The sequence below is a fragment of the Virgibacillus necropolis genome, assembly GCF_044793635.1.
GTDB lineage: Bacteria > Bacillota > Bacilli > Bacillales > Amphibacillaceae > Virgibacillus_F > Virgibacillus_F necropolis_A.
Genome location: NZ_CP084992.1, coordinates 57672 through 173014 on the forward strand (window position 1 = coordinate 57672; position 115343 = coordinate 173014).

Below are 115343 nucleotides of genomic sequence, written 5' to 3' on the forward strand. Positions count from 1 at the left end.
CTGTTAAAAGAGAAGACAAATGGTCGGTCTAGCTAATTTTGAAGCAGAAATATCCTTGGAAGGGTCACTTTTCACGAAACTTGAGGTACAGGCAGAGCATTTTTACCATGCGGAACATCAGGTGATTTTTCGTGCATGAAGCAGGTTGCAGCTGCGGGACATCAAATTGATTTGGTCTCCGTTGTGACGGAATTGGGTGAATCGGGATGGATTCATAGATATACCATTTATAAATTCATGAAAGAATAATACAGACTCTTGGATTCAGGTTTACAAAATAGAAATTATTTTATCAAAACAGCGAAACGGTCCAACTGGAACAGTGAAACTTGGTTTTGACATGAAATCGCTCTAATGATCGATCGGGGATATGTTATCATAAATAGGGATAATTTATGTGTGTAACGAAAAGAAATAAGTTTGGAGCGAGGAAATGTTATGAGTGAAATCACAAAACACAAACCCAAAAGACTAAAAATCATTTTACGAGGATTAATGATTATTATTGGGGGGTTTATAACAGCATATGGACTAGAAGCGGTATTAATCCCGAACAATGTATCAGACGGTGGTGTGACAGGGGTGAGTATCGTTGCCTCAGAAGTATTTGGTATACCATTAGGCATTCTCATTGCCATCATGAACCTTCCTTTCGTTTGGTTAGGATATCAGCAGATTGGTAAAAGTTTTGCGATCTATTCGATTATCGGAATTGCATCACTAGCAATCGGCACTAGCGTCATGCATTACATACCAACGATTATTCAACAAGACACCATGTTAGTAACCGTTGTTGGGGGAGTTATTATCGGTTTTGGTATGGGTCTAGCTTTGCGTAATGGTGGCGCATTAGATGGAATTGATATGCTAGCAGTCCTACTTTCTCGAAAATTACCCTTTGGAACAAGTGATTTAATCTTATACTTAAACGTGTTTGTATTTATTATTGTTTCAACCGTATTCGGACTACAAGGGGCTATTCTTTCGGCAATTGCTTATTTTATTGCTTCAAAAGTAATAAATATCGTTGAAGAAGGTTTAAGCGGTTCGAAAACATTTAAAATTATCACAACCCAACCCGAGGTAATGGTAGAGACGATACGTGATCGATTAGGTCGAAGTGCAACGTATAAAGAAGCTTTCGGTGGTTATTCAAATGAACAATTCACGGAAATTACATGTGTCATCAACCGTTTAGAAGAAAGTAAAATAAAAGAGATTATTAACGATATCGACGAAAGCGCTTTTGTTACGGTATATGAAGTAGCAGAAGTTAAGGGCGGTAATTTTAGAAAGAATAATATTCACTAGTAACAATACGATCGTTTTATAAAAAATCACCTATTTCTTTTATGAAAAGGTGATTTTTTGAACGTTCGAACAAATATGGGTCACAGTCAATGCATCTAATTTAGGAAAAGATCTTTAACAAATCACGCTAAATGAAAGCAAGTAGATACATCCTCTACTATTTTTTAAAATCTTCATCTACTAAAGGTTTTCCTTCTTGATCAACCATAACGGTTAACCCGCCTCCAGCACCAGCATAATTCGACATATACAGAACCCCGGTCTCATTGTCACGAAGAACTTTAAATTGTTCTAGCTTTCCTTGAGTATAAATAGTTTCAAAACGTTTGTTACTCATTATCTCACTCTCCCTATATATTTTTTAATATACAACAAAAATAACTTAATTGTTCAACTATACTATACCGTTCGTTTAGGTAAGGCAACCTTACAATGGTCATAATCTGGAACATTTGATGAGTATTGTGTATTTCGCAGTACTCATTTATACTTTACTAATATAAGTATTTTAGGCAACATTTAAAATTATCAGTAGTTTTATAGGAGGAGCAAATATGAATCTAGGAGCATTTTCTGTAAGCTTAAATGTAAAAGATATCAATGTTTCAAAGTCATTTTACGAAAACTTAGGATTTGAATTCTTAGGAGGCGATATTACCCAAAATTGGCTTATTATGAAAAATGGAGATTGCATTATTGGACTATTCCAAGGAATGTTTGAAAAGAACATTCTAACTTTTAATCCAGGAATGAATCAAGAAGCCGAAAACCTCGACTCTTTTACGGACGTAAGAGAACTACAAAAACACCTTAAAGAAAAAGGAATTAAAATACTTTCTGAAGCAGATGAAACAAATGAAGGACCAGCACATTTTACAATTGAAGATCCGGATGGTAATCCTATTCTTGTAGATCAACATAGGTGAAGTAGCGGAAAAAGATAGATTTGGTTGATCAGGAGGATAACAAAAATGAGTGTTTTTGCTAAGCGGAGAGAGAAGAAATGGTTTCGTTATAAAGATAGATTAAAGTTCATAATTGGCGAAGAACAGCTTGAATTAGAACCCTGGCTTCAGAAATTAATCATGTCTATCGTTGAAAAGGAAGAACAAAAACACCGGAATGATGAAATGGCAGCATGGCTTGTAAAATGGGAGAAGGAAGGCGATCTGCCTAGCGATTTTAAGGATGAAGTGTTTTTGTCTACTATTCATCGAAATCATACGGAATGGGTGGAAGAGACAGCACAGTTTCATGCTGATGTAAGGAAAGCAGATTATGAATCATTGGAGTCTTTGATTGCAGATTTTGGTGAACCAATTACCTCGATGTCAACGAATGAACAAAAAACGTACATTGCTCTATGGGGAGAAATTTTAAATGCAATAAGCCAGGTGGAATGAAATATCGGTGGGAGTGGTTCTATACCCTAAAAATGTAAGGAATTTTATTCTAACGGTCAATCTCCATAAGTGATTGACCGTTTGGTGTTTATAATTCGTTCTAGATATCCAGCGTCAGTAATTACCTTTCAGACGCTAATGACGCTTCTTGAGAAGGTTGACCCTATTAGTATAAATTAAAAATAATCCCCATAAGTGAGTAAATAATTACAGTCGAAAATAGGACAGTCATATAAATAAGCGAAAAGATAAACATGGCTTTTGCCCATTTTTCAGATTCCATCCTTTTATAGCCAAATATACTTAAAATAATCCATATAATACCCAAAAGAAGCGCAACTAACATAAGACCTAGGCTTAAATATCCAAATAGAAAACTTACTGCAAATAAAACAATTAAGTAAATATTTGTCTGGAGATATGTTCGTCTAAACCCTTTAACGACTGGAAGCATAGGAACTTTTGCGGCCTTATAATCATCATGCTTACGAATAGCTATGGCGTAGAAATGTGGCATCTGCCAAATAACTGAAATCACAAAAAGACCGATAATAGCAGGGTGTGTAATGTCTGGATAAATAGCAGCCCACCCAATTAAAGGTGGAGTCGCTCCAGATATACTTCCGATTTCCGTATTATAAATTGTTCTCCTTTTACTCCACATCGTGTATGGAACAACATAAAAAAACAACCCCAATAACCCTAAGAAGGCTGCTAAATAAGAGGCTAATGCAAGCGATAGTATCCCAATTACAGACATGGAAAAACCAAGCCAAAATACTGTTTTAGGCTTTACTACACCTGTAACGGTTGGTCGCGTTTTCGTTCTTTCCATAATGATATCGATATCGCGATCATACAAATTATTGAAAGCTCCAGCTGCGGCCATTACTAAATACGACCCGATTAATGCAAAGATCATTTCCGGAAGTTTATCAAGTAGACTATAGTGATAGGTATACATAGCTAACGTCAAACCAGCAAACATTTGAATAAGATTTGATTTAACAATTCCGATTTTAACTGTCTTCCCAAAAATGTTTGACAGAGTTTGTTTCTCAGTTGTTTGTCTTTCTCGTTTTCGATTCATTTTTTCTGCCTCTTTACTAAGAATATTGATTATTAGACCTAACATGTTATTGTAGATTGTTATTTTCTACATAATGATGATCTCTATTCTGACTCGAATGTACCTATTATATCTTAAGCATGTCAAGAAAAGAACAACAGAAGATTCGGGATAAATGCAATCTAATAGTCACAAAGGTGATCAGTTGCTGTACGTAGCAATGTTTGTATATAAAATTGAAACTTTCGTGACATTTATTTCGTAAACTGTGGATAGTATATAGCTAATAAAAAGCGAATCAAATTAAGTTAGAAAGAAATAAGATCCTACTTACACCACTTTGTGATTTTCGCCACTTTTTTTGCCCCCTTTTTCAAACATATTCCTTAAGACAATGTACACAGGTGGATTAAATCTAGTACTAGTAACTTAGTCTAGACTTAATGAAGATGATTATTCCACCGATTTTTGTTATAATTTACAATAGAGAAGTAGGTTTACATTAATATACAGGTGGTGTTAGTTATGAAGTTTAATTCAGTATTCGATATAATTGGTCCTGTTATGATTGGACCATCAAGTTCACATACAGCTGGTGCAGCAAGAATTGGGAAGGCTGCACGTAATTTATTTGGAGAAGAACCTAAATGGGCAAAAATTCATCTATATGAATCGTTTGCTAAAACATATAAAGGACATGGAACCGATTTTGCAATAGTTGGAGGATTACTAGGTTTTGAAACAGATGATATACGCATGAGTAAAGCCTTAACTATAGCAAAAGAACGAAATATGGAAGTAGAGTTTATTGAAGAAAGTGGTGCATCTGACCATCCAAATACGGCAAGAATTAAGATTGGTAATGATAAAGAAGAAATGGAGCTCATCGGTATTTCCATAGGTGGAGGAAAAGTTGAAATAACCGAGTTAAATGGTTTTGAACTACGTCTTTCCGGTAATCATCCAGCGATTTTAATCATGCACAATGATCGCTTTGGTGCCATTGCTTCTGTCACTAAAATTCTAGCAAAATATGAAATTAACATTGGACATATGGAAGTAAATCGAAAAGATGTGGGTAAAGAGGCATTAATGGTGATCGAAGTGGATCAAAATGTTGATGACGCTGTTTTAAAGGAATTAGAAAATGCCAATCACATTATACAAATTGCTAAAATCGTAAGCTAATCATCATAGAAAGGGGTATATTTTATGTTCCGTACAGTTGCAGAATTAGTAGAAATTGCAGAAAAAGAAAATATATTGATTTCCGAGGTAATGATTCGGCAAGAGATGGATGTTAAGAATCTCTCTCGCGAGGAAGTCTATGCCAATATGGAAAGAAATTTAGATATTATGGAAAAAGCAGTAGAGGATGGACTGAATGGTGTTCAATCTGTTACAGGCTTAACAGGCGGCGATGCGGTCTTAGTTCAAAAATATATGAAAGAAAAGACCCCATTATCAGGTAATTTGATGATGGACGCTGTAAGTAAAGCAATGGGTACAAACGAAGTTAATGCCGCTATGGGTACAATATGTGCTACACCAACAGCTGGTAGTGCTGGATGTGTTCCCGGTACACTTTTTGCAGTGAAGGAGCAACTAAATCCAACACGTGATCAAATGATCCGTTATTTATTCACTTCAGGCGCATTTGGATTCGTCGTTGCAAATAACGCGATGATATCTGGTGCCGCTGGTGGGTGTCAAGCAGAGGTTGGATCAGCTGGCGCGATGGCATCTGCTGCTATTGTAGAAATGGCTGGTGGAACTCCACAACAATCATCCGAGGCGTTTGCTATAACATTGAAAAACATGCTAGGACTTGTTTGTGATCCTGTTGCAGGATTGGTGGAAGTTCCTTGTGTGAAACGAAATGCAGCTGGTTCGTCCCTAGCAATCGTATCCGCTGATATGGCATTAGCTGGTGTAACGAGTAGAATTCCTTGTGATGAAGTAATAGGTGCAATGTATAAAATTGGAAAATCAATGCCTTCTGCTTTACGTGAAACAGGAGAAGGTGGCCTAGCGGGAACACCAACAGGTGAAGAAATCAAGAAAAAAATATTTGGGATGTCTTCCAAGGAAGTGTGATTGATTTTGCTTAGTGAATCCGTATCTACCATCCAAGGTGTCGGTGATAAATTCGCAGAAGCACTGGCATTGGCTAATATTAATACAGTAGAAGATTTACTTTACTATTTCCCATATCGTTACGATGTTTTTGAAATAAAACCTCTTAGCGAGTTAATCCATGAGGACAAAGTAACAATTGAGGGAAGGGTAATCCATGATCCTTCCCTTTCTTTTTATGGGAAAAAGAAATCCCGGTTGACATTTACTGTTGAAACAGAAAGTGTGGCTATTAAGGCTGTTATGTTTAACCGCGCATTTGCAAAAAAGCAATTGAATGCAGATGATATCGTAACCCTTACAGGTAAATGGGATGCACATCGACTGCAAATCACGGTAAGTAATTATAAAAAAGGGCATGCAGAAGAACAGGCAGCTATTCAACCAATGTATCCATTAAAAGGCGAATTAACCAACTTCAAGTTGAAAAAAGTTATGAGTACTGCGATAAAAGAACATATAAATGATGTTGAAGAAATTATACCGGATGATTATTTAAAAGCGTATAAAATTCCAGATCGTAAACATGCGATCTTAGCTATGCATTTCCCAAAAAATCGGGAACTATTAAAACATGCCAGAAGAAGATTTACATATGAAGAGTTTTTGCTGTTTCAATTAAAAATGCAGTTACTTCGAAAAATCAAGCGTGAATCCACTACAGGTAATGCACAACATTATGACCCGATGAAAGTAGAAGAATTCATTCAAACCTTTCCGTTTGCCTTAACAGGAGCACAAACTCGTTCCTTGAACCAAATTTTAGCCGATATGAAAACACCATATCGCATGAATCGCCTTTTGCAAGGGGATGTGGGATCTGGAAAAACAGCTGTTGCAGCGATTTGTTTATATGCTACCATTTCGGCAAACCGACAAGGTGCGCTAATGGTTCCGACTGAAATATTAGCAGAGCAGCATTATCAGTCATTGTGTGACATGTTTGGCAATCGGGCTACGATTGTTTTACTGACTGGCTCCGTAAAAGGAAAGAAAAGACGAGAAATAACGGAAGCGATAAAGGACCATAAGATTGATATAGTAGTTGGTACGCATGCTTTAATACAAGATGATGTTGTATTTGCCGATCTAGGATTTGTAATTGTGGATGAGCAGCACCGATTTGGCGTAGAACAACGACGTGCATTAAGGAGTAAAGGCTTGCATCCAGATGTGTTGTTTATGACAGCTACTCCAATTCCGAGAACACTTGCTATTACTGCTTTTGGCGATATGGATGTCTCTATCATTGATGAAATGCCTTCTGGAAGAAAAGAAATCGAAACGTTTTGGACAAAAGAAAATACATTAGAACGCGTGCTGAACTTTATAGAAAAACGCATCTCCCACGGGGAACAGGCATATGTAGTCTGTCCGTTAATAGAGGAGTCCGATAAATTGGATATCCAAAATACCGTAGATCTTTTTCACCAGCTACAGGAATTTTACCCACCCAGTATTCAGGTAGGTTTAATGCATGGAAGATTGTCATCTAATGAAAAAGAAGAGGTAATGAATAAGTTTGCCGCAAATGAAATTCAAGTTCTTGTATCAACCACTGTTGTTGAAGTAGGCGTGAATGTACCGAACGCAACAGTTATGGTTATCTATGATGCTGAACGTTTTGGATTATCACAGTTACACCAGTTAAGAGGACGAGTTGGCCGAAGTGATAAACAGAGCTATTGTATACTAATCGCAGATCCAAAGGGTGAAGTAGGGAAAGAACGAATGAAAATCATGACCGAAACAAATAACGGTTTTGAGTTATCTGAACAGGACCTTAAGCTTCGTGGGCCAGGCGACTTTTTTGGAAAGAAACAAAGTGGCCTTCCAGAATTTAAAGTTGCTGATATGATTCATGATTTCAAAGCGCTTGAAACCGCCCGTAAAGATGCACAGGATATTATTGAATCAAACAAATTAGAGGAAGATAAGGATTATCAAAAACTTCAAATACTCTTAGAGAATGATTCCTATATGAGAAAAAAGCTGGATTAAAGGATTGCTTGCATAAATAATAATCCTATTATATATTACTATTAGTACCAAGTCATAAAAAACAATAGCCATAAATAGTGGATGGTGTGATAGATGAAACGGAATAAATTAGAGAGACAACGATCTTTAATAGAAACGATTGAGGAAACACCTTTTATAACAGACGAAGATTTAGCACAAAAGTTTGATGTTAGTATCCAAACCATCCGTTTAGATCGAATGGAGCACGCAATTCCAGAATTACGTGAACGAATAAAGTCTGTTGCTACTAACCAATGGAACGAGACAGTAAAAGCCTTGCCACTAGAAGAGGTAATTGGTGAGGTTATTGATCTTGAACTTGACACCCGTGCCATATCAATCCTTCATATAGGGGCTGAACATGTGTTTTCTCGGAATAAAATAGCGAGGGGTCATCATTTATTTGCTCAGGCAAATTCACTTGCTGTTGCTGTTATTAATGATGAACTTGCTTTAACTGCGAAAACGGAACTAACCTTCACAAGGCAAGTTAAAGAAGGGGAACGTGTAGTTGCTAAAGCATTTGTCGAAGGATTAAATGATAAAGGCTATACAGTTGTTCGTGTCTCAAGTTATGTTGATCAGGAAGTAGTATTTAAAGGGTTATTTTATATGTATCGGTCAAACCAACTTAAAGGGGAAAGCACAAATGAAATTAGCCATTGATGCTATGGGCGGCGACCATGCCCCAAAAGAGATTGTACTGGGAGCAATGGATGCTATTGAAGCTATCAAGGATTTGGAAATTGTTTTAATAGGTAATCAAGAGAAAATAAATCCCATTTTGACGAATCAAACAAGGATTAGTATTATACATACGGACGAAGTTATTACGAGTGATGATGAACCTGTACGAGCAGTTCGCAAAAAGAAAAATGCATCGCTAGTGTTAATGGCAAAAGAAGTGAAAGAGGGGCGTGCCGATGCTTGCATCTCAGCCGGAAATACTGGTGCATTAATGGCAGCCGGATTATTTGGGGTTGGTCGAATTACTGGTATTGATCGACCGGCATTGAGCCCGACATTACCTACAATTGACGGCAAAGGATTTTTATTACTGGATGTCGGTGCAAATGTAGAAGCCAAAGCCCACCATCTTCTGCAATACGGAATCATGGGGTCTATTTATACAGAGAAAGTACGAGGAATTAATAACCCAACTGTCGGATTGATGAATGTTGGCACAGAGGATGGAAAAGGAAACGAATTGACGAAGAAAGCTTTTGAGCTATTGAAAGATGCACCCATTAATTTTATTGGAAACGTGGAAGCACGTGATCTGTTAAGTGGCGCGGCCGATGTTGTGGTAACTGATGGATTTAGTGGAAACGTTGCATTGAAAACAATTGAAGGAACAGCAGAAACCATGTTCCATATGCTTAAAGAAACATTTATGTCTTCCTTTAAAACAAAAATTGCTGCAGGTATGATGAAGCAAGATTTAAAAGGATTAAAAGGTAAATTAGACTACAGTGAATACGGAGGAGCTGGATTATTCGGGCTCGCCGCACCGGTTATAAAAGCACACGGTTCTTCAAATCGACGAGCAATCCATAGTGCGATTAGACAAGCATGCCACATGGTTGAATTTAAAGTAACAGATACCATCAAGAACACCGTATCAGAAATTGATATAGACAAGGGGGAAAAAGAATGAAACGAGTAGCATTTATGTTTCCTGGGCAAGGGTCACAGGACATCGGTATGGGTAAATCTTTTTACGATGCATATCCAGAAATAAAAGAAATGTATCAAGAGGCTGATGACGTATTAAATTTATCGTTATCAGATATTATGTTTAACGGACCAAAGGAAACATTAACAGCGACACAAAACGCACAACCAGCATTATTGCTATCAAGTATTGCAGTACATACACTTTTATTGAAATCCGAGGTACAACCAGTAATGGCGGTTGGTCACAGCCTTGGAGAATACAGTGCATTGGTAGCTGCGGGAGCGATCTCTCTTGAAGATGCAGTTCAATTAGTTGCGACACGCGGTAAACTAATGGAAGAAGCTTTCCCTGCCGGAAAAGGTGCAATGGCTGCAGTTTTAGGATTATCTGAAGAAAAAGTGGAAGAGTCCTTGAAGTCGTTGGAAACAGAAGAAATTGTTGATTTAGCAAATATAAATTGCCCTGGACAAATCGTTATTTCAGGCACAAAAGAAGGTATTGATCAAGCGTCTGTTGCTTTGAAAGAAAGTGGAGCAAAACGTGTTTTACCATTGAATGTTAGCGGACCTTTTCACTCCAGATTAATGAAAGCAGCTAATGAAAATTTCGCTGAAAAGCTGGAGGCAACTTCTATAACAGATGCAAACATCCCTGTATATGCAAATGTTACAGCATCACCAGTTACAGAGCATGATGAAATTAAAGAGCTGTTAATTAAGCAACTTTATTCACCAGTTCGTTTTGAAGAATCAATTCGTAACATGATTGATAAAGGTGTTGATGCATTTGTTGAAGTAGGAAACGGGAAAGTCTTAAGTGGATTAGTTAAGAAGATTGATCGAAAAATGCTTACATTTGCTATTCAAGATCCAGAATCCATGGAAAAGTTTATTTCATGGTATAAGGAGGATGCGTAATGTTAAAAGGAAAAAGTGCACTAGTTACAGGCGCTTCCAGGGGTATCGGTAAAGCAATTGCACTAGAACTAGCTAGACAAGGTGCGAATGTGGCGATAAACTACGCGGGAAGTGAAGCGAAAGCTCAGGCAGTAGTTGAAGAAATTGAACAAATGGGTGTGAAAGCCTTTAAAATACAAGCTGACGTCGCTAACGAATCGAATGTAAAAGACATGATTAAAGAGGTTATCAGTCAATTTGGTAGTCTTGATATCCTAGTAAACAATGCTGGAATCACAAGAGATAATTTGTTGATGCGTATGAAAGAGGAAGAATTTGATCAAGTTATTAACACGAATCTTAAAGGCGTATTTACATGCACAAAAGCCGTTACACGCCAAATGATGAAACAAAAGAGCGGAAAAATTGTTAATGTTTCCTCCATTGTTGGTGTAAGTGGAAATCCAGGACAAGCTAATTATGTCGCAGCAAAAGCAGGTGTAATTGGTTTAACGAAATCGACTGCGAAAGAACTTGCATCCCGTAATATTTTTGTTAATGCGGTAGCACCTGGATTCATAGCTACGGATATGACCGATGAGTTGACGGACGAACAACGTGAAGGTATGCTAACCATGATTCCATTAGGAAAGTTAGGACAGGCAGAGGATGTAGCAAAGGTAGTACGTTTCCTAGCATCCGATGATTCCAGCTACATGACTGGCCAAACGCTACACATAGATGGCGGAATGGTGATGTAGTTAGAAAAGCGGAGGCGACTGTTTAGCGACGTACAGATAGATGGGCCTGTGAAAAGTACGGTGAACTATCCGTACGTTCAACAGGACCAACTATCTGCTAGTCGCTAGGAGCCGCAGCTGGACAGAAAGAAAAGTGTAGCGGGCTTGCATAGAGACGACAAGCATAGTCAAGAGACCGTAGAGCACATGGACTTAGTGCTCGGAGTGTCTATTGACTATGTCTCGAGTCTCTAGCCCGCGGAACTAGACAGAAAGAAAAGTGAAGCGGGCTTGCATTGAAGGGAGGTGAAGTATCGTGGCAGACGTATTTGATCGTGTAAAAGAACTTATTGTTGAACGTTTAGAAGTTGAAGATTCCAAGGTAACAATGGAGGCTTCTTTTAAAGAAGATCTAGACGCAGATTCACTTGACGTAGTTGAGTTAGTAATGGAACTTGAAGATGAATTCGACATGGAAATTGCTGATGAAGAAGCTGAAAAAATTAATACAGTTGGTGATGCTGTTAACTACATAAACAGTATTAAGTCCTAATAGATTTTAAAAAGAAAGTCTCGCTTCATGCGAGGCTTTCCGTATATTCAATATAGAAGCAGGTGACACAAAAATGAATGTTAAACAACTTGAAGAGAAACTTCATATTACATTTAACGACCATGGCTTATTAGAGCAGGCTTTTACACATTCATCGTATGTGAATGAGCATCAGGAAAAAGTATTTTCGGATAATGAACGATTGGAATTTTTGGGTGATGCAGTATTAGAACTTGGTGTATCTCAATATTTATATCGAAATAACGAAGAGATGCCTGAAGGAGAGATGACTAAATTACGTGCAGCGATTGTATGTGAACCATCTTTAGAAAACTTTTCTCGCGATCTTGGATTTGGTGAACATATTTTGCTTGGGCGTGGTGAAGAACGAACGGGTGGACGCGATCGACCAGCATTATTAGCCGATGTTTTCGAATCGTTCCTTGGTGCACTTTACCTTGATCAAGGTTATGATCAAGCTATTAGTTTTTTAAACGAATTTATTTTTCCGAAAATTAGTACCGGTGCTTTTTCGCATGCGATGGATTATAAAAGCCAGCTGCAAGAATTAGTACAGCAGTATAAAAATCAATCTATTGAATACAAAATAGTTGATGAAAAAGGACCTTCACACAGCAAAGAATTTGTTACAGAAGTATATGTTAAAAATCAAAAAGCGGGTACAGGAGTGGGGCGTACGAAAAAAGAAGCAGAACAACGCGCCGCAAAACATGCTTTAGATACGTTTAACGGATAAATGCTAAAAGGCTGTACTTCACGATGTGAAATACAGCCTTTAATTAACATGGTTTTACGCTTTTCTTACAGACCTTAATTCATCAATAAATGCCTGTGTTTCAGACGCGCTTAAATGACCTTTTTGTACTACCATATCATACATGAATTTAATGTCATCGTATTTTTCCAAATCATAATCCTCAGGATCCAAAAGGCTACGATTAGCAACCTTTAAGCGATCCGCTAACTCATCTAGCATATTTTTTAGGTTTTCTTCCGATGGCTGTTCAAGATTCATATTTACACCTCACAATTGTTTTATTTTTTAAAAATAAGAAAAGAATCTGTATGTATATCCGTAAAACCTTTTGTAAACCTTTTATAGTTATTACATTTATATTATCAAAAAGGTATAAATGAGTAAATAATGAAACTTTGTTTCTGAGATGTTTTTTGAAACTTTTCAATTGTTGATAGATCAACAAACTATATTTTAGGAATGTATTAATGGATGCTGTATAAAAAACGAACGTTTTTGAGATAAGAAATTAAGTTGTTCTGCTGTAACCAACGGGCCTTTAAACGGAATAACATATTGTGAAAAGTGATTGGAATTAGTAATAATTGTTATTAATCTAATGGGCGGGAGAGTTAAAAGGAGCTGTGAAAACAGCCCCATCCTCAATCCGTTCTATCCTATATCATAATAATCTTTGTACCAATCGATAAAATTACTTACGCCCTCTTCAATCGAAGTTTTCGGTTTATATCCCACATCTTTGATTAAATCTTCTATATCCGCGTATGTGGCAAGTACGTCGCCGTCCTGCATGGGCATAAATTCCTTTTTTGCTTTTATACCAAGTTTGTTTTCAATCGCAGAAATGAAGTCCATTAGTTTAACAGGTTTGTTGTTGCCAATATTGTAAATTTTATAAGGTGCATAACTAGTACCGGGGTCAGGATAACTTCCATTCCAATTAAGATTTGGAACTGGCTTTTTATCGATAAGCCGAACTATTCCCTCGACAATATCGTCAATATAGGTGAAGTCTCGCTGCATATTACCATTATTATAAACTTGAATAGGTTTTCCTTCTAAAATAGATTTTGTGAAACGAAATAGTGCCATATCAGGGCGCCCCCATGGTCCATATACTGTAAAAAAACGGATCCCTGTTGTTGGTAATCCATAAAGATGGCTGTACGTATGGGCCATAAGTTCATTAGCCTTTTTTGTGGCTGCATATAAGCTTACTGGATGATCGACATTATCATGTACGGAAAAAGGCATTTTTGTGTTTGCTCCATAAACAGAACTTGACGATGCGTAAATCAGATGATTTACCTTAAATTTACGACATGCTTCAAGTATAGTAATAAAACCTACTATATTAGAATTTATATAAGCATATGGATTTTCCAAACTATAGCGAACTCCAGCCTGGGCAGCAAGATCAATAACTACAGAAGGTTGATATTTTTCAAATAGCTTCTTCACATGCTCCCGATCTATCCGTTCTATTTGTTCGAAAATAAATTTTTCGTTCTTTAACCAATTTAAACGGTTTTTCTTTAATTCAACATCATAATAATCATTCATGTTATCGATTCCAATAACAGAATGACCATTATTTAGTAAACGCTTTGACACATGAGCTCCTATAAAACCTGCAGCTCCAGTTATTAAAATCATAGACTCACCTCAAAAGTTACTCTTGCTTTCCTTTCTTGTTAGTAGCGGATTTGGAAAAGGTTATGGAAGATTCATCACCGAAAATCCCATGAATTGTATCATCTTTTTGATCCTTGCCGATAAGCTTCGTTTTTTCTCCAAAAACGCTATCGGTTATTACATAAGGTATATTTGTTAAGCACGAGCCTTTTAATACAATGCTGTTTTTGATGATACATTTTTGTACAGTTGTATCTGATTCAATTGATACATAGGGTCCTATTACAGAGTCTTTAATTTTACAATTATCACCTATTTTCACAGGCGGAATGATAACAGAGTCTTGAACATTTCCATTATTAAATTCATCATCCCATTGATCACTATTTTGCTTAAGCATCCATTGATTAGCTTCTAACCATCGTTCCATTGTTCCCACATCAAAGGTAGGTTTATTTGCTTTCACGTAATTGATCGTGTATCCATGATCAATCATCCATTGGATTGCATCTGTAATTTCATACTCTCCTCGGGCGGAAGGAGAGATAGCATGAATGGCTCTAAAAATAGTAGGTTTAAATATATAGGCGCCAATGACAGCTAAATTCGATTTAGGATTTACTGGTTTCTCCTCAATGTTTATGATTTTATTATTTTTTATTTCAGCAATGCCATAATCTTCTGGTCGGCTGACTTCGTTTACCATCACAGTTCCGTGGATGTCTTTTTTATTGAAATGGTCCATTAACGAGTTTAAGGGATCCTCTATCAAGTTATCGCCTAGTAGTAAAACAAAAGAGTTGTTATCGATAAAATCCTCTGCTTGCTTTACAGCGTGGGCTATTCCTTTTTGTTCGTGTTGATATATATAATGAAACCGAATGTCTCTTCTAGCTTCCAACTGTATATACTTTTCAACTAGTTCCTTTTGGTCTTGTTGAATAACTAATCCAATGTCCCGTATTCCCAAGCTGTATAAACGGTCGATTCCATAACTAATAACGGCTTTATTTGCAACGGGCAACAAAGGTTTAGGTTTGGTATAAGATAATGGCCTTAATCTAGTTCCTTTTCCAGCAGTCAGGATTAATCCTTTCATTTTCTCCCTCCTTTCTTAACAAGACATTAGGGATAGCCTATGCCTTCATAATTAAAATTTAATTCATTCATTTTTCCAGCCTCCAGCATATTTCTGCCATCAAAAACAAAAGCATGGTGGACTATATTCCGTACCTTCGCCCAATCTAGTTCCTCATAGTGGGGCCAGTTGGTACAAATAAGGATTATGTCAGATTCCAGGGCAGCTTCATAAGGATCGCTGCATTGCGTAACCCCTTTGTCTAACCAATATTTTGAGAGATGAACAATCGGATCATGTACAACCACATTTGCTTTTTCATCTAGCAATTGCTTCATGATTGGAAAAGATACGGATTCACGCGTATCGTCTGTATGGGGTTTAAAAGACAACCCGAATACAGTAACTTTTTTTCCTTCTAGGGAATGAAAACTGTTTCTTACTTTTTCTAGGAAGTATTGAGGTTGTGTTTGATTAATCATTTCGACTTGTTTCAAAATTTGAAGTGGGATTTGATAAGATCCAGCCGTTCACAAAAGTTCTTTTACATCCTTAGGGAAGCATGATCCTCCATACCCTAAACCAGCCTGAAGGAAGGCAGATCCGATTCGGTTATCTAACCCCATTCCCTCCGAAACATCATGAACATTAACCCCGAGCGTATCGCAAAGCTTCGCCAATTCATTTATAAAAGAAATTTTAGTGGCTAGGAAAGCGTTTGAGGCATATTTAATCATTTCTGCTGCTCTTGGTGTAGTTTGTAAAATAGGACAGGTCCAGCTTTGATAGACTTTTTCTACTGTTTCAAGCGCCTCGGTATTGTTACTGCCTATTACAATTCGATCTGGATAAAGAGCGTCATGTAAGGCACTGCCTTCTCTTAAAAACTCTGGATTCATAGCTACATTTACTGGTAAACATTCATGGCTTTCTTGCGTAATCCACTGCTCGATTTTTTCCGTGGTGCCGATAGGGACAGTACTTTTTACAACAACAGTTTGTTCAGAGGTCCTAAACTGACCAATCATTTGTGCGACTTTTTTTACATAAGATAAATCGGTATTTCCGTTTGTTAGGGATGGTGTGCCTACAGTAATGAAGAGAATGTCATTAGTTGCAATAGCCTCTTTTGGATCCGAAGTAAAACGTATCCTTTGGTTTTGAAGTTGATTCATTAGCATCTCCTGTAAATTCGGCTCGTGAAAATATAATTCTCCCTTTTTTAAAGATGCTATTTTTTCCTTATCAATGTCTAAACCAGTAACTTCGTGGCCTGCATTTGCTAAGACAACTCCCATAGTAGTTCCAACGTAACCCATCCCTATAAATAAAATTTTCATGAGATTTCCCCTCTTTTAAACGAGCCGTACAAATAATATATTGTTTTCTATAAAATCAGTAACGGCATATAACATGAAAATACAAATAAAGGCGCACCACAGTCACATTTTGGTAGGCTTCTCTATCTATTTATTATTTAGTAAGTAATATAACCATACATTATAGCTATAGATGAATAGAATGTTTATACGGAGGTGAAAAAATGACTGAACAAATAAAACCATGGTCTCAAGAGAATGCACTAGACTCTCTCTATGTTCCAACCTATATCGAGGATATGGCACAACAAGTTTTAAAGTTTTATGATTTTGACGTTCACCAAATGACCGTTATGGCAATAAAAGACGTACAAGGTGGGGCCATATGGAAAATTGATACCAATAAAGGTCCTTTTAGTTTAAAGTTATTACACCGCAGGCCAACACGCAGTAGATTTAGTCTAGGGGCTCAAGAATATTTAGTGAATGAAAAAAACGCTAGGGTTCCAACTATTATCAAAACAAAAAAGGGACAAAATGATGTTGAAATGGGTGGAAAAGTTTGGTTTGTAGCAAAGTGGATTGAAACTTTACATGGGCTTCCGCAGGATTTAGAAGGGACAAAAAAACTTTGTTATGCCTTAGGAGAATTTCATAAACTATCAAAAGGATATGTACGTCCAGAAGGGGCAGAAAATGTCTCCCGTATTCATCGATGGCCGAGAACCTATGAGCGTATGGAAAAGAAGCTTGGCTGGTTTGGGGATATTGCGAACGCATATAATGAAATGCCTGCAAGCTCAACCATTCTTTCCGTTCTTGACATGTATCAGGAACAAGTACGTCAGGCCCGGAAACGGCTGGAAAGCTCTTCGTATAATGAGATAGTTTCTAAAGGAACACAAGAAGCAAGTCTTGTACATCAAGACTATGGATGGTCCAATGCACAAATGGCTGAAGATGGAATGTGGGTTATTGACTTAGATGGTGTATCCTATGACATCGCAATTCGTGATTTAAGAAAACTGATTATTGATCGCATGCATTTTCTAGAAGTGTGGGATATAAACTGGATAAGGGAAATGATTGAAGCGTATGATCAGGCAAATCCAATTACAGATGAAGACTATGAGATGTTACTAATAGATTTATCACTACCGAACTTGTTTTATAAAAATGTAAAACATATTATCTACTCTCCTACAACTTTAATGAATTCGGAGTTAGAGCAAGAGTTACAATTAATAATTGATCTCGAAAAACAAAAGTGGCCAGTTTTAGAGGAGTTAGCCAAAAATAGGAAAGGAGGTATTATCTAAATGAATGTTTTAATCATCTGCACGGAAAAATTACCACTTCCCCCCATCCGCGGAGGAGCCATACAAACGTATATTGACGGAGCGCTTCCAACATTACAGAAAAGGCATCAAATTACAGTCTTAGGGAGAAGTGATAAGTCATTACCAAATGAAGAAACGAAAAATAATGTTCGTTATATCCGAGTAGAAGGTGGGGTTTTGGAAAACTATCGTGAAAACGTTGTAGATTTTTTAAAAGCGTCTTCCGAAAAGTATGATTTAATTCATATTTTTAACCGACCACGATTAGTAAATGCGGTACGTGAGTTAGCTCCAGAATCTAAAATTGTTTTAAGTATGCATAATGATATGTTTAAACCTGAAAAAATTGATCCAGAAGAGGGAGCTTCAGCGGTAAAAAAAGTTGATAAAATAATTACGATTAGTAATTATATAGCCAAAACCATTGAGGATTTGTTCCCTGAAGCGTCACCTAAGCTACAAACGATATATTCAGGTGTAGATCTAGATCGTTTTGCTTCTTCTTACTCAGTAAATGTAAGAAAAATGAGAAAAAGTTTAAGGAAAGAGCATAATCTTACCGGTAAAAAAGTCATATTATACGCTGGTAGGCTTTCACCTAATAAAGGAATTGATGTTCTAATTCGTGCAATCCCTGAATTAACAAAAAAGCATGATAATGTAGCTTTGGTGATTATGGGAAGTAAATGGTTTAGTGATAATTCTTTAACTGATTATATTGCTTATGTTCGCGCTCTGGCAGATCGACTTCCTATTCAAGTTGTACAAACAGGTTTTGTCTCACCTGATAAAATTCAAGACTGGTTTGCTGCTTCTGATATTTTCGTCTGTACGTCTCAATGGCAAGAGCCACTTGCCCGAGTTCATTATGAAGCAATGGCTGCGGCGTTACCCATGATTACGACAGATCGTGGGGGAAACAAAGAGGTTATAGAGCCATATAAAAATGGAATTTTGGTAGAGAACCCAGAAGATACGGGAGAGTTTGTTAAACACTTATCCTATCTCCTTTCAAATCCGAAAATTGGTAAAGAAATGGGGGAGTATGGCCGGACCTTGGCAGAAAAAAATTATACGTGGGATAGGGTAGTAAACGATATTTTATCCGTTTGGGAAGAATTAGAGAATAAGAATGTCCAAGATGACGAAAACATGAATACCCATGGAAATTTTGAACAATCAAGTCATGAGAACGAACGTAAGAGTATCACCGGAAGAAAACTATTGGAGAGCAGAAGATTACAGGCTATTAGGGAAAAAAACAAAGCCCGTAACAAAAATACCAATGATGAGAACCAAACTAGTAATGAGGACAAATGCAAGAAGGGAACCAGAAAATTAAAGGAAAACAGAAATGTAGAGGGGAAAAGCGATTAAATACTTTTTATAGTAACTAGTAGACACGTTGTCGCCAAAACTTAGGTAAAAGAAAAATCAGATCTGAGCTAAAAGTCTGATCTTTAGGCGTCGAAGAAGCGAACTGATTGATAAGGATTCGTTTCTTCTGCCTAACTAGGGGGATTATTAAATGAACGCGTGGAAAACAGTTTATGAGAAGTGGAATTCATTCCAAAACTTAGACTCTTCCTTGAAAAAGGAATTAAACCATATTAAGGGTAATCAAGCAGCAATAGAAGATGCTTTTTATAAAGAATTAACATTTGGAACAGGCGGAATGCGCGGCGTTCTTGGGCCTGGTATTAACCGGATGAATATATATACCATTAGAAAGGCTGTTAATGGTCTTGCGAATTATTTAAAAGTAAATTGTGTCAAGGTAAATGATCGTGGTGTGGTGGTTGCATACGATTCACGTTACATGTCACAGGAGTTCGCACTTGAAACAGCTAAGGTTCTAGGGTCATATGGTATTAAAACATATGTATTTGACACAATTCATCCAACACCAGTTTTGTCATTTGCTGTTCGATATTTAGGAGCAGTTGCTGGAGTCATGATTACAGCCAGTCATAATCCACCAGAATACAATGGCTTTAAAGTTTATAATGAACATGGCGGGCAAATCGTTCCCGATGAGGCTACTGAAATCATTTCCTATATTCAACAAACTGAAAACGAATTGACCGTGCCTTTCTTGAAGCAAGCTGAGCTTGAAATGGAAGACCTGTTGGTTTGGATTGGTAGTGAAGTAGACAATGCATACTTAGTGCAATTGAAACAAATATCCAAACTTGAACAATCTGAACTTGAAAAGGATAAAGCATTAAACATCGTTTTCACTCCACTTCATGGTACATCCTATGATTTAGTCTTAAAGGGACTCGCGCAGCTATCCTTTCCGCATGTTCATGTTGTTGATGAACAAGCTATGCCAGATCCGGAGTTTTCAACTGTTGAATCACCGAACCCAGAAGAACATCAAGCATTTACATTGGCAATTGAAAAAGGAAATAAAGTAGATGCTGATATCTTAATAGGGACAGATCCAGACGCCGACAGATTAGGTGTTGCTGTCAGGGAATCTAATCAATCGTTTAAGGTATTAACAGGAAATCAACTAGGTGCACTTTTACTTGACTATATCCTGTCCCATAGTGACCCAGTCATTCTACCTAATGCAAGAATGCTTAAAACCGTTGTGACGACGGAATTAGGAAGGGCAATCGCAACCCATTATGGGGTGAAAACAATCGACACATTAACTGGATTTAAATATATTGGTGAAAAGATCCGTCAGTTTGATAAGACGGGAGAAAAATTCATTTTTGGTTTTGAGGAAAGCTACGGTTATTTGATCAGTAGCTTTGCAAGGGATAAAGATGCTGTACAGGCCGCCATGATAGCATGTGAAATGGCACACTTTTGGAAAAAACAAGATAAGACCCTACTTGCAGCATTAGAAAGCCTTTATGCGAAACATGGTTATTTCTTGGAAGGGATGTCCTCGTTCACACTTAAAGGTAAGGAAGGATCTGATAAAATTACGATGATAATGGAGGGTGTTCGTAAAAATCCATTGACTGATATAGCGGGCTTAAAGGTGAAAGAAATGGAAGATTATGCTACTGGACAACGCACGATTTTTGGTAAAGAAAATAAGCATGAAACAATGGATTTACCAAGGGAAAACGCAATCAAATTCATCCTAGAAAAAAACAGTTGGGTATGTCTTCGTCCCTCTGGAACAGAGCCTAAAATCAAATGCTATTATGGTGTTTGTGAAAAAATAAAAGAAGAAAGTGAAGCAAGTCTTAAATCATTAAAGACAGCTATGGATCAAGTCATAGAAAATATGTGAGGCATCGTTGTTAAAGAGAAGATCAACGTATGTCTAGTTTTATCAAAACATGACTATTCTTGTCTAAGCTATTTCAATTAAAACTAAAATCTTTCATAATGTTTCTATTGTGTCAAAAAAGAAAGAAAACAGGGGGATTCTTATTTTGAAGTTAGAAGAAAAGTTATTGCAGTATATAAACAAAAAAAGACAGGTAATGATTAAGATAGGAATGATTCAAGGAATGACAAGCAAAGAGGCTATAAAATGTAGTCAAGAGCTTGATTATCTGTTGAATTTATACATGAAAGCTTCACTGAAAACTGTTGCATAAATGTGAACAAAAGCCACATTGATATTGTTGTTAATTGTGCTATTATATCGTAACCATTATATTCATTAAGATTTAGAGAGGTTTTCATCAAGTTACTTAACTTTTTGAAAACCTCTTTTTGCTTTTAAGAGAATTTAAAATAAGATGATCCCTGATCAGGGATCACAACAGATAATAAAGGGCGTTGATACTATTTCTTTTTTTCCACATTTTTTACTGATGATCTTAATATAAAAGTACTTGCGGCTGAAATAACAGTACCTATTGTGGAAAGTATAATAATATCCGTAGTACGTTCTTTTTGGTTTTTCTTCATAATGATAACTCCTCTACTTTTTTTAATATCTTTAGTTAGTTACATGAACTTATCCGAGGTTAGTTATGGAAAAGAGGGGAGAATTATTTTCATTATCCCAGCCGATATTAGTTATTTCTGCCTAACTCTTATTAAAAAATGTATAATATAGTTATGTGTATACAAGAAGAACGGGGGAATGATGATGATGTTAATAAAGAAATTACAAAATATCATTTGCTAATAAATATAACGTATATAAGAGTTAACAGGTTAAGGATTGCTACAATAAGTTCCTAATTTCTAACCATAAAAGTATAAAAAGGTGTGGAAAATTATAGATTTTGTTCTTTTGTAGTAATAAATGCGCTATTCGTATACATTTGTACAAAAACATAAATGATAAAACATTATTATTATGATAAAATAAATGCGGTAAAAAGCCAAATTTATTTTAGAGATATAGAGAAAATAATGTTTGTTAATGGCACCAAGTGTCGGTTATGATTATCTCGGTTCAATTAGGAGAATGTGTTTATGTACTTAAAACGATTAGAAAGTATTGGATTTAAATCTTTTGCAGAACGTATACAAGTGGACTTCGTTCCTGGCGTCACTGCAGTAGTAGGTCCTAATGGTAGTGGAAAGAGTAATATAACCGATGCGATACGCTGGGTACTTGGTGAACAATCAGCTAAATCATTGCGTGGATCTAAAATGGAAGACATTATTTTCCAAGGTAGTGATACAAGAAGAGCATTGAATGTAGCTGAAGTTACACTCGTACTTGATAACAGTGATCAGGCAGTGCCGCTTGATTATGAAGAAGTTAGTATTACGAGACGTGTATACCGTTCAGGTGATAGTGAATTCTATATTAATAAGCAGACATGCAGGTTAAAAGATATTGTTGATTTATTTATGGACTCTGGACTTGGCCGGGAAGCGTTCTCCATTATTAGTCAAGGTAAAGTTGAGGAAATTTTAAGCTCTAAAGCAGAAGAACGACGAACAATTTTTGAAGAAGCTGCTGGAGTTTTGAAATATAAGCAACGAAAAAAGAAAGCGGAGTATAAGTTAGCCGAAACACAAGAAAATTTAAACCGTGTAGAAGATATCATCCATGAAATAGAACAACAGCTAGGTCCTTTGAAGGAACAAGCAGAGACAGCAAAGAAATACAATCACGCAATGGAACAATTAAAGCAACAAGAAATCTCTTTAATGATTACGGAAATAGAGCAATTACATAGTGAGTGGCAGCAACTACTTGAAGAATTAGAGAAAGAAAAAATGAATGATTTGACAATAAAAACAGATATTCAGAAAAAAGAGGCTATTCTTGAAGAAGAACGTAGCAAAATTAATGCTTTAGACGATGAAATAGAGCAGGTACAAGAAGCGTTGTTAGAAATCACTCAAAAACTAGAGCAGTTCGAAGGTAAAAAGCATGTGTTGAACGAACGGATGAAGCATTTTGAGGAGAATAAAACAAAGCTAGAAACAGATAAACAAGCAACGGAAGAACGAATCCATCATTTAGATGAAGAACTTAAAGAAGAAAAAGAAAAGCTTTCTTCATTATCAAAAGAACGAAATACGGTTAAAGAAAAAGTAGTTGATCTTGAAAAACAACTGACCGTAGATAAAGAGTCGATTGCAGATCAAATTGAAGAACTCAAATCAGAATATATTGAGTTTCTGAATAGTCGAGCTGCAAATCGAAATGAACAACAATCAATCGATCAGCAAATCAAACAAATTACTGTTAAGAAAGAAACGCAAGAAGATAAGAACAGTGACATCGTGCAGACAAGAGAAAAATTAGAAAAAGAGAAATCGAAAATTACTGAAACACTTCATAATTTACAAAAAACCTATTTGTCTAATGAAGATGAAGTTAAAAGATTGAAAGATACACTTAGCAAAGAAAAAAGTGAGTACCAGGAATTACAAATGAAGCTTAATCAAGGACTTCAATACATAGAGAAAATGAAGTCCAAGAAAGAAATGCTGGAAGAAATGAAAGAGGATTTCCAAGGTTTCTTCCATGGTGTTAAAGCCGTCCTAAAGGCAAGGGAAGAGAATAAATTAACAAACATCCATGGTGCTGTAATTGAGCTTATCGATGTGCCAAAGAAATATGTTAATGCTATAGAGACAGTGCTAGGTGGACAGGCCCAGCATATTGTTGTTGAAGCCGATCATGAAGCACGTGCGGCAATTAAGTGGTTAAAAGATTCCAATAAAGGCAGAGCTACATTTTTACCACTTAACTCCATTCAACCTCGATACATTTCTGAAAGTTTATTGAAACAAGTGAAAAGTCATGAAGGGTTCATTGGTGTTGCGTCGCATTTAGTGAAATGCGATTCTACCCATCAAAAAGCTGTTGAGCATTTAATGGGTCATGTAATCATAGCGAAATCATTAAAAGACGCAAGCGATATAGCGAAATTGGTCATGCGCAAGTTTCGGGTTGTTACACTTGATGGAGATGTAGTGAATCCAGGTGGTTCCATGTCAGGTGGAGCAGCTAAAAAAACAAACCAATCATTATTCACGCGTGACAAGGATCTACAGGAGATTACGCAAAAGCTAATTGATTTTCAACAAAGAACAGCGTTGTTTGAGAAAAAGGTACAAGCTGCAAAGGAATCAATTGACCGTAACGAACAAAAATTAGAACAAGCACAAGAAAAGACTGGTGCGAGTCAACAAGCACTTCAAGATTCGAAAACAAAATATAGTCAAGTAGATATGAATTTGACTGCAGTAAATGATAATTTAGCTTTATATGATCAAGATAAGAAACAATTTGAAGTAGAAGAAAATGAATTGTCAGTTCGCCGTAAGTTTTTATCGGAAGAGTTAAACAAAATCGAAAATGAAATTACAACCATACAAGAAAAAATTGATGAATTAGGTGAACAAGAGAACAAACTAAGAGAGAACAAAGAACAAGTTCAACATGATTTCCATAAAAGTCAGATCTTGTTGGCAGAACTCGAGGAAAGAGTGAAGAACCAGCGTGATAAAACGAAAGCATTAGCAGAGGATATTGAAGAAGAGAACCGACAGTTTGTAAGTCATAGAGATAAGTTACAGGAATTAATAGAACTGAAGGAAAATGAAGTTACTGAAACCCAAATTACCAATTATATTGAAAAATATCTTGCTGAAAAAGAAGAAGTCACGAATGATATACAAGAGAAGCGACGAAATCGTAGCAATTTAACGCAATTTGTTCAGGACTCGGAAAGAGAATTAAAAGAGCAAAATAAATCTCATCAGGCAATTATTAAACAAGTCCAGGATAAGGAAGTTAAAGCAAATCGATTAGATGTAGAGCTGGAGAACCATTTAACACGTTTGCAATCGGAGTACATGCTAACATATGAAAGAGCAAAAGAGACTTACGAAAAAACGGATGACCTTGCAAAAACAAAAGCAAGCGTTCAACAAATTAAGAAGTCGATTGAGGACTTAGGTAGCGTGAATATCGGTGCCATAGAAGAGTATGAACGAATTTTGGAACGTTACACCTTCTTATCTGAACAAAGGGATGATCTTGTTCATGCGAAAGAAACCATGTTTACTGTAATTGCTGAAATGGATGAAGAGATGCAGAAACGTTTTGAGTCTACTTTTACTCAAATTAAAGATGAATTTGCAATTGTGTTTAAGGAATTGTTTGGTGGAGGAAATGCGGAATTAAAATTAACCGATCCAAAAAACATCCTCGAAACAGGTGTAGATATAATTGCTCAGCCACCGGGCAAAAAACTGCAACATCTGGGTCTGCTTTCCGGTGGAGAGCGAGCATTGACGGCTATTGCTCTGTTATTTGCAATCTTACGAGTAAGGCCTGTTCCGTTCTGTGTATTGGACGAAGTTGAGGCAGCCCTTGACGAGGCAAATGTGATGCGGTTTGCTAAATATGTAAAGATGTATAGCGAGGAAACGCAATTTATCGTTATCACTCATCGAAAAGGAACGATGGAAAAAGCGGATGTACTATATGGGGTCACTATGCAGGAATCCGGGGTTTCCAGATTGGTTTCTGTTAGGTTGGAGGATACAAAAGAATTAGTGAAGTATTAAGGAGGAATTTTTCTAATGGGATTCATGGATAAATTAAAAAATAAATTCAAGCAAAATGATGAAGAAGAGGTATCAACGAAATATAAAGAGGGCATGACAAAAACCAGAAATTCTTTTTCAGGTAAAATTAATGATTTAATTGCCAAGTATCGAAAGGTTGACGAGGACTTTTTTGAAGAATTAGAAGAGGTATTAATATCTGCCGATGTCGGCGTAATGACAGTAATGGACTTAATTGATGAGTTGAAAATGGAAGTGAAGCGACGTAATATTAAAGATACAAAAGATGTTAAAGATGTCATTTCTGAGAAACTAGTAGAAATATATTATGGTGATGATGAAGCCGATATTGAAGAATTAAATATTCAACAAAATGATTTAACAGTAATGTTAGTTGTTGGTGTGAACGGTGTTGGTAAAACAACATCTATTGGAAAGCTAGCACATCAACTAAAATCAGAAGGAAAAAAAGTAATGTTAGCAGCAGGAGATACTTTCCGGGCAGGTGCTATCGAACAGCTTGAGGTTTGGGGCGAGCGCGCTGGTGTAGATGTCATTAAACAAGGCGCTGGCAGTGATCCCGCTGCAGTGATTTTTGATGGAATTAAAGCGGCAAAAACACGAAATGCTGATGTGTTAATTTGTGATACGGCCGGTCGCTTGCAAAATAAAGTGAATTTAATGAATGAGCTATCGAAGGTTAAACGTGTCATTGAACGTGAGGTTCCAAATGCGCCACACGAGGTATTGTTAGTTTTAGATGCAACAACAGGTCAAAATGCGATGAGTCAGGCTAAGACATTTTTAGAAGCAACGAATGTATCAGGAATCGTATTAACGAAGCTTGATGGGACTGCAAAAGGTGGAATAGTCCTAGCAATACGTAATGAGTTACACATTCCAGTTAAATATGTTGGTTTGGGGGAAAAAATGACAGACTTACAAAAGTTTAACGCCCAAGCCTTTGTATTTGGTTTATTTGCTGATATGCTAGAAGATGATAACGAGTACTAGTTGATGTCGCTTTTTTATAGTTGACAGGTAAAAACAATGTTCGTTATTATTGTAAAGAACTTTCACTTAACAAGGGGTGTTTGGGAATGCTAGAAAAGACTACACGTATTAATTACTTGTTTGATTTTTACCAAGCGTTACTAACACCTAAACAGCGTAATTATATGGAAATGTATTATTTAGAGGATTACTCGCTTGGTGAAATCTCTGAGTTATCCCAGGTTTCCAGACAAGCTGTTTACGATAATATTAAACGTACAGAACAGATGATTGAGTCATATGAAAAAAAGCTGCATTTGTATGATAAGTTTCAAACCCGGACGGAACTTTTGGATAAAATTGAGAAAGATCTTGCAGAAAATGCAATAACAAATGATACAAAAAGCATGCTTATAAAATTAAAAGAAATAGATTAGGGGGACACCTTCTATGGCATTTGAAGGATTGGCCGACCGTTTACAAGGTACAATTAAAAAAATCACTGGTAAAGGTAAAGTATCTGAACAAGATGTAAAAGAAATGACGAGAGAAGTTCGACTCGCGCTTCTTGAAGCTGACGTAAACTTTAAAGTTGTGAAAGATTTAATTAAGCGGATCAAAGAACGTGCAACTGGCCAAGAAGTAATGGAAAGTTTAACACCAGGTCAGCAGGTTATAAAGGTTGTAAAAGATGAACTATCCGAGCTAATGGGTGGAGAACAAAGTAAAATTGCTGTAGCGGATAAATCGCCAACTGTTATTTTGATGGTAGGTTTGCAAGGTGCTGGTAAAACAACTACCACAGGGAAGCTAGCTAATTTACTAAGGAAGAAACAGAATCGTTCGCCATTGTTAGTTGCTTGTGATATTTATCGTCCAGCGGCTATTAAGCAACTTGAAACACTTGGAGAACAGTTGGATATGCCTGTTTTTTCAATGGGAACAGAAGCGAATCCGGTTGATATTGCAAATAAAGCAATTGAGCAGGCAAAAGAAGAGCATAATGATTATGTCATTATTGATACAGCAGGTCGTTTGCATGTTGACAATGATTTAATGGATGAGTTACAGGGTATTAAAGCTAGCGTAAAGCCAGACGAAATTTTCTTGGTAGTCGATTCAATGACTGGTCAAGATGCTGTAAATGTAGCAGAAAGCTTTAATGAGCAACTGGATATTACAGGTGTCGTACTAACCAAGCTTGATGGGGATACACGTGGTGGTGCTGCATTATCGATTAAGGCAGTTACAGATAAACCTATTAAGTTTGCGGGTATGGGTGAAAAACTGGATGAATTAGAAGCATTTCATCCTGATCGCATGGCATCTCGTATTCTTGGTATGGGTGATGTGTTATCTTTAATTGAAAAAGCACAAACAAATGTGGATGAAAAACAAGCAAAAGCATTAGAAGAAAAAATGCGTACGATGTCATTCACGTTTGATGACTTTTTGGAACAAATGGGTCAAGTGAAAAATATGGGACCGCTTGATGATCTCATGGCGATGATTCCAGGTGCAGGCAAAATGAAAGGTTTGAAGAATGCGCAATTAGATGAAAAACAACTTGCACATGTAGAAGCAATTATTCAATCCATGACGAAAAAAGAGCGCCAGGAACCTAGTCTTATGAATGCTAGCCGCAAAAAGCGGATTGCCGCTGGATCTGGTACATCTGTTTCACAGGTCAATCGCTTATTGAAACAATTTGATGAAATGAAAAAAATGATGAAACAAATGACCAACATGCAAAAGGGTAAAAAAGGCAAAGGAATGAACGGAATGAAGTTTCCGTTTATGTAATACTCCAAAGCGTAAGCGCCAGCGCCAGTTTAGCGACTTTGAAGCTGGACGTTGGCTGATCCGCAACATATTTTTCATTGTGTAATGGAAAAACACTTTACAGACAAACAAATATCTGATAGAATCTAAAATTGAGTAAAACATTCTTATTGGAGGTGCAAGAAACATGGCTGTTAAAATTCGTTTAAAACGTATGGGATCTAAAAGAAATCCATTTTATCGTATTGTTGTTGCTGATTCACGTTCTCCTCGTGACGGACGTCAAATCGAACAAATTGGAACATATAACCCGGTAGTAAACCCGGTTGAAGTTAAGATTGATGAGGAAAAAGCGCTTAACTGGATGACAAATGGTGCAAAACCAAGTGATACAGTTCGTAATCTTTTCTCAAAAGAAGGCATCATGAAAAAATTCCACGACTCTAAAAATCAAAAGTAAAGTAGTGTGATATCATGAAAGCCCTAATTGAATCCATTGTTACACCACTTGTTGATTATCCGGAAGATATCGTTGTAACAGAAACAGAAGAAGAAACAAAAATTATTTTTCATCTTACTGTTAATAAAGATGATGTTGGGAAAGTTATTGGCAAGAATGGACGTATTGCAAAAGCGATTCGTACTGTTGTATATGCAGCTAAATCGGATGCAAACAAACGTATATATTTGGATATCATGTAGAGGGAAAGGGCATACCTTTCCCTTTTTACGCATTATTTTTTATACTTTAAGAAGTACCTTTAACGGTATAAAGTATAAAAAAATCTAAGGCTTTTATCTAAAGAGGTGTGATGCTCGGATGAAAATAATGAAAAAAGTGCTAGTTAAGCAAGTAATAACAGAAAAAAGTAAAGAGGAATTAAGACATAACTTCACAAATCATAAAATGCGGCTTGAACAAGAGTGTCAACAATTGTTGTTTGAACAAAGGAAATTACAGAATAAGTCAGGGGTATCTAAACAAGAGGTTTACCAGCGTTTTCAGCAGGAAATTAAAAACCGTAAAGAAAAAATGAAACTAGTTGACTTTAAACTGGAACAATTGGATATGTTAGAGATTGGCAGTGAAATTACGGAAAAAGAAGTTGAAGCTCTTGTTGAGGTTAAAGAAGGTTCGCATTGGGATCAAATTATGGGTGAAACAGCAATTATTGTAAAAGATGATGTTGTCATCCGAATCGATGAATAGCAGGTGATTGAATGAATGAAAAAATGTTTAATGTAGGTAAAATTGTAAACACTCATGGAATTCGTGGCGAAGTAAAGGTATTGCGCATTAGTGACTTTGAGGAACGTTTTTTTGTTGGGGAAACGTTATTTTTGGTAATGGAAAATAAACAGCCAATCCAGTTGGAAATATCCAGTCATCGTACACATAAAGGTTTTGAACTCATTACCTTTAAAGGTTTTGACAATATTAATGATGTCGAACATTTCAAAGGTTCCTACTTGAAGATTAATGAGGATCAATTAACGGATTTAGACGAAGACGAATATTACTACCATGAAATCATTGGTTGTGCAGTTTATACGAACAATGAAGAGAATATAGGGACTGTCAAAGAAATATTGTCACCTGGTGCAAATGATGTTTGGGTAGTTAAACAAGAAAAAGGAAAAGATCTTCTTATTCCGTATATTGATGATGTTGTACAAAAAATTGATATTGAGACTAAAAAAGTGGTAATAAATCCAATTGAAGGATTGCTTGACTAATGCATATTGATATATTAACACTATTCCCAGAAATGATAGAAGGAGTATTTAATTCTTCTATTTTAAAAAAAGCTCAGGATAAGAATAAATTTAGTTACAATCTCATTAATTTCCGAGATTACTCAGAGAACAAGCATAAAAAAGTTGATGATTATCCATATGGTGGTGGAGCGGGAATGGTTTTAACGCCCCAGCCTATTTTTGATGCTGTAGAAGCGATTACCAAGGAAAAGTCAGCCGAACCACGTGTTATTCTCATGTGTCCACAAGGTGAGCCATACAATCAGAAAAAAGCAGAAGAGTTAGCAAAAGAAGAGAATCTAGTATTTATTTGTGGTCATTATGAAGGCTATGATGAACGGATTCGGGAACATTTGGTCACGGATGAAATATCAATAGGAGATTATGTACTTACTGGCGGTGAGCTTGGTGCAATGGCTGTTATCGATAGTGTGGTACGTTTACTTCCCGATGTATTAGGTAATCAAGAGTCCGCACCAGAAGATTCATTCTCTACGGGTTTACTTGAGCATCCACATTATACTAGGCCAGCAGATTTTCGGGGTATGAAAGTTCCTGAAGTATTGTTGTCTGGAGACCATGCAAAAATTAATAACTGGCGAAAACAGGAATCACTAAAACGTACATTTGAGCGCCGGGAGGAATTGCTTCGTTCTGAAACACTTTCAGATGAAGATTTAAAAATCCTTGATTATATTAAAACTAGACAAGACGAATAGTCAATTGTTTTGTTTCAAAAACAGTTGAACTAGTCTGTTCTATATGGTATATTTATTGTTGTGCTTAAGTACGAGACTTAAGCTCTAAAAACGATGTTCCGCTGTCCCTTAGTGAGTTATGAGCATTGGTTTGGAAGGAGAGAAATATAATGCAAAAAATAATTGCAGATATCACAAAAGAACAAATTCGCGCTGATCATCCTGACTTCCGTCCTGGTGACACTGTTAAGGTACACGTGAAAGTTGTCGAAGGTACACGTGAGCGTATTCAGGTTTATGAAGGTGTTGTAATCAAACGCCAAAACGGTGGAATTAGCGAAACATTTACAGTAAGAAAAATTTCTTACGGTGTAGGTGTTGAACGTACATTCCCATTACATTCACCTAGAATTGCTCAAATTGAAGTTTCAAGACGTGGTATCGTTCGTCGTGCGAAGCTTTACTATCTACGTAATCTACGCGGAAAAGCAGCTCGCATTAAAGAACGTCGCAAATAAAAATGTTATGGTAAGAGAGCTTGGCTGTATGCAAGCTCTTTTTTACTTTAAAGTATCATACATATCCCAAATGTTTCGGAGGAAAGCCTCATGTCTAAACTAAAAAATGAATGGTTTGACTGGGCGAAGGCATTATTAATCGCTTTTGCTCTGGCCTTTATCGTTCGAATGTTCTTTTTTGCTCCAATTGTAGTGGATGGACCTTCAATGCAGCCTACATTACATAATCATGATCAAATGATTGTCAATAAATTTTTATATAATGTTAGCGATCCTGAACGATTTGATATAATTGTGTTTCATGCTACTCCGGAACAAGATTTTATTAAAAGAGTAATAGGATTACCAGGTGAACATGTAGCTGTAAAGGACGATGTTCTGTATATTGATGGTGAACCAATAAAAGAGCCTTTTTTACAAAAAATAAAGGAACAAAAAAAGCCTAACCAAACACTAACAGGAGATTTTCGATTAGAAGATTTACCAGGTGGCTATGAAACAATACCAGAGGGTTATGTACTTGTACTGGGTGACAATCGAAATAATTCCGCTGATAGTCGTGTATTAGGGTTGATTCCACAAGACACAATAGTTGGTAAAACAAGCTTTACTTATTGGCCGCTTAATCGATTTCATGTTTTAGACTTTTAGAAATGAAACTTTAGTACAGATAAAGTATAAGTAGAATAGGGTGATAACATGGCAATACAATGGTTTCCGGGACATATGGCAAAAGCACGCAGGCAGGTAGAGGAAAAGCTAAAACTCGTGGATTTTGTGATGGAACTAGTTGATGCAAGAGCACCATTATCTTCTCAAAATCCAATGCTTCAGCAAGTATTACAGAGCAAACCAAAGATGATAATTCTAATGAAAAAAGACTTAGCAGACCAGCGCGAGACAGACAAATGGATTGCTTATTTTCAAGAAAAAGATATTACGGCAATTGCAATTAATGTAAATAACAAAGGTGATATTCAAAAAGTTATTCATCTTGCAAAAGCACTTGGTCAAGAAAAAATGGACAAGCTTAAGAAAAAAGGGATACAACCGAGAGCTACTCGAGCGATGATAGTTGGAATTCCGAACGTGGGAAAATCAACATTAATTAATCGACTTGCAAATAAAAAGGCAGCGAAAACTGGAGATCGTCCAGGAGTAACAAAACAACAGTTGTGGATTAAAGTGAAAAAGGATTTTGAATTATTGGATACTCCTGGTATCTTGTGGCCAAAGTTTGAAGATGAAATGGTAGGCTTGCGGTTAGCCGCGTTAGGTACAATTAAAGATCAATTATTATCACTTCAAGATATAACGGTATTCGTCATCAGGTATTTTCAAGAACATTATCCTACATTACTTGAAGAACGCTATGAAATTGATCGTGATAGTACTGATATTGTAGAAATATTTGAAGCAATTGGAAAAAAACGCGGATGCCTGGAAAGTGGTGGAACTGTCAACTTTGATAAAGTTGCAGATGTAGTTATCCAGGATTTACGTACAGGTAGATTAGGAACAATTACATTAGAATCCGTAAAGTAAAAATTGGCATTTCATCTTAGGATGAATGCCATATTTTTTACTACCACTACGAAAAACTGTTAACTAAACCGATAAAGAAGGTGACGTATGAAAACTAAATCGATAGCTGAAATTAAACAATTAATAGATCATGATAATCTTTCAGATGCAGAAATCTCGAAATTACAACAGGATACCCGGAAAGGTGTCCAGAAGTTGTGGAAGATCTATGAACAACGTCTTCAGAAAATGAAAGACTTAGAATGTCAATTTTTAGAAATGAGCCAGTATGAGCACAAAAACTATACTAAAGGTTGCAACTATATAGCTGGAATAGACGAAGCAGGTAGGGGACCATTAGCGGGACCAGTAGTTGCGGCTTCTGTTATTTTACCTAGGGATTTTAAATTGTTAGGTTTAGATGATTCAAAACAATTAAACGAACGAAAACGAAATGAGTTCTTTTCAATTATTAAAGAACAGGCCATTAGTTATGGAATATCAATTATAAGTAATCAAAAGATTGATCAAGTAAATATTTATGAAGCTACAAAACTTGCGATGCACGATGCATTAAGCCAATTGGAACCTAGTCCAGATCATGTCTTAATTGATGCTGTTCCATTAAAACAACTTCCTTGTACATCTGAATCCATTACAAAAGGTGATCAAAAAAGTATTACGATTGCAGCTGCAAGTATTTTAGCAAAAGTTACCCGAGATACAATAATGAAAAAGATACATAATGATTTTCCATTCTATGATTTTGCATCAAATATGGGGTATGGAACAAAACATCATATGGACGCGATACAACAACATGGTGTTACACCATTTCATAGGAGATCGTTTTCACCAGTAAGAAGCTCTATTGTTCAATAATAGGAGGTGTCTCTATTGAGCATACAAGACGTGCTCTTTAAACGTTTGAACAGTGTAAAGGTTAATCATACACAGCCACTTTTAAAGCCAGGTCAAATCGTTCAAGGTAAAATTGTGAAGCTATATCCAAATAACAAGGCACAAATTCAAATAGGTTCACAAAAAATGGTTGCTCAATTAGAGGCCTCTTTAACGATTGGGGAAAACTACCATTTTCAAGTGAAAACAAATGCGAATGTTACGCATTTAAAGGTTCTTGGTGAACAGTTAAAACGTAACATGAGTAACAACATGCAGATGTTACTAAAAGAATTAGGTATTAAAGCAACAAAAGCAGATATACCCCTTATACAGCAGTTAATGCGAGATAAGGTTCCGTTCGATAAAGAACAGCTGGTTAAAGCTTTTCAACTGCTAGAGGGCGCTGCAAACAAAGCACAAGCACAATCAGTGGTTAAGGAAATGCTCGTACATAAATTACCCTTAACGGATTCAATCTTTCAGGCCCTGTATACAAAATCAACAAATGGAATCAGTGATCAGCTTAATAATTTATTGCAGCAGTTAAAGCAGGACACAAATCAAACACCGCTAAAGCAAACCTTAATCGAACGTTTGGCTTCATTAACTGAGCAAACAAACTCAAATAAGGGAGCATTAATTAAACATATTTTAACAGAAATAGAATCAACTAAGACAACTTTCTTTGTCGCTGCAAAAGCCACGGGTTTAGTGAATGAAAGTGTGGAATTATCTTCATGGAAAATTGATTGGCAAAGTTTTGCTAAAAGTAACTTTGGAAATGTCTCTGCTAAAAATATTACGATGTCCAGTCAACAAGTAAATTCTTTATCGCTGCCGTATAATATGAATGACACAGATGTGTTAAACATATTTAAGCATTTACTAGCAAATAAAGGCCACTTAATAACGCAAACGGAGGCCCTTTTACAGCAGTTTTCATCTGCTATTAGCAAAGCCAACATTCATCAAATTCCGATGTCATCCAGTGATTTTTCACAGTTAAAATCCCAAATCGAGAAAGAGTTATTACCAATAATGGCCAGTAAACAACAACAACAGCATGTAAGAACTCTTTTACAAAATAACACAACGTCATTAGATCAACTACATACGCTACTTAAAACACTCTCAAATGATCAAACATATACACAAATCGAGCAACTGGTAAATAGTACAAAGTCTGGAGACAACCTGTTGTTTGCTAAACCGCATGAACAATTGTTAGTTCAAATAAAAAAAGTGCTACAATCGACAGGATTTGCGCATGAATATAACCTTGCAAATGATTTGCCAGAACAACAGTCAACTACCATTAAATCAATGGTATTACAGCTTCTGCAGCAAAGTGATGGGTTAATAAACGATCGAGCACAGCAGCTACTTCAATTCATTAATGGTATGCAAATACAATCAGTAAACGATAATACGAACTTTTTACAGGCAAGCCTTCAGATACCTGGGGAAAAGCTTGGACTAAACAAAGATTTACAGCTTGAGTTTGAAGGGAAGAAAACAGATTCGGGCAAAATCGATCCTGCTTATTGTAGGATATTATTTTATTTAGATTTAGCCAATATGAAAGAAACAGTTATTGATATGAACATCCAGAAACGGGCAGTAGCGGTTACCATTTTCAATGAAAACACGTCAATATTAGAGCGTTCCCAAGCATTGAAACCAAAACTTAAAGACGGTTTAGATGCATTAGATTATCATTTGTCAACAATTACCATAAAACCATTAAAACAAATGGATACAGATAAAGAAGAAGCACCAAAAAAAACAGAAACTAATTCATATCAAGGGGTTGATTATCGGATATGAAAGAAAAAAGAACAAAAGCCGCAGCACTTCGATACGATCAGAGCAATGACCAAGCACCAACTGTAGCGGCAGCAGGTAAAGGAATCATAGCAGAAAATATAATAGAAAAAGCTAAACAAAATAATATTCCGATACAAGAGGATGCTTCTCTTGTTGAATTGTTAGCTGAATTAAATATAAATGAAACCATACCTGAGGAATTATATCAAGCAGTTGCAGAAGTATTTGCCTTCGTTTATCGAGTAGATAAGAAAGTAGATTCTCCTAAATAATGAAATTTTCGACAATAAATTTCGAAGTACGTGGCGTTCTTACTCGAACTGTTTTTTTGTACGCCACTAACAGTCGCCTTCGCTTTTCTATTGTCCAGCTACGGCTCCTAGCGACTAGCAGATAGTTGGTTCTGATGAATGTACGGAAAGTTCGGCGTACAATTCACAGACCCATCTATCTGTACGCCACTATCAGTCGCCTACGCTTTTCTTTAATCCTTGTTAATTTTGTCGTTTTTTAATACAATAGGAATGCAGTGAATTTTGATGGGAGGATGAAAGATGAACATTCATGAGTATCAAGGCAAAGAAATTTTGCGAAGCTATGGTGTAAATGTTCCAACTGGACATGTTGCATATACGGTAGATGAAGCTGTAGAAGCTGCTAAGAAACTAAGCTCTTCAGTAACAGTAGTAAAAGCACAAATTCATGCTGGTGGCCGCGGTAAAGCCGGTGGAGTTAAGATTGCCAAAAACTTAGACGAAGTGCGTACATATGCTAATGAGATTTTAGGCAAAACACTAGTTACGCATCAAACTGGTCCAGAAGGTAAGGAAGTTAAACGCTTGCTTATTGAAGAAGGATGCGACATTAAAAAGGAATATTACGTAGGTCTTGTTCTTGACCGTGCAACTTCAGCTGTTGTTATGATGGCATCAGAAGAAGGTGGAACGGAGATTGAAGAAGTAGCTGAAGAAACACCTGAAAAAATCTTTAAAGAAGTAATTGATCCAGTAGTAGGTTTATCTGGATATCAAGCTCGTAGACTAGCATTTAATATTAACATTCCAGAAGAATTACTTGGAAAAGCTGTTAAATTTATGATGGGTCTTTACCAAGCATTCGTTGAAAAGGATTGCTCTATTGCAGAAATAAATCCTTTAGTAACAACTGGTGACGGTGAAGTATTAGCATTGGATGCAAAGTTAAACTTTGATGACAATGCATTATTCCGTCAAAAAGACGTTCAAGAATTCCGTGACTTAGACGAAGAAGATGCAAAAGAAATCGAAGCATCTAAATACGACTTAAGCTATATTTCACTAGATGGAAATATTGGTTGTATGGTTAACGGTGCAGGACTTGCAATGTCTACAATGGACATTATTAAACATTATGGTGGCGACCCCGCTAACTTCCTCGATGTTGGGGGCGGTGCGACTGCTGAGAAAGTTACCGAGGCATTTAAAATCATTTTGTCCGATCCCAATGTAAAAGGAATTTTTGTTAATATTTTCGGTGGAATCATGAAATGTGACGTTATTGCTGAAGGTGTTGTGGAAGCAACAAAACAAGTTGGACTTGAAATTCCATTAGTTGTACGTCTAGAAGGTACAAACGTTGATTTAGGTAAGAAAATATTAAACGAATCAGGCTTAAATATTACTTCAGCTGACTCAATGGCTGACGGCGCTGAAAAAATCGTTTCAATGGTGAAATAAAAGCGGAAACGACTTGTTCAGCGGCGTATGGACTGTGCCCACGCAACGTGGGTAGTTCGAAGTTGCCACGCAAAGTGGCGGTTTTAATCGAACAATCCTTCCGGACGAGATAAAGGAAAGCCAAAAGCGATTTTTCTTTTGAGCTTGACTTATCGAAGTCATGAGGAAGGAAGTCCAATAAGACGCTAGTCGTTGAAGCTGGATATTAATAACTGATTGTGATGAAAAAACGTATGAAGATTGCGTAGAAAGGACGGACGAAAATGAGTGTATATGTTAATAAAGATACAAAAGTAATTGTCCAAGGAATTACTGGTGGTACTGCTAGATTCCATACAAAACAAATGCTTGAATACGGTACAAAAATCGTTGGTGGCGTTACTCCGAAAAAAGGCGGTACAGAGGTTGAAGGAGTTCCTGTTTTTAATACTGTGAAAGATGCAGTTGATCAAACAGGTGCTAATGCGTCTGTAATTTACGTACCTGCTCCATTTGCAGCAGATGCGATCATAGAAGCTGTTGATGCAGGACTTGACCTTGCTATATGTATTACGGAGCATATTCCAGTAATGGATATGGTTAAAGTAAAACGCTATATGCAAGGTAAGAAAACACGCTTGGTTGGACCAAACTGCCCAGGTGTTATAACACCTGAGGAATGTAAAATTGGTATCATGCCTGGATATATTCATAAAAAAGGTCATATCGGTGTTGTTTCTCGTTCCGGAACATTAACATACGAAGCTGTACATCAATTATCTGAAGCAGGTTATGGTCAAACTACTGCTGTTGGTATTGGTGGGGACCCTGTTAATGGAACAGACTTTATCGATGTATTATCAGCATTCAATGACGATCCTGAAACAGAAGCGGTAATCATGATTGGTGAAATCGGTGGTACTGCTGAAGAAGAGGCTGCTGAATGGGTAAAAGCAAATATGAAAAAACCTGTAGTTGGCTTCATTGGCGGTGCAACTGCACCTCCAGGTAAACGTATGGGTCACGCTGGTGCAATCATCTCAGGTGGTAAAGGTACTGCAGACGAAAAAATCCGCATTATGAACGAATGTGGTATTAAAGTTGCAGAAACACCAGCTGTTATGGGTGAAACAATGATCAGTGTACTAAAAGAAAAAGGTTTACAAGATAAATGTAAAACTCATTAAGTAACAAAAGCGAATGCGCCTGGTCAGTGACGTATGGACTGTGCCCACGCAACGTGGGTAGTTCGAAGTTGCCACGCAAAGTGGCGGTTTTAATCGAACATTCTTTAATACAAAATATAGGAAAGCCAAAAGAGGTTTTCTTTTGTGCTTGACTTATTGAAGAGCAGGGAGGGAAGTCCACTAGTCGCTAGGCGCTGAAGCTGGAAAGAAAAAGGAACTCAATTCTAGTATTGAGTTCCTTATTTTTAAAGGAAAAGGAAGTGTCCAATTGGTATCATTACGAAATCGAATTATTCATCTCCACCGATGTAGAGGCATTACGAGGCGAACTATTACACGAATGCTAACTATTGATCCATCACTATCTTCAATTTATAACCTATCTTCGTCCCAGATCAGCCAACAATTTGCTATTCCTCAAAAACACGCTATATCACTTCATCAAGACCTTCATAATCATACACTTCAAAAAGAAATAGAAAGAGATATCAATTCCTACACTATTTTAACAGTAGTTGACGAGTCCTATCCCATTGTGTTAAAAACAATAAAAGATCCACCTCTTGTGTTATATACAATTGGTGATGTTTCATTATTAGAACAGATACCTGCCCTAAGTGTGATTGGCACAAGATCTCCATCGAGAAACGCCTTAAATAAAATGAACTTAATTTTACCAACACTTTTAGAAAAGAATTGGGTAATCATAAGTGGTATGGCAATGGGCATTGATAGTTATGCTCATCAGTTCGCCCTAAGGAAAAATGGCAAGACCATTGCAGTATTAGGTGGCGGTTTTCAACACATTTATCCCAAACAAAATGTCACTTTGTTTGACCAACTGAGCAAAAAGGGCTTAGTATTATCAGAGTACCCTCCAGGCCAACCACCAGAACGATTTCACTTTCCTGAACGAAATCGCATAATAAGTGGATTAAGTTTCGGAACTTTAGTTATTGAAGCTAAAGAAAGAAGTGGTACACTCATAACAGTTGATCAAGCATTGGATCAGGGTAGAGAAGTGTATGCTATACCCGATTCACCGACCAACCCTGAAGCAATTGGGTGTAATCGAATGATACAAGATGGTGCCAAACTGGTAATTTATCCAGACGACATTCTAGAAGACTGGGATAGGGCTAAAGAAATATGGATAAACCAAACCCAAGATATAAGAAATTAGAAAAAATTAGAAATAGCATGTTTGACAAATAAGGAGTATATATTTACTATTAGTGAAGATTTCAACTTAAAAAATACAGAGGACCTCATTTTTAGGAGGATGAATGAATGTCAGATTATCTTGTAATCGTTGAATCGCCTGCTAAGGCAAAGACGATTGAACGATACTTAGGAAAAAAATATAAAGTAAAAGCTTCCATGGGACACGTTCGGGATTTACCGAAAAGTCAAATGGGCGTTGATCCAGAAGATGAATTTAAACCAAAATATATTACGATACGCGGAAAAGGTGACGTACTTAAATCACTTAAGACTGCTGCTAAAAAAGCTAAGAAAATATATCTCGCGGCCGATCCCGACAGAGAAGGCGAGGCTATTGCCTGGCATTTAGCACACAGTCTTAACATTGATGTGTCATCCCAATGTCGAGTTGTATTTAATGAAATTACGAAAGATGCTATAAAAGAATCGTTTAAACATCCACGTTCCATTAATACTGACTTAGTAAATGCGCAACAAGCACGAAGGATTTTAGACCGCCTGGTAGGTTACAATATTAGTCCTTTACTATGGAAAAAAGTTAAAAAAGGATTAAGTGCAGGTCGTGTACAATCAGTAGCGGTTAAGATGATTATGGATCGTGAAAAAGAAATTGAAGGTTTTACACCTGAAGAGTACTGGTCCATTGAAGCAAATTTCATGAAGGATAAAGACACGTTTGAAGGTTCCTTTTACGGAATTGATAAGAAAAAAGAAGAATTAAAAACAGAGGAAGATGTCAAAAAGGTTATTGAACAATTAAAAGGAAAGAACTTTACCGTTGATAAGGTGAATAAACGGGAACGTAAACGAAATCCCGCAGTACCATTTACCACGTCTTCTATCCAACAGGAAGCTGCACGAAAACTGAATTTCCGGGCTAAAAAGACGATGATGGTTGCCCAACAATTATATGAAGGAATTGATTTAGGTAAAAAATCTGGAGGAATCACTGGTTTAATTACCTATATGCGTACTGATTCTACACGTATTTCTGAGACGGCTAAATCAGAAGCAAAGGATTATATTGAGGAAAAGCACGGTAAAGAATATTTAGGTAAAGCAAAACCTGCTAAACAAAAAGAAGGAGCGCAGGATGCCCATGAGGCAATTAGACCTACATCTGTTATGCGTGATCCAAAATCGATAAAAGCAATATTATCAAATGATCAATATAAGCTTTATAAATTAATATGGGAACGATTTGTTTCAAGCCAAATGGCACCAGCAATTATGGATACGATGACCGTTCATTTATTGAACAATGGAATTGAGTTTCGTGCAACAGGATCAAAAATTAAATTTAAAGGTTTTATGTCTGTTTATATTGAGGGAACAGATGATAATAAAAAAGAAGAAAACAAGTATTTGCCCGACTTAAAAGAAGGTATGGAAGTAACGGCTAATGATATCGATCCAAATCAACATTTCACACAGCCGCCTCCAAGGTATACCGAAGCAAGACTTGTAAGAGCGATGGAGGAACAAGGAATTGGTCGACCATCAACATTTGCTCCAACGCTTGATACCATCCAACGAAGAGGATATGTAAGTATTGATAATAAACGATTTATCCCAACAGAATTGGGTAGTATCGTGATTGACTTACTCCAAGAATTTTTCCCGGAAATAATCGATGTCGATTTTACCGTGAAAATGGAGGGTGATTTGGACTCCATAGAAGATGGAAAGAACAATTGGAAATCTATTCTGGATGGGTTTTATACAGATTTCAGCAAGCGTTTGGAAGTCGCAGAAAAAGAAATGGAAAAAATTGAAATCAGAGATGAACCAGCAGGAATTGATTGTGAAAACTGTGGACATGAGATGGTATATAAAATGGGACGATACGGTAAATTCCTTGCATGCTCCAATTTTCCTGAATGTAGAAATACAAAGCCTATTCTAAAGGAAATTGGTGTGAAGTGTCCTAAGTGTGAAGAAGGAAATGTAGTTGAACGGAAGTCAAAAAAGAAACGAACGTTTTATGGTTGTGACCAATTCCCAGAATGTGATTTTGTCTCATGGGATAAACCGATTTCAAGACCTTGTCCAAAATGTGAATCACTATTAGTAGAAAAGAAAAGTAAGAAAGAAACACAAATTCAATGTACCAATTGTGACTACAAAGAAAAGACGCAAAACTAAACACAATAACCAAGACAATGTAGAACTGTTCATTAGAGACAGTTCTTTTTTTGTTTTTAACCTCAGATAATGGGGTAAAGTCCCTAAGTAGGGAGGTATATGTAATGAATAGTAAAAAACAATATTTTGTAACGGTGGATACGGAAGATATTCGTACAATGTCAATACCTGATAGTGGGATTGAATACGAGGTTCATGCTAATGCCGATGAAATCAAAGAAATAGAAATGCTATTTGTTGAGAAACGAAAGAATGCTAAACAAGCAGTAAAATATCTAGGTAAGCCATTTGATGAATGGGGTGCAGATGATGAAAGAAACGAATATGATCATCATTTAATGAGGATTTATCAAAAAATATATGACCTTGGTACAACTACTACCAAAGAAAAAATTAAGGAAATAGGGTTATTTAAATAATTTTATGTCAATAAATATAGAAACTGCCTTTTACAAGTATTTAATCTTTAAAAACTTTTTAAAATACTTGGATTGTTGATGATTGACTAATATATTTTAAAAAGATATAATTATCAATTGGTAAGCTAATTTACTTGACAGTGGTGGAGGGAGTTTAACAATAGGCAATAATCCATTGGATATTTTTTGTCCATAGACTTCAAATATTCACTAAATGTTCACGCAATAAAATACAGAAATAACAAGTTAGACTCGAAGTGTATAGCGCAATGGGAACTAGGGTCAATTCTGAATTTTGTTACAATTGCGTTAAGTTTATTGCTTTACCTTTTGGAATGTGATATGATTTATTCGCTGATTAACGGGGTGACGTATTGTATCATTTAAAAGAATATAGCGAAGCATTCATGGAATATTTACAAATTGAAAAAAATGCATCTCCATATACTGTAAAATATTATCTGAATGATCTGGAAACTTTCGGCCAATTTTTAAACGGCGAAGCAATCGAAGACCTATCGGATGTTGATCATCGTACAGTTCGTGTTCTATTAACTTCTTTATATGACAGGAAATTAAGTAGACGTACTGTGTCAAGATTAATTTCCAGTATGCGCAGTTTTTATCGTTTCTTAGAACGAGAAGGTAAAGTTACAAACAATCCTTTTTTACAAGTTACATTACCAAAAGCGACGAAGCCAATTCCTGGATTTATGTATAAAGAAGAACTGGAAAAATTGTTTGAAGTGAATGATATGAGCGACCCTTTAGGTCAACGTAATCAAGCATTACTGGAAACTCTTTATGCTACTGGAATTCGGGTGAGTGAGTGTCAGGGACTACTGCTTCAAGATATTGATTTCACAATAGGCACAATGCTAATACGTGGTAAAGGTAGAAAAGAACGATATGTACTGTTTGGTCGCTTTTCAGAAATTGCATTGGAAACGTATTTAAATGATGGTAGAAAAACGCTACTTGAAAAGTCCAATGCAGCAACAAATGCTGTATTTCTTAATGCGAAGGGTAATCCATTAACTGTAAGAGGCATGCGCCTAATCTTGACAAAAATGGTAGAAAAAGCATCATTAACTATACATGTGCATCCACATAAATTAAGACATACATTTGCAACACATATGCTAAATGAAGGTGCTGATCTTAGAACCGTTCAAGAGTTGTTAGGTCATGAAAGTTTATCATCAACCCAGATATATACACATGTTACAAAGGACCAATTACGAAAAGTGTATATGAAGGCTCATCCTAGAGCCAATAATTAATTATTAGATTATGAGGTGATGCAGGTGTCAAATGAGATGCATGCAACAACAATTTTCGCTGTTGCACACAATGGTCAATGTGCAATGAGTGGAGATGGCCAGGTTACTCTAGGAAATGCAGTTGTAATGAAACATAAAGCACGTAAAGTACGTACATTATTTAATGGGCAAGTGCTAGCTGGTTTTGCTGGTTCTGTAGCAGATGCTTTTACACTCTTCGAAAAGTTTGAAAGTAAACTTGAAACCTATAATGGGAATTTAGCAAGAGCATCTGTAGAACTTGCGAAGGAATGGCGGAGTGACAAAGTATTACGCAAATTAGAAGCAATGCTTATTGTCATGAACAAGGAAAACATGTTTCTTGTATCCGGTACTGGTGAAGTAATCGAACCTGATGATGGTATTTTAGCTATAGGATCAGGTGGTAACTATGCTTTAAGTGCTGGCCGTTCTCTAGTGAGGTACGCAGAAAACTTAACTGCTAAAGAAATAGCACATGCAGCACTAACAATTGCTGGTGAAATATGTGTCTATACAAATGACCAGATTACACTAGAGGTACTTGAGTAATAAGGGGGCCTTATCAACCTATGGGGAATGATTATACTCCAAAGCAAATAGTGGAACAACTTGATCAATATATTATTGGTCAAAGGCAGGCTAAAAAGTCTGTTGCCGTAGCACTCAGAAATCGTTATCGGCGTATGAAGTTAGATGATTCGATTAAAGATGAAATTGTGCCAAAAAACATTTTGATGATCGGTCCAACAGGTGTTGGTAAAACAGAAATAGCTAGAAGGTTAGCGAAATTAGTTGGAGCTCCTTTTGTAAAAATCGAAGCTACCAAATTTACCGAAGTTGGATATGTTGGTCGTGATGTAGAATCAATGGTACGTGATTTAGTCGAAATGTCTATTCGAATGGTAAAAGAAGAGAAGATGAGTGAAGTAAAGGAAAAAGCAGAACAAGAGGCTAATAAGAAGTTAGTTCAGTTATTAGTACCTCAAGTGAAAAAGGATACAACTAGTAAAAATCCGTTTGAAATGCTTTTTTCGAATCACGGTTCATCTGATGATGATGATGAAGATGAAAAAGAAAGTGATACTAACGAAGAAATTAGAACTAAAAGACAGCGTACCGAACAAAAGCTGGCTTTAGGTGAGATGGAAGACCATATGGTTCAGGTCGAAATCGAGGAAATGCCACCATCTATGTTTGATATGCTACAAGGTTCTGGAATGGAACAAATGGGTATGAATATGCAAGATGCTTTTGGTCAGTTCATGCCTAAGAAAAAGAAAAAGCGAAAATTACCAGTTTCTGAAGCGAGAAAAGTTTTAACTCAACAAGAGGCACAGAAATTAGTAGACATGGAAGAAGCGGCACAAGAAGCAATTTCTCGAGCAGAGCAGTCAGGAATTATTTTTGTTGATGAAATTGACAAAGTGGCTGCTAAACAAGATAATTCAGCTAATGTTTCACGAGAAGGCGTACAGCGTGACATATTGCCAATCGTCGAAGGGTCCACTGTAGTTACAAAACACGGACCTGTTAAAACGGATCACATGTTGTTTATTGCAGCAGGGGCATTTCATATGGCAAAACCATCCGATTTAATTCCAGAGCTTCAAGGAAGATTTCCAATCCGGGTGGAATTAGAGAAATTAACAGTTGATGATTTCAAACTTATTTTACTTGAACCATCAAACGCATTACTTAAGCAATATCAGGCTATGATGAAAACAGAAGGTATAAATGTAATATTTACCGACGAAGCTGTTAATAAATTAGCAGAAGTTGCTTTTGAAGTAAATCAAGAAACGGATAATATTGGCGCACGTCGCTTACACACTATATTAGAAAAGTTACTGGAAGATTTATCATTTGAGGCTCCAGATATTACGATGGATAAAATTGAGATCACATCGGAATATGTCGAAAAGAAACTTAGTTCTATTGTAAAGAATAGGGATTTAAGCCAATTTATACTATAAATTAAAATAATGAAATGGAGGATTATTATGGAACTTTTAAATCGCGCAAGAAAAATTAATGCAATGCTACAAAAAGCAACAGGAAAATCGGTGGATTTCAACGAGATGTCTGCATCACTAAGGGATGTTATTAAAGGGAATGTTTTCATCTTAAGCCGTCGTGGTAAACTTCTAGGATTTGCAATCAATCAAGAGATTGAAAACGAACGTATGAAATCAATGCTGGAGGAAAGACAATTTCCAGAAGAATATACACAAGGGTTATTTTCAATCTATGAAACAACTCCAAACTTGGATATCAACAGTTCTTTCACAGCTTTCCCAGTTGAAAATCGTGAATTGTTTCAAAACGGTTTGACTACTATTGTTCCAATTATCGGTGGAGGAGATCGTCTTGGAACATTAGTTCTAAGTAGATTAGAAGAAAGCTTTAGTGATGATGATTTACTTTTAGCTGAGTATGGTGCAACTGTTGTTGGAATGGAAATCTTACATGAAAAAACAGAAGAAATTGAAATAGAAGCACGTAGTAAAGCGGTTGTGCAAATGGCAATCAGTTCACTATCTTACAGTGAACTTGAAGCAATTGATCATATTTTTGAAGAGTTAAATGGTAATGAAGGATTGTTAGTAGCTAGTAAAATTGCAGACCGTGTAGGAATAACTCGTTCTGTAATTGTAAACGCATTGCGTAAACTAGAAAGTGCTGGCGTTATCGAATCCCGTTCATTAGGTATGAAGGGAACTTACATTAAAGTATTGAACAACAAATTCTTAGTTGAACTTGAAAAACTTCGTTCAAGGTAAGGTAAATGATAAAAGGAAGGAATCAAAAAGGCTGTAAATTTCAGCCCTTTTGATTCCTTTTTCTTTGCACGTAAGGAAAGTATAAATGTTTTAATGAAATGCCGGTATAAGAAAAGCTTCAGCATTCGCTATTAAAGACGAGGCGAATGCCGAGTTTTTCTAATAAAAAAACTTCTCCATTCGCTAATAAAAATGAGGCGAATGGAGAAGTATTTTTATAAAATATAGTAGTTAGCAAAAAATGGTTATCATCATCTAATTCAGGTATATATACCTATTAAATTTATATCATATTTAGTGTAAAGTAGTAGAATTCGACAATTTAGGTACATAGTCCTGGTTATTATTAACTATTTTGATTTTCTGAGTCGTAATATGTCGAAAATTCATAGACATTACAACTCCTATAATTTACAATATTCGTAAGTGTTAATAGAAAGGTGTCCGTTAAAAATAATTTTTTAATTAGAATTAGAAGGAGGGATCATGTGGGTTTATTTGGAGGAACAATACATACATTAGAAAACTCGCTCGATTATGCAACGGCTAAAAACCGAGCTATATCAAATAATATAGCAAATGTGGATACACCAAACTATAAAGCAAAGGAAGTCACCTTCAAAAATGTGTTGAATGAGACCATATCAGGTTCGTTTGAAGCTAAACGGACAAACCCTAAGCATTTACCTTTTTCTATGGACTCTTCAAGTCATGCATATCAAATAATGACATCAAACAATACCATGTACAATCATAATGGAAATAATGTTGATATAGACAAAGAAATGGCAGAGTTGGCTAAGAATCAAATCTACTATCGCGGATTAGTAGATCGATTAAGTGGTAAGTTCAGTAGTTTACAAACTGTTATTAGAGGAGGTAGATAGAATGTCAATTTTTGGTGCATTAAATACAAGTGCAAGTGCACTTACAGCACAAAGATTACGAATGGACGTGGTCTCATCTAATATTGCAAATGCACAAACAACACGGGCAACTGTCAATGAAAATGGTGACGTTGAACCATATAGAAGAAAAATGGTTGTCTTCGAGCCAAAAGATGGTAGTTTTCAATCCTTTCTTCAAAAAGCTTCTAATACTTCTTCAGATATAAGTGGTGGTGTTAAAGTATCCAAGATTATAGAGGATGACTCACCATTTAAATCAGTTTATAACCCAAATCATCCTGATGCTAATGAAGAAGGATATGTACAATTACCAAATGTTGATCCTCTAAAAGAGATGGTAGACTTAATGAGTGCAACACGTTCATATGAAGCAAATGTAACTGCACTAAACGCAACGAAAAATATGTTATTAAAAGCATTAGAAATAGGAAAATAGTATAAAGAGGTGAATGTACCATGAGCACATTTATAAATGGAATATCCAATCCTATATTACCCGTTAGTACAAATGGAAAATCTATATCACCAGGAGAAGCACAGGCGAGTTTTGCAGATTCCTTAAAATCAGCGATAGAAAATGTGAATAAATCACAAATAACTTCTAGCCAAAAAACGGAAGCCTTTGCACGTGGTGAAATTGATAACCTTCATGATGTAATGATTGCAGCACAAAAAGCCAGCATTACGCTTGAAACATCCGTACAAGTTCAAAAAAAGGTAATTGATGCTTACAACGAAATAATGCGCATGCAAGTTTAATACTATGTGACATCTAGCTCCAGCGTCCATTGCCTAATGCCCTTCCGGCACCTCCTTACGATAAGTCAACATCGGTTCGCTTACGCGCTCCGTGTTTCCTTTATCTCAAAGGAAAAAGGATGTTCGATTAAAAACGCCACTTGAGTGGCAACATCGAACTACCCACGTTGCGTGGGCACAGGTCATACGGCAATAATCGGACGCCTGCGCTTTTCTTATTACAGGTCCTAATACATACTTTTATTTTTACGGAATTTGGCGGGGGAATATATGAAAGAAAAAATTTTAAAGTTGAGAGATTCAGCTAAATCTTTTTGGATGAAGCGATCGAAAAGCCAAAAAGGTATTTTTTTGGGTTCGATCGCAATTGTTGTCTTTTTAATTATTGGGCTGACATTATTCTCGAATAAAACAAATCTGGTACCATTATACAGCAGTTTATCCCTACAAGAAGTTGGACAAATTAAAACAGAGTTAGATACTAGAGGGATTCAATATTCGCTTGAAGATGGTGGAACTACCATAATGGTTCCGGAAACAGAAGTGAATAATTTATTAGTTGACTTAGCTGGACAAGGCATCCCAAATAGCGGTAATATCGATTATTCATTTTTTAGTCAGAATGCATCATGGGGAATCACAGATAATGAATTTAGTATGATCAAGCTGGATGCTATGCAAACAGAGCTTGCAAATTTAATTAAAGGTATTAAAGGAATAGAAGATGCAAAAGTGATGATTAACATGCCAAAGGAACCAGTGTTTGTAAGTGACACTGGCCAACAGGCGAGCGCTTCCATTGTCATCAATACGCAGCCTGGATATGAGTTCCAAGGGAATCAAATTGAGACATTATATCATTTAGTTTCAAAGGCAGTTCCGAAATTACCACAAGAAAATATTGTGATAATGAATCAGTACTTTGAATATTTTGATCGGAATTCAAAAACCGGCAATAATCAAGATGCTTATACATATCAACAATCAGTTAAAAAAAATATCGAACTTGACATTAGAAGAAGGTTGCAACAAATGTTAGGAACGATGGTTGGACCGGAAAATGTGATTGTATCGGTTACGTCAGATATTGATTTCACAAAAGAAAATCGAGTCGAGGAGATTGTGAAACCAGTAGATATTGAATCAATGGAAGGTCTACCAGTTAGCATTGAAACTGTGCATGAGACATATTCCGGTAATCCTGCTATGGGCGGAGTTGCAGGAACCGGTGGTGAGGATATCCCTGGATATCAAGCAACAGAAGGTGAAGAGGGCGAATACGAATTAGTAAAAGAAACGATTAATAATGAATACAACAAAATTAGAAAAGAAATAGTAGAAAGTCCATATAAAATTAGGGATTTAGGAATACAAGTTGCCGTAAATAATGTAAAAAGCCGTGAAGGCGAACAAGTTCAATATTTAACAGCAGCAGACATAACGGCTGTGGAAGAAGGGATTTCCTCAATTCTTAGTTCAATTATTACAACATCGGTTGATGCTGAGTATGGAGAGGTACAACCCGAAGAAAAGATTTCTATTGTTTTTCAGGAATTTAGCGAGACCACAAAACTTCCTGAAACTACAGCACCAACTATTCCTTTATGGATGTACATTGCTGGTGGAATCTTGTTACTAATTATCATCGTTCTAGTTGTGATGTTAATGCGTAATAAAAAAGAAACTGAAGAAGAAGTAGTAGAGGATACGATGGTTAAAGAACCAACTACCGAACTACCGGAAATGGGACAAGAGAAGGAATCAGAATCGGTTATACGTAGAAAACAATTAGAAAAAATGGCACAGGATAAACCAGAAGAATTTGCAAAACTCTTACGTAGTTGGATTGCGGAGGATTAGGAGGAATTTAAAATGGCACACGCAAAATCAGCATTAACTGGCAAACAAAGAGCAGCAATTTTATTAATTTCCTTAGGTCCAGATGTATCCGCACAAGTGTATAAATATTTGTCAGAAGAAGAGATAGAAAAATTAAGTCTGGAAATTTCATCTGTAAAAAAAGTTGAATCGAATCTAAAAGAGGATGTATTAGAGCAATTTCATCAAGTTGCTCTAGCCCAGGATTTTATTTCTCAAGGTGGAATTGGTTACGCAAAGACGGTTTTAGAAAAAGCTTTCGGTAAGCAAGAAGCGTCAAGCATCATTAATCGCCTGACTTCTTCCGTCCAAGTCAGGCCATTCGATTTTGCACGAAACGCTGACCCAAAACAGGTGTTAAATTTTATTCAAAGTGAGCATCCACAAACGATTGCACTTGTTTTATCCTATCTAGATTCCGAGCAAGCAGGAATCATATTATCTGCGTTGCCACAAGAGATGCAAGCTGATATCGCAAAAAGGATTGCCACAATGGACTCTACCTCACCCGAAATCATTAGTCAGGTTGAACAGGTTTTGGAACGAAACATTTCTTCTTCGTTAACGGAAGATTATACACAAACAGGGGGTATTCAAGCTGTTGTCGAGGTTTTAAATGGTGTTGATCGCAGTACTGAAAGAACCATTTTAGATGCTCTTGAGATACAGGATCCCGAGTTAGCAGATGAAATTAAGAAACGTATGTTTGTCTTTGAAGATATTGTAATTTTAGACAACCGTGCAATACAACGTATGATTCGTGAAGTTGAAAATGAAGACCTAAGGCTATCACTTAAAGTATCAAGTGATGAAGTTAAGGATCTTGTATTTAAAAATATGTCACAACGTATGGCAGAAACCTTTAAAGATGAAATGGAATACATGGGTCCTGTACGATTACGTGATGTTGAAGAGGCACAAATGAGAATTGTGGGTGTTATTCGACGATTAGAGGAAATTGGGGAAATTGTTATCGCACGTGGTGGAGGTGACGATATTATTGTCTAATAGTTATCAGCAGCACTCAAATAACAATAATCAGAAGCAAATAAAGATTCGTCCAATTGAATTCCCTAAAAAAAAGTCAAATGATAGCCATGCTACTGACACAATTGAAGAACAACTGATTGCTAAGCAAAGTAGGCTAGAAGAAATGAATAAAGAATTAGAACTTATTAAACAACAGAGTGAAAAACTAGTAATGGATACACAGGAAATGATTGAGCTTGAAAAGAAAAAATGGGATGAAGAAAAACTGAAACTTATTGCGGAGGCAAAGGAATTAGGGCATAAAGAAGGGTTTTCATCTGGAGAAGAAGAGAGTATGAATCAGTACGCTGAACTATTAAGTAAAACAAATGAAATTGTTAATTCTGCTACTGAAGACTATCACGCAACTCTTGAAAGTAGTGAAGATATCATATTAAAACTAGCTATTCAGTCTGCCGAAAAAATCATACAAAATAAACTGGATGAAAAACCTGAAACGTTTATTCACATTGTGAAGTCAGCTATAAAAGACATTAAGGAACAATCCATTATATCCATTTACTTGCATCCGGATAATTACCAGTTAGTTTTAAGTCAAAAAGACGAGTTAAGTAGATTGCTTGAATCAGATTCAAAACTCACCATTCATGTGAGAGATAGTATGAAAGTTAATAGTTGTTTGATTGAACATCCTTTCGGCCAAATTGACGCAAGTATCGATACCCAACTAAAACAATTACGCGCCCTTTTACATGAAGTGAATATGGAGAATAAGCAATGAAGTTAGAACAATATATAGAGGCAATAGAGCAAGCAAATACATATAAGCGGTTTGGAAAGGTATTGCGTGTCGTAGGATTAATGATTGAGTCTAAAGGTCCAGAAGCTAACATCGGTGAGGTTTGCTATATTCATAGCTCCACATCTAATAATAAGCCAATCCTTGCTGAGGTTGTTGGATTCAACAATGAAAAAATTATCCTTATGCCGTATTCAGCCGTGACTGAACTTGGACCAGGTTGCTTAGTGGAATCAACAGGGAAACCTTTAACAATTAAAATTGGACGGGGATTGATCGGCAAGGTCGTCGATTCAATAGGTAAACCATTAGATGAATCAAAATTACCCAAGGGATTATCTAACTTCACAACCGAACAAACACCACCAAATCCGTTATCAAGACCAAGAATCAGCGAACCTTTCCAGGTTGGCGTGAAAGCAATTGATTCTTTACTTACTGTTGGAAAAGGGCAGAGGATTGGTATATTTGCTGGAAGTGGTGTTGGTAAAAGTACGTTGCTTGGAATGATTGCCAGAAATAGTGGCGCAGATATTAATGTTATTGCCTTGATTGGAGAACGTGGTAGAGAAGTAAGGGAATTTATTGAAAAAGACCTAGGTGAAGAAGGTTTAAAAAAATCAATCGTAGTCGTAGCGACATCCGACCAACCTGCACTAATGAGAATAAAAGGTGCATACACAGCGACAGCGATTAGTGAATACTTTAGAGATTTAGGTTATCAGGTTAATTTAATGATGGATTCCGTAACCCGTGTTGCAATGGCCCAACGTGAGGTGGGATTAGCAACTGGAGAACCACCAACAACAAAAGGGTATACGCCATCGGTATTTGCTATCCTTCCAAAATTATTGGAAAGAACGGGTACCAGTGCTAACGGTACGATAACAGCTTTTTATACTGTTTTAGTAGATGGCGATGATATGAATGAGCCGATAGCTGACACGGTGAGAGGTATACTCGATGGTCATTTTGTGCTTGATAGAAGGCTAGCAGAACAAGGGCAGTTTCCGGCAATAAATGTCTTAAAATCTATTAGTCGAGTAATGACACAAATAGCAAGTAAGGATCATCTCGAAACAGCCCAACAGATTAGAACGCTACTCGCAACCTATGAAGAAAATAGCGAATTAATTCAAATTGGTGCATATAAACGAGGTACAAATCATGAAATCGATCGAGCGATTTCATTTCATCCAAAAATACAAGGATTTTTAAAACAAGGTACTTTGGAGCAATTATCCTTACACGAATCAATTAAGCGTATGCAAACTTTACTTTCAGGAGGCGTTGGTTAATGGCGAAAATTGTAGCATTATCAAAAATACTTAATGTAAGAGAAAGTGAAAAGCATAATGCACAAAAAGCCTACCAACAATCAATCGAATATTTTGAAGGTGTTGCAACGCAATTATATACGTTGCTCAAAAAAAAGGAAAAAGCTGAAGAAGTTCAAGAAGATTACAAACAAAACACAATACCTATTGATAAGATACGTGAGCAAATTACGTATATTGAAAACTTAAATAAGCAGATTTTACAACTGCAACAGGAAGTGCAATCAGCAAGAACTGAAATGGAAGCTAAGCAAGTAAAATTAACAGATGCTCATGTTGAAGTTAAAAAGTTTGAAAAGATAATTACCTATCGAAAAAAAGAACTAGAAGAGTTGAGACAAAAAAACGAAAACATATTTATGGATGAAATTTCCGTTCAGCAATACTTAAATCAAAAAAATAGGTGAATGAAATGGCTAAAAACACTAAAGATCAAACGAAAACAAAATCAAATCCTATCCTTTGGTTTTTATTTGCGATTGTTGTTCCGTTAATCGTAGCAATAACAATAATTATTATCATTTGTAAAGTAGCTGGTTTTGATGTAATAGATTGGGCGAAAAATACAGGCAATAATATTCCAGTTATATCATCAGTAATATCAACTGAAAAAGAAGAGAATGAAAAGCGTACGAAACAAACCTTTAAAGAAAAAATTTCTGCAAAGGACGAAAAAATAGATGAATTAAAATCAAATGTCACGAACTTGGAAGATATGGTTGATCAGTTAGAACAAGAAATTGTTAAGCTGGATAATATTGAAACAACACAATCCAAGGAGGAAAAAGCAGAAGAGTCGACGGTTGAGGACGAAAAGAGTAGTCAGTTAAAATCAATGATTGCATCTTTTGAACAAATGGACCCGGAACAAACAGCGCTTATTCTTCAAGACTTGGAAGAGGGCATGGCTATATCAATATTAAAAGGATTACCGGAAGATGTACGTGCAGGGATTTTAGAAGAAATGGAACCAGAAAAAGCTGCACAGTATACAAAGGCTTATCTTAATAGCAGTGAATAATTTTCCGAAAATTGAAAGGGGGTGAAAAAATGAATATAACCGGAATGCCGATCCAACTCCCTATGCAGACCCAAGCTGTAACACGTGAAAAGATACCAAATGAATTATCAAATGTATTTAAAGGTTTACTTCAAAATGTAAAGCTACCTAATGCAACTGTAGGGGAAACAGGCAATCAACAAAAGTCTCAAGCTCCAAAAGATTTGTTGAATCTACTTGCAAGTCTACCAAAAGAATTAAAAGAACAGCTTGCTACATTATTAAAGGGTACAGAAGAAAATCCTAATACATTATCAGTTGAATCAAAGGAACAAATTCTAACATTGCTTAAAGAGGCAGGCTATATCGAGCAAACGATAGATGGTTCGAGCCTGAGTGTAGACATGCTTCAACAGTTAAAGGAATTGCTGGGTAACATGACAAAGGCTAATACTAATAATCAAATAATAGTTGAAAAAGCAGGAGTCACACCAGTTATTGATACTTCAGTGGTACCGATTAATAAAAAAGAAATTGTGCAACAGCTCGTTGAAATAAGTAAGAAAGCTGAGTCACTCTTATCTGGAATAATGGATCAAAAAAGTATAGTAAAACTAGCGTCAGAAATCCAAAAACTGTTAGAAAAATGGACAGGTTTAGAAAAAAAGTTGAATGGTGTGCAGGTAGGTAATCAGACAAATGCAAACTCGACAAAGGCCGAAACAGTTTGGCGGGAATTAGTAAATGCTTATCAAAAAAGAAGTCAATTTGTAACTACACAGCAATACAATACGGATGCAAAAGTAACGAGCAGTGATGTTGCAAAATGGATTAATAATGCGTTAACAAAACAAAGCGTAACTGATCCTGTTTCAGTCAATCATGTAGGTAGTTCATCAATGCCGATATCTAAGGTAGAACAGTATGTTATTCACTTAAATCAATCACAAAATACTCAAAGTCAAGGACAACAACTGGTTGATAAATTTCAAGAAGTGATGAAAACAAGCAATTTCCTAACGATGAAGAATGGATCAACTCAATTATCAATTGCCCTACGACCTGCGAATTTAGGTGAAATGATGGTAAAGCTAACCCAAATCAATGGCGAAATGACAGTGAAAATTATGGTTGCATCAGCAGCAGCGAGGGATATGCTTGAGTCCAATATGCACCAGCTTAAACATATGTTCTCACCACAGCAGGTTATGATTGAAAAACAAGAGATTCAAACGCAGCAGTCACAGAACATGCAACAAGAAAAGGACCAACAATCAATGAATAGTGATGACCAAAGTCAGTCTGAACATTCCAGCCGGGATGAACAGAATCAATCAAATGATGATTTTGAAAAACAATTTCATGAAATTCTAATGAATGAGAAAGTGTAGGTGTTAAATATGCCGACAATCGACCCTTCGTATTATTTACAAAACCAGCCTACAAAAAGGCAACCAAGCCCAGAACTTGGAAAGAATGATTTTTTGAAGATATTAATGGTTCAGTTACAACATCAAGATCCAACAAAACCAATGGACAATCGTGAATTTATTTCACAAATGGCATCCTTTTCATCCTTAGAACAAATGACGAATATGTCACAATCAATGGATAGACTAGTGCAAAGTCAGTTGGTTTCGCCAGTCATTAAATACAGTCATATGATCGGTAAGGAAGTGACTTATCAAAATTATGATGAAGAAACTGGTGAAAAGTTAGATACTGAATCTAGTAATGTTATTGCAGTTAGTCAACAGGATGGATGGGGAATTCTTGAATTAGAAAATGGGAAACATGTTTACGCTGATGCTATTTTACAAATTAGTGATCCAAATGCAACAACTGATAATACAACGGAAGCTACGATTGAGGGGCCAGATAAAACAGAAGGAAGTGAGTAATAATGGATCACCGTATCCATCAGACACAATCACATGCCTTGCAATTTCAGAATGTAAAACAATCTTTAGCAAAACAACAAACACCATCAAGCCATTTTAAAGATATATTGGTAGATGCCCAGACTGTAAAAGTTAGTAAACATGCAAAAGAACGATTACAAGAAAGAAATATTACGATTAATGAAAAGCAATGGCAAGCAATTACTGAAAAAATGATTGAAGCAAAAAATAAAGGGATAACCGATTCACTTGTTGTAACGAATGATGCGGCACTATTAGTTAGCACGAAGAACCATACAGTTGTTACTGCGATGAATAAGGAAGAAGCAACAAATAAAATTTTCACAAATATTAACGGCACAATCTTAATTAACGAATAGGCTGGACCCAAGACTTGGGAGGCCAAGAAGCTGTTGACTGATTGATACAGCTTACTATTAGTACCAATGAAGGGATGAGAAACATGTTACGTTCAATGTATGCAGGGATTTCAGGTATGAAGGGGTTCCAAACAAAATTAGATGTTATTGGTAACAATATTGCAAACGTAAATACAGTAGGATTTAAAAAGGGTAGAGTTACATTCCAGGATATGATGAGTCAAACGATGTCGGGAGCACAAGGTCCGACAGCAACTCGCGGGGGAGTAAATGCTTCACAAGTAGGATTAGGTTCACAAGTAGGTTCGATTGACAATGTCCACACACAGGGATTTCGCCAAACCACAGGAAGACCACTTGATTTAGCGTTAGAAGGGGATGGAATGTTTGTTGTTGCAAGTGACTTAAAAAACAATGATGGTGAAGCAACTATGAAGAATATTAACTTAAATCAATCCAATGTTTCTTATACACGTGCAGGAAATTTTTATTTAGATGAAGAAGGAAGTATCGTAAATCCTCAAGGTCTTTACTTAATTGGATTTCCAGCTGAAACAAATGCAGATGGGGAAACAACTATTAATGATGCTAAGAAAAGTGTAATTAGTATACCTGATACAGCACAAAGTTTTAACATCCAAACAAATGGAACAGTAACGGTTATTGATAAAGATGGTAATACTAAAACTGTGGGACAAGTTGCGTTAGCAAGTTTTTCTAACCCTGGTGGTCTCCAAAAAGCGGGAAGTAACCTATTTTTAAATACTGAAAATGCTGGTTTATATGATAATGAAGATACAGATTATATAGATTTAAAAACTCCTGACACAGACGGTACCGCAACCATCGTCAGTGGATCACTAGAAATGTCCAACGTTGACCTTGCAACGGCCTTCACAGAAATGATTGTTGCACAGCGTGGATTCCAGGCAAATACTAGAATTATTACAACATCTGATGAAATACTACAAGAGCTTGTAAATCTAAAACGATAGATGAGGAGGTAGGGGATGTTGCGCTATAGTTTTCTATAGGCACATCCCCCCACCATATTATGATTCAATTAACTCGATTAAACGATGACTTATTCACGCTAAATGCTATCATGATTGAACAAATACAATCTCATCCAGACACAACAATTACCTTAATTAATGGAAAGAAAATTGTTGTAAAGGAGCCAGAGAAAGAAGTGGCAAGCTTAGTATCCAGCTTTTATCGTAAACTGGGGATTCGAGAATGCGTGAAAGAGGTGGGTGATGTAAATGAGTAGCGGCATAGTCAAAACAATGGTTACTACATTAGTTGGTTTAGTACTTGGTGGAGGTATTGCTTTAGTTATTGTGTTAAATGTTTCTGGTGACGAAAAAAATGGCGATGCTCAAACCATAGATGAAATTGTCGAACATTCCTATCAAACATCCGAAATAACAACAGATTTACAGGATGGAAGTTTTGTGCGTATTCAGTTTCAAATTGTAACAGATAGCGACGATGCAAAAGAAGAAATAGCAAAAAGGGAATTTCAACTAAAAAATATCCTTATCAAAGAACTTTCAGTAATGAAGGCAGAGGATTTTAAATCTGGGCTTGGAAATTTAGAAGATGTTATCCAATTGAAACTGAACGAATTAATGACAAATGGGAAAATTACAGATGTCTATACGATTAGCAAAATTTTACAATAATTAAAATTACTCCATTATGGAGGTGAGGTTTTTACGTGGAAGAGGTACTGTCGCAAAATGAGATTGATGCATTGTTATCGGCTATTTCATCAGGTGAGATGAATGCTGAGGAATTAAAAAAAGAAGAAAAAGAGAAGAAAGTTCGAGTCTATGACTTTAAAAGGGCGCTACGCTTCTCTAAAGACCAGGTTAGAAGTTTATCCAGGATACACGAAAATTATGCTCGTTTGTTAACGACGTTCTTTTCGGCCCAATTAAGAACGTATGTGAATATCTCTGTTGCATCAGTTGATCAAATTCCTTATGAAGAATTTATTCGTTCTGTCCCTAAGATGACTGTTTTAAATATATTTAGTGTGGCTCCCTTAGAAGGTCGCATACTGATGGAGGTTAACCCTAACATTGCTTATAGTATGTTAGATCGAGTCTTAGGAGGAAAAGGAAACAGCGTCAATAAGGTGGATAATCTGACAGAAATTGAAACGATACTTATGTCACAGCTCTTTGAAAAGGCGATTGTTAATTTACAAGAAGCATGGTCATCCATAATAGAAATTGATCCAATTTTGGAAGACTTTGAAGTGAATCCGCAATTTTTACAAATGGTTTCTCCTAATGAAACAGTAGTTATTGTATCGTTAAATACTACTATCGGAGAGTCAAGTGGTTTAATTAACATTTGTATTCCACATATTGTTCTCGAACCGATTATTCCTAAGCTATCTGTTCACTACTGGATGCAAACGACAACCAAAAATAGAGACCCAGAATCATACAACAAGCTTACAGAAAATATAAAGCTAGCAAAAATAGAAGCTAAAACAATATTGGGTCAAACATCTATTAGCATAGATGAACTATTAAACTTACAATCTAACGATATCATTGGTTTAAATCAGGCTATTGACGATCCGTTAACATTGCAAATTAATGATGAACCTAAGTTTTATGTACAGCCTGGTAAGGTAAGAAATAAAATTTCGGTACAAGTATTAGAAGAAATTGAGGGGGGAAACAGGGATGATGAATGATGGCATGCTTTCCCAGGATGAAATAGATGCATTATTGAAAGTAGGGTCAGAAGATGAGGATGAGATTGAAAATACAGCCAGTATCGATACGTCCAATTACCTGACTAGCTTGGAAGAGGATACACTCGGTGAAATTGGTAATATTTCATTTGGTAGTTCTGCAACGACACTTTCCACATTATTAAATCAAAAAGTGGAGATTACAACACCACAAGTTTCTGTGATCAAACAAGAGGATATTCGAAATGAATTTACCTTTAATCATGTAAGTGTTGAGGTGAAATATGTAGAAGGTTTTATTGGTCAAAACGTTTTTGTTATAAAATCTGAAGACGCATCGATCATTTCAGATATTATGCTTGGCGGTGATGGAACAAATCCATTAGAAGAATTAAATGATATCCATATTAGTGCTGTACAAGAAGCGATGAATCAAATGATGGGCGCAGCAGCAACTAGCATGTCTACGATTTTCGGTAAGAAAGTAGATATTTCACCACCAGTCATTAAACAACAGAATGCTGAAAATAGCGTGGATGCTGAAATAGATAGGGAAGATAAGGTTTTTGTTAAAGTTTCCTTTCAGCTTAAGGTTGGAACATTAATTGATTCAAATATTATGCAATTAATCCCAATTCCATTTGCAAATAAACTTGTTGATGAGTTAATGAATAATTCACAAGAAGAAACAAACGAAGAACAAGCTGCTGCTACAGTTGAACAGTCAGAAAGACAAAATAACAACGAGCAAAAGCAACATCATGTTCAAGAACCAGTTCAACAACCTAAACAACAACATTTAGGTGAAAATGTGAGCCAATCCTCAAATGATGTACATCAAGCTTCATTCTCTACATTTGAACAAGTGGAACTAAGTAAAAATGAACAACGTAATCTGGATTTACTATTGGATATTCCGTTAAAGGTCACAGTAGAACTTGGTCGTACAAAACGAACGATAAAAGATATATTAGATTTATCTTCAGGATCAATTATCGAACTGGATAAATTAGCTGGTGAACCTGTAGATATTTTTGTTAATGAAAAGTTAATAGCTAAGGGTGAAGTTGTTGTTATTGATGAGAACTTTGGAGTTCGTGTAACAGACATCATTAGTCAGTCAGAAAGGCTTATGAAACTTAAATAATAGATAATGGGGGAATAACACATGGGAAAACGTATTTTAATTGTAGATGATGCAGCTTTCATGCGCATGATGATAAAAGATATTTTAAGTAAAAATGGTTTTGAGGTAGTCGGCGAAGCGCAAGATGGCGCAGAAGCAATTGAAAGATATAATGAATTAACACCGGATCTAGTAACAATGGATATTACAATGCCTGAAATGGATGGGATTACTTCACTAAAGAAAATAAAAGAAACAAATCCTGAAGCAGTAATAATTATGTGTTCTGCGATGGGACAACAAGCTATGGTTATTGATGCTATTCAGGCTGGAGCAAAGGACTTTATTGTTAAACCATTCCAAGCAGACCGTGTAATAGAAGCGATACAAAAGGCTTTAGACTAAGAAGCGAGTGAGTATGTTGTTGAAAAAAATCAGTATTTATCTTTGTTTAGTAATGTGCTGTTTCGGTTTTGGATTTATTTCAGAGGTTTCTGCTGCGCCAAATGCGAAGGAATGTATCGATGGAAATATTGATTGTCAAGAGTTGGAAAATGAAAATTCTAAAGCAACGAATATAGATGCAAGTGAGGACAACAATGGATCTTTAACATTTGATTTAATCAAAATGTTTTTTGCATTACTTCTCGTTCTAGCACTTATTTATTTATTATTAAAATTTTTGAGTAAGCGAAATAAAATTTTTAATCAAGTAAAAGCATTAGAAAACATTGGCGGAATTTCAGTTGGGCAGAATAAATCGATTCAAATCATTCGTATTGGAAATCGAATCTATGTGGTTGGTGTTGGTGAAAATGTTGAATTGTTACATGAAATCACAAATGAGGATGAAAAAGAGGAATTATTACATAGAAATCAAACTAATGAATTCCAAGCTGGATCTTTGGTAACGTCTTTATTTCAACAAAAGAAAAATGATGAGGGTGCAACGAATCAAACAAAGAATGAATTTAAAAATCTATTCGCATCAGAGCTGGATAAATTAAAAAGTGGTCGAAAAAAAATGATTAATCACCATAAGCGAAAAGGTGAAAAGCATGAATGAATTTGTAAATATGTTTTCTGATTCAGATCCCTCATCTGTTGCAACGTCGGTAAAATTGTTATTATTATTAACTGTTTTATCATTAGCGCCAAGTATATTGATATTAATGACTAGTTTCACACGAATTATTATCGTGCTATCTTTTGTTCGAACGTCACTCGCAACACAACAAATGCCACCGAATCAGGTGCTAATTGGATTGGCTTTGTTTTTAACTTTTTTCATTATGGCACCAACATTTCAAGAGGTTAATGAAGAAGCTCTACAACCGCTTTTCAATGAAGAAATATCGTTGGATGAAGCGTATGATCGTGCAAGTGCGCCGATGAAGGATTTCATGGCATCCCATACGAGGCAAAAGGACTTAGCTTTATTCATGAATTATGCAGAAATGGAAAAGCCTGAAACAGTACAAGACATACCTATGACTACACTCGTACCAGCTTATGCAATCAGTGAGCTGAAAACAGCCTTTCAGATGGGTTTTATGATCTTTATTCCTTTTCTAATAATCGATATGGCTGTTGCAAGTGTTCTTATGTCCATGGGGATGATGATGTTACCACCAGTTATGATTTCATTACCATTTAAAATATTGCTATTTGTTTTAGTAGATGGCTGGTACCTCATAACCCATTCTTTACTAGAGGGATTTTAATGTGGAGTTATATATGGGGTGAAATAGTTTACCTCTTTACCAAGGAAATAAAGGATTTAAGTAAAAGAAAAATTTCTCCATGCGGAGGGTTTCTAAAAAGGGTTGGTTTGAATGAGTAGTGAGTTTGTTTTAACACTAGCAGAAAAAGGCGTATATACGATTTTACTCGTCACTGGTCCATTGCTTATATTGGCACTTGCGATTGGATTATTAGTAAGTATTTTTCAGGCAACAACACAAATACAGGAACAAACACTTGCATTTATTCCGAAAATTGTAGCGGTTTTTGTTGGTTTAATATTCTTTGGTCCCTGGATGTTAACGACAATGATTGAGTTTACAGCTGATTTATTTCAAAACCTAAATCAGTTCGTCGGGTAAATTATGTTAGATATTATTAATTTTGCAAGTCTACCTGTTTTTTTATTAATATTTGTTCGAGTTACAGCCTTTTTTGTTGCATTACCACTATTTTCATATAAAACTATACCAACGCATTTTAAAATCGGATTTAGTTTTTTTCTATCGTTCATCATGTTTTATACGGTTGAGTCATCCTTCATTCCGATTGATGGCACGTTTATTTTGCTGCTTGCAAAAGAGGCAATTGTCGGATTGTTTATTGGGCTTCTTGCCTATATTATACTAGCTGCAATTCATATTGCTGGTGGGTTGATTGATTTTCAAATGGGTTTTGCGATTGCGAGTGTCATTGATCCTCAAACAGGAACACAAACCCCATTAACGGGTCAATATTTTTATATTATTGCCCTACTCTTTTTATTATCGGTTAATGGTCACCATTTATTAATAGATGGAATCTTTTATAGTTATAATTTAATTCCCATAGATGCTTTTGTACCATTTCAGAATGGGTCCTTTGTTGATTTTATTATCGAAACCTTTAATAAAATGTTTATTATTGCCTTTCAAATGGCGATTCCGATTGTAGGTTGTTTATTTTTAGTAGATGTAGCGCTTGGAATTATTGCTAGAACTGTTCCACAATTAAATGTGTTTGTAGTCGGATTGCCATTAAAAATATTAGTTAGCTTTATCGCAATTATATTTTTCTTAAGTTTATATATGGTGTTGGTAAAGAGTTTATTCGAAACAATGTTTGATGCAATGCATGGTTTAATGCAACTAATGGGAGGTGCTTAACATGCAATTAAAATTGGATCTACAATTTTTTGCAGGTGAAAAGACGGAAAAAGCAACTCCCAAGAAAAGACAGGATTCTAGGAAAAAAGGCCAGGTCGCCAAAAGTCAGGATATTAATACTGCATTTCTATTATTTTTTTGTTTCTTAATTCTATTTATTTTTGGCGATACCATGGGAACAAGTCTAGAAGCATTATATAAAACGTCTTTTACAGAGTATATTCATTGGGATGTCACTGAAACCAGTGTACATCAGGTGTTTGTAGAGGGAACAATAGAAATGGCAAAAATCATAGCACCAATAATGGGAATTGCCATTGTCGCTGGTTTAGCAGCAAACTTCACTCAAATCGGGTTTTTATTTACAGCTGAACCGTTGAAAATGGATTTGAAAAAGTTGGACCCCATTCAAGGGGCAAAAAGAATATTTTCTCTTCGTGCTTTAGTGGAACTCGCTAAATCATTATTGAAAATCGTTTTTATAGGGGTAATTACGTTTTGGATAATTTGGTTATATAAAGACGAGATGATGATGCTCTCCTTTAAGACAGTGGAAATGTCTTTAGCCTTTTTTGGTAATAGTACAGTAATAATGGGATTTGCAGCAGCTTTCGCATTGTTATTTATTGCAGTTTTTGACTATGCCTATCAAAGGTATGATTTTGAGAAAAACATTAAAATGTCAAAGAATGATATAAAGGATGAACACAAAAATATTGAAGGTGATCCTTTAATTAAATCCAAGATAAAAGAAAAACAAAGACAAATGTCTCAGCGGCGTATGATGAGCGAGGTTCCTACAGCCGATGTAGTTGTTACCAATCCAACACATTATGCAATTGCAATTAAGTATGATGAAAGTAAAGCTAGTGCCCCCTTTGTTGTTGCAAAAGGAGTAGACCACTTAGCATTTAGGATTAAGGAAATTGCCAAGAATAATGGCGTTATGACAGTTGAAAATAGACAGTTGGCGCGAGCACTGTATGGGGCGATCGAGATTGGTAGTAGTATCCCTGAGGAATATTACCAAGCAGTGGCTGAAGTTTTAGCGTATGTATATCGGTTAGAGAAAAAAGTTTAGCAGTAATTGGTTTAACAGTAAAAGGGGTGACATCCATGAAGGCACGAGATTTATCGGTATTGTTAGGTGTAATTCTAATAATTGCAATGTTAGTTGTTCCATTACCGGGATGGCTATTAAGTATTCTTATTTTGTGTAATATTATTCTGGCACTCATTGTTATTTTAGTAGCTATGAATACTCAAGATGCATTACAATTTTCTATATTTCCATCCCTATTATTGCTGTTAACTTTATTTCGTTTAGCATTAAATGTTTCAACGACAAGAGCAATTTTATCCGAAGGCCATGCTGGAGGGGTAGTCGAAACCTTTGGTTCATTCGTAATTGGTGGTAATCCATTGGTTGGTTTTGTTGTATTTATCATCCTGGTTATTATTCAATTTTTAGTAATTACAAAAGGCGCAGAACGTGTATCTGAAGTTGCAGCTAGATTTTCTTTAGATGCTATGCCGGGAAAACAAATGAGTATTGACGCTGACTTAAATGCCGGTTTAATTTCAGAACAACAAGCCAAAGAACGCCGCGAGAAAGTAGAAAATGAAGCGGATTTCCACGGGGCAATGGATGGGGCCAGTAAATTCGTTAAAGGGGATGCAATTGCTGGAATCATTATTGTAATTATGAACATTATATTTGGACTCATTATAGGTATGGTTCAAATGGATATGTCGTTTCAAGAAGCACTAAATACATTTATGCGCTTAACGGTTGGTGATGGATTAGTTGCTCAAATTCCAGCATTATTAATCGCAACCGCAACAGGTATAATCGTAACTCGCGCCTCATCAAAAGGTAATTTAGGTAGTGATGTGTCCGGTCAGTTATTACAATATCCTAAACTGCTTTTTATTGCTGCTGGAGCTATTTTTTTACTTGGGTTAACTCCGATCAACTTTTTGCTAACTACTTCACTTGCAGGTCTTTTATCGCTTAGTGGCTATATGCTTCTAAAACAAGCTAATAAAGTTGAGGAACCTGATATAGAGGAAGAGGAACAATCAGAGAGTTCGTCGATGAAGGCTCCGGAAAATGTGGTAAATCTATTAAATATGGATCCAATAGAATTTGAATTTGGATATGCACTGATACCGCTTGTGGATGCGAGTCAAGGTGGTGATTTGCTTGATAGAGTAATTATGATTCGTCGCCAGCTAGCTATTGAGCTTGGTATTGTGATTCCTGTCGTACGTATTCGTGATAATATTCAATTGAATCCAAATGAATATCGATTGAAAATTAAAGGGAATGAGGTTGCCTTTGGTGAGCTATTACTTGACCACTATTTGGCAATGACACCTGGAATAGATGACGAGAGTTTAGATGGAATTGATACGAAGGAGCCTGCGTTTGGGTTACCTGCTAAATGGATAAGTGAAGAGGTAAAAGATGAGGCTGAGTTATCAGGGTTTACTGTTGTTGATCCTCCTTCTGTAGTCTCTACGCATATTACAGAAGTGATTAAAAAGCATGCACACGTATTATTAGGTCGTCAAGAAACGAAACAATTGATTGACCATTTAAAAGAAAGCTATCCGATTCTTGTAGACGAAGTAACACCAGAGCCATTGTCGTTTGGGGATGTACAAAAAGTATTAGCTAAATTATTAAGAGAAAATGTTTCTATTCGTAATCTACCAATTATTTTTGAAACATTAGCTGATTTTGCGAAAATGACCAATGATACGGATTTATTAGCAGAGTATGCTAGACAATCCTTATCACCACAAATCACGAAACAATATGCAGACGGTGACATGACATTAAAGGTTATTACCGTTTCTGGAGCTGTTGAAAAGATGATAGCTGAGAATATACAGCAAACAGAACATGGAAATTACTTGTCGCTTGATCCAGATTCACAGCAATCAATCCTTAAAGTAGTTAGTGCAGAGGTAGAGAGAATAGCGTTACAGGAAGATACAGCTATTTTATTATGTTCTCCAGCAATAAGAATATATATCAAACAGTTGGTTGAACGATTCTTACCACAAGTAGTTGTATTATCATATAACGAGCTTGAGCCAAATGTACAAGTTCAAAGTGTAGGGGTGGTGAATGTAGCATGAAAGTAAAAAAATATGTAGCAGCAACAATGCCCGAAGCGATGCATCAAATTCGTAAAGAGTTGGGTGCAGACGCAGTTATATTAAATTCAAAAGAGGTAAGGAATGGTAGCTTTTTTGGCTTTTTAAAAAAAAGGAATATCGAAGTAATTGCTGCACTTGATCCACAGCCAACGCAACCTAAATCAAAGCCCCAAAATGAACTACCGGATTTAGAATCACGTAATAAAATTCAGATGGATCAACCAACAACAGATAAGCATGTATTAAATGAAATTAAGCAGTTGAAGAAATTACTAGAGATCCAAAACCAACAAGTTGAGACTAATTTTAGTCCGCAATATAAAATTGTCTATCAACATTTAATAGACCAGGAAATTTCTGATTCATTGGCATCAGAAATTGTTCATACGGTTATTAACTTACACGCAAAAAATAAGGAAGAAGACCTGGAACAGCATGTCATTTTCAGGGATACAATGAAGGAGATTTCTAACCGACTTGAACCACTATCTTTTGAAGGAATAACTTATAACAAAAAAATTATTCACTTCGTTGGTCCAACAGGGGTTGGGAAAACTACTACAATTGCCAAGGTTGCAGCGGAAAGTATGCTGAAGGATCATAAAAAGGTAGCTTTTATAACTGCAGACACGTATAGAATTGCTGCCATTGAACAGTTAAAAACATATGCCAAAATATTAGATGTTCCTTTAGAGGTAGCCTATGATATTAAAGATTATAAGGATGCAATTGAGAAGTTTGCTAGTTATGATTTGATTCTTGTTGATACTGCGGGACGTAATTTTCGAGATGCAAAATACGTTCAGGAATTGAAACAAAGTATTGATTTTAATGACGAAATAGAAACATATCTCGTTTTATCTCTAACAGCAAAACCGAATGACTTGCAGAAAATCAGTGACCAATTTAAACATATTCCAATAAAAGAATTGATTTTCACAAAAATTGATGAAACGAGACAATATGGCAGTATGCTTAATATAGCACTTCGAGATGAAATTGGAATTGCTTACATGACAAATGGTCAGGATGTGCCTGATGATCTAGTTAAACCTTCACCTGTGAAGATTAGTGAATATATAGTAGGTGAATATCGTGAATAATGATCAGGCTATGAATTTGCGACGTAAACTACAACAATCTAAAGACCCGAGGCATGCTAAAACAATTTCTATTGTAAGTGGAAAAGGTGGCGTAGGAAAGTCTAACTTCGCATTAAATTATTCACTTGAGCTTATAAAAACGGGGAAGAAGGTTTTGCTATTCGATCTGGATGTCGGAATGGGTAATATCGATATTTTACTTGGTTTAAATGCAGGAAAAACGATTGTAGATATGTTTAATCAGCAAATAACGGTTCATGACATTATTGAAAAAGGTCCGAATAATCTAGCCTATATTGCAGCTGGCAATGGATTATCTGATTTTTTTACATTAGATGATACTAAAAAAGAATATTTTCTTAAACAATACAACGAATTGGTACAACTATATGATTATATTATTTTTGATATGGGAGCAGGTGCTACGCATGAAAGTTTATTTTTCATTGTGGCATCAGATGAGTGCATCGTTATTACTACTCCTGAGCCAACATCTATAACAGACGCATACGGCATGATTAAACATATCGTAAACAATCAGGGGAAAATGCCGATATATGTAGTAATGAATCGTTCTTTATCCTATAAAAGTGGTAAAAAAGCACTAGATCGATTTCAGCGCGTTATATCTCAGTTTTTAAATATTGAAATACATCAAATGGGTATCTTGCCCGATGACCGTACCGTGTCAAATGCAGTAATCAGACAAATACCATACAGTATTCTAAATGAAAATGCTGCAATCTCAAGAGCCCTGAAAGAAATCGTAGCCAACTATTCACAAAATTCATTCAGAATTAACAAAAAAGAGAATACTTCATTCGTTCGCAGGTTGAAGCGATTATTGGCTGAGAGGTGAATGTTATGCACCCGGTTCGTGTTTTAGTAATAGATGATTCTGCCTTCATGAGAAAAATGATAGCTGACCTATTATCAAGTGATCAGCAGATAGAAGTAATAGGAACTGCCAGAAACGGCGATGTTGGACTGAAGAAAATAAAAGAGCTGTCTCCCGATGTAGTGACTTTAGACGTAGAAATGCCTGTTAAAGATGGTATAAAAACGCTACAGTATATTATGGAAACAAATCCACTTCCAGTTATTATGCTTTCAAGTGTGACAAAGGAAGGGTCTTCTAAAACCATACAGGCGATATCTAATGGGGCGGTAGATTTTGTACAAAAGCCATCAGGATCCATTTCCCTTGATATTGAAAAAATAAAACAGGAACTAACAAGGAAAGTTATAACTGCGTCAAATGCTAAAGTGGCAACATATCATATGAATCCTGATAATAATCGCGAATCAATGGTTGATCAAACTTTTACAAAGGTCCATTCCCATACGCTTATTGCAATCGGAACATCTACCGGTGGTCCAAGAGCATTGCAACGTGTATTAACTGATTTACCCGATGATTTTACAACACCAATTGTCATCGTGCAACACATGCCAGCAGGCTTTACAAAGTCTTTAGCAGATCGTCTAAACACATTGACTAAGATACATATAAAAGAAGCATCACATGGGGAAATCATCCAAAAGTCAACTGTATATATAGCTCCTGGTAATTTTCATTTAAAGGTTAGAAAGATGGGGACGTCGTTTGCAATCGAACTATCAAAAGAGCCTGAACGTAATGGTCACAGGCCATCTGTTGATGTTTTATTTGAGTCTTTAGCTGATGTGCCAAATGTAAATAAAATTGCAGTTGTATTAACAGGGATGGGGAGCGATGGTTCGAAAGGGCTTACATATCTTAAGAGGAAAGATTCAGGAACTACCGTTATTGCTGAAAAAGAAGAATCGTCAATTGTGTACGGAATGCCAAAAGCCGCAGTGAAAACAAATACAGTTAACCATATTGTTCATTTACATCATGTAGGAGAAACGATTACGAATTTAGTGAAGAGATCAGGGGGGATGTAATATGGATACAACACAATATTTGGATGTGTTTATAGATGAAAGTAATGAACATCTTGAATCATTATATAAACAATTATTGGCACTCGAGAAGAATCCAACAGAGAAATCAATTATTGGTGAAATATTTAGATCTGCACACACACTTAAGGGTATGTCTGCCACGATGGGATATAATGATTTAGCAAATTTAACACACCAACTTGAAAATGTATTTGATGGAATAAGATATGAAAAAATCACAATTAAAACGGAAACCATGGATATTTTATTTGAAGCTGTTGATCATTTAAATGCAATGGTCGAAAGTATTGGAAGTGGCGGAGATGGTAAACGAAACGTAGAACAAATTATCGATTTTCTAAAAAAAGTGGAAAAAGGTGATCAAGCCGTTGCTGCAACAAAATCGAAGGCTTCAGAAAAAACTGAAGTAACGAATTCATTAGAGACTATTTCAGCGTTAGACGAATTCGAACTTTCGATATTGAATGAATCTGCTGAACGAGGATATACAAATTATGAGATAACCGTGCAGTTAAGAGAAGATTGTCTTCTAAAAGGAGCGCGTGTTTTTATGATCTTCGAGGTACTTGAAAAGCTTGGTGAAGTCATAAAATCAGAACCTCCTGTAAATGAATTGGAAGAAGAAAATTTCGAATATTCCTTCACTGTTTTATTTATATCAGAAAGCTTTAAAAATGATATTGAATCGAGTATTAATAAGGTTTCAGAAGTTGAAAAAGTAGTTGTTCATCCATTTTCAGTTCAATCATATAAAGAAAAGCAAACAGATAATGTCGAAGCGGAAGAACAAGTAAGCTCAGCTTTAGAGGAAAAATCAGATACACCGACAGTTACGAAGAAAAATACCAGCAAGACAATCAGAGTAAATATTGATCGTTTAGATATTTTGATGAATTTGTTTGAAGAACTGGTGATTGATCGTGGACGATTAGAACAGATTTCTACTGAGTTAAATCACAATGATTTACAGGATACGGTGGAAAGAATGTCTAGGGTTTCAAGTGATTTACAGAATATTATCTTGACTATGCGCATGGTTCCTGTTGATCAAGTTTTCAGTCGTTTTCCACGAATGATTAGGCAGCTTGCACGTGATTTAAGTAAAAATGTGGAAATTGAAATTGTCGGGGCTGAAACGGAACTGGATCGGACGGTTATTGATGAAATTGGTGATCCGCTTGTCCATTTAATTCGAAATGCAATGGATCATGGGATTGAAGCACCGAATGATAGAAAGAAAAAAGGAAAACCAGAACAAGGAACGATAAAATTACAAGCCTACCATAGTGGTAATCATGTATTTATAGAAATCTCTGATGATGGGGCGGGCATTAATAAGGATAAAGTTTTAAATAAAGCTATTTCAAATGATGTGATAACAGAAAGTCAAGCTGAAACCCTAACAGATCAACAAGTTTATGAACTTATCATGGCAAGTGGATTTTCAACTGCAGATACAGTTTCTGATATATCCGGCCGTGGTGTTGGTTTAGATGTGGTGAAAAATACTATTGAATCACTGGGTGGAAGTATTACAATTGATGCAAAACTAAACAAAGGGTCTACTTTCTCTATTCAATTACCTTTGACTCTATCAATCATGTCCGTACTTTTAGTAGAACTAAAAGATGAAAAATATGCAATTCCATTATCATCTATTATTGAAACGGCTATTATCCACAAAGATCAAATTATGCAGGCGCATAATAAGAAAGTAATTGATTTTCGTGGCCGAGTTGTACCATTGGTATTTTTAAATGATATTTTTTCAGTACCAAATGCGGCAGTAAATGATACGGACTATGTATCAATCGTTGTTGTAAAGAAGGGCGACAAGACAGCTGGACTTGTGGTAGATTCATTTATTGGTCAACAAGAGGTAGTTTTAAAGTCATTAGGTAACTATTTAACAAATGCATTTGCGATTTCCGGAGCTACGATATTAGGTGATGGACAGGTGGCATTAATTATCGATAGTAATGCATTAATTAGATAAAGCGCCATATACGAGGAGGAAGAAGAATGGAAAACCAAACTATTTTGGACAAAAAGGTAATTGTATTTCAACTTAATGATGAAGAATATGCTGTTTCTGTTCAACAGGTAGGCTCAATTGAACGTATGCAACCAGTAACCCGAGTACCACAAACTGCAGATTTTGTGAAAGGTGTAATTAATCTTCGAGGTGTCGTTACACCAATTATTGATTTGCGTATTCGTTTTGGTATTGTCCCACTTGATTTCCAGGATTCCACAAGAATTATTATTGTCTATATGAATGATATGGAAGTAGGATTAATTGTAGATGCGGCAAATGATGTAATTGACATTCCTGAGAGCTCTATTGAACCCGCACCTGAGGTTATTGGAACTGTTGACGTTGATTATATTGATGGTGTAGCTAAGTTAGAAAATCGTTTATTGATTTTATTAAATTTACAAAAAGTGCTTTCCCATGATGAAATGGATGCATTACGTAAAGTGGAAGGTTAATGCAACATGGATTTTAATAGTGGATTATCCAGCACACAATTGGATGTGCTGCAAGAGATTGGAAATATTGGCGCAGGAAATGCTGCGACATCGATGTCAAAATTACTAAATAAAAAGATAGATATGCATGTACCATCTGTCAAAATTATTGCCTTCGATGAGGTGATGGATATGATAGGTGGACCTGAAAATTTAATAGTAGCTATTCTGATTCGTATACAAGGGAACGCACCAGGGACTGTCTTTTTTATACTAACAGTCCCTGAAGCGGAGAATCTAGTTAGGCAAATCACTTCAGATTCACAGTTTAGGCTGTTTGGTGATCAACCACCGAGTGAACTCGCAATTTCCGCACTTCAAGAAGTAGGCAACATTCTAGCAGGTTCTTATTTGTCTGCATTATCCGACTTTACACGTATTAATATGCAACCATCTGTCCCGTCTTTAAGTATTGATATGGCAGGTGCAATATTGACGGTGGGATTATTGGAACTTTCTCAAGTTATGGATTATGCCATCATAATTGATACAACCATTAATGAAATGGAAACATCAAATGGTGTGAATGGTAAGTTTTTTCTGCTGCCAGATCCAGAATCGTTTGATCAAATCTTTGAATCATTAGGAATTAGTAACCATGAATGAAACACAAACAGTAATAAAAGTAGGAATTGCTGATTTAAAAATAGTAACTGCTCCGGATATTATACGAACATCAGGACTTGGATCTTGTGTAGGGGTTGTCATATATGATTTACAAAAGGAAGTAGCAGGCTTAGCACATGTCATGCTACCCGATTCAGCAATAGGTAAAAAGGACAATTTAAATTTATACAAGTATGCGGATACTGCAATTGATAGCTTAGTAGATCAACTATATGCATGTGGTGTACGAAAGAATGGCCTTCAGGCGAAGTTGGCTGGAGGAGCACAAATGTTTCAATTTACACCTTCTTCAGCCATGATGCGAATAGGACCAAGAAACATAGAAGCGGTTGAAGAAAAGTTGGTTCATCATCAGATACCTATTGTTTCATCAGATGTAGGGGGAAGTTGTGGTAGAACGATTGAATTTGATCCTGAATCAGGTAAACTTAAAGTACGTACTGTGCATAAAGGAGAGGCTTTTATATAGGCTGTTTTCGTAAGATTGTTGCTTTTAGAGAATAGATATGACTGCGACGTAGCTGCTATCTAAGTTAGATCTGTAGTACTGATAATGGAAACAAGTTACTAAGGCAGCCGCAGCCCGTATACACTTCGCTTTTCGCGGGCGGCTGGTGAGCCTCCTTGTGCTAACGCACTGCGTAGTCTCACCGATGCCTGTCCTCCCGCAGAAGTCTACGTGTATACGGGCTGCTGGTATAATATTTGCCAATAACTGAAAGAAATGACCAAGAATGCTTACGTAAATAGCTTTACCAGTCCAGCATCGTTCCGGGCGGTGACTCCTGCGGGAACAGCACGTGTCCGAAGACCCCGCAGAGTGGTTTTCTCGAGGAGGCTAAGGCCGTGCCCGCGGAAAGCATCCGCCCGGAACGATCCTGGACAGTAGCAATACACATGTCTTTGGAAATAAACCTAAAGTTAGGTCGCAATATATATCAACATGAAGATGAAATAGTAACAATGCGTACGAAAAGAGCTTTTATATAAAACCCCTTATGAAGACTCGGTATTCACCTTATCTTTATTAGTGAATGGCGAAATTTATTTTATACTTAATTCCTTAAAACTTTTATACTTTCCTTAAGTGGAACTAAAGGGAGGAGCACATAATATGAAAACGGATAAATCTCCTCTAGAGAAACAGCTATGGGACAATTGGTTAACTAGTCATGACCCGGATGCTGCTAATGAACTCATTAAAAATTATATGTATCTAGTGAATTTTCATGTAGAACGTATAGCAAGCCATCTACCCAAAAATGTAAATAAAGATGATCTGAAAAGTTTTGGCTTTATGGGATTATATGATGCACTCAAAAAATTCGAGCTAAGTAGGGACCTGAAGTTTGATACGTATGCTTCGTTTCGAATTAGAGGTGCTATTATTGATGGACTTAGAAAAGAAGATTGGTTACCTAGATCAATTCGTGAAAAAACCAAAAAAATCGAACAGGTTTCTGGACAGCTTGAACAAATTCACCAACGCAAACCTTCTTCTAGTGAAATTGCAAATGAATTAAGCATGACAGCACAAGAGGTTGAAACACATATAAGGGATTCCCTTTTCGCTAATATCTTATCTATAGAAGAGAAGCCAAAAGATGGTTTTAGTGATCATAAAGAAGGCATTGGATATTCAATTGCTGATGATACTTCGATATCTCCAGATAATCATTTAATTTCAAAAGAAGTCAATAAAGAACTAGCCACGAGTATAAAATCATTAAATGAAAACGAACAAATGGTTATAAGTTTATTTTATAATGACGAATTGACATTAACTGAAATTGGCCAAGTGCTGGACTTGACGACATCCAGGATTTCACAAATTCATAAAAAAGCAATCTTTAAGCTGAAAAACACGTTAACAAAAGTGCAAAATTAAATTAACTGTATGTTAGGAAGATTAATACGAGGAGAATCAACATGGAACGATTACAAACATACTTTTACATAACAGTCAGTGATGATCATCTTGTTGCTAGTTTGTATTGTTCAGATGAGTATCATGATGAAATAATGCTTCAGGAAGAAGATGTGTATCAATTTTTAAATGAAAACAAAATAAAGTATGGAATAGATAACGACATTGTTAAATTGCTTACCACCAAGCCAAATCAATCTGAATTTCCATTCACTATTGCGACTGGTTCTGATCCGCAACATGGAGTAAATGGAAGTGTGGAATATGAATTGAATTTTAGCAATGAAATTGTTAAAGCATCCAACTGGAACTTCCGTGATATTATGACAATACCAACTGTTAAAACTGGTCAAAAGATAGCTACCATGCACTTACCCTCAAAGGGTGAATCAGGTATGAGTATTTATGGTAATAAAATCCCAGCAAAACCTGGAAAGCCTGCAAGAATAAAAATTGGAAAAAACGTTGTGCTTCGAAAAGAAGACAACACGGTCTACGCTACTACAGAAGGCCAAATTAGTGTCTCAAATCTTGAAATACATGTCCATTCCGTATTTGAAGTAAGAGATAGTTTATCGATGAAAATTGGTAACCTCGATTTTATAGGCTCCATAGTAATTAGAGGAGATGTACCCCCAGGCTATAAAGTTAAAGCTGCAGGCGATATAAAAATTTTTGGTATGGTTGAAGCGTCCACAATTGAAGCGGGCGGGTCTATCTACATATCAGAGGGATTGGCTGGTATACAGAAAGGCTTGTTAAGAGCGAAGGAAAATGTGCATATAGGTTACATCAATCAAGGTAAGGTCTACACCGGAAAAGATTTATATGTTGAGAATTCAATTTTACATAGTGATTGTATAGTTGGAAAACAAGTCTTTTGTCAGAGAGGCAGTATCATCGGAGGAACATTATCAGCTGGTTCAACCGTAGAGGCAAAAGATATTGGGAACCGTTTGAGCAGCAGAACAGAAATTATTTTTGGTATTAATAAGTTGATAGATAACAAGGAAAAAGAGCTACTAGCTAAAAAGAAGGAAGTTTCGACTACTATCGAAAAATTAACCCTGCTTGGTGAAAAACTAAAAATAGAATCGAACCAACAAAATCCCAAGATTAGAATTATGCTTCTAAAACAACGTAATTCTCTTGAAAAAGCGAAAGAACAAGACATGTACATTGACGAGGAACTACGTCTTTTAGACTCTCATTTAGGTGATTTGGAATCCGCAGCATTGTATATTAGAGGTCAGGTACATTCAAATGTATTGATCACATTTGGTAAATATAAACGGAAAATTGACAACACGCACAGCTACGTCCAGATGAAATTAATTAAAAATGAAATTGTCATACAAACAATGTAAATTTTTAAATGTGGGATGTCGTTGATATAATGAAGAAAATCAGTCACATATACACGGATAGGTGGATTACATGACATCATTTTTATTAATCATAAGTTTTTTATTACACATTGTTGCATTTATAGCAATTTACCAATTATATAAACAGGCCCAATTACCTAAACAGGAAAGCACATCCCAGGATATGATGGAACTTTTTGAATTGTATTTGTCAGAGATTAAGGAAGAAAATAAACGCCTGGAAGAGACGCTATTGGATAGAAGAGAATACAATCCAAAGGGTGAGACAAATCCAATTCCACAATTTAAAGAAAAACCAGAACATCAAGAACATATAGCAGATGATACATATACAGCTCCGGAAGTTGATGATGACGTTCAGTATGAAACATCGTTACAGGCTAAGGTTCTACAATTGCATGATCAAGGGTTGGCAAGTGGGGAAATTGCTCGTAAATTGAATAAAGGTAAAACAGAAGTGGACTTAATTGTAAAATTACATGCAAAAAATTAGTATTAGGACTTGCTAGCTTACAATCCTTATGATATATTAATTCATGGTGCAAATACTATGTTCACTATAGTTTCGTGAACATATAACAAACCACACACGTTTGTCGATTTATGTAAGAGGTGCCTTTGACGGGTCCTTATATAAAAGTGACACAGACGGAGGAAAAAAACCAATAGGAGGAATTTATTATGTCAGTAATTTCTATGAAGCAATTACTTGAAGCTGGTGTACATTTTGGACATCAGACTCGCCGTTGGAATCCAAAGATGAAAAAATACATCTTTACAGAGCGTAACGGCATCTACATCATTGACCTACAAAAAACAGTTAAGAAGGTTGATGAAGCATACAAATACGTGAAGGAAATCGCCGCTGATGGTGGTACAGTTCTTTTCGTAGGAACTAAAAAACAAGCACAGGACTCTGTTCGTGATGAAGCGACTCGTTCTGGTATGTACTTTGTTAACCAACGTTGGTTAGGTGGTACGCTAACAAACTTCGAAACTATCCGTAAACGTATTGCTCGTCTTAAGAGTATCGAGCGTATGGAAGAGGATGGAACGTTTGAAGTACTTCCTAAAAAGGAAGTTGTAGACTTATTAAAAGAAAAAGATCGTTTAATGAAGTTCCTAGGTGGAATTAAAGAAATGAAAAAGCTACCTGATGCTATGTTCGTTATCGATCCACGTAAAGAACGCATTGCGATTGCTGAAGCGCATAAATTAAACATTCCAATCATTGGAATCGTGGACACAAACTGTGATCCTGATGAAATTGATTATGTAATCCCAGCAAATGATGATGCAATTCGTGCAGTAAAACTTCTTACTTCTAAAATGGCTGATGCTATCATCGAAGTTAAACAGAATGAAGAAGCTGAAAGAGCTGCAAATGAAGAAGAAGCTGCTGAACCAGTAGAAGCAGACAAAGAATAGTAATGTAAATGACTAGGTGATAAGGGGAAAAAGCCTTTTATCACCTTTTTTAAAGAGGATATTTAATATATTTTAGGAGGATTAATGATGGCAATTACTGCACAAATGGTTAAAGAATTACGCGAAAAAACTGGTGCTGGAATGATGGACTGTAAAAAAGCACTAACAGAAACTGATGGAAATATTGAACAGGCAATTGATTACTTACGTGAAAAAGGCGTAGCAAAAGCTGCTAAGAAGTCAGATCGTATTGCTGCTGAAGGGTTAACACATGTAGAAGTAGATAACAACACTGCTGCATTATTAGAAGTTAACTGTGAAACAGACTTTGTTACAAAAAACGACCAATTTAAATCACTTTTAACTAAATTAGGAAATCACATCCTTACACATAAACCAGCAACAGTTGAAGAAGCATTACAACAAGACATGGATGGCGAAGGAAACAATGTAGAATCTTATATCAACTCAGTTATAGCGAAGATTGGTGAAAAGATTTCTTTACGTCGTTTTGTTATCTTTACAAAAACAGATAACGATTCATTTGGTTCATACCTTCATATGGGTGGAAACATTGGTGTTTTGACACTTCTTGAAGGTACAACAGATGCGCAGGTAGCAAAAGATGTTGCAATGCATGTTGCTGCAGCTAATCCACTTCATGTATCACGTGACGCTGTTTCTGAAGACGAAGTTAACCGTGAACGTGAAGTATTAAAATCACAAGCGTTAAATGAAGGAAAACCAGAAAAAATCGTAGAAAAAATGGTCGAAGGTCGTTTAGGTAAATTCTTTGAAGATATTTGCTTATTAGAACAAAACTTTATTAAAGATCCAGATCAAAAAGTTAAAAAATTCGTTGCTGATAAAGGTGCAACAGTTAAATCATTTGTTCGTTATGAAGTTGGCGAAGGAATGGAAAAACGCGAAGAAAACTTTGCTGAAGAAGTTAGAAATCAAATAAATAAATAGACAAGAAAAGCGTAGGCGACTGGTCAGCGACGTACAAATAGATAGGAATGTGAAAAGTACGGTGAACTTTCCGTACGTTCATCAGGACTACCTATTTGCTAGTCGCTAGGAGCCGAAGCTAGACAAGAAAAGCGTAGGCGACTGGTCAGCGACGTACAAATAGATAGGAATGTGAAAAGTACGGTGAACTTTCCGTACGTTCATCAGGACTACCTATTTGCTAGTCGCTAGGAGCCGAAGCTAGACAAAACTAACGCAAAATTTTATATTTGTATTAACACAAGATAAGGGGGACACATGTTGTTCCCTTTTTCTCAAAGCATAAATTTTCTTAAGGATTTAAACAAAAGAAAAAATTCGCCATATACTACTTAAGTCGTGTGAATGACGAATTTTCTAACAGCAATATAAAAATTAAAAATTTCTATGGAGGTTATTATGACAGCAGCACGTTACCGTAGAATTGTATTGAAATTAAGTGGTGAAGCATTAAGCGGAGACCAGGGGTATGGACTAGATCCAAAAATCGTTCAGTCTGTAGCAGAACAGATAAAAGGTGTAGCAGAATTAGGTGTTGAAGTTGCAGTAGTTGTAGGTGGAGGTAATATCTGGCGTGGTAAGGTTGGAAGTGAAATGGGAATGGATCGTGCTAACGCTGACTATATGGGTATGCTTGCAACAGTAATGAATTCACTTGCACTTCAAGATAGTTTAGAAAACATCGGAATACCTACTAGGGTTCAAACATCAATTGAAATGCGACAGGTTGCAGAACCATATATTCGTAGAAAAGCAATTCGTCACTTAGAGAAAAAGCGTGTTGTCATATTTGCAGCTGGAACCGGAAATCCTTATTTCTCAACAGACACAACAGCAGCGCTTAGAGCAGCAGAAGTTGAAGCAGAAGTTATACTGATGGCGAAGAATAATGTAGACGGAGTTTATACAGATGATCCTAAATTAAACAAGGATGCAACTAAATACGAGAATCTATCCTATCTTGATATGATAAATGAAGGATTAGGTGTAATGGATTCTACAGCATCATCACTTTGTATGGATAATGACATACCACTTGTGGTATTCTCTATAACAGATGAAGGCAATATAAAGCGAGTTGTGCAAGGTGAAGTAATTGGAACTACAATAAGGGGGAAACAATAATGTCTGATGCGATTTTGAATCAAACGCATGAAAAAATGGCACAAGCTGTACGAGCATTTTCAAAAAACCTAGCAACAGTAAGAGCTGGAAGAGCGAACCCATCATTACTTGATAGTATATATGTAGATTATTATGGTGCTTCAACACCATTAAACCAATTAGCATCTATTTCCGCTCCAGAGGCTAGAATGTTACTTATCTCACCATTTGATAAATCTTCAGTTGGTGATATTGAAAAAGCTATTCAAAAAGCAGATTTGGGTGTCTCACCTTCAAATGATGGAAGTATTATTCGCATTGCTATTCCTGCACTAACTGAAGAACGCCGTAAAGACTTAGTTAAAGTAGTAGGAAAGTATGCTGAGGAAGCACGAGTTCAAGTAAGAAATGTACGTCGTGAATCCAATGATCAGCTGAAAAAAGCTGAAAAAAATGGTGATCTTACAGAAGATGAATTACGAAATGCACAGGATAGTGTGCAAAAAGAAACAGATACTAACATCAATGAAGTTGAAAAAATAGCTAAAAATAAAGAAAAAGAAATTATGGAAGTATAACATTTACAAACAACATGATAATCCCCCTAATTTTAGGGGGTTTTTGTTTTTTTGCTAAATCGTTATAATAATAGTAAGTAAACATGATATAATGAAAACTTATCATATATAACTATAACAATCATATAATTCTTTTATCCGACATATTGATGAACATGGAAAGGATTGTATATACACAATCAATCGTATTCGGAGGACAAATTATGTCAATGAAACTTCCCTTTTTTAAAAATAAACAAGAAGAAACAGACGATTCATGCAAGGTAGAAACAACAAATATACCAAAACATGTTGCAATAATCATGGATGGAAACGGGCGTTGGGCTAAGAAACGTGGACTTCCTAGAATTGCTGGACATAAAGAAGGCATGAATGTTGTTAAAGAAATTGTGCGGTCTGCTACACATTATAAAGTTGAAATCCTGACATTATATGCTTTTTCAACTGAAAATTGGAAACGACCTAAATCTGAAGTAGAATTTCTAATGAAATTGCCCAAAGAATTCCTACATACTTTCTTACCTGAATTAATAGAAAAAAATGTGCGAATTGATACAATTGGCGAGTTTGATGGACTACCAGTACACACAAAAGAAGCAATCCAATATGCTAAAGAACAAACAAAGGATAATGATGGCTTATTGTTAAACTTTGCTTTAAACTATGGTAGTAGATTTGAGATCATGCGTGCAATCAAACAAGTGTATACGGATATGGAGAATTCGGATTTATCGATCGATAAATTGGATGAAGAAACTTTCTCGAAATATTTATATACAAAAGGATTATCAGATCCCGATTTATTAATACGCACAAGTGGTGAACAGCGCTTAAGTAACTTTTTATTGTGGCAATTAGCTTATGCTGAATTTTGGTTCACGGATGTATTATGGCCAGATTTTAGTGAGGAAATTTTTAAAAGAGCCCTCCATGATTATCAACAACGGAAGAGACGCTATGGAGGTATTTAAGGTGTTGAATAATAGATGAAGCAACGAATTCAGACAGCAATTTTAGCATTAATTGTATTTGTACCACTCGTAATAATTGGTGGAGATGCCTTTACCATTTTCGTTTATATAATGGCAACGATTGCTCTGATTGAACTATTACGGATGCGGAAAGTTGGTAAGTATTCTATACCAGCAGTTCTTTCAATTGGTTTATTATGGTTATTGTTACCCAATGTTATTGCAGATGTTTATACAGAAGTTTGGTTTTCCAAATCAGAAATAATCATGTTATTCGTTATGTTGCTACTAAGCTATACCGTGTTAATGAATAATAAATTTAATTTTGAAGATGCTGGGTTTATTCTTCTAACAACTGTATATATAGGTATGGGATTCTTTTATTTAATTGAAACTAGAGATGGAAATCAATTATCAGGCCTATTAAACATTTTTTATGTTTTACTTGTTATTTGGGCAACTGACACTGCTGCTTATTTCTTTGGACGAGCATTTGGTAAAAGGAAATTATGGCCCAAAATTAGTCCCAACAAAACGATTGAAGGAGCACTTGGTGGAATATTACTAGCAATAGTCGTGGGAATCGTATTTCAACTAGTAACATCATTTAGTGACTTTTCCATGATTGTCGTAATTGCTGTAACGATCCTTGTATCCATTTTCGGACAAATTGGTGACCTTGTAGAGTCAGCGTTTAAACGCCATTATGGTGTCAAAGATTCAGGGGACATTCTTCCAGGTCATGGTGGTATTTTAGACCGATTAGATAGTTTATTATTTGTTTTACCATTGCTGCATTTTATTCATTTCATATAACAAATAGACATTTGTACAAAATACTTGAATCAGTTAATAGGTAAAGGGTACACTTAATTGATGCAGTATAAATCGAAATGTTATCAACCTATGTTTATCAAAGGAAGGTGCTTTATTTGACCACAGTTATTGCGTTTATTCTTATGTTTGGTTTACTCGTGTTTATCCATGAGTTAGGTCACTTAATTTTTGCTAAACGTGCTGGAATGTTGGCTCGTGAATTTGCAATTGGATTTGGACCGAAGATATTTGCTTTTACAAAAAACGAGACTGTTTACACGATCCGATTACTTCCTATAGGTGGATATGTTCGCGTTGCTGGTGAAGACCCGGAAATAGTGGAATTAAAACCTGGTCATCATATTGGAATTGAATTTAATGATGAAGATAAAGTTAACAAAATCATTGTAAATAATAAATCTAAACACCCAAACGCTCGTGTGATTGAAGTAGAGCGTGCAGATTTAGACCATGATTTAATCATCGAAGGTTATGAAATAGATGAAGAAGAACGTTTACGATTTAACGTAGACCCTAAAGCATTCTTTATAATGGATGAAAAAGAAACACAGATAGCACCTTATGATCGGCAGTTTGCTTCTAAAAGCATTGGGAAACGGGCGATGCAATTGTTCGCTGGACCAATGATGAACTTTCTTTTAGCCATTTTCATCTTCTTTCTTTTAGGCTTTATTCAAGGAGTACCGACAGAGGAAGCAATGCTTGATGGAATTCAACCAGACAGTCCCGCTGAAGAAGCTGGGTTTCAATCGGGCGATGAAGTAATTGAAGTAGAAGGAAATTCGATTAGTACTTGGGAAGAATTCACCGAAATAGTTCAAGAAAATCCCGAAGAGTCACTTTCTATGAAGGTGGAACGCGAAGGGGAAATTGTTGATATTACCGTCGTCCCACGTGAATATGAAACACCTGCCGGTACCATAGGTCAAGTAGGTGTGGGCCATGCTTTTGAAAAATCGTTCGGTGGAACAATACAATATGGCATCACAAAAACCTATGAGATAACAAAGCTTATTTTGACTAATCTGGGGATGTTGGTTACTGGTCAGTTACCAATTGAAACGCTATCTGGTCCAGTTGGTATTTATGATGCAACAGACCGTGTTGTACAAACTGGTTTCATGAACTTCTTAATGTGGACCGCAATATTAAGCATTAACTTAGGTATCGTGAATTTAGTTCCATTGCCAGCACTTGATGGTGGTCGATTATTATTCGTCGGAGTTGAAGCTGTACGCGGTAAACCAATAGATCCACAAAAAGAGGGTATTGTTCATTTTATTGGATTTGCGTTGTTAATGTTATTAATGATCGTTGTTACCTGGAACGATATTCAACGATTATTCTTATAAGAACGAGGAAAAGCAAACCTATATTAAAGTAAAAGCAAACCCTTGTCTAACTAAATCAGGCAAGGGTTTTCAAACTTTGAATTTAGTCTGTCTGCTGTATGGGGGGAAAAGTTATGGATTTATCAAAAACGGAAAAAATGGACGTATTGTTAAAACAGCTTCAGCTATCCGAAGATTCTATTACAAATTACTTTAAAAGTAGTCAATTAGTTCGGCTTGAAGTATATAAGCAATTGAAAAAATGGCATTTTCATATACAAATTGAAAAAATGCTTCCTATCGAAGTATATCAAGTATTTACAACAAAATTAACAGATTCATTCAGCCAAATTGCAGAAGTAGATTGGACGATTTATACAGAAAATAATGAGAATAACGATGTAGTTATCTGTGATTACTGGCAGAACTTTTTGCAATCAATAGCAAACATATCTCCGGCATATAAGGAGCTAATCCATAATCAAGTACCTGCCGTTCAGAATAATAAGCTATCCATTACAGCCAGAAATGAGGCGGAGGCGGCAGCATTAAGAAAACGATTGGAAGCTGCTTTTAGGTTGTATTGTAGTAAGGTGGGGGCTAAAGCCTACCAACTAGAGATTAATGTTAAAACGGAAGATAAAGATCTACAGGAATTTCGTAAACAGAAAGCTAAGGAAGACCAGGAAATCATTTTAAAAACCGTGATTGAGAAAGAAAAACGTGAGAAAAATGGTTTGGAAAAACAAAATAAGCCATTTTCAATTGGCTACGGTATTCCTGATGAACCAATGGAGATGGAATTGATACAGGATGAAGAACGTCGTGTTACGGTTCAGGGGTATGTTTTCTTTGTTGATATTCGTAAGTTGCGTTCTGGTCGAAGTTTATTAATTGCCAAGGCAACAGATTACACCGACTCCTTACAAATAAAAATGTTCTCAAAGAATGATGAGGATGTAGAAAAGTTTGAACAACTCAAACAAGGTATGTGGGTAAAAGCAAGGGGAAGTATACAAACAGATATGTATTCGAATGAACTTGCAATGATGGCGAATGATATGCTGGAGGTAAAAGTTGAGACTAAAGCAGATACAGCACCGGAAGATCATAGACGAGTAGAATTGCATGCACACACAACGATGAGTCAAATGGATGCAGTCGTATCCCCTGGCAGACTAGTTGAACAAGCAGCAAAATGGGGGCATAAGGCTATTGCCATTACTGACCATGCTGGTGTACAAGCTTACCCTGAGGCACATGCAGCAGGGGGGAAACATGGAATTAAAATCATTTACGGGGTGGAAGCAAATTTAGTAGATGACGGTGTCCCCATCGCATACAACGAAATTGACATTAAGTTAGAAGACGCAACATATGTTGTTTTTGACGTGGAAACTACTGGATTATCAGCTGTTTACGATACGATTATAGAGCTTGCCGGTGTTAAAATAAAAAACGGAGAGATAATTGACCGTTTTGAATCGTTTGCTAATCCACATCACCCATTATCTGAAACTACGGTTAATTTAACTGGGATCACAGATGATATGGTTCAGAATGCACCAGAAATTGGTGATGTATTAAATGACTTTAAAGAATGGGCACAAAACGATATTTTAGTCGCACATAATGCAAGCTTTGACATGGGGTTTTTAAATGAAGGTTATAAAAAAATAAATCAAGATAAAGCATCAAATCCTGTTATAGATACACTTGAACTAGCACGTTTTTTATTTCCTGAGTTAAAGAATCACCGTTTAAATACACTTTGTAAAAAACTGGATATTGAACTCACGCAGCATCACCGTGCGATATATGACGCTGAGGCAACAAGTTATTTATTATGGAAAATGGTTCAGGAGTTATTGGAAAAAGAGATCACGAACCACAATCATTTAAATAAACATATGGGTGAAGGAAATGCATACCAACGATCACGACCACAACATTGTATATTACTCGCTAAAAACCAAGAAGGATTAAAAAACATTTATAAATTGGTTTCCCATGCACATATTGATTATTTTTATCGGGTTCCTAGAATCCCTAGATCAAAGCTACAAAAGCTACGTGAAGGAATTTTGGTAGGTTCAGCATGTGATAAAGGTGAAGTGTTTGAAACGATGATGCAAAAATCAAAAGAGGAAGCTGAGAAAGTTGCTGAATTCTATGATTATATTGAAGTTCAACCACCTGCTAATTACGCTCATCTGATTGAAAAAGAATTGGTGCAGAACGAAGCGCAAATTTTCGATATCATTTCAAATTTAGTTGATATGGGAAAACGGATGGACAAATTAGTAGTAGCAACAGGGAATGTTCATTATGTTAATGAACATGAGAAACTATATAGACAGATATTGATTTCTTCACAAAATGGTAATCCTTTAGCAAGACAGACTTTACCGGATACGCCATTTAGAACGACGAATGAAATGGTGGACAGTTTTCATTTTTTAAACGACGAAACGAAACAAGAAATTGTTGTTACGAATTCAAACAAATTAGCAGATTCTATTGAAGAGTTATCACCAGTAAAAGATGGTTTATATACGCCTACGATTGAAGGGGCAGATCAAGAAATCCGAGATTTAAGCTATAACCGGGCTAAATTGATTTACGGAAAAGAGCTGCCAGAAATAGTGGTGGAACGTCTTGAAAAAGAATTAAGTAGCATTATCGGACATGGATTTGCTGTTATTTATCTGATATCCCATAAACTAGTTAAGAAATCATTAATTGATGGATATTTAGTTGGCTCAAGGGGTTCAGTAGGTTCATCCTTTGTCGCAACCATGACGGAAATAACAGAAGTAAATCCTTTACCACCACATTATGTCTGCGAGGAATGCCATTATTATGAGTTTATTACAGATGGTTCGGCCGGTAGTGGATTTGACCTTTCTGATAAATCCTGTCCGAATTGCGAAGCAGAATTAAATAAAGACGGTCAGGATATTCCATTTGAAACATTTTTGGGCTTTAAGGGAGATAAGGTTCCCGATATTGATTTGAACTTCTCTGGTGCGTACCAACCTAAAGCACACAATTATACGAAAGAATTATTTGGAGAAGACAATGTATATCGTGCGGGAACGATTGGTACGATTGCCGAGAAAACAGCTTATGGATATGTTAAAGGTTACGCATCTGATAAACAGTTAGTCTATAAAAATGCAGAAGTAGACCGATTAGTTCAGGGATGTACTGGGGTAAAACGTACCACAGGACAACACCCTGGCGGAATTATTGTTGTACCTGATGATAAAGAAATATTCGATTTCACACCAATTCAATTTCCGGCAGATGATCGGAATAGTGAATGGAAAACGACACATTTTGATTTTCATTCCATTCATGATAACTTGTTGAAGCTAGATATACTTGGGCACGATGATCCAACTGTTATACGTATGCTTCAGGATTTAAGTGGAATTGATCCAAAAACAATTCCGACGGATGACGAAGGGGTTATGAAATTATTTTCTGGTACAGAGTCAATCGGTGTTTCGGAAGAACAAATCAATTGTAAAACTGGAACATTAGGCGTGCCTGAATTCGGTACAAAATTTGTTAGACAAATGCTAGAAGATACTAAACCGAAAACATTTGCAGAGCTTGTCATTATTTCAGGACTGTCCCACGGTACAGATGTTTGGCTAGGAAATGCACAAGAGCTAATAAACGACGGAATCTGTACACTTCCTGACGTTATTGGGTGTCGGGATGATATTATGGTTTACTTGATGCATAAGGGCTTAGATGCATCACTAGCATTTAAAATAATGGAGTTTGTTCGTAAGGGTAAAGGTTTACAAGATGAATGGATTACAGAAATGAAGAAACATGATGTACCTGATTGGTACATTGAATCATGTAAAAAAATTAAGTATATGTTTCCGAAAGCACATGCGGCAGCATATGTACTGATGGCAGTTCGTATAGCCTATTTCAAGGTCCATTATCCAGTTTTCTTTTATGCCGCATACTTTACCGTGCGAGCTGGTGATTTTGATTTGGATACAATGGTCAAAGGATCTAGTGCCATTCGTACGCGGGTAGAAGGAATCGCAATAAAAGGAAATGATGCAAGTCCAAAAGAAAAAAGTTTAATGACTGTATTGGAAATAGCTTTGGAAATGAATGAACGAGGATTGAATCTTCAGCGGGTTGACTTGTATAAATCAAGTGCAACTGAATTTATTGTCGATGGTGATAGTCTAATACCACCTTTTAACGCAGTAGATGGACTTGGTACCAACGCGGCGCTAAACATCGTAAAAGCTCGTTCGGAAGGAGAATTCCTATCCAAAGAGGATCTCCGGGAACGAAGTAAGATATCAAAGACTGTATTAGAGTACTTGGATAACCATGGCTGTTTAGAAGGCATGGCAGAAAAAAACCAGTTGTCTTTATTCTAGAAACCTATACTCAATCACGTGTATCTTGCTTAAAGTGTAGAAGTGTGATATAGTTTTATTGGTAAGAAATGATACGAACGGTTAAAAGAGTGGGAGATCCCCACTCTTTCTTCATACTACCAGCCCGCTTTTAAGAAATCCCCTTGCCTCATTAACCGGCAGGGGGTTTATTTTGAAAAAACATAAGGGCTTGAAATGAAAATTGGTAGTTTTGTTCATAATAAGAAATAACTACAACTGAATAGAGGAGGATTGTTTTGAGTTCCCAAGTGATTATAAATGCAGAAAACTTGTTGCAACCGATCCTGGAGGAAAAAAATCTGGAATTAGTCGATATTGAATATGTTAAAGAAGGTAAAAACTGGTTTCTACGTATCTATATCGATAAAGAAGGTGGGATTGATATAGCAGAATGTGGAGACGTTTCGGAAAAGCTTAGTGAAAAGTTAGACGAAACAGATCCAATCACAGATGCTTATTTTCTTGAAGTTTCATCACCAGGCGTAGAAAGACCTCTTAAAACAGAAAGTGATTTTGTGAAAAATGTAAATAAAAATGTTTTTGTCAAGCTATATGAACCAATTGACGGCGGTAAAGAGTATGAAGGAATCTTAATCGATTTCACCGATAATATTGCAAGTATAGAATACAAAATAAAAACAAGAAAGAAAGTCGTTGAAATTCCGTTTAATAAAATTGCTAAAGCAAGAATAGCAGTCACGTTATAAAGGGGGAAAAGAATAGTGAGCAGTCAGTTGTTTGACGCGATTGATTATTTAGAAAAAGAAAAAGGTATTAATAAAGAGGTTCTATTAGAAGCATTAGAAGCAGCTTTGATTTCTGCTTATAAGAAAAACTTTAAGTCTGCATCAAACGTTCGTGTTGATTTGGATGAAAATGCTGGAACCATGCGTGTATTTTCAAGAAAAGCAGTTGTAGAGGAAGTTGAAGATATACAAGAAGAAATCTCTTTAGAAGAAGCAAAACAAATAGATCCTAACTATGCTGTAGAGGATGTTATTGAAATTGAGGTAACTCCAAAGGATTTTGGAAGAATTGCTGCTCAAGCTGCAAAACAGGTAGTTACGCAACGAGTGCGTGAAGCTGAACGTGGTGTAATCTTTAGTGAATATGCAGATCGGGAAGAAGATGTAATGACGGGAATTATTCAACGCTTGGATCCACGGTTTGTATATGTGAATCTGGGTAAAGTTGAAGCGAAATTGCCTGAGGCAGAACAAATGTCTGTTGAAGAATACCATGTTCATGATCGCTTAAAAGTTTTTGTTACAAAAGTGGAAAATACAAGCAAAGGGCCGCAAATCTATATTTCCAGATCGCACCCTGGTTTATTAAAGCGTTTATTTGAAATGGAAGTACCTGAAATTTATGATGGTACAGTTGAGATTAGGTCAGTTGCACGTGAAGCAGGAGATCGTTCTAAAATCTCTGTATATGCCGGTGATCCGGAAGTAGATCCTGTTGGCTCGTGTGTAGGTCAAAGAGGACAACGTGTACAAGCGATTGTAAATGAACTAAAGGGTGAAAAAATTGATGTTGTAGAATGGTCAGAAGATCCTGTAGTTTATGTTTCAAATGCGCTGAGTCCTTCAAAGGTAGTCGAAGTGCTTGTAGATGAGGAAGCAAAAGCTACAACGGTTGTTGTTCCTGACTATCAACTATCACTTGCAATTGGTAAGCGAGGACAAAACGCTCGTTTGGCTGCAAAACTCACTGGTTGGAAGATTGACATAAAGAGTGAATCTGAAGCACTTGAAGAAGGGTTATTGAACCAATCTACTGATGAGAGCAGTACTTATTCTGACGATGATGAAGAAGACCTGTTTGAATAAGGAGGATGTCTAATGGCACAAACAAGAAAAATTCCTCAGAGAAAATGTATTGTAACAAATGAGATGAAATCCAAAAAAGAATTGATCCGCATTGTGCGAAATAAAGATGGAGAGGTTTTCGTGGATGAAACCGGAAAGAAAAATGGCCGTGGTGCATATTTATCAAGAGATATAACCGTAATTGAAAAGGCTGAAAAAAATAATGTGTTAAACCGACATTTAAATACACAGGTTGACGCATCCATTTTTGATGAACTAAAGCAAGTGATTTCAGGGAAAAACAATGAAAAGTAATTATTTGAATATGATTGGTCTGGCTGTCAGGGCTAGAAAATGTTCATTAGGTGAAGAAGTAGTAAAAGATATAAGAAAGCAACGGGCGAAACTTGTTTTATTGGCTAGCGATACTGGCCCACAAACAAGAAAAAAAATCACGGACAAATGTAAAACATATGAAATACCTTTACGAGTAGTAGATGACAAAGAGACATTGTCAAATGCTATTGGTAAATCAGAAAGAGTAGCAATTGCAATTTTAGATGCAGGTTTTGCCACTAAGATAAAGTCGTTACTCGATAATTCTATTCGGGGGTGAACGTATGACTAAAATGCGCGTATATGAATATGCAAAAGAAAAAAATACGACAAGCAAAGATGTCATTCAAAAGTTAAAGGATTTAAATGTAGAAGTTTCTAACCACATGTCTACTATTTCAGATGATATAAAAGGTAAGCTAGATGATAAGTTTAAACCTAAACAACAATCAAACTCATCTAATACCAATAAAAAACCTGAGAATAAAAATGTGAAAAAGCAAGAAAATAGAGGGAAACCTTCAAACAATCAACCAAATCAAAGAAATAACAGAAATCAACCAAATAAGCAACGTAATAAAAAAGGCAATTACAACAAAACAGCTCAAAAGCAACAACCAGCTGTAAAAGAAATGCCTAAAGAGATTAAGTATAGTGAAACATTAACTGTAAGTGAGCTTGCATCAAAATTGTATAAAAAAGAAGCGGAGATCATCAAAAAGTTAATGGGTCTTGGTGTAATGGCTACCAAAAATCAGAATCTTGATGATGATACTGTTGAAATGATCTGTGAAGATTTTGGTGTTGCGGTTGAAAAGGAAATTATTTTAGAAGATACTAATTTTGATAAATATATACAAGAAGAAAACGAAAGTGATTTAGTAGAGCGTCCTGCAGTAGTTACGATTATGGGACATGTTGACCATGGTAAAACTACATTATTGGATTCCATTCGTCATACGAAGGTGACAGAAGGTGAAGCAGGTGGAATTACGCAACACATTGGTGCTTACCAAGTAGAAAATGAAGGCAAAAAAGTAACTTTTCTAGATACACCTGGTCACGCAGCATTTACAAGTATGCGTTCTAGGGGAGCACAAGTTACCGATATAGCTGTTTTAGTTGTTGCTGCTGATGATGGTGTAATGCCACAAACAGTTGAAGCAATTAACCATGCGAAAGCAGCTGAAGTACCAATTATCATTGCAGTAAATAAAATGGATAAAGAAGGCGCAAATCCTGATCGTGTTATGCAGGAGTTAACAGAGTATGAACTTGTTCCAGAGGATTGGGGCGGGGATACAATTTTTGTTCATCTTTCTGCTGTTAAACGAGAAGGTATTGATGATTTACTAGAAATGATTTTGCTTGTCTCTGAAGTGGAAGAGTTAAAAGCAAACCCTAAATCAAATGCATTTGGTACAGTTATCGACGCTCAACTTGATAAAGGTCGAGGTCCAGTCTCAACGTTACTAGTTCAAAATGGTACATTACGAGTTGGGGATTCCATTGTAGTTGGAAATACCTTTGGACGAATTCGTGCAATGGTAAGTGACCTTGGTAAACGTGTTAAGGAAGCAGGTCCTTCAACTCCTGTAGAGGTAACCGGATTAAATGATGTTCCACTAGCGGGTGACCAGTTCCTAGTATTTGATGATGAGAAAAAGTCACGTCAAATTGGTGAAGCTCGTCAGCAAAAACACATTCAAGAAAATCGCGGAGAGCAATCAAAAGTTAGTTTAGATGATTTATTTGAACAAATTAAGCAAGGACAAATGAAAGAAATTAATATTATCATCAAAGCAGACGTCCAAGGCTCTGTTGAAGCATTAGCGGCCTCACTTCGAAAAATTGAGGTTGAGGGTGTTAAAATTAAAATCATTCATACAGGTGTTGGAGCAATAACAGAATCCGATATCATTCTTGCATCTGCATCTAATGCGATTGTAATTGGCTTTAACGTGCGCCCTGATGTTAATGCTAAAAAGACCGCAGACTCTGAAAAAGTAGAGGTTCGCCTACATCGGGTTATTTATAACGCGATTGAAGAAGTAGAATCTGCAATGAAAGGTATGCTTGATCCAGAATACGAAGAAAAAGTTATTGGGCAAGCAGAAGTACGTGAGATCTTCAAGGTGTCGAAAATTGGAACAATTGCTGGAAGTTATGTAACAGAGGGTAAATTGACCCGTAATTCGGGCGTGCGTGTCATTCGTGATGGTATTGTGCAATTCGAAGGTGAACTTGATACGTTAAAACGTTTTAAAGATGATGCCAAAGAGGTGGCACAAGGTTATGAATGTGGTATTACTGTCAAAAACTTTAACGATATTAAAGAAGGCGATGTAATTGAAGCCTACGTCATGCAAGAAATTGAACGCAAATGATCTTAATTGCGGAAGTAGAGTGTATGTTGTACAACACGCATTCATTGAAGGATAAACGTTCTGTTCTGAAAAGAATTATGAATAAATTGAGAAAAGATTTTAACGTAGCCATTACAGAACTTGATTATCATGATTTGTGGCAACGAACGAAATTCGGGATTGTTACTATTTCTACTAGTCATACACATGCAGAACAAGTTATCCAGGAGGTATTCCGTGTGATGGACGAATACTCCGAATTAGAACGTACCATTACGCAAGTTGAAAGAATTTAATTGTTTTACACTTAAGAAAAGTACAGTATAAGGAACGTTGATTATCGCTATGAAAGAGATATATGTAGCGTTTCAAATTAAGAGGTGACTGTAATGAGTGAAGTGCGTGCGAACCGTATTGCAGAACAAATGAAAAAGGAACTCGGTGAAATTATTAGCCGGAAACTTAAAGATCCACGAGTAGGTTTTGTTACTGTTACGGATGTTGAGGTTACAGGTGATTTGCAACAAGCAAAAATTTTCATTTCTGTATTAGGAGACGAAAAGCAAAAACATGACACATTAGTTGGTCTGGCAAAAGCGAAAGGATTCATCCGGTCAGAAATTGGTCAAAGAATTCGATTACGTAAAACACCAGAACTTGTTTTTGAATTTGATGAAGCTCTAGAATATGGTAACCGAATTGAAACTATTTTACGTGATTTAAATAAAAAGTAACGATGACAATATGGAGATCTGACGCCTGTAATAAATAAATGCAGGGTCAGATTTTTCCTTGTAATATAGCGGAGTTTTTCAATGATAGGGAGGCAATTTCAATGAATGGCATCTTACCATTATGGAAGCCTAGAGGAATGACATCACATGATTGTGTAGCAAAAATCCGTAGATTATTCCGAACAAAAAAGGTTGGGCATACAGGAACACTTGATCCAGAGGTAGAAGGAGTTCTTCCAATCTGTATAGGACAGGCCACAAAAATTGTACCTTATTTAACTGAAACTAAAAAAGTATACATAGCAGAGCTTTCGTTGGGAACGTCAACTGACACAGAAGACGCACATGGTAAAGTTATGGATAATAAAGAATTTAAGCATATACCTTCACTTGAAGAAATAGAGACGGTATTAAACAAATTTAGAGGACAAATTATTCAAACCCCACCCATGTATTCTGCTGTAAAAGTTAATGGGAAAAAATTATATGAATATGCGCGCGCTAATGAAGCCGTCGAACGGCCAAAAAGGGAAGTAAGTATTCATCAATTACAATTTTTAGGGATAAATGAAAACCGTATCAAACTAAAAATTGTGTGTTCAAAAGGGACATATATTCGAACATTATGTGTTGATATTGGTCAATCGCTTGGTTATCCTGCACACATGTCAGATTTGGTTAGAATGGAAACAGGCTCCTTTACGAAGGAAGAAACTGTCACCTTTGAGCAAATAGAAGAAAAAGTTGAATTACAGGAACAGACAGATTTGTTATTACCAATAATTAGAGGTTTATCACACTTGGATCACTATGAAGTTGATGCGGAAACTTGTAAGAAAGTTCTTTTTGGCCAAAAACTTACAAGACCTATGATAAACTTAAAAACAAATCCATTTATTATTTTATATCAAAAGGAAATACTAGCGATCTACCAAATACATCCTGACAACAAGGATCAAATTAAGCCAGTTCGAGTTTTTCATAGTTGATATAGAAAAGTGTAGGTGAAAATAATGAGAACCATTGAGTTAACATATCCACACACGTTAGTACTAGAGGAACTTCCAAAAACGGTTGCTGCAATTGGATTCTTCGATGGCATACATAGAGGGCATCAAAAAGTAATTCAGACTGCTGTAACGAAAGCGAAGGAATCCAATATGGAAAGTGCAGTTATCACATTCCATCCACATCCATCGGTTATATTAAAAAAAGAAAAAGTACATGTACAGTACATTACACCAATTCGGGAAAAACAAGAAATTTTACAACAAATGGATGTTGACAGACTATATATTATTACATTTTCTAAGGAACTTGCATCCCTGAGCCCCCAGGAGTTTATTGATCATTTTATCATTGGGTTAAACATTCAGCATCTTGTTGCTGGATTTGATTTTACATATGGTCATAAAGGTGAAGGAAACATGAATATGATTCAATCACATTCTAGGAATGCATTTGATCATACTACGATAGATAAAATTGAGCTAGATGATGAAAAAGTTAGTTCCACTAAAATTCGATCTCTTTTATCAGAAGGAAATGTTGCCAAGGTAAATGAATACCTTGGCAGGAACCTCTCGGTGTATGGAACTGTCATAGATGGAGATAAGCGTGGGCGCGAAATCGGCTTTCCCACTGCAAACTTTAAGATCAATCCTGACTTTTTACTACCGAAAATTGGTATTTATGCAGTTAAAGTTATCTATAAAGGTGAGGAATATGAAGGCATGGCTAATTTAGGGCTAAACCCAACATTTAAGGATGGCGAAACAAAGCCAACATTAGAGGTTAATATCTTTGACTACTCTAATGACCTATATGGTGAAGAATTACAAATTGAATGGTGTACCTACATTCGTGAAGAGAAGAAATTTGACGGGGTTAATGACCTAATCGAAGCGATTAAAAATGATGAAAAAGAAGTTAGAAAGTACTTTTCCAGTTAATTTTAATCATTTAATTTTATAGTATCACTTGCAATTTTGTTAAATTAGATGTACGCTTAACAACGTAAAACCATTGCTTGGCAAAACGACACTCCGACGTTTGCTAGGGAATTGGGGCTATGAAATTATAATAGGAGGTGAACCTAATGGCTATCACAAAAGATCGTAAGAATGAAATCATTAATGAATATAAGGTTCATGAAAATGATACGGGATCTCCAGAAGTACAAATTGCTGTACTTACTGCTGAAATCACAACATTAAATGATCATTTACGTACACACAAAAAAGATCACCACTCACGTCGTGGTTTATTGAAAATGGTTGGTAAGCGTCGTAACTTACTTAACTATCTACGTAATAATGATGTTACTCGTTATCGCGAACTAATTAAAAGACTTGGTTTACGTCGATAATTTATTTAAAAAGCGGGAGAAATCCTGCTTTTTTTATATTCATTTGTCTAGTTTTGTGAGCTAATGAATAGAGACATAATTACTAGACAAACTGAGCCTTAAGACTACGGTCCTACGCGCTCTTGATTATGCTTTTTATCGCTAAGTAAGCCCGTTCCGCTTTTATTATTTACATACGAACATTTTATCGATAAAATGTACTATAGTAGCTTTTGAAAGGAGTACTCAATCTAATGGCAGAAAAACAATTATTCTCCACTGAAATTGCTGGTAATAAATTTACAGTAGAAATTGGAGAACTTGCAAAACAAGCGAATGGAGCTTGTATGATTCAATATGGTGATACATCAGTATTAACTGCTGCAACAGCATCGAAGAATCCTAAGGACTTACCTTTTTTTCCATTAACGGTTAACTATGAAGAACGTTTATATGCTGTAGGTAAAATACCTGGTGGCTTTATTAAACGTGAAGGACGTCCAAGTGAGAAGGCTATTCTTGCATCTCGTTTGATTGACCGCCCAATTCGACCGTTATTTCCAGATGGCTTCAGAAATGAAGTCCAAGTTATCAGTACTGTAATGAGTGTTGACCAAGATTGTACGTCAGAAATGGCAGCAATGATCGGTTCCTCTATTGCACTATGCATATCGGATATTCCATTTAGTGGCCCTATCGCCGGAGTTGTTGTTGGACAAGTTGATGGTGAGTTTGTCATCAATCCAAGTATCGAGCAGCAAGCGAAAAGTGATATTGAGCTCACAGTTGCTGGAACTAAGGATGCAATTAACATGGTTGAAGCAGGTGCAAATGAGGTTCCTGAAGAAATAATGCTTGAAGCAATCATGTTTGGACACGAAGAAATAAAGCGCCTTGTTGCATTCCAGGAAGAAATTGTTGCGGCTGTTTCCAAAGAAAAAACAGATGTTAAATTATTTGAACTGGATCAAGACTTACTTGCTAAAATTGAAAGTGAGTCAAAGGATAAACTAGTTTCAGCTATTCAAGTTCATGAAAAACATGCTCGTGAACAGGCAATTGAAGAAGTAAAAGCTGAAGTTGTGGAAGCTTACGAAGAGGTAGAAGATAGCGATATTAAACAAGTGAAATCTATTCTTGATAAGATGGTTAAGGATGAGGTTCGTCGTTTAATTACAAAAGAAAAAATTCGTCCTGATGGCCGTAAGCCTGATGAAATTCGCCCACTTACATCACGTATTGGTGTTTTACCAAGAACCCATGGATCAGGTCTATTTACTCGTGGACAAACCCAAGCATTAAGTATTTGTACATTAGGTGCATTGGGAGACGTTCAAATTCTTGATGGATTAGATTTGGAAGAATCGAAACGATTTATGCATCATTACAATTTCCCTCAATATAGTGTGGGAGAAACTGGGCCTATTCGTGGACCTGGTCGTCGCGAAATTGGTCACGGTGCATTAGGGGAACGCGCGCTTGAGAAGGTTATACCATCAGAAACTGATTTCCCATATACAATTAGACTTGTATCGGAAGTATTAGAATCAAATGGATCAACATCACAAGCAAGTATATGTGCTAGTACATTAGCAATGATGCACGCAGGTGTACCGATTAAAGCACCCGTAGCTGGAATTGCAATGGGACTTGTGAAATCTGGAGATGACTATACAATCTTAACGGATATTCAAGGTATGGAAGATGCTTTAGGTGATATGGACTTTAAAGTAGCTGGTACAAGTAAAGGTGTAACAGCATTACAAATGGATATTAAAATTGATGGTTTGTCAAGGGAAATTTTAGAGGAAGCACTTACACAAGCTAAACACGGAAGACAACACATTTTAGGTCATATGCTTGAAACAATAGATACGCCTAAAACTGAGCTTTCCGAGTATGCTCCTAAGATTTTAACAATGTCCATTAAGCCTGATAAAATCCGTGATGTTATTGGTCCAAGTGGAAAGCAAATCAATAAAATCATTGAAGAAACCGGCGTTAAAATTGATATTGAACAAGACGGTAGCGTATTTATTTCTTCGACTGATTCAACAATGAATGAAAAGGCGAAGAAGATTATAGAAGATTTGGTACGTGAAGTTGAAGTGGGTCAATTATATCTAGGTACAGTTAAACGTATTGAAAAGTTTGGTGCTTTCGTAGAGATCTTCAAAGGAAAAGATGGCTTAGTTCATATTTCCGAGCTTGCTGAAGAACGCACAAACAAAGTCGAAGATGTAGTTTCCATTGGTGATGAGATCATGGTTAAGGTTAAAGAGGTTGATCATCAAGGAAGAGTTAACCTTTCAAGAAAAGCTGTACTTGTCGAACAAAAGGAAAAAAGTGAGCAATCAAAATAAAAGTAGTAACAATGAATGAAGAGGCTGGAAAACCAGTTTCTTTTTTTATTGCCTTCATCCATCCCTTGCTTATGCGTCCGCTTCTGACCAGTCGCCTACACTTTTCTATGTCCAGCTGCGGCTCCTAGCGACTAGCAAATAGTTAGTCCCGTTGCAAGTACGTAAAGGTCAACGCACTTTACACGGGCCTATCTATTCGTACGTCGCTGAACAGTCGCCTCCGCATTTCTATTGTCTAGTTCCGTAGGCTAGCGACTCGAGACATAGTCAATAGACACTCCGAGCACAAAAGGTCGTGTGCTCTACGGTCTCTTGACTATGCTTGTCGTCGCTGAGCAATCCTACTCCACTTTTCTATTGTCCAGCTGCGGCTCCTAGAAGCTGCCGTCATAAGCAATGAACACTCTGAACGCTAAAACCCTTGTGTTCTTCGGTTCCTTGCTTATGCGTCCGCTTCTGACCAGTCGCCTCCGCATTTCGTAGTCATATCTTGTCCTTTTCTTTCATATTATTGAATGGAGAAGGGGGGATGAGTACGTATGTATAGATGGATTATCCAGGCGTTTGTTTTTTTCTTTTTAGTTGTTCTTTCATTTAATCATCTATCCAATCCTATTAATCCAAAAAGAATGACTACATTCTCTGATATACAGTATACAATGAAGGAAAAGGATCCATTGTACAACGAAATTACTGACAAAAGTTCTGCTTATAAAATTCCACCCCAGAACGCTGTAATCGATAAAGTGTGGAAAAAGATTCCCGGTTTAAATGGTAGGGCTGTAGATATAGATAAATCCTATAAAAAAATGAAAAAAGATGGGGTTTTTAATAAAAAGTTGCTTGTATTCGATGAAATTAAACCAACTGTTTCATTAAACGATTTACCACCGGCGCCAATTTACCGTGGAAATCCAAATAAGAGAATGGCTGCTTTAATGATTAATGTTTCGTGGGGAACGGAATACATACCAACAATTTTAAACATATTAAAAGAAAACCATGTAAAGGCGACATTTTTTATTGAGGGGAAATGGGCGAAGAATAATGCTGAGTATGTTCAAATGATAGCAGAACAAGGGCATGTAATTGGTAATCATGCATACAACCACCCTGATATGTCCCGTATATCGGAACAGGAAATAATGGAACAGCTAAAAAATACGAATGATACAATTCAGGCTGTTACAGGTGAGAAGCCGTCACTGTTCGCACCACCAAGTGGAAGTTTTACTGATCAGGTTGTAAAAGTAGCTGACAGTTATAACATGGAAACTATTTTGTGGAGTATAGATACCATCGATTGGAAGAATCCATCCGTATCTGTTATGATAAATCGAGTAACGCCTAAACTTCATCCAGGTGCAATGATTTTGATGCATCCTACTGAAGCTGTGGTGCGTGGATTGGAAGACTTAATTACTTCAATAAAAGAAAAAAATTATCAATTAGGTACAGTTGAAAAGTTACTTTCTGAGGATCGTTTAAATTAGAAATAACAACTTAACGTAAAAGTAGGAGGACACACCAGTGATTGAAAAACATACATGTAAAAATGGTTTGCGTATTGTACAGGAAAAAGTTCCTGCTGTAAGATCAGTAACAATTGGTGTCTGGGTACTAACCGGATCGCGAAATGAAACGGATAAGAATAATGGAATTTCTCACTTCCTTGAGCATATGTTTTTTAAAGGAACTGAGACCCGTTCGGCAAAAGATATCGCTGAAGCTTTTGATGCTATTGGTGGTCAGGTAAATGCATTCACCTCGAAAGAATATACTTGTTTTTATGCAAAGGTTTTAGATAATCATAAAGAATATGCGCTAGAGATTCTGTCTGACATGTTCTTCAATTCTTCTTTTGATGAAGAGGAAATGGAACGAGAGAAAAAGGTTGTATTAGAAGAAATTAAAATGTATGAGGATACACCGGATGATATAGTTCACGATCTTTTATCACGTGCATCGTATGGCGATCATCCACTAGGCTATCCAATCCTAGGAACGGAAAACCATTTAAAATCTTTTAACCCTGATACACTAAGAGGTTATATAGCTGATCGTTATACACCGGATAATGTGGTAGTGTCAGTAGCAGGGAACGTGGATGAGCCCTTTATTAGTAAAGTAGAATCACTTTTTGGGAATTTTGAATCGAATAAAAAACATGAGTCTTTAGTAAAACCTGTATTTCATGCAAATAACATGGAACGTAATAAAGAGACTGAACAAGCACATTTATGTATCGGGTATGATGGATTGCCAGTTGGCGATGAACTTACATATAGTTTAGTCATTATGAACAATGTGTTGGGCGGAAGTATGAGTTCACGACTATTTCAGGATGTCAGGGAGCAAAAAGGTTTAGCATACGCAGTGTTTTCCTATCATTCATCTTTCTTAGATAATGGACTTCTGACGATATATGCTGGTACAGGTAATGAGCAGCTGCCATTATTACGGGAAACGATTTCAAGTACCGTAAACGAACTTATTTCAAACGGACTTACTGACAAGGAATTAACAAATAGTAAAGAACAATTGAAAGGGAATTTAATGTTAAGCCTTGAAAGTACGAATAGTCGTATGAGCAGAAATGGAAGAAATGAGTTAATGCTTAAACGCCATCGTACAATGGATGACATGATAAAAGAAATTGATGCTGTTGATCATGGAACGATTCAAACTGTAATCGAAACTATTTTTAAATCAAAATCATCGACAGCTCTAATCGCTCCAAAATCAAATTAATAACGATAAACAACCTATGTCATTGACATAGGTTGTTTTTTAATACATATATTTATAATACGTTCATTTTATTAAAATGAGGTGAGTAGGATGCGTTATAAAGATATAAGTGGGAAAGAAATTGTTAATGTTAGCCATGGTTCGAGGCTCGGTGTTCTAGGTGCAACCGATTTAGAAATTGATGAAAAAACGGGTCAAATCAGATCATTCATTATTCCCAACTACAAATGGTTTGGCTTAAAAAAAGAAGGTGCAGAAACGAAAATTCATTGGAAATCAATAAAAAAAATCGGAGAGGATATGATTATGATTGAAACCGAGTAAGAACCTTAATATGTAAGGAAACTAACTGCTGGCTAGTATCTAGAGATACTAGCCTTTTTTTATTTTTCTCTTTTCTATTACTCACTTACCTCAGTGAAACACATAAGCTATAAGGAAATGATTTCAAAAAAGGATTTTGTATAGCAAGGAGTGCATAACGCATATGGGTTATTTAATAGCTGTAATAGGTGGGGATGCCAGATATATCGAATTAATACGGCAATTACAACAACTCGACAATACCACTATTTGCTTAATCGGATTTGATAAATTAGACCAAGGTTACACCGGGTTAAAGCAAATGGAGTTTTCTGAATTAGAGCCGGATCAATTAGATATGGTTATTCTACCTGTCACAGGAACAGACCAGGATGGGATGATTAATCCTGTTTTTTCTGACCAACCGATTCACTTAACAAAAGAATGGGTTCAGCAATTAAAAAGTACGGTTTCAATTTTTACTGGAATCGCAAATGATTATTTAACATCTATTACTTCTGATGCGAATCGCCGGTTAGTTAAGTTATTTGACAGAGATGATATTGCAGTTTATAACTCTATTCCAACCGCTGAAGGAACAATCATGATGGTAATTGAACATACTGATTTTACAATCCATTCCTCGAATGTTCTTGTAGTTGGTTATGGTCGAGTAGGTAAAACAATTGCTAATAAATTCTCTGCCCTTGGTGCGAAGGTTTCGGTGTGTGCTAGAAAAACTGAAGACTTGGCACGTATTACTGAGATGGGGTTTCAAGCCATTCCATTCAATCAACTTTCCAGTAATACGGTTGATTGTGACATATTAATTAATACCATACCTACCCGTGTAATTACGAAAGAGTCTATTCAATATTTACCATCACATGGATTAATCATTGATCTAGCATCTAAACCAGGTGGAACTGACTTTGAATATGCAAAGCAACGGGGAATTCAAGCAATCTTGGCTAAAAGTTTACCTAGTATTGTTGCACCTAAAACAGCAGGTAGAATTTTAGCAGATGTAATTAAACAGTTTATTACTAGCAAGGAGGAAACAGAATGACCTTAGAGGGTAAACGAATTGGATTTGGAATTACAGGTTCACACTGCACATATGATCAAGTTTTTCCGCAACTTGAGAGATTAATGAAAGAGAAAGCAGAGGTTGTACCAATTGTAACGTATACGGTTCGAAGTACAGATACAAAGTTTGGTAAGGCTGAGGACCATATTGAAAAAATCGAATCCATAACTGGTAAGCGGGTAATTTCCACAATGCCAGAAGCCGAACCACTAGGACCAAAGGAACCACTAGACTGTATGGTTATTGCTCCACTAACAGGTAATTCAATGAGTAAATTTGCGAATGCACTTACAGATTCCCCAGTATTAATGGCAGCAAAAGCAACGATGAGAAACGGGAAACCAGTAGTACTAGGTATTTCCACAAATGATGCATTAGGACTTAATGGAGTTAATCTAATGCGGTTAATGGCTAGTAAATATATTTACTTCATTCCTTATGGGCAGGATGATCCTTTTAAAAAGCCAAATTCACTCGTGGCACATATGGATTTGCTAGCTGATACCATTGAATCCGCCTTGCTGTTTGAACAAATTCAGCCGGTTATTATTCCCTACCAAAATAATGACGGTAAAGATTAAGAATGCTCTCAGAAACATATAGACAAATCGCACAGCGATTAATAAAAAATAAAAGGTTGTAAAGTGGGGGTATTTTAATGGCAATTTTAGTTCAAAAATTTGGAGGTACCTCATTACAATCACCAGCTAGTATCTCGAAGGTCATTTCCCATATTAAACATGCTAAGGAAGAGAACTACAAATTAGTAGTCGTTGTTTCAGCGTTGGGGCGGATGCCGGATCCTTATGCAACAGATACGTTATTAAGTCTAATTGATAGGTCAACCCCATTACACGCGAAACGGGAAACCGATTTATTAATGTCATGTGGGGAAACAATTGCTAGTGTGGTTTTGTCAAATGAGTTGCAGAATAACGATATACAATCCATTGCACTTACAGGTGGTCAAGCGGGCATTATTACGACCTCAGATTTTACGCAAGCTAAAATAAAAAGTGTGAATACTACCCGTTTATTAGAAGAATTAGATAATTATGATGTAGTGGTAGTTGCAGGATTTCAAGGACAAACGTCTACAGGAGAGATTACTACAATTGGCAGGGGTGGCAGTGACACAACTGCCGCCGCTATCGGGGTAGCACTTAACGCAGAAAAAGTTGAAATTTTTTCGGATGTTAATGGAATCATGACAGCGGATCCGCGAATGGTAAAATCCGCCAGGCAATTAAAAATTGTAACATATACGGAAATTTGTAATTTGGCTTATCAAGGTGCGAAGGTAGTTCATCCAAGAGCAATTGAACTTGTTATGCAAGCTAATATACCTTTACATGTGCGTTCTACCTATTCAACAGAAACAGGTACATTGGTGACAAATTCAAGCATCAAAGAAATACCGGATCAATTAATTACAGGTATTGCGCATATGTCATCCATTACCCAAATTAAAATTACGAATAGGGAGGAAATGCATCGTCTTCATTCAGAAGTTTTCAAGGTACTAGCAGATGCAGGTATTTCAGTTGATTTTATTAGTATATCTCCAACTGGTTTGCTTTTCACCGTCCCGGAGGATTATACACAAACTGCAGTGGACCTCATAACAAATTTAAGTTTTCACCCACAAGTAACAAAGAGTTGTGCAAAGGTATCAGTTGTCGGAGGTGGCATGATGGGAGTTCCTGGTGTTGCATCGAAAATCGTGCAGGCACTTACTGAAAAGGGAATTCAAATCTTACAATCGGCAGACAGTCATACAACCATTTGGGTATTAATTCACGAGAAGGACATCAAGGGTGCGGTTAATGCATTGCACGATACATTTCAATTGAGTCAAGTGATTGATCAAGGTATAAAGTAGAATTTTTAATGAAAGAAAAGGTGATGATCAATGAATTTTGGCAGCGTACTAACGGCAATGGTAACTCCATTTAATCAGCAAGGTGATATAGACTACAAAGAAGTTACAAACCTAGTTGAATATTTAGTGAAAAATGGAACGGAAGGGCTGGTAGTAGCTGGAACAACTGGGGAATCACCTACGTTGTCCTCAGAAGAAAAGGTTGCATTATTCACCCACGTTGTGAAAATTGTCAATAAACGTATACCAGTGATTGCAGGGACAGGAAGTAATAATACAGCAGGGTCAATAGCATTGACGAAACAAGCAGAATCAAGCGGCGTTGATGCGATCATGCTGGTTACACCATATTATAATAAACCAAGCCAAAAGGGACTATATCAACATTTTTCACAAATTGCGAATGCAACGAAACTACCTGTTATGCTTTATAACATTCCTGGTAGGTCTGTTGTAAATATGACTGCAGATACAATTATTAAACTTAGTCAAATTGAAAATATTGTTTCTGTAAAAGAAGCTAGCGGTGATCTAGATCAAGCTTCTACAATCATTGAAAACACTTCTACTGATTTTAGTGTATATAGTGGTGACGATGGGTTAACATTACCGATGCTTTCAATTGGAGCTGAAGGAATTGTTTCTGTCGCTTCGCACATAATCGGAAGGGAATTAAGACAAATGGTTCGCGTATTTAAACAAGGAAATGTAAAAGAAGCCGCAGCACTTCACAGAAGGCTACTTCCTGTTATGAACGGGTTGTTTTCTTATCCATCTCCAACACCGGTAAAATATGCATTGCTTCAAAAAGGAATTAATTGTGGTGGTGTTCGATTACCACTTGTTTCACTTTCTAAAGAAGAACAATTAGTAATTAACGAAATAGTAAAGGAATTATAAGCTGCCAACAAATTGTTGGTGGTTTTTTTAATAGTAAAGAAAATATAAAATGTGTACCTTGAATTTCTTGGCAACCATGCTGGGCCATGTCCAGCTCCAGCGCCCAGCGACTATTGGATTTCCTTTACCTCCTTACGATAACAGTTCGACATAGTCGAACGTCCTTAATCGCTTACGCTTATCGTGTTTCCTTTATCTCAATGGAAGGAGGTTCGATTAAAACCGCCACAAAGCATGAGCAACATCGAACTACCCACGTTGCGTGGGCACAATCCATACGTCGCTAAACGAGCGCTTGCGCTTTTGTACATAGAAAAACCTTCATTTGTTCATACTATTTCTTAGTAGGATTAAAACAAGAGGAGTGTCTGTATATGAACAATGAAACATCAACTGAAAAAGATAAAAATCAACAAGATGATAACAAATCATCCTTAGTGGATAAAATACAACAACTAGGTCAATCGAATGTTCCACAAGTCCCAGATTCAAATGTTCATGTTCTTACAATTATTGGTCAAGTGGAAGGACACGTTCAATTGCCACCACAAAATAAAACAACTAAATACGAACATATCATTCCACAATTAATTGCGATTGAACAAAACCCAAAGATTGAAGGGGTTGTAATTTTACTGAATACTGTTGGTGGTGATGTTGAAGCAGGGCTTGCAATATCCGAAATGATTGCTTCTTTATCAAAGCCTACCGTATCAATCGTATTAGGTGGTGGACATTCAATTGGCGTTCCAATAGCGGTTGCTACAAACCATTCGTATATCGTTCCAACTGCTACCATGATTATTCACCCGATTCGTTTAACAGGAATGGTAATTGGTGCACCACAAACCTTCGAATACCTGGAAAAAATGCAGGACAGGGTAGTTGACTTCGTAATAAATCATTCAAATATTAAAGAAGAGAAATTTAATGAGCTCATGTTTGCGAAAGGTAATTTATCCAGAGATATAGGTTCGAAATTGGTGGGTATTGATGCAGTACAAAATGGATTAATTGATGCTGTCGGTGGTGTTAAGGAAGCAATGGGAAAGGTAAATGAACTTATTGGTAAGTCTAAATTAAATGATGGCTCTACTGAGTAAAATACGGTTCAAAATTGCTAATAAATCCGGAAACATTTTAGATAAGAATAAAAAAGGTTGGACATTGTAGGCCTAGCCCAAAAGACCTGATAGATCCACAAGTCTAACCTGGCTTTATTCTATCATCACATTAAATTTATCTGAGATTCCAGATACAATCTATGCTATAATAGCCTTAGATACATGGATATTATTGTTAAGACCCTTGTCAAAGTTTGTGGCAGGGGTTTCATATTCAGTTATATCTGACGGTATGTGAGGTGAAATATATGGCTAAAAAACGAAAAAGAAAGAAAAAGAGTCAGTTAAAGAAACAAGTAAAATATGAATTGCTAGGATTACTGTTTATATTTATTGCTATTTTTGGTAGCGGAGCTCGCATTATTAGTGATGGAGCAATTCCGGGTATTTTAGAAGGAATATTTCAATTCTTTTTTGGAATTTGGTATTTTATAGCCTCGTTATTGTTACTTTTAACAGGTCTATTTTTAATTATTAAGAGAAGGTACCCTGACTTTTCTCATAAGAAGATGATTGGATTTTATATTATATTTATGGGGATTTTACTCTTAACTCATATTCAAACTTATGAAATGTTACTGTTTAGATCAGAAGATACATCTATCATCCGAGCAACATGGAGTAGATTTTTTACGTATGTAAATGGACCAGGTGAATTAACGCAAACTGGTGGAGGTATGATTGGAGCAATCATGTTCTCCTTTTGCTATTATTTATTTTCATCGATTGGAGCCAAAATTGTAGCTATCTTTTCTATAATGATTGGAATCATATTTTTGACGGAGTTCTCCTTAGGTGATTTTTTCGGGAAAATATGGTCAAAAGTGAAAACATTCCTGGAAAATACCAAAGCGAAAGTGAAAGAAAATAGAAAAATCAAAAATGAAATTGAAGAAAAACCAGTGAGTAAAAAAGAAGAACCACAGCAACCTGAAGTAGACCATGAGGAACCTGTCATACAGGATTTCACTGATGTTGCTTACTCTTTTGATCAACCAGAGCAAACTCAAACTGAATCTAAACAACAAAAGAAAGAAAAAACAAATGAAAACGAAAATGATAATGAAAAAGAAGCAGATTTTATAAACAACATGCCTATGACGGAACCTGAAAACCATGAATATGAATTGCCATCACTTAACTTACTAGCTGAACCAAAACATAATTCACAACAGCATGAAAGGTCACACATACAAGCCACAGTTAGAAAATTGGAGCGAACATTTACTAGCTTTGGTGTGAAAGCAAAAATTACAAAGGTTCATGTGGGTCCAGCAGTTACGAAATACGAAGTTTATCCGGAGGCGGGTGTGAAGGTAAGCAAAATTGTGGGTCTTCATGATGACCTAGCACTTGCTTTAGCTGCGAAGGACATTCGTATTGAGGCACCAATCCCAGGTAAGTCTGCTGTAGGGATCGAAGTTCCTAATACGGAAATAGCAATGGTATCCTTGCGTGAAGTAGTTGATACAACATTGACAAAACAATCTTCAAAACTGTTATTTGGTTTAGGACGAGATATATCCGGGGATGCGGTTGTCTCAGAGTTAAACAAAATGCCACATTTACTAATCGCTGGTGCTACGGGTAGTGGTAAAAGTGTTTGTGTAAATGGGATTATTACTACTATCCTTATGCGAGCTAAACCACATGAGGTTAAAATGATGATGATTGATCCGAAAAAAGTTGAGTTGAATGTCTACAATGGAATACCGCATTTACTAGCACCGGTTGTTACGGATCCGAAGAAAGCATCGAGAGCTTTGAAAAAGGTTGTATCAGAAATGGAAAGAAGATATGAGCTCTTTTCAGACACAGGTACAAGAAATATTGAAGGATACAATGAGTATATTCGAAAATATAATCAGACCATAGAGGAAGAGGAGAAACAACCAAATCTTCCTTACATTGTAGTACTCGTCGATGAATTGGCGGATCTAATGATGGTTGCATCCAGTGATGTGGAAGATGCCATTACTAGATTAGCACAAATGGCACGTGCAGCAGGAATCCATCTTATTATTGCTACACAAAGACCTTCCGTTGATGTAATTACTGGTGTCATTAAAGCAAACATACCATCAAGAATTGCATTTAGTGTTTCATCACAAACAGATTCAAGAACTATTTTAGATTCTGGTGGGGCTGAAAAATTATTAGGACGAGGCGATATGTTGTTCATGCCTGTTGGTTCATCCAAACCAACGCGTGTGCAAGGTGCATTTTTATCGGATGAAGAGGTTGAACGAATTGTAGATCATTGTATCGAGCAACAAAAAGCATCTTATCAGGAAGAAATGATTCCTGAAGAAAATAGTGAAGTCCAATCTGAAGTTGACGATAAACTATATGATGATGCTGTTCAACTAATAGTAGAAATGCAAACTGCTAGTGTATCTATGCTACAACGTAGATTTAGAATTGGCTATACGAGAGCAGCGCGACTAATAGATGCTATGGAAGATAGAGGTATTGTTGGTCCATACGAAGGAAGTAAACCAAGATCAGTACTAATTTCCCAATCATCAGAAGAAAAGCTTTCCTAAATTTTGGACAGCAATAGTTCATCAACTATTGCTGTCCAATTTTGATGTAAAAGGTAAATTATAAGAAATAAATGATAGAAAATGAGGAAAATAGTAAAATATTTTTAAGAAATTTGACCTATAGTGTTTATTTATTATTTGAAAAGTGTTATATTAATTTCGGACAAAAGAGTCATACGTCAGATGTCAGATCTCTTTTTTCAAAAGTAAAGATTGTATTACAGGGGGGCACTATGTCGATCAAAACCGATTCACGCCATCTATACTTACAAGTTATTGAAGAAATTAAACGCGATATTCAAGTGGAAAGGTATAAAGAAAAAGAAAAACTTCCGTCTGAATTTCAACTTTCAAAACAACTGGGAGTGTCACGAGCTACTTTACGGGAGGCATTACGTATATTGGAAGAAGAAAATGTTGTGACACGTAAACATGGTGTTGGAACATTTGTAAATCCAAAGCCGATTTTTTCATCAGGTATTGAACAATTAAACAGTGTAACATTAATGATTGAAAAATCAGGCAGGACTCCTGGATCACAATATTTATCTACAGAACTACTTGAACCAATGGAAGATGATAAGGTAAGATTTTCTCCAAAAAAAATACATACTCTTGCACAAATTGAACGGGTAAGAACTGCAGATAATGAACCAGTCGTTTTCTGTATTGATAAGATTCCAGAGGGAATAATACCATTAGACCGCGTACATAAAGAGGATTCTCTATTTAAATTGATAGAAGAATACTCGCATAAACGAATTACCTATGCGGTTACCTATATCGAACCAATTGGATATCATGATCGCATTTATGACATTCTAAATTGTAACCCGGAACAATCATTATTACTTTTGAAACAAATGCATTACACAGAAGAAGATGAACCAGTTTTATATTCAGCGAACTATTTCAGATCTGATGTATTTAGCTTTCATGTTTTAAGGAAGCGTATGTAAGGGGTTTCATAGTTTTAAGAGAAAGTTAAAGTTTTAACATTACGCATTTCTCTTAGGGAGGTGGTTGTTAACGCAACTGAAACGTGTGTTCAATTATTAGTCATAATTAACTACTAAAATAGGGGGTATTTAGAATGAAAAATCGCAAATTATTATTGTTCGCTTTGTTGTTAAGTCTAGGAATGATCTTAGCAGCATGTGGAGGTTCTGATGAAGAATCAAAGGATTCTGGGAAAGATTCTGAAGGTGAGAAATCAGAAGAATCTGGTGACATTAAAGTAGGTATGGTAACAGACGTTGGTGGAGTAGATGATAAATCATTTAACCAATCAGCATGGGAAGGTTTACAAGCATGGGGCGAAGAGCACGGTTTTAAAAAAGGTGAAAACTATGACTACATCCAATCAAATGAGGATGCAGATTACTTACCAAACATTACACGTCTTGTTCGTCAGGATTATAATTTAATCTATGGAATTGGGTATAAATTGAATGATGCAATTAACAAATCCGCTAAACAATATGCAGATACAAAATTCGGAATTGTGGATTCTGTTGTAGATCAACCAAACGTTGTAAGCATTACGTTTAAAGAGCATCAAGGGTCTTTCTTGGTTGGCGTTGCTGCAGCAAAGAAAACAAAAACAAATAAAATTGGTTTCGTAGGTGGAACTGATTCAGAACTAATTAACAAATTCGAATCTGGTTATATTGCTGGTGCAAAATCAGTAAATCCAGATATTAAAATCGATGTACAATATGCTGGTGCATTTGATGCTCCAGATAACGGAAAACTTATTGCTTCAAGTATGTATAACGATGGTGTGGATGTCATCTATCATGCATCGGGTGCAACTGGTAACGGCGTATTTGCTCAAGCAAAAGATATTAAACAAAATGATTCAGAACGTGAAGTATGGGTAATCGGTGTTGACCGTGACCAATACGAAGAAGGTCAAATTGGTGATTATAATGTGACGCTTACTTCTATGGTTAAACGTGTTGATATTGCAGTACAAGACGTTGCTAACCAAGTTATGAATGGAGAATTCCCTGGTGGAGAAGTTCTTGCTTATGGTTTAGAAGATAACGGTGTATCTGTAGCAAGAACGAATAAAGAAGCTTTAACTGATGAAATTATTAAAGCTATTGAAAAGTGGAAAGAAAAAATCATCAGTGGTGAAGTTGAAGTTCCAAAAACACGTGAAGAAACAAAAGCATTTGTCGATGCTTTATAAAAAGTGTAAAAGGCTGGATATTCCAGCCTTTTATCACGGTTATAATGATTAAAAATTGAAAATCCTCAAATGAAGAGGAAAAAGTTCCGGCCCTTTTCATTTGGTGACTTTTCAATAATAAATTAATAATAGATTCATGTTTAATAGGGGGAGTGAAAAATTTGGATTACGTAGTAGAAATGCTAAATATTCGAAAAGAGTTTCCAGGCATTGTTGCTAACGATAATATTACAGTACAAGTTAAAAAAGGTGAAATTCACGCATTGTTAGGTGAAAATGGTGCAGGTAAATCAACTTTAATGAATGTATTATTTGGATTGTATCAGCCGGAAAAAGGTGAAATTCGTTACAATGGTGAAAAAGTGAGCATTACAGATCCAAACGTTGCAACAAAATTGGGGATTGGGATGGTTCACCAGCATTTTATGTTAGTTGATAATTATACGGTTACAGAGAATATCATTTTAGGCAGCGAACCTACTAAAAATGGAAAGATAGACATTAAAAAGGCGCAAAGAGAAGTACAAGAACTATCAGACAGATATGGATTAAAAGTAGATCCAACTTCTAAGATTCGAGATATCTCAGTGGGGATGCAACAGCGTGTGGAAATTTTAAAGACATTGTATCGTGGTGCCAATGTTTTAATTTTTGACGAACCGACAGCAGTATTAACCCCACTAGAAATAAATGAACTAATTGAAATTATGCACTCCTTAATTAAAGAAGGTAAATCCATTATCCTGATCACACACAAACTAAAGGAAATCATGCAGGTTTGTGACAGATGTACAGTAATTCGTAAGGGTAAAGGTATTGATACAGTTAATGTAAGTGAGACAAATGTAACTGAGCTTGCTTCTTTAATGGTTGGTAGGGAAGTTAATTTTTCAACTGAGAAGAAACCCGCAGAACCATCCAATGTTGTTTTGGAAATCAACGATTTAAATGTGAAGGATTCTAGAAATGTAAATATAGTAAAGGATTTAAATCTAGAAGTTCGAGCAGGTGAGATTGTTGGTATTGCAGGTGTAGATGGTAATGGACAAACAGAATTAATTGAAGCCATTACAGGATTGACAAAGTCTCAAAAAGGATCAATAAAAGTTAATGGGAAAAACATCACCAATTTTAAACCGCGGAAAGTAACTGAAAGTGGTGTAGGACATATTCCGCAGGACCGTCATAAATATGGTCTTGTTTTGGATTTTCCAGTAGCAGAAAACATCGTGCTACAAACCTATTATAAGAAACCATATTCTAAAAATAAAATTCTTAATTTTAAGGATATCTATACAAAGGCTAAGGAATTGGTTGAGGAGTATGACGTGAGAACTCCAAGTGTTTATACGAAAGCACGAGCACTTTCCGGTGGAAATCAGCAAAAAGCCATTATTAGTCGTGAAATTGATCGTTCTCCAGATTTACTAATAGCTGCCCAGCCTACGAGAGGTCTTGACGTAGGTGCGATTGAATTTATTCATAGTAAACTAGTAGAAGAACGAGATAAAGGAAAAGCAGTTTTACTAGTTTCTTTTGAACTTGAAGAAGTGTTGGATGTTAGTGATCGAATTGCGGTAATGTTTGATGGTAAAGTAGTTGCGGACGTTAAACCTGAAGAAACAAATGAGCAAGAATTGGGTCTGCTTATGGCAGGAAGTACGAAAGCAGAGGCAGGTGATAAGCATGACATCTAATAAATTATTTAATATTTTAGTGCCAGTAATATCTGTACTACTAGGTTTAATCTCAGGTGCTATTCTTATGCTGGTTTTCGGCTATAATCCGATAGAAGGCTATCTTGCACTTTGGAATGGTGCATTTGGTGATATGTACTTTTTAGGTGAAACAGTTAGACAGATAACACCATACATTTTAACTGGACTGGCCGTAGCTTTTGCCTTCCGTACAGGATTGTTTAACATCGGTGCTGAGGGTCAAGTAATTGTAGGGTGGTTAGCTGCAATATGGGTTGGACTTGCTGTAGATGCCCCAATTTATATTCATATGCCACTAGCAATAGTTGCTGCTGCAGTAGCAGGAGGCCTTTGGGGATTCATCCCAGGTATACTCAAAGCTAAACTTGGTGTCCATGAAGTTATTATTACAATTATGTTGAATTACACAGCTCTATATGTAGCAAATGCTATTATTCGAAACGTATTAACAGATTCAAAGGACTCTACTGAGACTATTCCGGCTACTGCTTCTATGGCATCGGAATGGCTACAGCAGATTACCTTTTACTCACGGATGCATTATGGAATTTTATTAGCATTGTTCGCGGCGATTATAATGTGGTTTATCATCGAAAAGACTACTAGAGGTTACGAGCTACGTTCTGTAGGATTTAATCAACATGCATCTAAATATGCTGGAATGAACGTACAGAAAAATATAATTTTATCTATGGTTATCTCAGGGGCTTTCGCTGGACTTGCAGGAGCAACTGAGGGATTAGGTACATTTGGTTATATGTCTGTACAATCAGGCTTTACCAATTTAGGATTTGATGGAATAGCAGTTGCACTACTAGGTGCAAATACTGCAATTGGTGTTATTATCGCGGCTTGTTTATTTGGTGTTTTAAAAGTTGGCGCTTTAAATATGCCACTTGCAGCGGATGTTCCCGCAGAATTAGTTGATATCATAATTGCACTAATCATATTCTTTGTAGCATCAAGTTATATCATTAGATGGGCTATTCTACGCTTTAAAAAGGAGGGGAAATAAATGAACATTGTAGATCTACTGCAATCAATTATTCCACCTGCATTATTCTTTTCAGCACCCCTTATTTTTACGGCGTTAGGCGGCGTGTTTAGTGAACGTTCCGGAGTAGTTAATATCGGGCTTGAGGGTTTAATGGTTATGGGTGCATTCGTAGGGGTTGTATTTAATCTTACTTTTGCTGACACGTTAGGAATGTGGACTCCTTGGGTTTCCATTCTAGTAGCAATGATTGTTTCAGCTATATTTTCGCTTATTCACGCGGTTGCATCTGTTACGTTCAGAGCGGATCAAGTAGTAAGTGGTGTAGCAATTAACTTCCTTGCGCTAGGTCTAGGAGTATTTTTAACGAAACAATGGTATGATAAAGGTCAGACAGACATGGTGAACAAACCATTCTATACAACAGATATTCCTTTTTTAAGTGATATCCCAGTTTTAGGACCAATTTTATTTCAAAATATTTATTTAACATCTTACTTAGCAATTGCACTCGCTTTTGTTGCTTGGTATGTATTATATAAAACACCATTTGGGCTGCGGCTACGTGCGGTAGGTGAACATCCTATGGCGGCTGATACAAATGGAATTGGTGTTTATAAAATGCGCTATATTGCAGTAGTATTATCAGGTGCAATGAGTGGTTTAGGCGGATCCGTTTTTGCTTTAACCATTGCACTAAACTTTTCACACGCCACAATTGTTGGGCAAGGTTTTATGGCACTTGCAGCTGTAATATTTGGTAAATGGCATCCGTTAGGAGCTATGGGTGCTGCACTATTCTTCGGTTTTGCACAAAGCTTAAGTGTTATTAGTGCAGGTATTCCATTATTGGAAAACGTTCCACAGGTATACTTATTAATCGCTCCTTATATCCTAACAATTCTGGCATTGGCTGGATTTATTGGAAGAGCAGAAGCACCGAAGGCAAATGGTGTTCCATATATTAAAGGTAATAGATAAGAGATTTTCAAACTGGCTTGCTGAATTATTACAGCAAGCCAGTTTTTTCAAATATAAATAAGACAAACGGTTAATACTATGAAATAGGGTTATTTTTATCAAAATATAACAGTCTGGAGATGTTTTAATGAATCAGGTGAATGAACAAATAGTGGAATCGGGTGGAATTAACCTTCACTTAGTGCCCAGCAAAAAGTTTAAGACGTTAAACTTTGTAGTCAAATTTAAGGCGACCTTGGATCCATCTACTATTACAAAGCGCGCTATCCTTCCGTACCTTTTGCAACAGGGTACTAATAAGTACCCGAGTCGTAGTGAGTTGCAACAAAAATTAGATGATTTGTATGGTGCGGTTTTATCAATCGATGGAACTAAAAAAGGAAACTTTCATATAATTACTTTTCGGATGGAAATTCCAAATCAACGCTTTTTAGAGGACGAATCTGAACTTATTGAAGAATCAATTGCGCTGTTAAATGAAATAATATATCAATCAAGAGCGTCTGGAGAGAGTTTTGATTCATCAATAGTGGAACGGGAAAAAGAAACATTAGAACAAAAGATAAATTCTATAATGGATGATAAGATGCGTTACGCCAACATGCGATTAATTGATGAAATGTGTGAAAATGAGGTATACAAAACTCATGTCCATGGTTATTTAGATGATTTACCTAATCTAGATGGTAAAAATTTATTTACATACTACCAGTCATTACTCAAAGAGGATAGAATGGATTTTTATGTGTTAGGTGATTTTGATGAAATGAAAATGAAAAATTCGATTACAACTGTTTTCAAAAAAGACCATGAAATAAGCGAGTCTAACCAAACAGCTGAAGAAGGAAATAGTAAGACAGAACCAAATACCATTACGGAAAAGCAAGCTATACAACAAGCAAAACTTCATATTGGTTATCGTACAAATTGCACCTATAGAGATAAATTGTATTTTGCGTTACATGTATTCAATGGCCTGTATGGAGGGTTTCCAAACTCCAAACTCTTTATTCACGTCCGCGAGAAACATAGCCTTGCTTATTATGCCGCTTCTCGGCTAGAAAGTCACAAGGGCTTATTATTTGTCTTTAGCGGAATTGCTCCGAAAGACTTTGAACAGGCAAAAG

General features: G+C 36.2%; 117 protein-coding genes (2 of these 117 cut by a window edge). 109 read left to right on the forward strand and 8 right to left on the reverse strand.

Translation table 11 applies throughout. The features are described 5' to 3' along the window. Positions 1-36, forward strand: partial view of a hypothetical protein gene (locus LG329_RS00275; protein WP_404452563.1) — the 3' end only. It extends 300 nt beyond the left edge of the window; the window shows 36 of its 336 coding nt (coding positions 301-336); the start codon falls outside the window, past its left edge; the stop codon is at positions 34-36. A 402-nt stretch (positions 37-438) separates the two neighbouring features. Next, complete coding sequence (locus tag LG329_RS00280) at positions 439-1311, forward strand: YitT family protein (protein WP_404452564.1); 873 nt, start codon at positions 439-441, stop codon at positions 1309-1311. Positions 1312-1468: 157 nt separating this feature from the next. On the opposite strand, the gene LG329_RS00285 is transcribed toward LG329_RS00280, so the two are convergent. Then, on the reverse strand, positions 1469-1648 hold the full coding sequence (locus tag LG329_RS00285) for a DUF6440 family protein (RefSeq protein ID WP_404452565.1): 180 nt from the start codon (positions 1646-1648) through the stop codon (positions 1469-1471). Positions 1649-1865: 217 nt separating this feature from the next. On the opposite strand from LG329_RS00285, the gene LG329_RS00290 reads away from it, so the two are divergent. Further along, on the forward strand, positions 1866-2237 hold the full coding sequence (locus LG329_RS00290) for a VOC family protein (RefSeq protein WP_404452566.1): 372 nt from the start codon (positions 1866-1868) through the stop codon (positions 2235-2237). 45 nt (positions 2238-2282) lie between these two features. After that, positions 2283-2714, forward strand: coding sequence for a hypothetical protein (locus tag LG329_RS00295; RefSeq protein ID WP_404452567.1), 432 nt, complete (start codon positions 2283-2285; stop codon positions 2712-2714). 166 nt (positions 2715-2880) lie between these two features. Here the strand turns inward: LG329_RS00295 and cyoE are convergent, their stop codons facing one another. After that, positions 2881-3804 (reverse strand): heme o synthase, encoded by a 924-nt coding sequence (gene cyoE / locus LG329_RS00300; protein WP_404452568.1) that lies wholly within the window; start codon positions 3802-3804, stop codon positions 2881-2883. Between the two features lie 504 nt (positions 3805-4308). On the opposite strand from cyoE, the gene sdaAB reads away from it, so the two are divergent. The 9 genes from sdaAB to rnc all read left to right on the forward strand — a co-directional run bounded on the left by sdaAB (position 4309) and on the right by rnc (position 12565). Beyond that, on the forward strand, positions 4309-4971 hold the full coding sequence (gene sdaAB, locus LG329_RS00305; RefSeq protein ID WP_404452569.1) for an L-serine ammonia-lyase, iron-sulfur-dependent subunit beta: 663 nt from the start codon (positions 4309-4311) through the stop codon (positions 4969-4971). A 24-nt stretch (positions 4972-4995) separates the two neighbouring features. After that, positions 4996-5880 carry an L-serine ammonia-lyase, iron-sulfur-dependent, subunit alpha gene (gene sdaAA / locus LG329_RS00310; RefSeq protein ID WP_404452570.1) on the forward strand — a complete coding sequence of 295 codons (885 nt, stop codon included), beginning with the start codon at positions 4996-4998 and terminating at the stop codon, positions 5878-5880. A 6-nt stretch (positions 5881-5886) separates the two neighbouring features. Further along, complete coding sequence (gene recG / locus LG329_RS00315; protein WP_404456349.1) at positions 5887-7920, forward strand: ATP-dependent DNA helicase RecG; 2034 nt, start codon at positions 5887-5889, stop codon at positions 7918-7920. 93 nt (positions 7921-8013) lie between these two features. Further along, entirely contained in the window at positions 8014-8607 is a 594-nt protein-coding gene (gene fapR, locus LG329_RS00320) for a transcription factor FapR (RefSeq protein ID WP_404452571.1), read from the forward strand. After that, a complete protein-coding gene (plsX, locus tag LG329_RS00325) occupies positions 8591-9598 on the forward strand; it encodes a phosphate acyltransferase PlsX (RefSeq protein ID WP_404452572.1) in 1008 nt (335 codons plus the stop codon). The genes fapR and plsX overlap by 17 nt, the downstream gene beginning before the upstream one ends. Further along, positions 9595-10536: an ACP S-malonyltransferase gene (gene fabD, locus LG329_RS00330; protein ID WP_404452573.1), complete on the forward strand. Its 942-nt coding sequence runs from the start codon at positions 9595-9597 to the stop codon at positions 10534-10536. The genes plsX and fabD overlap by 4 nt, the downstream gene beginning before the upstream one ends. Beyond that, complete coding sequence (gene fabG, locus LG329_RS00335) at positions 10536-11276, forward strand: 3-oxoacyl-[acyl-carrier-protein] reductase (protein ID WP_404452574.1); 741 nt, start codon at positions 10536-10538, stop codon at positions 11274-11276. Before fabD ends, fabG begins: the two co-directional genes overlap by 1 nt. A gap of 295 nt (positions 11277-11571) precedes the next feature. Continuing rightward, positions 11572-11808: an acyl carrier protein gene (gene acpP / locus LG329_RS00340; protein ID WP_404452575.1), complete on the forward strand. Its 237-nt coding sequence runs from the start codon at positions 11572-11574 to the stop codon at positions 11806-11808. 73 nt (positions 11809-11881) lie between these two features. Next, positions 11882-12565, forward strand: coding sequence for a ribonuclease III (gene rnc, locus LG329_RS00345; RefSeq protein WP_404452576.1), 684 nt, complete (start codon positions 11882-11884; stop codon positions 12563-12565). 54 nt (positions 12566-12619) lie between these two features. On the opposite strand, the gene LG329_RS00350 is transcribed toward rnc, so the two are convergent. The 5 genes from LG329_RS00350 to LG329_RS00370 form a co-directional block, all read right to left on the reverse strand. After that, positions 12620-12844: a DUF1128 domain-containing protein gene (locus LG329_RS00350; protein WP_404452577.1), complete on the reverse strand. Its 225-nt coding sequence runs from the start codon at positions 12842-12844 to the stop codon at positions 12620-12622. 393 nt (positions 12845-13237) lie between these two features. Beyond that, entirely contained in the window at positions 13238-14242 is a 1005-nt protein-coding gene (locus LG329_RS00355) for an NAD-dependent epimerase (RefSeq protein ID WP_404452578.1), read from the reverse strand. A gap of 16 nt (positions 14243-14258) precedes the next feature. After that, on the reverse strand, positions 14259-15320 hold the full coding sequence (locus LG329_RS00360) for a glucose-1-phosphate thymidylyltransferase (RefSeq protein ID WP_404452579.1): 1062 nt from the start codon (positions 15318-15320) through the stop codon (positions 14259-14261). Between the two features lie 26 nt (positions 15321-15346). Next, entirely contained in the window at positions 15347-15781 is a 435-nt protein-coding gene (locus tag LG329_RS00365) for a UDP binding domain-containing protein (protein ID WP_404452581.1), read from the reverse strand. 48 nt (positions 15782-15829) lie between these two features. Further along, positions 15830-16639, reverse strand: a complete 810-nt coding sequence (locus LG329_RS00370; RefSeq protein WP_404452582.1) for a UDP-glucose dehydrogenase family protein — start codon at positions 16637-16639, stop codon at positions 15830-15832. A gap of 203 nt (positions 16640-16842) precedes the next feature. Between LG329_RS00370 and LG329_RS00375 the strand changes: the two genes are divergently transcribed. The 4 genes from LG329_RS00375 (at position 16843) to LG329_RS00390 (ending at position 21530) form a co-directional block, all read left to right on the forward strand. Continuing rightward, a complete protein-coding gene (locus LG329_RS00375; protein ID WP_404452583.1) occupies positions 16843-17937 on the forward strand; it encodes a CotS family spore coat protein in 1095 nt (364 codons plus the stop codon). Continuing rightward, positions 17938-19335, forward strand: a complete 1398-nt coding sequence (locus LG329_RS00380; protein ID WP_404452584.1) for a glycosyltransferase family 4 protein — start codon at positions 17938-17940, stop codon at positions 19333-19335. Between the two features lie 151 nt (positions 19336-19486). Further along, a complete protein-coding gene (locus LG329_RS00385; protein WP_404452585.1) occupies positions 19487-21217 on the forward strand; it encodes a phospho-sugar mutase in 1731 nt (576 codons plus the stop codon). Between the two features lie 145 nt (positions 21218-21362). Then, complete coding sequence (locus LG329_RS00390) at positions 21363-21530, forward strand: aspartyl-phosphate phosphatase Spo0E family protein (protein ID WP_404452586.1); 168 nt, start codon at positions 21363-21365, stop codon at positions 21528-21530. A 190-nt stretch (positions 21531-21720) separates the two neighbouring features. On the opposite strand, the gene LG329_RS00395 is transcribed toward LG329_RS00390, so the two are convergent. Further along, positions 21721-21846, reverse strand: a complete 126-nt coding sequence (locus tag LG329_RS00395) for a hypothetical protein (RefSeq protein WP_404452587.1) — start codon at positions 21844-21846, stop codon at positions 21721-21723. 516 nt (positions 21847-22362) lie between these two features. On the opposite strand from LG329_RS00395, the gene smc reads away from it, so the two are divergent. The 92 genes from smc to yfmF all read left to right on the forward strand — a co-directional run. Continuing rightward, complete coding sequence (gene smc, locus LG329_RS00400; RefSeq protein ID WP_404452588.1) at positions 22363-25929, forward strand: chromosome segregation protein SMC; 3567 nt, start codon at positions 22363-22365, stop codon at positions 25927-25929. A 15-nt stretch (positions 25930-25944) separates the two neighbouring features. Continuing rightward, positions 25945-26943, forward strand: a complete 999-nt coding sequence (gene ftsY, locus LG329_RS00405; RefSeq protein ID WP_404452590.1) for a signal recognition particle-docking protein FtsY — start codon at positions 25945-25947, stop codon at positions 26941-26943. An 86-nt stretch (positions 26944-27029) separates the two neighbouring features. Then, positions 27030-27359: a putative DNA-binding protein gene (locus LG329_RS00410; RefSeq protein ID WP_404452591.1), complete on the forward strand. Its 330-nt coding sequence runs from the start codon at positions 27030-27032 to the stop codon at positions 27357-27359. Positions 27360-27372: 13 nt separating this feature from the next. Beyond that, positions 27373-28725 carry a signal recognition particle protein gene (gene ffh / locus LG329_RS00415; RefSeq protein WP_404452592.1) on the forward strand — a complete coding sequence of 451 codons (1353 nt, stop codon included), beginning with the start codon at positions 27373-27375 and terminating at the stop codon, positions 28723-28725. Positions 28726-28891: 166 nt separating this feature from the next. Continuing rightward, a complete protein-coding gene (gene rpsP, locus LG329_RS00420) occupies positions 28892-29164 on the forward strand; it encodes a 30S ribosomal protein S16 (protein WP_089062772.1) in 273 nt (90 codons plus the stop codon). A 14-nt stretch (positions 29165-29178) separates the two neighbouring features. Continuing rightward, positions 29179-29406 (forward strand): KH domain-containing protein, encoded by a 228-nt coding sequence (locus LG329_RS00425; RefSeq protein WP_404452593.1) that lies wholly within the window; start codon positions 29179-29181, stop codon positions 29404-29406. Positions 29407-29524: 118 nt separating this feature from the next. Then, positions 29525-29914, forward strand: a complete 390-nt coding sequence (locus LG329_RS00430; protein WP_404452594.1) for a YlqD family protein — start codon at positions 29525-29527, stop codon at positions 29912-29914. Between the two features lie 11 nt (positions 29915-29925). Next, positions 29926-30441 (forward strand): ribosome maturation factor RimM, encoded by a 516-nt coding sequence (rimM, locus tag LG329_RS00435; RefSeq protein ID WP_404452595.1) that lies wholly within the window; start codon positions 29926-29928, stop codon positions 30439-30441. Then, positions 30441-31181: a tRNA (guanosine(37)-N1)-methyltransferase TrmD gene (gene trmD, locus LG329_RS00440; RefSeq protein ID WP_404452596.1), complete on the forward strand. Its 741-nt coding sequence runs from the start codon at positions 30441-30443 to the stop codon at positions 31179-31181. Before rimM ends, trmD begins: the two co-directional genes overlap by 1 nt. 149 nt (positions 31182-31330) lie before the next feature. Continuing rightward, complete coding sequence (gene rplS / locus LG329_RS00445; RefSeq protein ID WP_404452597.1) at positions 31331-31678, forward strand: 50S ribosomal protein L19; 348 nt, start codon at positions 31331-31333, stop codon at positions 31676-31678. A 90-nt stretch (positions 31679-31768) separates the two neighbouring features. Beyond that, positions 31769-32329, forward strand: coding sequence for a signal peptidase I (gene lepB, locus LG329_RS00450; protein WP_404452598.1), 561 nt, complete (start codon positions 31769-31771; stop codon positions 32327-32329). Positions 32330-32377: 48 nt separating this feature from the next. Then, a complete protein-coding gene (gene ylqF / locus LG329_RS00455) occupies positions 32378-33223 on the forward strand; it encodes a ribosome biogenesis GTPase YlqF (RefSeq protein ID WP_404452599.1) in 846 nt (281 codons plus the stop codon). Between the two features lie 87 nt (positions 33224-33310). Continuing rightward, positions 33311-34084 carry a ribonuclease HII gene (locus LG329_RS00460; RefSeq protein ID WP_404452600.1) on the forward strand — a complete coding sequence of 258 codons (774 nt, stop codon included), beginning with the start codon at positions 33311-33313 and terminating at the stop codon, positions 34082-34084. 15 nt (positions 34085-34099) lie between these two features. Beyond that, positions 34100-35932, forward strand: a complete 1833-nt coding sequence (locus tag LG329_RS00465) for a hypothetical protein (protein WP_404452601.1) — start codon at positions 34100-34102, stop codon at positions 35930-35932. Then, a complete protein-coding gene (locus LG329_RS00470) occupies positions 35929-36204 on the forward strand; it encodes an EscU/YscU/HrcU family type III secretion system export apparatus switch protein (RefSeq protein ID WP_404452602.1) in 276 nt (91 codons plus the stop codon). Before LG329_RS00465 ends, LG329_RS00470 begins: the two co-directional genes overlap by 4 nt. Positions 36205-36486: 282 nt before the next feature. After that, positions 36487-37647 (forward strand): ADP-forming succinate--CoA ligase subunit beta, encoded by a 1161-nt coding sequence (sucC, locus tag LG329_RS00475; protein WP_404452603.1) that lies wholly within the window; start codon positions 36487-36489, stop codon positions 37645-37647. Positions 37648-37910: 263 nt separating this feature from the next. Further along, the gene (sucD, locus tag LG329_RS00480; protein WP_404452604.1) at positions 37911-38813 is read left to right on the forward strand and encodes a succinate--CoA ligase subunit alpha; all 903 of its coding nucleotides are present in this window, start codon (positions 37911-37913) and stop codon (positions 38811-38813) included. A 268-nt stretch (positions 38814-39081) separates the two neighbouring features. Continuing rightward, positions 39082-39996, forward strand: coding sequence for a DNA-processing protein DprA (gene dprA, locus LG329_RS00485; RefSeq protein WP_404452605.1), 915 nt, complete (start codon positions 39082-39084; stop codon positions 39994-39996). A gap of 107 nt (positions 39997-40103) precedes the next feature. Next, a complete protein-coding gene (gene topA, locus LG329_RS00490; RefSeq protein ID WP_404452607.1) occupies positions 40104-42182 on the forward strand; it encodes a type I DNA topoisomerase in 2079 nt (692 codons plus the stop codon). Positions 42183-42286: 104 nt separating this feature from the next. After that, the gene (locus LG329_RS00495) at positions 42287-42601 is read left to right on the forward strand and encodes a hypothetical protein (RefSeq protein WP_404452608.1); all 315 of its coding nucleotides are present in this window, start codon (positions 42287-42289) and stop codon (positions 42599-42601) included. Between the two features lie 407 nt (positions 42602-43008). Continuing rightward, positions 43009-43884, forward strand: a complete 876-nt coding sequence (xerC, locus tag LG329_RS00500; RefSeq protein WP_404456351.1) for a tyrosine recombinase XerC — start codon at positions 43009-43011, stop codon at positions 43882-43884. A 24-nt stretch (positions 43885-43908) separates the two neighbouring features. Then, positions 43909-44454 (forward strand): ATP-dependent protease subunit HslV, encoded by a 546-nt coding sequence (hslV, locus tag LG329_RS00505; protein ID WP_404452609.1) that lies wholly within the window; start codon positions 43909-43911, stop codon positions 44452-44454. A gap of 20 nt (positions 44455-44474) precedes the next feature. Next, positions 44475-45878 (forward strand): HslU--HslV peptidase ATPase subunit, encoded by a 1404-nt coding sequence (gene hslU / locus LG329_RS00510; protein WP_404452611.1) that lies wholly within the window; start codon positions 44475-44477, stop codon positions 45876-45878. Positions 45879-45905: 27 nt separating this feature from the next. Further along, positions 45906-46685, forward strand: coding sequence for a GTP-sensing pleiotropic transcriptional regulator CodY (gene codY, locus LG329_RS00515; RefSeq protein WP_404452612.1), 780 nt, complete (start codon positions 45906-45908; stop codon positions 46683-46685). Between the two features lie 488 nt (positions 46686-47173). Next, positions 47174-47572: a flagellar basal body rod protein FlgB gene (flgB, locus tag LG329_RS00520; protein WP_404452613.1), complete on the forward strand. Its 399-nt coding sequence runs from the start codon at positions 47174-47176 to the stop codon at positions 47570-47572. Position 47573: 1 nt separating this feature from the next. After that, positions 47574-48029 (forward strand): flagellar basal body rod protein FlgC, encoded by a 456-nt coding sequence (gene flgC / locus LG329_RS00525; RefSeq protein ID WP_404452614.1) that lies wholly within the window; start codon positions 47574-47576, stop codon positions 48027-48029. Between the two features lie 20 nt (positions 48030-48049). Further along, positions 48050-48352, forward strand: a complete 303-nt coding sequence (fliE, locus tag LG329_RS00530) for a flagellar hook-basal body complex protein FliE (RefSeq protein WP_404452615.1) — start codon at positions 48050-48052, stop codon at positions 48350-48352. Positions 48353-48622: 270 nt separating this feature from the next. Then, positions 48623-50212 carry a flagellar basal-body MS-ring/collar protein FliF gene (fliF, locus tag LG329_RS00535; RefSeq protein WP_404452616.1) on the forward strand — a complete coding sequence of 530 codons (1590 nt, stop codon included), beginning with the start codon at positions 48623-48625 and terminating at the stop codon, positions 50210-50212. A 12-nt stretch (positions 50213-50224) separates the two neighbouring features. Next, the gene (fliG, locus tag LG329_RS00540; protein ID WP_404452617.1) at positions 50225-51238 is read left to right on the forward strand and encodes a flagellar motor switch protein FliG; all 1014 of its coding nucleotides are present in this window, start codon (positions 50225-50227) and stop codon (positions 51236-51238) included. Next, complete coding sequence (gene fliH, locus LG329_RS00545; protein ID WP_404452618.1) at positions 51231-52001, forward strand: flagellar assembly protein FliH; 771 nt, start codon at positions 51231-51233, stop codon at positions 51999-52001. Before fliG ends, fliH begins: the two co-directional genes overlap by 8 nt. Further along, positions 51998-53317 (forward strand): flagellar protein export ATPase FliI, encoded by a 1320-nt coding sequence (gene fliI, locus LG329_RS00550; RefSeq protein ID WP_404452619.1) that lies wholly within the window; start codon positions 51998-52000, stop codon positions 53315-53317. Before fliH ends, fliI begins: the two co-directional genes overlap by 4 nt. Further along, positions 53317-53763 carry a flagellar export protein FliJ gene (gene fliJ / locus LG329_RS00555; protein WP_404452620.1) on the forward strand — a complete coding sequence of 149 codons (447 nt, stop codon included), beginning with the start codon at positions 53317-53319 and terminating at the stop codon, positions 53761-53763. Before fliI ends, fliJ begins: the two co-directional genes overlap by 1 nt. A 5-nt stretch (positions 53764-53768) precedes the next feature. After that, positions 53769-54377 (forward strand): MotE family protein, encoded by a 609-nt coding sequence (locus LG329_RS00560; RefSeq protein ID WP_404452621.1) that lies wholly within the window; start codon positions 53769-53771, stop codon positions 54375-54377. Positions 54378-54406: 29 nt separating this feature from the next. Continuing rightward, positions 54407-55747, forward strand: coding sequence for a flagellar hook-length control protein FliK (locus LG329_RS00565; RefSeq protein WP_404452622.1), 1341 nt, complete (start codon positions 54407-54409; stop codon positions 55745-55747). 9 nt (positions 55748-55756) lie between these two features. Further along, positions 55757-56257, forward strand: a complete 501-nt coding sequence (flgD, locus tag LG329_RS00570; RefSeq protein WP_404452623.1) for a flagellar hook assembly protein FlgD — start codon at positions 55757-55759, stop codon at positions 56255-56257. Positions 56258-56259: 2 nt separating this feature from the next. Then, entirely contained in the window at positions 56260-56637 is a 378-nt protein-coding gene (locus LG329_RS00575) for a TIGR02530 family flagellar biosynthesis protein (RefSeq protein ID WP_404452624.1), read from the forward strand. A gap of 83 nt (positions 56638-56720) precedes the next feature. Then, positions 56721-57632, forward strand: a complete 912-nt coding sequence (gene flgG / locus LG329_RS00580) for a flagellar basal body rod protein FlgG (RefSeq protein WP_404452625.1) — start codon at positions 56721-56723, stop codon at positions 57630-57632. Positions 57633-57742: 110 nt separating this feature from the next. Further along, positions 57743-57910 carry a flagellar FlbD family protein gene (locus LG329_RS00585; protein ID WP_404452626.1) on the forward strand — a complete coding sequence of 56 codons (168 nt, stop codon included), beginning with the start codon at positions 57743-57745 and terminating at the stop codon, positions 57908-57910. Continuing rightward, on the forward strand, positions 57903-58325 hold the full coding sequence (fliL, locus tag LG329_RS00590) for a flagellar basal body-associated protein FliL (protein ID WP_404452627.1): 423 nt from the start codon (positions 57903-57905) through the stop codon (positions 58323-58325). The genes LG329_RS00585 and fliL overlap by 8 nt, the downstream gene beginning before the upstream one ends. Before the next feature lie 35 nt (positions 58326-58360). After that, a complete protein-coding gene (fliM, locus tag LG329_RS00595; RefSeq protein ID WP_404452628.1) occupies positions 58361-59356 on the forward strand; it encodes a flagellar motor switch protein FliM in 996 nt (331 codons plus the stop codon). Further along, on the forward strand, positions 59346-60503 hold the full coding sequence (gene fliY, locus LG329_RS00600; protein WP_404452629.1) for a flagellar motor switch phosphatase FliY: 1158 nt from the start codon (positions 59346-59348) through the stop codon (positions 60501-60503). The genes fliM and fliY overlap by 11 nt, the downstream gene beginning before the upstream one ends. Before the next feature lie 21 nt (positions 60504-60524). Next, positions 60525-60887 carry a response regulator gene (locus LG329_RS00605; protein ID WP_404452630.1) on the forward strand — a complete coding sequence of 121 codons (363 nt, stop codon included), beginning with the start codon at positions 60525-60527 and terminating at the stop codon, positions 60885-60887. A 13-nt stretch (positions 60888-60900) separates the two neighbouring features. Beyond that, positions 60901-61548, forward strand: coding sequence for a flagellar biosynthetic protein FliO (gene fliO / locus LG329_RS00610; RefSeq protein WP_404452632.1), 648 nt, complete (start codon positions 60901-60903; stop codon positions 61546-61548). Then, positions 61541-62206: a flagellar type III secretion system pore protein FliP gene (gene fliP, locus LG329_RS00615; RefSeq protein WP_404452633.1), complete on the forward strand. Its 666-nt coding sequence runs from the start codon at positions 61541-61543 to the stop codon at positions 62204-62206. The genes fliO and fliP overlap by 8 nt, the downstream gene beginning before the upstream one ends. Before the next feature lie 111 nt (positions 62207-62317). Further along, positions 62318-62587 carry a flagellar biosynthesis protein FliQ gene (fliQ, locus tag LG329_RS00620; protein ID WP_404452634.1) on the forward strand — a complete coding sequence of 90 codons (270 nt, stop codon included), beginning with the start codon at positions 62318-62320 and terminating at the stop codon, positions 62585-62587. A 3-nt stretch (positions 62588-62590) separates the two neighbouring features. Next, positions 62591-63370, forward strand: a complete 780-nt coding sequence (fliR, locus tag LG329_RS00625) for a flagellar biosynthetic protein FliR (RefSeq protein WP_404452635.1) — start codon at positions 62591-62593, stop codon at positions 63368-63370. 1 nt (position 63371) lies between these two features. Continuing rightward, positions 63372-64451: a flagellar biosynthesis protein FlhB gene (flhB, locus tag LG329_RS00630; RefSeq protein ID WP_404452636.1), complete on the forward strand. Its 1080-nt coding sequence runs from the start codon at positions 63372-63374 to the stop codon at positions 64449-64451. Between the two features lie 35 nt (positions 64452-64486). After that, entirely contained in the window at positions 64487-66520 is a 2034-nt protein-coding gene (gene flhA, locus LG329_RS00635; RefSeq protein WP_404452638.1) for a flagellar biosynthesis protein FlhA, read from the forward strand. After that, positions 66517-67644, forward strand: a complete 1128-nt coding sequence (flhF, locus tag LG329_RS00640) for a flagellar biosynthesis protein FlhF (protein ID WP_404452639.1) — start codon at positions 66517-66519, stop codon at positions 67642-67644. Before flhA ends, flhF begins: the two co-directional genes overlap by 4 nt. After that, positions 67637-68503 (forward strand): MinD/ParA family protein, encoded by an 867-nt coding sequence (locus LG329_RS00645; RefSeq protein WP_404452640.1) that lies wholly within the window; start codon positions 67637-67639, stop codon positions 68501-68503. Before flhF ends, LG329_RS00645 begins: the two co-directional genes overlap by 8 nt. A 5-nt stretch (positions 68504-68508) precedes the next feature. After that, positions 68509-69573 (forward strand): chemotaxis response regulator protein-glutamate methylesterase, encoded by a 1065-nt coding sequence (locus LG329_RS00650; RefSeq protein WP_404452641.1) that lies wholly within the window; start codon positions 68509-68511, stop codon positions 69571-69573. A gap of 1 nt (position 69574) precedes the next feature. Next, positions 69575-71590 (forward strand): chemotaxis protein CheW, encoded by a 2016-nt coding sequence (locus tag LG329_RS00655; RefSeq protein ID WP_404452642.1) that lies wholly within the window; start codon positions 69575-69577, stop codon positions 71588-71590. Between the two features lie 26 nt (positions 71591-71616). Then, complete coding sequence (locus LG329_RS00660) at positions 71617-72087, forward strand: chemotaxis protein CheW (protein WP_404452643.1); 471 nt, start codon at positions 71617-71619, stop codon at positions 72085-72087. A gap of 6 nt (positions 72088-72093) precedes the next feature. After that, positions 72094-72732, forward strand: coding sequence for a chemotaxis protein CheC (locus LG329_RS00665; protein ID WP_404452644.1), 639 nt, complete (start codon positions 72094-72096; stop codon positions 72730-72732). Further along, the gene (locus LG329_RS00670) at positions 72725-73222 is read left to right on the forward strand and encodes a chemotaxis protein CheD (protein ID WP_404452645.1); all 498 of its coding nucleotides are present in this window, start codon (positions 72725-72727) and stop codon (positions 73220-73222) included. Before LG329_RS00665 ends, LG329_RS00670 begins: the two co-directional genes overlap by 8 nt. Positions 73223-73867: 645 nt before the next feature. Further along, positions 73868-74641 (forward strand): FliA/WhiG family RNA polymerase sigma factor, encoded by a 774-nt coding sequence (locus LG329_RS00675; RefSeq protein WP_404452646.1) that lies wholly within the window; start codon positions 73868-73870, stop codon positions 74639-74641. Positions 74642-74682: 41 nt separating this feature from the next. Continuing rightward, on the forward strand, positions 74683-76047 hold the full coding sequence (locus LG329_RS00680) for a DUF342 domain-containing protein (protein WP_404452647.1): 1365 nt from the start codon (positions 74683-74685) through the stop codon (positions 76045-76047). A gap of 70 nt (positions 76048-76117) precedes the next feature. Next, a complete protein-coding gene (locus LG329_RS00685; RefSeq protein ID WP_404452648.1) occupies positions 76118-76561 on the forward strand; it encodes a DUF6115 domain-containing protein in 444 nt (147 codons plus the stop codon). 188 nt (positions 76562-76749) lie between these two features. Then, positions 76750-77496 (forward strand): 30S ribosomal protein S2, encoded by a 747-nt coding sequence (rpsB, locus tag LG329_RS00690; RefSeq protein ID WP_404452649.1) that lies wholly within the window; start codon positions 76750-76752, stop codon positions 77494-77496. 87 nt (positions 77497-77583) lie between these two features. Further along, complete coding sequence (tsf, locus tag LG329_RS00695; RefSeq protein ID WP_404452650.1) at positions 77584-78468, forward strand: translation elongation factor Ts; 885 nt, start codon at positions 77584-77586, stop codon at positions 78466-78468. A 438-nt stretch (positions 78469-78906) separates the two neighbouring features. Beyond that, entirely contained in the window at positions 78907-79632 is a 726-nt protein-coding gene (gene pyrH, locus LG329_RS00700) for a UMP kinase (RefSeq protein WP_404452651.1), read from the forward strand. Next, positions 79632-80189, forward strand: coding sequence for a ribosome recycling factor (gene frr / locus LG329_RS00705; protein WP_404452652.1), 558 nt, complete (start codon positions 79632-79634; stop codon positions 80187-80189). Before pyrH ends, frr begins: the two co-directional genes overlap by 1 nt. 203 nt (positions 80190-80392) lie before the next feature. After that, on the forward strand, positions 80393-81160 hold the full coding sequence (locus LG329_RS00710; protein WP_404452653.1) for an isoprenyl transferase: 768 nt from the start codon (positions 80393-80395) through the stop codon (positions 81158-81160). Between the two features lie 15 nt (positions 81161-81175). Beyond that, positions 81176-81976 carry a phosphatidate cytidylyltransferase gene (locus tag LG329_RS00715; protein WP_404452654.1) on the forward strand — a complete coding sequence of 267 codons (801 nt, stop codon included), beginning with the start codon at positions 81176-81178 and terminating at the stop codon, positions 81974-81976. 116 nt (positions 81977-82092) lie between these two features. Further along, a complete protein-coding gene (gene rseP, locus LG329_RS00720; RefSeq protein WP_404452655.1) occupies positions 82093-83349 on the forward strand; it encodes an RIP metalloprotease RseP in 1257 nt (418 codons plus the stop codon). Positions 83350-83462: 113 nt separating this feature from the next. Continuing rightward, positions 83463-87752, forward strand: coding sequence for a PolC-type DNA polymerase III (locus LG329_RS00725; protein ID WP_404452656.1), 4290 nt, complete (start codon positions 83463-83465; stop codon positions 87750-87752). Positions 87753-88009: 257 nt separating this feature from the next. After that, a complete protein-coding gene (gene rimP, locus LG329_RS00730; RefSeq protein WP_404452657.1) occupies positions 88010-88480 on the forward strand; it encodes a ribosome maturation factor RimP in 471 nt (156 codons plus the stop codon). Positions 88481-88495: 15 nt separating this feature from the next. Further along, positions 88496-89605: a transcription termination factor NusA gene (nusA, locus tag LG329_RS00735; protein WP_404452658.1), complete on the forward strand. Its 1110-nt coding sequence runs from the start codon at positions 88496-88498 to the stop codon at positions 89603-89605. 12 nt (positions 89606-89617) lie between these two features. Beyond that, entirely contained in the window at positions 89618-89899 is a 282-nt protein-coding gene (gene rnpM, locus LG329_RS00740; protein ID WP_404452659.1) for an RNase P modulator RnpM, read from the forward strand. Beyond that, a complete protein-coding gene (locus LG329_RS00745) occupies positions 89889-90200 on the forward strand; it encodes a YlxQ family RNA-binding protein (protein WP_404452660.1) in 312 nt (103 codons plus the stop codon). The genes rnpM and LG329_RS00745 overlap by 11 nt, the downstream gene beginning before the upstream one ends. A 4-nt stretch (positions 90201-90204) precedes the next feature. After that, positions 90205-92307, forward strand: coding sequence for a translation initiation factor IF-2 (gene infB, locus LG329_RS00750; protein WP_404452661.1), 2103 nt, complete (start codon positions 90205-90207; stop codon positions 92305-92307). Beyond that, the gene (locus LG329_RS00755) at positions 92304-92582 is read left to right on the forward strand and encodes a DUF503 domain-containing protein (protein WP_404452662.1); all 279 of its coding nucleotides are present in this window, start codon (positions 92304-92306) and stop codon (positions 92580-92582) included. The genes infB and LG329_RS00755 overlap by 4 nt, the downstream gene beginning before the upstream one ends. Positions 92583-92675: 93 nt before the next feature. After that, the gene (gene rbfA, locus LG329_RS00760) at positions 92676-93020 is read left to right on the forward strand and encodes a 30S ribosome-binding factor RbfA (protein WP_404452663.1); all 345 of its coding nucleotides are present in this window, start codon (positions 92676-92678) and stop codon (positions 93018-93020) included. Positions 93021-93121: 101 nt separating this feature from the next. Then, positions 93122-94009, forward strand: a complete 888-nt coding sequence (gene truB / locus LG329_RS00765) for a tRNA pseudouridine(55) synthase TruB (RefSeq protein ID WP_404452664.1) — start codon at positions 93122-93124, stop codon at positions 94007-94009. A 24-nt stretch (positions 94010-94033) separates the two neighbouring features. Continuing rightward, positions 94034-94972 (forward strand): bifunctional riboflavin kinase/FAD synthetase, encoded by a 939-nt coding sequence (locus LG329_RS00770; protein ID WP_404452665.1) that lies wholly within the window; start codon positions 94034-94036, stop codon positions 94970-94972. A 146-nt stretch (positions 94973-95118) separates the two neighbouring features. Then, positions 95119-95388 (forward strand): 30S ribosomal protein S15, encoded by a 270-nt coding sequence (rpsO, locus tag LG329_RS00775; RefSeq protein ID WP_404452666.1) that lies wholly within the window; start codon positions 95119-95121, stop codon positions 95386-95388. A 233-nt stretch (positions 95389-95621) separates the two neighbouring features. Continuing rightward, the gene (locus LG329_RS00780; RefSeq protein ID WP_404452667.1) at positions 95622-97730 is read left to right on the forward strand and encodes a polyribonucleotide nucleotidyltransferase; all 2109 of its coding nucleotides are present in this window, start codon (positions 95622-95624) and stop codon (positions 97728-97730) included. Between the two features lie 539 nt (positions 97731-98269). After that, positions 98270-99223, forward strand: a complete 954-nt coding sequence (locus LG329_RS00785) for a polysaccharide deacetylase family protein (RefSeq protein ID WP_404452668.1) — start codon at positions 98270-98272, stop codon at positions 99221-99223. Positions 99224-99260: 37 nt separating this feature from the next. After that, complete coding sequence (locus LG329_RS00790) at positions 99261-100481, forward strand: M16 family metallopeptidase (protein WP_404452669.1); 1221 nt, start codon at positions 99261-99263, stop codon at positions 100479-100481. Positions 100482-100571: 90 nt separating this feature from the next. Beyond that, the gene (locus LG329_RS00795) at positions 100572-100805 is read left to right on the forward strand and encodes a YlmC/YmxH family sporulation protein (RefSeq protein ID WP_404452670.1); all 234 of its coding nucleotides are present in this window, start codon (positions 100572-100574) and stop codon (positions 100803-100805) included. Between the two features lie 163 nt (positions 100806-100968). Next, a complete protein-coding gene (gene dpaA / locus LG329_RS00800) occupies positions 100969-101853 on the forward strand; it encodes a dipicolinic acid synthetase subunit A (RefSeq protein WP_404452671.1) in 885 nt (294 codons plus the stop codon). Beyond that, positions 101850-102455, forward strand: a complete 606-nt coding sequence (dpaB, locus tag LG329_RS00805; protein ID WP_404452673.1) for a dipicolinate synthase subunit B — start codon at positions 101850-101852, stop codon at positions 102453-102455. Before dpaA ends, dpaB begins: the two co-directional genes overlap by 4 nt. A 77-nt stretch (positions 102456-102532) precedes the next feature. Continuing rightward, entirely contained in the window at positions 102533-103756 is a 1224-nt protein-coding gene (dapG, locus tag LG329_RS00810; RefSeq protein WP_404452674.1) for an aspartate kinase, read from the forward strand. 30 nt (positions 103757-103786) lie between these two features. Further along, on the forward strand, positions 103787-104656 hold the full coding sequence (gene dapA, locus LG329_RS00815; RefSeq protein ID WP_404452675.1) for a 4-hydroxy-tetrahydrodipicolinate synthase: 870 nt from the start codon (positions 103787-103789) through the stop codon (positions 104654-104656). Between the two features lie 374 nt (positions 104657-105030). Beyond that, a complete protein-coding gene (locus LG329_RS00820) occupies positions 105031-105759 on the forward strand; it encodes a ClpP family protease (protein WP_404452676.1) in 729 nt (242 codons plus the stop codon). A 269-nt stretch (positions 105760-106028) separates the two neighbouring features. Further along, positions 106029-108326 carry a DNA translocase FtsK gene (locus LG329_RS00825; RefSeq protein ID WP_404452677.1) on the forward strand — a complete coding sequence of 766 codons (2298 nt, stop codon included), beginning with the start codon at positions 106029-106031 and terminating at the stop codon, positions 108324-108326. 233 nt (positions 108327-108559) lie between these two features. Beyond that, entirely contained in the window at positions 108560-109285 is a 726-nt protein-coding gene (locus LG329_RS00830; protein ID WP_404452678.1) for a GntR family transcriptional regulator, read from the forward strand. A gap of 134 nt (positions 109286-109419) precedes the next feature. Continuing rightward, on the forward strand, positions 109420-110523 hold the full coding sequence (locus tag LG329_RS00835; RefSeq protein ID WP_404452679.1) for a BMP family protein: 1104 nt from the start codon (positions 109420-109422) through the stop codon (positions 110521-110523). A gap of 161 nt (positions 110524-110684) precedes the next feature. Further along, on the forward strand, positions 110685-112220 hold the full coding sequence (locus LG329_RS00840) for an ABC transporter ATP-binding protein (RefSeq protein ID WP_404452680.1): 1536 nt from the start codon (positions 110685-110687) through the stop codon (positions 112218-112220). Then, entirely contained in the window at positions 112210-113256 is a 1047-nt protein-coding gene (locus LG329_RS00845) for an ABC transporter permease (protein WP_404452681.1), read from the forward strand. Before LG329_RS00840 ends, LG329_RS00845 begins: the two co-directional genes overlap by 11 nt. Next, entirely contained in the window at positions 113257-114216 is a 960-nt protein-coding gene (locus tag LG329_RS00850) for an ABC transporter permease (protein ID WP_404452682.1), read from the forward strand. It begins immediately after the preceding gene. Positions 114217-114343: 127 nt separating this feature from the next. Next, positions 114344-115343, forward strand: the 5' portion of a protein-coding gene (yfmF, locus tag LG329_RS00855; protein WP_404452683.1) for an EF-P 5-aminopentanol modification-associated protein YfmF. It continues 281 nt past the right edge of the window; the window shows 1000 of its 1281 coding nt (coding positions 1-1000); it begins with the start codon at positions 114344-114346; its stop codon lies off the right edge, out of view.

Bases quoted from the DNA above. Each gene is read 5' to 3' on its own strand.
- LG329_RS00280 (WP_404452564.1), top strand. From the start codon at position 439: ATGAGTGAAATCACAAAACACAAACCCAAAAGACTAAAAATCATTTTA.
- LG329_RS00285 (WP_404452565.1), bottom strand. From the start codon at position 1,648: ATGAGTAACAAACGTTTTGAAACTATTTATACTCAAGGAAAGCTAGAA.
- LG329_RS00290 (WP_404452566.1), top strand. From the start codon at position 1,866: ATGAATCTAGGAGCATTTTCTGTAAGCTTAAATGTAAAAGATATCAAT.
- LG329_RS00295 (WP_404452567.1), top strand. From the start codon at position 2,283: ATGAGTGTTTTTGCTAAGCGGAGAGAGAAGAAATGGTTTCGTTATAAA.
- cyoE (WP_404452568.1), bottom strand. From the start codon at position 3,804: ATGAATCGAAAACGAGAAAGACAAACAACTGAGAAACAAACTCTGTCA.
- sdaAB (WP_404452569.1), top strand. From the start codon at position 4,309: ATGAAGTTTAATTCAGTATTCGATATAATTGGTCCTGTTATGATTGGA.
- sdaAA (WP_404452570.1), top strand. From the start codon at position 4,996: ATGTTCCGTACAGTTGCAGAATTAGTAGAAATTGCAGAAAAAGAAAAT.
- fapR (WP_404452571.1), top strand. From the start codon at position 8,014: ATGAAACGGAATAAATTAGAGAGACAACGATCTTTAATAGAAACGATT.
- plsX (WP_404452572.1), top strand. From the start codon at position 8,591: ATGAAATTAGCCATTGATGCTATGGGCGGCGACCATGCCCCAAAAGAG.
- fabD (WP_404452573.1), top strand. From the start codon at position 9,595: ATGAAACGAGTAGCATTTATGTTTCCTGGGCAAGGGTCACAGGACATC.
- fabG (WP_404452574.1), top strand. From the start codon at position 10,536: ATGTTAAAAGGAAAAAGTGCACTAGTTACAGGCGCTTCCAGGGGTATC.
- rnc (WP_404452576.1), top strand. From the start codon at position 11,882: ATGAATGTTAAACAACTTGAAGAGAAACTTCATATTACATTTAACGAC.
- LG329_RS00350 (WP_404452577.1), bottom strand. From the start codon at position 12,844: ATGAATCTTGAACAGCCATCGGAAGAAAACCTAAAAAATATGCTAGAT.
- LG329_RS00355 (WP_404452578.1), bottom strand. From the start codon at position 14,242: ATGATTTTAATAACTGGAGCTGCAGGTTTTATAGGAGCTCATGTGTCA.
- LG329_RS00360 (WP_404452579.1), bottom strand. From the start codon at position 15,320: ATGAAAGGATTAATCCTGACTGCTGGAAAAGGAACTAGATTAAGGCCA.
- LG329_RS00365 (WP_404452581.1), bottom strand. From the start codon at position 15,781: ATGATTAATCAAACACAACCTCAATACTTCCTAGAAAAAGTAAGAAAC.
- LG329_RS00370 (WP_404452582.1), bottom strand. From the start codon at position 16,639: ATGAAAATTTTATTTATAGGGATGGGTTACGTTGGAACTACTATGGGA.
- LG329_RS00375 (WP_404452583.1), top strand. From the start codon at position 16,843: ATGACTGAACAAATAAAACCATGGTCTCAAGAGAATGCACTAGACTCT.
- LG329_RS00380 (WP_404452584.1), top strand. From the start codon at position 17,938: ATGAATGTTTTAATCATCTGCACGGAAAAATTACCACTTCCCCCCATC.
- LG329_RS00385 (WP_404452585.1), top strand. From the start codon at position 19,487: ATGAACGCGTGGAAAACAGTTTATGAGAAGTGGAATTCATTCCAAAAC.
- LG329_RS00395 (WP_404452587.1), bottom strand. From the start codon at position 21,846: ATGAAGAAAAACCAAAAAGAACGTACTACGGATATTATTATACTTTCC.
- smc (WP_404452588.1), top strand. From the start codon at position 22,363: ATGTACTTAAAACGATTAGAAAGTATTGGATTTAAATCTTTTGCAGAA.
- ftsY (WP_404452590.1), top strand. From the start codon at position 25,945: ATGGGATTCATGGATAAATTAAAAAATAAATTCAAGCAAAATGATGAA.
- LG329_RS00410 (WP_404452591.1), top strand. From the start codon at position 27,030: ATGCTAGAAAAGACTACACGTATTAATTACTTGTTTGATTTTTACCAA.
- ffh (WP_404452592.1), top strand. From the start codon at position 27,373: ATGGCATTTGAAGGATTGGCCGACCGTTTACAAGGTACAATTAAAAAA.
- rpsP (WP_089062772.1), top strand. From the start codon at position 28,892: ATGGCTGTTAAAATTCGTTTAAAACGTATGGGATCTAAAAGAAATCCA.
- LG329_RS00425 (WP_404452593.1), top strand. From the start codon at position 29,179: ATGAAAGCCCTAATTGAATCCATTGTTACACCACTTGTTGATTATCCG.
- LG329_RS00430 (WP_404452594.1), top strand. From the start codon at position 29,525: ATGAAAATAATGAAAAAAGTGCTAGTTAAGCAAGTAATAACAGAAAAA.
- rimM (WP_404452595.1), top strand. From the start codon at position 29,926: ATGAATGAAAAAATGTTTAATGTAGGTAAAATTGTAAACACTCATGGA.
- trmD (WP_404452596.1), top strand. From the start codon at position 30,441: ATGCATATTGATATATTAACACTATTCCCAGAAATGATAGAAGGAGTA.
- rplS (WP_404452597.1), top strand. From the start codon at position 31,331: ATGCAAAAAATAATTGCAGATATCACAAAAGAACAAATTCGCGCTGAT.
- lepB (WP_404452598.1), top strand. From the start codon at position 31,769: ATGTCTAAACTAAAAAATGAATGGTTTGACTGGGCGAAGGCATTATTA.
- ylqF (WP_404452599.1), top strand. From the start codon at position 32,378: ATGGCAATACAATGGTTTCCGGGACATATGGCAAAAGCACGCAGGCAG.
- LG329_RS00460 (WP_404452600.1), top strand. From the start codon at position 33,311: ATGAAAACTAAATCGATAGCTGAAATTAAACAATTAATAGATCATGAT.
- LG329_RS00470 (WP_404452602.1), top strand. From the start codon at position 35,929: ATGAAAGAAAAAAGAACAAAAGCCGCAGCACTTCGATACGATCAGAGC.
- sucC (WP_404452603.1), top strand. From the start codon at position 36,487: ATGAACATTCATGAGTATCAAGGCAAAGAAATTTTGCGAAGCTATGGT.
- sucD (WP_404452604.1), top strand. From the start codon at position 37,911: ATGAGTGTATATGTTAATAAAGATACAAAAGTAATTGTCCAAGGAATT.
- topA (WP_404452607.1), top strand. From the start codon at position 40,104: ATGTCAGATTATCTTGTAATCGTTGAATCGCCTGCTAAGGCAAAGACG.
- LG329_RS00495 (WP_404452608.1), top strand. From the start codon at position 42,287: ATGAATAGTAAAAAACAATATTTTGTAACGGTGGATACGGAAGATATT.
- xerC (WP_404456351.1), top strand. From the start codon at position 43,009: ATGGAATATTTACAAATTGAAAAAAATGCATCTCCATATACTGTAAAA.
- hslU (WP_404452611.1), top strand. From the start codon at position 44,475: ATGGGGAATGATTATACTCCAAAGCAAATAGTGGAACAACTTGATCAA.
- codY (WP_404452612.1), top strand. From the start codon at position 45,906: ATGGAACTTTTAAATCGCGCAAGAAAAATTAATGCAATGCTACAAAAA.
- flgC (WP_404452614.1), top strand. From the start codon at position 47,574: ATGTCAATTTTTGGTGCATTAAATACAAGTGCAAGTGCACTTACAGCA.
- fliE (WP_404452615.1), top strand. From the start codon at position 48,050: ATGAGCACATTTATAAATGGAATATCCAATCCTATATTACCCGTTAGT.
- fliF (WP_404452616.1), top strand. From the start codon at position 48,623: ATGAAAGAAAAAATTTTAAAGTTGAGAGATTCAGCTAAATCTTTTTGG.
- fliG (WP_404452617.1), top strand. From the start codon at position 50,225: ATGGCACACGCAAAATCAGCATTAACTGGCAAACAAAGAGCAGCAATT.
- fliI (WP_404452619.1), top strand. From the start codon at position 51,998: ATGAAGTTAGAACAATATATAGAGGCAATAGAGCAAGCAAATACATAT.
- fliJ (WP_404452620.1), top strand. From the start codon at position 53,317: ATGGCGAAAATTGTAGCATTATCAAAAATACTTAATGTAAGAGAAAGT.
- LG329_RS00560 (WP_404452621.1), top strand. From the start codon at position 53,769: ATGGCTAAAAACACTAAAGATCAAACGAAAACAAAATCAAATCCTATC.
- LG329_RS00565 (WP_404452622.1), top strand. From the start codon at position 54,407: ATGAATATAACCGGAATGCCGATCCAACTCCCTATGCAGACCCAAGCT.
- flgD (WP_404452623.1), top strand. From the start codon at position 55,757: ATGCCGACAATCGACCCTTCGTATTATTTACAAAACCAGCCTACAAAA.
- LG329_RS00575 (WP_404452624.1), top strand. From the start codon at position 56,260: ATGGATCACCGTATCCATCAGACACAATCACATGCCTTGCAATTTCAG.
- flgG (WP_404452625.1), top strand. From the start codon at position 56,721: ATGTTACGTTCAATGTATGCAGGGATTTCAGGTATGAAGGGGTTCCAA.
- LG329_RS00585 (WP_404452626.1), top strand. From the start codon at position 57,743: ATGATTGAACAAATACAATCTCATCCAGACACAACAATTACCTTAATT.
- fliL (WP_404452627.1), top strand. From the start codon at position 57,903: ATGAGTAGCGGCATAGTCAAAACAATGGTTACTACATTAGTTGGTTTA.
- fliY (WP_404452629.1), top strand. From the start codon at position 59,346: ATGATGAATGATGGCATGCTTTCCCAGGATGAAATAGATGCATTATTG.
- LG329_RS00605 (WP_404452630.1), top strand. From the start codon at position 60,525: ATGGGAAAACGTATTTTAATTGTAGATGATGCAGCTTTCATGCGCATG.
- fliO (WP_404452632.1), top strand. From the start codon at position 60,901: ATGTTGTTGAAAAAAATCAGTATTTATCTTTGTTTAGTAATGTGCTGT.
- fliP (WP_404452633.1), top strand. From the start codon at position 61,541: ATGAATGAATTTGTAAATATGTTTTCTGATTCAGATCCCTCATCTGTT.
- fliQ (WP_404452634.1), top strand. From the start codon at position 62,318: ATGAGTAGTGAGTTTGTTTTAACACTAGCAGAAAAAGGCGTATATACG.
- fliR (WP_404452635.1), top strand. From the start codon at position 62,591: ATGTTAGATATTATTAATTTTGCAAGTCTACCTGTTTTTTTATTAATA.
- flhB (WP_404452636.1), top strand. From the start codon at position 63,372: ATGCAATTAAAATTGGATCTACAATTTTTTGCAGGTGAAAAGACGGAA.
- flhA (WP_404452638.1), top strand. From the start codon at position 64,487: ATGAAGGCACGAGATTTATCGGTATTGTTAGGTGTAATTCTAATAATT.
- flhF (WP_404452639.1), top strand. From the start codon at position 66,517: ATGAAAGTAAAAAAATATGTAGCAGCAACAATGCCCGAAGCGATGCAT.
- LG329_RS00650 (WP_404452641.1), top strand. From the start codon at position 68,509: ATGCACCCGGTTCGTGTTTTAGTAATAGATGATTCTGCCTTCATGAGA.
- LG329_RS00655 (WP_404452642.1), top strand. From the start codon at position 69,575: ATGGATACAACACAATATTTGGATGTGTTTATAGATGAAAGTAATGAA.
- LG329_RS00660 (WP_404452643.1), top strand. From the start codon at position 71,617: ATGGAAAACCAAACTATTTTGGACAAAAAGGTAATTGTATTTCAACTT.
- LG329_RS00665 (WP_404452644.1), top strand. From the start codon at position 72,094: ATGGATTTTAATAGTGGATTATCCAGCACACAATTGGATGTGCTGCAA.
- LG329_RS00670 (WP_404452645.1), top strand. From the start codon at position 72,725: ATGAATGAAACACAAACAGTAATAAAAGTAGGAATTGCTGATTTAAAA.
- LG329_RS00675 (WP_404452646.1), top strand. From the start codon at position 73,868: ATGAAAACGGATAAATCTCCTCTAGAGAAACAGCTATGGGACAATTGG.
- LG329_RS00680 (WP_404452647.1), top strand. From the start codon at position 74,683: ATGGAACGATTACAAACATACTTTTACATAACAGTCAGTGATGATCAT.
- LG329_RS00685 (WP_404452648.1), top strand. From the start codon at position 76,118: ATGACATCATTTTTATTAATCATAAGTTTTTTATTACACATTGTTGCA.
- rpsB (WP_404452649.1), top strand. From the start codon at position 76,750: ATGTCAGTAATTTCTATGAAGCAATTACTTGAAGCTGGTGTACATTTT.
- tsf (WP_404452650.1), top strand. From the start codon at position 77,584: ATGGCAATTACTGCACAAATGGTTAAAGAATTACGCGAAAAAACTGGT.
- pyrH (WP_404452651.1), top strand. From the start codon at position 78,907: ATGACAGCAGCACGTTACCGTAGAATTGTATTGAAATTAAGTGGTGAA.
- frr (WP_404452652.1), top strand. From the start codon at position 79,632: ATGTCTGATGCGATTTTGAATCAAACGCATGAAAAAATGGCACAAGCT.
- LG329_RS00710 (WP_404452653.1), top strand. From the start codon at position 80,393: ATGTCAATGAAACTTCCCTTTTTTAAAAATAAACAAGAAGAAACAGAC.
- LG329_RS00715 (WP_404452654.1), top strand. From the start codon at position 81,176: ATGAAGCAACGAATTCAGACAGCAATTTTAGCATTAATTGTATTTGTA.
- LG329_RS00725 (WP_404452656.1), top strand. From the start codon at position 83,463: ATGGATTTATCAAAAACGGAAAAAATGGACGTATTGTTAAAACAGCTT.
- rnpM (WP_404452659.1), top strand. From the start codon at position 89,618: ATGGCACAAACAAGAAAAATTCCTCAGAGAAAATGTATTGTAACAAAT.
- LG329_RS00745 (WP_404452660.1), top strand. From the start codon at position 89,889: ATGAAAAGTAATTATTTGAATATGATTGGTCTGGCTGTCAGGGCTAGA.
- infB (WP_404452661.1), top strand. From the start codon at position 90,205: ATGACTAAAATGCGCGTATATGAATATGCAAAAGAAAAAAATACGACA.
- LG329_RS00755 (WP_404452662.1), top strand. From the start codon at position 92,304: ATGATCTTAATTGCGGAAGTAGAGTGTATGTTGTACAACACGCATTCA.
- rbfA (WP_404452663.1), top strand. From the start codon at position 92,676: ATGAGTGAAGTGCGTGCGAACCGTATTGCAGAACAAATGAAAAAGGAA.
- truB (WP_404452664.1), top strand. From the start codon at position 93,122: ATGAATGGCATCTTACCATTATGGAAGCCTAGAGGAATGACATCACAT.
- LG329_RS00770 (WP_404452665.1), top strand. From the start codon at position 94,034: ATGAGAACCATTGAGTTAACATATCCACACACGTTAGTACTAGAGGAA.
- rpsO (WP_404452666.1), top strand. From the start codon at position 95,119: ATGGCTATCACAAAAGATCGTAAGAATGAAATCATTAATGAATATAAG.
- LG329_RS00780 (WP_404452667.1), top strand. From the start codon at position 95,622: ATGGCAGAAAAACAATTATTCTCCACTGAAATTGCTGGTAATAAATTT.
- LG329_RS00785 (WP_404452668.1), top strand. From the start codon at position 98,270: ATGTATAGATGGATTATCCAGGCGTTTGTTTTTTTCTTTTTAGTTGTT.
- LG329_RS00795 (WP_404452670.1), top strand. From the start codon at position 100,572: ATGCGTTATAAAGATATAAGTGGGAAAGAAATTGTTAATGTTAGCCAT.
- dpaA (WP_404452671.1), top strand. From the start codon at position 100,969: ATGGGTTATTTAATAGCTGTAATAGGTGGGGATGCCAGATATATCGAA.
- dpaB (WP_404452673.1), top strand. From the start codon at position 101,850: ATGACCTTAGAGGGTAAACGAATTGGATTTGGAATTACAGGTTCACAC.
- dapG (WP_404452674.1), top strand. From the start codon at position 102,533: ATGGCAATTTTAGTTCAAAAATTTGGAGGTACCTCATTACAATCACCA.
- dapA (WP_404452675.1), top strand. From the start codon at position 103,787: ATGAATTTTGGCAGCGTACTAACGGCAATGGTAACTCCATTTAATCAG.
- LG329_RS00820 (WP_404452676.1), top strand. From the start codon at position 105,031: ATGAACAATGAAACATCAACTGAAAAAGATAAAAATCAACAAGATGAT.
- LG329_RS00825 (WP_404452677.1), top strand. From the start codon at position 106,029: ATGGCTAAAAAACGAAAAAGAAAGAAAAAGAGTCAGTTAAAGAAACAA.
- LG329_RS00830 (WP_404452678.1), top strand. From the start codon at position 108,560: ATGTCGATCAAAACCGATTCACGCCATCTATACTTACAAGTTATTGAA.
- LG329_RS00835 (WP_404452679.1), top strand. From the start codon at position 109,420: ATGAAAAATCGCAAATTATTATTGTTCGCTTTGTTGTTAAGTCTAGGA.
- LG329_RS00845 (WP_404452681.1), top strand. From the start codon at position 112,210: ATGACATCTAATAAATTATTTAATATTTTAGTGCCAGTAATATCTGTA.
- LG329_RS00850 (WP_404452682.1), top strand. From the start codon at position 113,257: ATGAACATTGTAGATCTACTGCAATCAATTATTCCACCTGCATTATTC.